This is a genomic window from Pseudomonas helmanticensis (genome assembly GCF_900182985.1).
Lineage (GTDB): Bacteria > Pseudomonadota > Gammaproteobacteria > Pseudomonadales > Pseudomonadaceae > Aquipseudomonas > Aquipseudomonas helmanticensis.
Map to the genome: position 1 here is coordinate 855001 of NZ_FXUY01000002.1, position 113729 is coordinate 968729.

109 protein-coding genes, 4 tRNA genes, 3 pseudogenes and 1 riboswitch (1 of these 117 running past the window's edge) are annotated in these 113729 nt (G+C 58.0%); of the genes and pseudogenes, 43 read left to right on the top strand and 73 right to left on the bottom strand.

What is annotated here, in order from left to right; translation table 11 throughout:
* Positions 1 to 204 precede the first annotated feature (204 nt).
* Complete coding sequence (locus QOL84_RS26665) at positions 205 to 441, top strand: hypothetical protein (RefSeq protein ID WP_283439163.1); 237 nt, start codon at positions 205 to 207, stop codon at positions 439 to 441.
* Between the two features lie 20 nt (positions 442 to 461).
* Complete coding sequence (locus tag QOL84_RS26670; RefSeq protein ID WP_129395110.1) at positions 462 to 641, top strand: PA3371 family protein; 180 nt, start codon at positions 462 to 464, stop codon at positions 639 to 641.
* On the opposite strand, the gene phnN is transcribed toward QOL84_RS26670, so the two are convergent.
* The gene (gene phnN, locus QOL84_RS26675; protein WP_283439164.1) at positions 616 to 1185 is read right to left on the bottom strand and encodes a phosphonate metabolism protein/1,5-bisphosphokinase (PRPP-forming) PhnN; all 570 of its coding nucleotides are present in this window, start codon (positions 1183 to 1185) and stop codon (positions 616 to 618) included. The genes QOL84_RS26670 and phnN overlap by 26 nt on opposite strands.
* Positions 1186 to 1575: 390 nt before the next feature.
* Here phnN and QOL84_RS26680 point away from each other — a divergent pair, with 390 nt between their 5' ends.
* Positions 1576 to 1902, top strand: a complete 327-nt coding sequence (locus QOL84_RS26680; protein ID WP_003178899.1) for an Arc family DNA-binding protein — start codon at positions 1576 to 1578, stop codon at positions 1900 to 1902.
* Between the two features lie 113 nt (positions 1903 to 2015).
* Here QOL84_RS26680 and mgtE read toward each other — a convergent pair whose 3' ends face one another.
* A complete protein-coding gene (gene mgtE, locus QOL84_RS26685; RefSeq protein ID WP_129395112.1) occupies positions 2016 to 3458 on the bottom strand; it encodes a magnesium transporter in 1443 nt (480 codons plus the stop codon).
* A 321-nt stretch (positions 3459 to 3779) separates the two neighbouring features.
* Between mgtE and QOL84_RS26690 the strand changes: the two genes are divergently transcribed.
* Complete coding sequence (locus QOL84_RS26690; RefSeq protein WP_283439165.1) at positions 3780 to 4298, top strand: cell envelope protein SmpA; 519 nt, start codon at positions 3780 to 3782, stop codon at positions 4296 to 4298.
* A 19-nt stretch (positions 4299 to 4317) separates the two neighbouring features.
* On the opposite strand, the gene QOL84_RS26695 is transcribed toward QOL84_RS26690, so the two are convergent.
* The 8 genes from QOL84_RS26695 to ltaE all read right to left on the bottom strand — a co-directional run bounded on the left by QOL84_RS26695 (position 4318) and on the right by ltaE (position 10429).
* Positions 4318 to 4394: transfer RNA gene (locus tag QOL84_RS26695), tRNA-Arg, on the bottom strand.
* A gap of 72 nt (positions 4395 to 4466) precedes the next feature.
* A tRNA-Arg gene (locus QOL84_RS26700) sits at positions 4467 to 4543 on the bottom strand.
* A gap of 71 nt (positions 4544 to 4614) precedes the next feature.
* Positions 4615 to 4691, bottom strand: a tRNA-Arg gene (locus QOL84_RS26705).
* Between the two features lie 107 nt (positions 4692 to 4798).
* Positions 4799 to 4889 (bottom strand) — tRNA-Ser (locus QOL84_RS26710).
* Between the two features lie 62 nt (positions 4890 to 4951).
* Positions 4952 to 5140: a carbon storage regulator CsrA gene (gene csrA, locus QOL84_RS26715; RefSeq protein WP_002554426.1), complete on the bottom strand. Its 189-nt coding sequence runs from the start codon at positions 5138 to 5140 to the stop codon at positions 4952 to 4954.
* Between the two features lie 187 nt (positions 5141 to 5327).
* Positions 5328 to 6569 carry an aspartate kinase gene (locus tag QOL84_RS26720; RefSeq protein ID WP_008086083.1) on the bottom strand — a complete coding sequence of 414 codons (1242 nt, stop codon included), beginning with the start codon at positions 6567 to 6569 and terminating at the stop codon, positions 5328 to 5330.
* Between the two features lie 90 nt (positions 6570 to 6659).
* Positions 6660 to 9278, bottom strand: a complete 2619-nt coding sequence (gene alaS / locus QOL84_RS26725) for an alanine--tRNA ligase (protein ID WP_283439166.1) — start codon at positions 9276 to 9278, stop codon at positions 6660 to 6662.
* Between the two features lie 146 nt (positions 9279 to 9424).
* Positions 9425 to 10429, bottom strand: coding sequence for a low-specificity L-threonine aldolase (gene ltaE, locus QOL84_RS26730; protein ID WP_283439167.1), 1005 nt, complete (start codon positions 10427 to 10429; stop codon positions 9425 to 9427).
* 198 nt (positions 10430 to 10627) lie between these two features.
* Positions 10628 to 10799: riboswitch (FMN riboswitch) on the top strand.
* A gap of 101 nt (positions 10800 to 10900) precedes the next feature.
* On the opposite strand from ltaE, the gene QOL84_RS26735 reads away from it, so the two are divergent.
* Complete coding sequence (locus QOL84_RS26735) at positions 10901 to 11410, top strand: 6,7-dimethyl-8-ribityllumazine synthase (protein ID WP_283439168.1); 510 nt, start codon at positions 10901 to 10903, stop codon at positions 11408 to 11410.
* Positions 11411 to 11591: 181 nt separating this feature from the next.
* On the opposite strand, the gene astE is transcribed toward QOL84_RS26735, so the two are convergent.
* The 7 genes from astE to QOL84_RS26770 all read right to left on the bottom strand — a co-directional run bounded on the left by astE (position 11592) and on the right by QOL84_RS26770 (position 19436).
* Positions 11592 to 12602, bottom strand: a complete 1011-nt coding sequence (gene astE / locus QOL84_RS26740) for a succinylglutamate desuccinylase (protein WP_283439169.1) — start codon at positions 12600 to 12602, stop codon at positions 11592 to 11594.
* A gap of 12 nt (positions 12603 to 12614) precedes the next feature.
* Entirely contained in the window at positions 12615 to 12905 is a 291-nt protein-coding gene (locus tag QOL84_RS26745; protein WP_016983958.1) for a hypothetical protein, read from the bottom strand.
* A gap of 58 nt (positions 12906 to 12963) precedes the next feature.
* Positions 12964 to 14310 (bottom strand): N-succinylarginine dihydrolase, encoded by a 1347-nt coding sequence (gene astB, locus QOL84_RS26750; protein WP_129395118.1) that lies wholly within the window; start codon positions 14308 to 14310, stop codon positions 12964 to 12966.
* A gap of 139 nt (positions 14311 to 14449) precedes the next feature.
* Positions 14450 to 15919, bottom strand: a complete 1470-nt coding sequence (gene astD / locus QOL84_RS26755; RefSeq protein WP_164979479.1) for a succinylglutamate-semialdehyde dehydrogenase — start codon at positions 15917 to 15919, stop codon at positions 14450 to 14452.
* Complete coding sequence (gene astA / locus QOL84_RS26760; RefSeq protein ID WP_129395120.1) at positions 15916 to 16941, bottom strand: arginine N-succinyltransferase; 1026 nt, start codon at positions 16939 to 16941, stop codon at positions 15916 to 15918. Before astA ends, astD begins: the two co-directional genes overlap by 4 nt.
* A 51-nt stretch (positions 16942 to 16992) precedes the next feature.
* Positions 16993 to 18012 (bottom strand): arginine/ornithine succinyltransferase subunit alpha, encoded by a 1020-nt coding sequence (gene aruF / locus QOL84_RS26765; RefSeq protein ID WP_129395121.1) that lies wholly within the window; start codon positions 18010 to 18012, stop codon positions 16993 to 16995.
* 203 nt (positions 18013 to 18215) lie between these two features.
* Positions 18216 to 19436, bottom strand: a complete 1221-nt coding sequence (locus QOL84_RS26770; RefSeq protein WP_008077923.1) for an aspartate aminotransferase family protein — start codon at positions 19434 to 19436, stop codon at positions 18216 to 18218.
* A 308-nt stretch (positions 19437 to 19744) separates the two neighbouring features.
* On the opposite strand from QOL84_RS26770, the gene QOL84_RS26775 reads away from it, so the two are divergent.
* Complete coding sequence (locus QOL84_RS26775) at positions 19745 to 24790, top strand: dermonecrotic toxin domain-containing protein (RefSeq protein ID WP_283439170.1); 5046 nt, start codon at positions 19745 to 19747, stop codon at positions 24788 to 24790.
* Between the two features lie 26 nt (positions 24791 to 24816).
* Here the strand turns inward: QOL84_RS26775 and argR are convergent, their stop codons facing one another.
* The 7 genes from argR to acs form a co-directional block, all read right to left on the bottom strand.
* Positions 24817 to 25809, bottom strand: a complete 993-nt coding sequence (gene argR, locus QOL84_RS26780; RefSeq protein ID WP_283439171.1) for a transcriptional regulator ArgR — start codon at positions 25807 to 25809, stop codon at positions 24817 to 24819.
* 271 nt (positions 25810 to 26080) lie between these two features.
* On the bottom strand, positions 26081 to 26845 hold the full coding sequence (locus QOL84_RS26785; protein WP_003227281.1) for an ABC transporter ATP-binding protein: 765 nt from the start codon (positions 26843 to 26845) through the stop codon (positions 26081 to 26083).
* A gap of 31 nt (positions 26846 to 26876) precedes the next feature.
* A complete protein-coding gene (locus tag QOL84_RS26790) occupies positions 26877 to 27989 on the bottom strand; it encodes a M14 family metallopeptidase (RefSeq protein WP_129395123.1) in 1113 nt (370 codons plus the stop codon).
* A gap of 1 nt (position 27990) precedes the next feature.
* Positions 27991 to 28689, bottom strand: a complete 699-nt coding sequence (locus tag QOL84_RS26795; protein ID WP_129395124.1) for an ABC transporter permease — start codon at positions 28687 to 28689, stop codon at positions 27991 to 27993.
* The gene (locus QOL84_RS26800; protein WP_103304062.1) at positions 28686 to 29375 is read right to left on the bottom strand and encodes an ABC transporter permease; all 690 of its coding nucleotides are present in this window, start codon (positions 29373 to 29375) and stop codon (positions 28686 to 28688) included. The genes QOL84_RS26795 and QOL84_RS26800 overlap by 4 nt, the downstream gene beginning before the upstream one ends.
* 91 nt (positions 29376 to 29466) lie before the next feature.
* Positions 29467 to 30240, bottom strand: coding sequence for an ABC transporter substrate-binding protein (locus QOL84_RS26805; RefSeq protein ID WP_129395125.1), 774 nt, complete (start codon positions 30238 to 30240; stop codon positions 29467 to 29469).
* Between the two features lie 703 nt (positions 30241 to 30943).
* Entirely contained in the window at positions 30944 to 32899 is a 1956-nt protein-coding gene (gene acs / locus QOL84_RS26810; protein ID WP_283439172.1) for an acetate--CoA ligase, read from the bottom strand.
* 438 nt (positions 32900 to 33337) lie between these two features.
* On the opposite strand from acs, the gene QOL84_RS26815 reads away from it, so the two are divergent.
* Together QOL84_RS26815 and QOL84_RS26820 are read left to right on the top strand one after the other, a co-directional pair.
* The gene (locus QOL84_RS26815; RefSeq protein ID WP_008084846.1) at positions 33338 to 33598 is read left to right on the top strand and encodes a DUF2790 domain-containing protein; all 261 of its coding nucleotides are present in this window, start codon (positions 33338 to 33340) and stop codon (positions 33596 to 33598) included.
* Between the two features lie 563 nt (positions 33599 to 34161).
* Positions 34162 to 35412 carry a ribonucleotide-diphosphate reductase subunit beta gene (locus QOL84_RS26820; RefSeq protein ID WP_008084848.1) on the top strand — a complete coding sequence of 417 codons (1251 nt, stop codon included), beginning with the start codon at positions 34162 to 34164 and terminating at the stop codon, positions 35410 to 35412.
* A 114-nt stretch (positions 35413 to 35526) separates the two neighbouring features.
* Here QOL84_RS26820 and QOL84_RS26825 read toward each other — a convergent pair whose 3' ends face one another.
* From QOL84_RS26825 to dcm, 4 genes are all read right to left on the bottom strand, one after another.
* Positions 35527 to 36501, bottom strand: coding sequence for an HNH endonuclease (locus QOL84_RS26825; protein ID WP_283439173.1), 975 nt, complete (start codon positions 36499 to 36501; stop codon positions 35527 to 35529).
* Positions 36502 to 36534: 33 nt separating this feature from the next.
* Complete coding sequence (locus tag QOL84_RS26830; protein ID WP_283439174.1) at positions 36535 to 37791, bottom strand: type II restriction endonuclease; 1257 nt, start codon at positions 37789 to 37791, stop codon at positions 36535 to 36537.
* On the bottom strand, positions 37737 to 38243 hold the full coding sequence (locus QOL84_RS26835; protein ID WP_283439175.1) for a very short patch repair endonuclease: 507 nt from the start codon (positions 38241 to 38243) through the stop codon (positions 37737 to 37739). Before QOL84_RS26835 ends, QOL84_RS26830 begins: the two co-directional genes overlap by 55 nt.
* 147 nt (positions 38244 to 38390) lie before the next feature.
* The gene (gene dcm / locus QOL84_RS26840; protein WP_283439176.1) at positions 38391 to 39827 is read right to left on the bottom strand and encodes a DNA (cytosine-5-)-methyltransferase; all 1437 of its coding nucleotides are present in this window, start codon (positions 39825 to 39827) and stop codon (positions 38391 to 38393) included.
* Positions 39828 to 40400: 573 nt separating this feature from the next.
* Between dcm and QOL84_RS26845 the strand changes: the two genes are divergently transcribed.
* Complete coding sequence (locus QOL84_RS26845; protein ID WP_283439177.1) at positions 40401 to 40910, top strand: BRO-N domain-containing protein; 510 nt, start codon at positions 40401 to 40403, stop codon at positions 40908 to 40910.
* Between the two features lie 275 nt (positions 40911 to 41185).
* Entirely contained in the window at positions 41186 to 42175 is a 990-nt protein-coding gene (locus tag QOL84_RS26850; RefSeq protein WP_283439178.1) for a hypothetical protein, read from the top strand.
* Between the two features lie 3 nt (positions 42176 to 42178).
* Here QOL84_RS26850 and QOL84_RS26855 read toward each other — a convergent pair whose 3' ends face one another.
* The 4 genes from QOL84_RS26855 to QOL84_RS26870 form a co-directional block, all read right to left on the bottom strand.
* Complete coding sequence (locus tag QOL84_RS26855) at positions 42179 to 43369, bottom strand: hypothetical protein (protein ID WP_283439179.1); 1191 nt, start codon at positions 43367 to 43369, stop codon at positions 42179 to 42181.
* A gap of 86 nt (positions 43370 to 43455) precedes the next feature.
* Complete coding sequence (locus tag QOL84_RS26860; RefSeq protein WP_283439180.1) at positions 43456 to 44175, bottom strand: DUF6933 domain-containing protein; 720 nt, start codon at positions 44173 to 44175, stop codon at positions 43456 to 43458.
* A gap of 32 nt (positions 44176 to 44207) precedes the next feature.
* Positions 44208 to 44570: a hypothetical protein gene (locus QOL84_RS26865; protein WP_129395139.1), complete on the bottom strand. Its 363-nt coding sequence runs from the start codon at positions 44568 to 44570 to the stop codon at positions 44208 to 44210.
* A gap of 73 nt (positions 44571 to 44643) precedes the next feature.
* On the bottom strand, positions 44644 to 45459 hold the full coding sequence (locus tag QOL84_RS26870) for a sulfite exporter TauE/SafE family protein (protein WP_283439181.1): 816 nt from the start codon (positions 45457 to 45459) through the stop codon (positions 44644 to 44646).
* 112 nt (positions 45460 to 45571) lie between these two features.
* Here QOL84_RS26870 and QOL84_RS26875 point away from each other — a divergent pair, with 112 nt between their 5' ends.
* The 4 genes from QOL84_RS26875 (at position 45572) to QOL84_RS26890 (ending at position 47468) form a co-directional block, all read left to right on the top strand.
* A complete protein-coding gene (locus QOL84_RS26875; protein ID WP_283439182.1) occupies positions 45572 to 46339 on the top strand; it encodes an AraC family transcriptional regulator in 768 nt (255 codons plus the stop codon).
* Positions 46340 to 46432: 93 nt separating this feature from the next.
* Positions 46433 to 46750, top strand: a complete 318-nt coding sequence (locus tag QOL84_RS26880) for an XRE family transcriptional regulator (protein WP_283439183.1) — start codon at positions 46433 to 46435, stop codon at positions 46748 to 46750.
* A 42-nt stretch (positions 46751 to 46792) separates the two neighbouring features.
* Positions 46793 to 47161, top strand: a complete 369-nt coding sequence (locus QOL84_RS26885; RefSeq protein WP_283439184.1) for a type II toxin-antitoxin system RelE/ParE family toxin — start codon at positions 46793 to 46795, stop codon at positions 47159 to 47161.
* Positions 47148 to 47468 (top strand): helix-turn-helix domain-containing protein, encoded by a 321-nt coding sequence (locus QOL84_RS26890; protein ID WP_283439185.1) that lies wholly within the window; start codon positions 47148 to 47150, stop codon positions 47466 to 47468. The genes QOL84_RS26885 and QOL84_RS26890 overlap by 14 nt, the downstream gene beginning before the upstream one ends.
* Before the next feature lie 12 nt (positions 47469 to 47480).
* On the opposite strand, the gene QOL84_RS26895 is transcribed toward QOL84_RS26890, so the two are convergent.
* Positions 47481 to 48536: an MBL fold metallo-hydrolase gene (locus QOL84_RS26895; RefSeq protein ID WP_283439186.1), complete on the bottom strand. Its 1056-nt coding sequence runs from the start codon at positions 48534 to 48536 to the stop codon at positions 47481 to 47483.
* Between the two features lie 215 nt (positions 48537 to 48751).
* Here QOL84_RS26895 and QOL84_RS26900 point away from each other — a divergent pair, with 215 nt between their 5' ends.
* The 5 genes and pseudogenes from QOL84_RS26900 (at position 48752) to QOL84_RS26915 (ending at position 52806) form a co-directional block, all read left to right on the top strand.
* Positions 48752 to 49360: a TetR/AcrR family transcriptional regulator gene (locus QOL84_RS26900; protein WP_283439187.1), complete on the top strand. Its 609-nt coding sequence runs from the start codon at positions 48752 to 48754 to the stop codon at positions 49358 to 49360.
* A gap of 157 nt (positions 49361 to 49517) precedes the next feature.
* Entirely contained in the window at positions 49518 to 50585 is a 1068-nt protein-coding gene (locus tag QOL84_RS26905; RefSeq protein WP_283439484.1) for a diguanylate cyclase, read from the top strand.
* A 279-nt stretch (positions 50586 to 50864) separates the two neighbouring features.
* Positions 50865 to 51548 (top strand): annotated as a pseudogene (locus QOL84_RS29600) (PAS domain-containing protein); the annotation flags it as partial.
* A gap of 108 nt (positions 51549 to 51656) precedes the next feature.
* Positions 51657 to 52094 (top strand): annotated as a pseudogene (locus QOL84_RS29605) (methyl-accepting chemotaxis protein); the annotation flags it as partial.
* Positions 52095 to 52272: 178 nt separating this feature from the next.
* On the top strand, positions 52273 to 52806 hold the full coding sequence (locus QOL84_RS26915; RefSeq protein WP_283439189.1) for a DUF1003 domain-containing protein: 534 nt from the start codon (positions 52273 to 52275) through the stop codon (positions 52804 to 52806).
* On the opposite strand, the gene QOL84_RS26920 is transcribed toward QOL84_RS26915, so the two are convergent.
* Positions 52807 to 53748: a LysR family transcriptional regulator gene (locus QOL84_RS26920; RefSeq protein ID WP_283439190.1), complete on the bottom strand. Its 942-nt coding sequence runs from the start codon at positions 53746 to 53748 to the stop codon at positions 52807 to 52809.
* A gap of 70 nt (positions 53749 to 53818) precedes the next feature.
* Here QOL84_RS26920 and QOL84_RS26925 point away from each other — a divergent pair, with 70 nt between their 5' ends.
* Positions 53819 to 54517, top strand: coding sequence for a CTP synthase C-terminal region-related (seleno)protein (locus QOL84_RS26925; protein WP_283439191.1), 699 nt, complete (start codon positions 53819 to 53821; stop codon positions 54515 to 54517).
* Positions 54517 to 54822 carry an antibiotic biosynthesis monooxygenase family protein gene (locus tag QOL84_RS26930; RefSeq protein WP_283439192.1) on the top strand — a complete coding sequence of 102 codons (306 nt, stop codon included), beginning with the start codon at positions 54517 to 54519 and terminating at the stop codon, positions 54820 to 54822. The genes QOL84_RS26925 and QOL84_RS26930 overlap by 1 nt, the downstream gene beginning before the upstream one ends.
* A 125-nt stretch (positions 54823 to 54947) precedes the next feature.
* Here QOL84_RS26930 and QOL84_RS26935 read toward each other — a convergent pair whose 3' ends face one another.
* Positions 54948 to 55274, bottom strand: coding sequence for a DUF2025 family protein (locus tag QOL84_RS26935; protein ID WP_129395151.1), 327 nt, complete (start codon positions 55272 to 55274; stop codon positions 54948 to 54950).
* Between the two features lie 220 nt (positions 55275 to 55494).
* On the opposite strand from QOL84_RS26935, the gene QOL84_RS26940 reads away from it, so the two are divergent.
* Both QOL84_RS26940 and QOL84_RS26945 read left to right on the top strand, forming a co-directional pair.
* The gene (locus QOL84_RS26940) at positions 55495 to 56622 is read left to right on the top strand and encodes a glycerophosphodiester phosphodiesterase (RefSeq protein ID WP_283439193.1); all 1128 of its coding nucleotides are present in this window, start codon (positions 55495 to 55497) and stop codon (positions 56620 to 56622) included.
* Between the two features lie 162 nt (positions 56623 to 56784).
* Positions 56785 to 57090, top strand: coding sequence for a PepSY domain-containing protein (locus tag QOL84_RS26945; RefSeq protein ID WP_007963131.1), 306 nt, complete (start codon positions 56785 to 56787; stop codon positions 57088 to 57090).
* Positions 57091 to 57392: 302 nt separating this feature from the next.
* On the opposite strand, the gene QOL84_RS26950 is transcribed toward QOL84_RS26945, so the two are convergent.
* On the bottom strand, positions 57393 to 57839 hold the full coding sequence (locus QOL84_RS26950; RefSeq protein WP_283439194.1) for a hypothetical protein: 447 nt from the start codon (positions 57837 to 57839) through the stop codon (positions 57393 to 57395).
* A gap of 110 nt (positions 57840 to 57949) precedes the next feature.
* A complete protein-coding gene (locus QOL84_RS26955; protein ID WP_129395155.1) occupies positions 57950 to 59572 on the bottom strand; it encodes a methyl-accepting chemotaxis protein in 1623 nt (540 codons plus the stop codon).
* A gap of 278 nt (positions 59573 to 59850) precedes the next feature.
* On the opposite strand from QOL84_RS26955, the gene QOL84_RS26960 reads away from it, so the two are divergent.
* Together QOL84_RS26960 and QOL84_RS26965 are read left to right on the top strand one after the other, a co-directional pair.
* A complete protein-coding gene (locus QOL84_RS26960; RefSeq protein WP_129395156.1) occupies positions 59851 to 60873 on the top strand; it encodes a transporter in 1023 nt (340 codons plus the stop codon).
* 201 nt (positions 60874 to 61074) lie between these two features.
* Positions 61075 to 62688: an inorganic phosphate transporter gene (locus QOL84_RS26965; RefSeq protein ID WP_129395157.1), complete on the top strand. Its 1614-nt coding sequence runs from the start codon at positions 61075 to 61077 to the stop codon at positions 62686 to 62688.
* Positions 62689 to 62795: 107 nt separating this feature from the next.
* Here the strand turns inward: QOL84_RS26965 and QOL84_RS26970 are convergent, their stop codons facing one another.
* Positions 62796 to 63692, bottom strand: coding sequence for a LysR family transcriptional regulator (locus QOL84_RS26970; protein WP_129395158.1), 897 nt, complete (start codon positions 63690 to 63692; stop codon positions 62796 to 62798).
* Positions 63693 to 63814: 122 nt separating this feature from the next.
* Here QOL84_RS26970 and QOL84_RS26975 point away from each other — a divergent pair, with 122 nt between their 5' ends.
* Positions 63815 to 64573, top strand: coding sequence for an SDR family NAD(P)-dependent oxidoreductase (locus QOL84_RS26975; protein WP_283439195.1), 759 nt, complete (start codon positions 63815 to 63817; stop codon positions 64571 to 64573).
* Between the two features lie 109 nt (positions 64574 to 64682).
* Here the strand turns inward: QOL84_RS26975 and QOL84_RS26980 are convergent, their stop codons facing one another.
* Complete coding sequence (locus QOL84_RS26980; protein ID WP_283439196.1) at positions 64683 to 65120, bottom strand: multidrug/biocide efflux PACE transporter; 438 nt, start codon at positions 65118 to 65120, stop codon at positions 64683 to 64685.
* 88 nt (positions 65121 to 65208) lie between these two features.
* On the opposite strand from QOL84_RS26980, the gene QOL84_RS26985 reads away from it, so the two are divergent.
* Positions 65209 to 66063, top strand: a complete 855-nt coding sequence (locus tag QOL84_RS26985; protein ID WP_129395161.1) for a LysR family transcriptional regulator — start codon at positions 65209 to 65211, stop codon at positions 66061 to 66063.
* 104 nt (positions 66064 to 66167) lie between these two features.
* Here the strand turns inward: QOL84_RS26985 and QOL84_RS26990 are convergent, their stop codons facing one another.
* Positions 66168 to 67022 carry a LysR family transcriptional regulator gene (locus QOL84_RS26990; RefSeq protein WP_283439197.1) on the bottom strand — a complete coding sequence of 285 codons (855 nt, stop codon included), beginning with the start codon at positions 67020 to 67022 and terminating at the stop codon, positions 66168 to 66170.
* Positions 67023 to 67133: 111 nt separating this feature from the next.
* Here QOL84_RS26990 and QOL84_RS26995 point away from each other — a divergent pair, with 111 nt between their 5' ends.
* Positions 67134 to 67859, top strand: a complete 726-nt coding sequence (locus QOL84_RS26995; RefSeq protein ID WP_129395163.1) for an SDR family oxidoreductase — start codon at positions 67134 to 67136, stop codon at positions 67857 to 67859.
* A gap of 177 nt (positions 67860 to 68036) precedes the next feature.
* Here QOL84_RS26995 and QOL84_RS27000 read toward each other — a convergent pair whose 3' ends face one another.
* From QOL84_RS27000 to QOL84_RS27010, 3 genes are read right to left on the bottom strand one after another with little or no spacing between them, the layout of a single operon-like run.
* Entirely contained in the window at positions 68037 to 69278 is a 1242-nt protein-coding gene (locus tag QOL84_RS27000) for an RNA polymerase sigma factor (RefSeq protein WP_283439198.1), read from the bottom strand.
* Positions 69271 to 69615, bottom strand: coding sequence for a YciI family protein (locus tag QOL84_RS27005; RefSeq protein ID WP_283439199.1), 345 nt, complete (start codon positions 69613 to 69615; stop codon positions 69271 to 69273). Before QOL84_RS27005 ends, QOL84_RS27000 begins: the two co-directional genes overlap by 8 nt.
* A gap of 40 nt (positions 69616 to 69655) precedes the next feature.
* A complete protein-coding gene (locus tag QOL84_RS27010; protein ID WP_283439200.1) occupies positions 69656 to 70081 on the bottom strand; it encodes a YybH family protein in 426 nt (141 codons plus the stop codon).
* Between the two features lie 140 nt (positions 70082 to 70221).
* Here QOL84_RS27010 and QOL84_RS27015 point away from each other — a divergent pair, with 140 nt between their 5' ends.
* Together QOL84_RS27015 and QOL84_RS27020 are read left to right on the top strand one after the other, a co-directional pair.
* Complete coding sequence (locus QOL84_RS27015; RefSeq protein WP_129395166.1) at positions 70222 to 70707, top strand: GNAT family N-acetyltransferase; 486 nt, start codon at positions 70222 to 70224, stop codon at positions 70705 to 70707.
* Between the two features lie 18 nt (positions 70708 to 70725).
* Positions 70726 to 71331: a pyridoxamine 5'-phosphate oxidase family protein gene (locus QOL84_RS27020; RefSeq protein WP_283439201.1), complete on the top strand. Its 606-nt coding sequence runs from the start codon at positions 70726 to 70728 to the stop codon at positions 71329 to 71331.
* Positions 71332 to 71467: 136 nt separating this feature from the next.
* On the opposite strand, the gene QOL84_RS27025 is transcribed toward QOL84_RS27020, so the two are convergent.
* The 3 genes from QOL84_RS27025 to QOL84_RS27035 all read right to left on the bottom strand — a co-directional run bounded on the left by QOL84_RS27025 (position 71468) and on the right by QOL84_RS27035 (position 73495).
* A complete protein-coding gene (locus QOL84_RS27025; protein ID WP_129395168.1) occupies positions 71468 to 71956 on the bottom strand; it encodes a GNAT family N-acetyltransferase in 489 nt (162 codons plus the stop codon).
* Positions 71957 to 72267: 311 nt separating this feature from the next.
* A complete protein-coding gene (locus QOL84_RS27030; RefSeq protein WP_129395169.1) occupies positions 72268 to 72765 on the bottom strand; it encodes a GyrI-like domain-containing protein in 498 nt (165 codons plus the stop codon).
* 67 nt (positions 72766 to 72832) lie between these two features.
* A complete protein-coding gene (locus tag QOL84_RS27035) occupies positions 72833 to 73495 on the bottom strand; it encodes a LysE family translocator (RefSeq protein ID WP_283439202.1) in 663 nt (220 codons plus the stop codon).
* A gap of 139 nt (positions 73496 to 73634) precedes the next feature.
* Between QOL84_RS27035 and alaC the strand changes: the two genes are divergently transcribed.
* A complete protein-coding gene (alaC, locus tag QOL84_RS27040; RefSeq protein ID WP_283439203.1) occupies positions 73635 to 74852 on the top strand; it encodes an alanine transaminase in 1218 nt (405 codons plus the stop codon).
* 177 nt (positions 74853 to 75029) lie between these two features.
* Here alaC and QOL84_RS27045 read toward each other — a convergent pair whose 3' ends face one another.
* Complete coding sequence (locus tag QOL84_RS27045; protein WP_129395172.1) at positions 75030 to 76382, bottom strand: GntP family permease; 1353 nt, start codon at positions 76380 to 76382, stop codon at positions 75030 to 75032.
* An 82-nt stretch (positions 76383 to 76464) separates the two neighbouring features.
* Positions 76465 to 76998, bottom strand: a complete 534-nt coding sequence (locus QOL84_RS27050) for a gluconokinase (RefSeq protein ID WP_283439204.1) — start codon at positions 76996 to 76998, stop codon at positions 76465 to 76467.
* A gap of 215 nt (positions 76999 to 77213) precedes the next feature.
* On the opposite strand from QOL84_RS27050, the gene gntR reads away from it, so the two are divergent.
* The gene (gntR, locus tag QOL84_RS27055) at positions 77214 to 78245 is read left to right on the top strand and encodes an HTH-type transcriptional regulator GntR (RefSeq protein ID WP_283439205.1); all 1032 of its coding nucleotides are present in this window, start codon (positions 77214 to 77216) and stop codon (positions 78243 to 78245) included.
* A gap of 121 nt (positions 78246 to 78366) precedes the next feature.
* On the opposite strand, the gene QOL84_RS27060 is transcribed toward gntR, so the two are convergent.
* The gene (locus tag QOL84_RS27060; RefSeq protein ID WP_283439206.1) at positions 78367 to 79239 is read right to left on the bottom strand and encodes a LysR family transcriptional regulator; all 873 of its coding nucleotides are present in this window, start codon (positions 79237 to 79239) and stop codon (positions 78367 to 78369) included.
* Positions 79240 to 79361: 122 nt separating this feature from the next.
* Here QOL84_RS27060 and QOL84_RS27065 point away from each other — a divergent pair, with 122 nt between their 5' ends.
* The 4 genes from QOL84_RS27065 (at position 79362) to QOL84_RS27080 (ending at position 82633) form a co-directional block, all read left to right on the top strand.
* Positions 79362 to 79802 carry a PACE efflux transporter gene (locus tag QOL84_RS27065; protein ID WP_283439207.1) on the top strand — a complete coding sequence of 147 codons (441 nt, stop codon included), beginning with the start codon at positions 79362 to 79364 and terminating at the stop codon, positions 79800 to 79802.
* A 125-nt stretch (positions 79803 to 79927) separates the two neighbouring features.
* A complete protein-coding gene (locus QOL84_RS27070; protein WP_283439208.1) occupies positions 79928 to 81352 on the top strand; it encodes an MFS transporter in 1425 nt (474 codons plus the stop codon).
* Positions 81353 to 81506: 154 nt separating this feature from the next.
* Positions 81507 to 82067 carry a hypothetical protein gene (locus QOL84_RS27075; protein WP_283439485.1) on the top strand — a complete coding sequence of 187 codons (561 nt, stop codon included), beginning with the start codon at positions 81507 to 81509 and terminating at the stop codon, positions 82065 to 82067.
* Positions 82068 to 82255: 188 nt separating this feature from the next.
* On the top strand, positions 82256 to 82633 hold the full coding sequence (locus QOL84_RS27080; protein WP_283439209.1) for a hypothetical protein: 378 nt from the start codon (positions 82256 to 82258) through the stop codon (positions 82631 to 82633).
* Positions 82634 to 82716: 83 nt separating this feature from the next.
* Here the strand turns inward: QOL84_RS27080 and QOL84_RS29610 are convergent, their stop codons facing one another.
* The 6 genes and pseudogenes from QOL84_RS29610 to QOL84_RS27105 form a co-directional block, all read right to left on the bottom strand.
* On the bottom strand, positions 82717 to 83256 hold the full coding sequence (locus QOL84_RS29610) for a methyl-accepting chemotaxis protein (protein ID WP_232013121.1): 540 nt from the start codon (positions 83254 to 83256) through the stop codon (positions 82717 to 82719).
* A gap of 3 nt (positions 83257 to 83259) precedes the next feature.
* Positions 83260 to 84036: pseudogene (locus QOL84_RS29615) on the bottom strand (PAS domain-containing protein); the annotation flags it as partial.
* A gap of 537 nt (positions 84037 to 84573) precedes the next feature.
* Positions 84574 to 85587: an ABC transporter substrate-binding protein gene (locus QOL84_RS27090; protein WP_283439211.1), complete on the bottom strand. Its 1014-nt coding sequence runs from the start codon at positions 85585 to 85587 to the stop codon at positions 84574 to 84576.
* A complete protein-coding gene (locus QOL84_RS27095; protein WP_283439212.1) occupies positions 85584 to 86111 on the bottom strand; it encodes a sigma-70 family RNA polymerase sigma factor in 528 nt (175 codons plus the stop codon). The genes QOL84_RS27090 and QOL84_RS27095 overlap by 4 nt, the downstream gene beginning before the upstream one ends.
* A 166-nt stretch (positions 86112 to 86277) precedes the next feature.
* Positions 86278 to 87069 (bottom strand): phosphate/phosphite/phosphonate ABC transporter substrate-binding protein, encoded by a 792-nt coding sequence (locus QOL84_RS27100; protein WP_283439213.1) that lies wholly within the window; start codon positions 87067 to 87069, stop codon positions 86278 to 86280.
* A gap of 139 nt (positions 87070 to 87208) precedes the next feature.
* Positions 87209 to 88150, bottom strand: a complete 942-nt coding sequence (locus tag QOL84_RS27105) for a fatty acid desaturase (RefSeq protein ID WP_283439214.1) — start codon at positions 88148 to 88150, stop codon at positions 87209 to 87211.
* A gap of 325 nt (positions 88151 to 88475) precedes the next feature.
* Here QOL84_RS27105 and QOL84_RS27110 point away from each other — a divergent pair, with 325 nt between their 5' ends.
* Positions 88476 to 88892, top strand: a complete 417-nt coding sequence (locus QOL84_RS27110) for a GNAT family N-acetyltransferase (protein ID WP_283439215.1) — start codon at positions 88476 to 88478, stop codon at positions 88890 to 88892.
* Between the two features lie 121 nt (positions 88893 to 89013).
* Here the strand turns inward: QOL84_RS27110 and def are convergent, their stop codons facing one another.
* The 3 genes from def to QOL84_RS27125 form a co-directional block, all read right to left on the bottom strand.
* Positions 89014 to 89553, bottom strand: coding sequence for a peptide deformylase (gene def / locus QOL84_RS27115; protein ID WP_283439216.1), 540 nt, complete (start codon positions 89551 to 89553; stop codon positions 89014 to 89016).
* Between the two features lie 2 nt (positions 89554 to 89555).
* Positions 89556 to 90506, bottom strand: coding sequence for a YihY/virulence factor BrkB family protein (locus QOL84_RS27120; RefSeq protein ID WP_129395184.1), 951 nt, complete (start codon positions 90504 to 90506; stop codon positions 89556 to 89558).
* Between the two features lie 165 nt (positions 90507 to 90671).
* Positions 90672 to 90863, bottom strand: coding sequence for a CsbD family protein (locus QOL84_RS27125; protein WP_003227408.1), 192 nt, complete (start codon positions 90861 to 90863; stop codon positions 90672 to 90674).
* Between the two features lie 199 nt (positions 90864 to 91062).
* Here QOL84_RS27125 and QOL84_RS27130 point away from each other — a divergent pair, with 199 nt between their 5' ends.
* A complete protein-coding gene (locus tag QOL84_RS27130; RefSeq protein ID WP_008082340.1) occupies positions 91063 to 91440 on the top strand; it encodes a hypothetical protein in 378 nt (125 codons plus the stop codon).
* A gap of 235 nt (positions 91441 to 91675) precedes the next feature.
* On the opposite strand, the gene fadD1 is transcribed toward QOL84_RS27130, so the two are convergent.
* Positions 91676 to 93373, bottom strand: coding sequence for a long-chain-fatty-acid--CoA ligase FadD1 (gene fadD1 / locus QOL84_RS27135; RefSeq protein WP_283439217.1), 1698 nt, complete (start codon positions 93371 to 93373; stop codon positions 91676 to 91678).
* Between the two features lie 346 nt (positions 93374 to 93719).
* Positions 93720 to 95408 (bottom strand): long-chain-fatty-acid--CoA ligase FadD2, encoded by a 1689-nt coding sequence (fadD2, locus tag QOL84_RS27140; protein WP_283439218.1) that lies wholly within the window; start codon positions 95406 to 95408, stop codon positions 93720 to 93722.
* 199 nt (positions 95409 to 95607) lie between these two features.
* On the opposite strand from fadD2, the gene QOL84_RS27145 reads away from it, so the two are divergent.
* Positions 95608 to 96552, top strand: coding sequence for an alpha/beta hydrolase (locus QOL84_RS27145; RefSeq protein WP_283439219.1), 945 nt, complete (start codon positions 95608 to 95610; stop codon positions 96550 to 96552).
* A 43-nt stretch (positions 96553 to 96595) separates the two neighbouring features.
* Complete coding sequence (locus QOL84_RS27150) at positions 96596 to 97066, top strand: MaoC family dehydratase (protein ID WP_003227420.1); 471 nt, start codon at positions 96596 to 96598, stop codon at positions 97064 to 97066.
* 308 nt (positions 97067 to 97374) lie between these two features.
* On the opposite strand, the gene QOL84_RS27155 is transcribed toward QOL84_RS27150, so the two are convergent.
* On the bottom strand, positions 97375 to 97842 hold the full coding sequence (locus QOL84_RS27155) for a PA2169 family four-helix-bundle protein (protein ID WP_129395188.1): 468 nt from the start codon (positions 97840 to 97842) through the stop codon (positions 97375 to 97377).
* 205 nt (positions 97843 to 98047) lie between these two features.
* Here QOL84_RS27155 and QOL84_RS27160 point away from each other — a divergent pair, with 205 nt between their 5' ends.
* Both QOL84_RS27160 and QOL84_RS27165 read left to right on the top strand, forming a co-directional pair.
* On the top strand, positions 98048 to 98284 hold the full coding sequence (locus QOL84_RS27160) for a DUF3820 family protein (protein WP_003227425.1): 237 nt from the start codon (positions 98048 to 98050) through the stop codon (positions 98282 to 98284).
* 29 nt (positions 98285 to 98313) lie between these two features.
* On the top strand, positions 98314 to 99495 hold the full coding sequence (locus tag QOL84_RS27165) for an aminotransferase class V-fold PLP-dependent enzyme (protein ID WP_283439220.1): 1182 nt from the start codon (positions 98314 to 98316) through the stop codon (positions 99493 to 99495).
* Between the two features lie 4 nt (positions 99496 to 99499).
* On the opposite strand, the gene QOL84_RS27170 is transcribed toward QOL84_RS27165, so the two are convergent.
* From QOL84_RS27170 to zwf, 4 genes are all read right to left on the bottom strand, one after another.
* On the bottom strand, positions 99500 to 100225 hold the full coding sequence (locus QOL84_RS27170; RefSeq protein WP_283439221.1) for an intradiol ring-cleavage dioxygenase: 726 nt from the start codon (positions 100223 to 100225) through the stop codon (positions 99500 to 99502).
* Between the two features lie 301 nt (positions 100226 to 100526).
* Positions 100527 to 101192, bottom strand: coding sequence for a bifunctional 4-hydroxy-2-oxoglutarate aldolase/2-dehydro-3-deoxy-phosphogluconate aldolase (locus tag QOL84_RS27175; protein WP_016773539.1), 666 nt, complete (start codon positions 101190 to 101192; stop codon positions 100527 to 100529).
* A 17-nt stretch (positions 101193 to 101209) separates the two neighbouring features.
* Positions 101210 to 101923: a 6-phosphogluconolactonase gene (pgl, locus tag QOL84_RS27180; RefSeq protein ID WP_283439222.1), complete on the bottom strand. Its 714-nt coding sequence runs from the start codon at positions 101921 to 101923 to the stop codon at positions 101210 to 101212.
* Positions 101910 to 103376, bottom strand: coding sequence for a glucose-6-phosphate dehydrogenase (gene zwf / locus QOL84_RS27185; RefSeq protein WP_129395192.1), 1467 nt, complete (start codon positions 103374 to 103376; stop codon positions 101910 to 101912). The genes pgl and zwf overlap by 14 nt, the downstream gene beginning before the upstream one ends.
* Positions 103377 to 103602: 226 nt before the next feature.
* Here zwf and QOL84_RS27190 point away from each other — a divergent pair, with 226 nt between their 5' ends.
* Positions 103603 to 104463, top strand: a complete 861-nt coding sequence (locus tag QOL84_RS27190) for a MurR/RpiR family transcriptional regulator (RefSeq protein ID WP_171057240.1) — start codon at positions 103603 to 103605, stop codon at positions 104461 to 104463.
* Between the two features lie 151 nt (positions 104464 to 104614).
* Here the strand turns inward: QOL84_RS27190 and QOL84_RS27195 are convergent, their stop codons facing one another.
* From QOL84_RS27195 to QOL84_RS27230, 8 genes are all read right to left on the bottom strand, one after another.
* Positions 104615 to 105469, bottom strand: a complete 855-nt coding sequence (locus QOL84_RS27195; protein WP_283439223.1) for a D-hexose-6-phosphate mutarotase — start codon at positions 105467 to 105469, stop codon at positions 104615 to 104617.
* Positions 105470 to 105582: 113 nt separating this feature from the next.
* Positions 105583 to 106932, bottom strand: coding sequence for a carbohydrate porin (locus QOL84_RS27200; protein ID WP_129395194.1), 1350 nt, complete (start codon positions 106930 to 106932; stop codon positions 105583 to 105585).
* A gap of 228 nt (positions 106933 to 107160) precedes the next feature.
* Positions 107161 to 108321, bottom strand: coding sequence for an ABC transporter ATP-binding protein (locus tag QOL84_RS27205; protein WP_123593657.1), 1161 nt, complete (start codon positions 108319 to 108321; stop codon positions 107161 to 107163).
* Between the two features lie 2 nt (positions 108322 to 108323).
* The gene (locus tag QOL84_RS27210; protein ID WP_283439224.1) at positions 108324 to 109169 is read right to left on the bottom strand and encodes a carbohydrate ABC transporter permease; all 846 of its coding nucleotides are present in this window, start codon (positions 109167 to 109169) and stop codon (positions 108324 to 108326) included.
* Complete coding sequence (locus QOL84_RS27215) at positions 109162 to 110070, bottom strand: carbohydrate ABC transporter permease (RefSeq protein WP_008082808.1); 909 nt, start codon at positions 110068 to 110070, stop codon at positions 109162 to 109164. Before QOL84_RS27215 ends, QOL84_RS27210 begins: the two co-directional genes overlap by 8 nt.
* 150 nt (positions 110071 to 110220) lie before the next feature.
* Positions 110221 to 111522, bottom strand: a complete 1302-nt coding sequence (locus QOL84_RS27220) for an ABC transporter substrate-binding protein (protein ID WP_129395196.1) — start codon at positions 111520 to 111522, stop codon at positions 110221 to 110223.
* A 118-nt stretch (positions 111523 to 111640) separates the two neighbouring features.
* On the bottom strand, positions 111641 to 112900 hold the full coding sequence (locus tag QOL84_RS27225) for a D-mannose isomerase (protein ID WP_283439225.1): 1260 nt from the start codon (positions 112898 to 112900) through the stop codon (positions 111641 to 111643).
* A 308-nt stretch (positions 112901 to 113208) separates the two neighbouring features.
* A protein-coding gene (locus QOL84_RS27230; protein ID WP_283439226.1) for an ATP-binding protein crosses the window boundary here: on the bottom strand, positions 113209 to 113729 show its final stretch. It continues 949 nt past the right edge of the window; only the last 521 of its 1470 coding nucleotides appear in the window; its start codon lies beyond the right edge, outside the window — the gene reads right to left on this strand; it ends in the stop codon at positions 113209 to 113211.

Genomic DNA, 113729 nt, shown 5'->3' on the forward strand with positions numbered 1-113729 from the left:
AGTGTAGGCATGCGTACTGCAACGCTGCGGGAAGATTTACCGTGCATTTTGCATCCTCCCAAAAAGCCATCATTGCAGATTGCAACCCGAGCGATCCGACTCTTCCTCCCAAATCGTTGTTTTTAAAGGACTTAACAGCGGTTAGACTGTTGGCATGACGGCTGCTTTGCCTGTTCCATAGAAGAACAATCGGAGCGCCGCCCCATGAACACCACCCTCTTGCTTGCAAACGCGACTGCACTGGCGATTTTGCTGAGTTTTTACTTTGCCCCTGCGAGCAATGCCCCGGAAACGTTGGCCCAGCGCATGCCGCATTATCTGCAGGTGCAGAAACAGCCCCAACTGGCGATTCTGACCGATAAGAGCAGCTTTGCCCCAAGGACTGTCAGCGCCCCCGATCAGGCCCTGCCAGCTCAACTTACAGAACGTCTGGTTTTTTGAAATATCTTCAGGAGTACAGCATGTCCAAATCAGCAGCAGGATTTCTGATCCTCGCCTTATTGAGTGGCGTAATGCATCTTTCGCTGTTCGAGGAAACCACAGTCACCCTGCCCCTGATTGTCTGCGGCGTATTTTCGGTGCTGTTTGTGCTGGCACTGGCTGCCGGGCGCAAGATCAAGTTTGATCCAGTGCTGCGCTGAGCCGAATCAGGTCCAGTAACTGTTCCACCGCCCCCGCCAGCTCACCCGAGTTATCGATCAGAAGCACCGGCTCGTCACTCGATCTACGATCCTTGAATAAGGTGTTACGGGCAAGCCGAGCCTCGATCTGCTCAAGCGTCTCTCTCCCCCGCCTGAGCAGGCGGCCACGTAGAACCTCATCACTTACCGTTAACAGTACCGGCACCAACGCAGGGTAACGGCCCATCGCTTGTCGCAGATTGGCGCGCGAGCCGTTAACCAGCACATGGCGCCCCGCAGCCAAAAACCGATCCATCTGCGCCGGGATTCCATAGGCAAGACCGTTCGCGTGCCATGACAGGGAAAAATCGCCCGCCCGCGCGCGCCGCTCAAACTCCTCAGGTGTCACGCCCACCGCATCCTCACCCACCGATTCAGCTGATCGCGTGATGACTCGCCGCATGACTTCACAGCCCATCGCCCGCAGTGGTTCGCGCGCAGCCTCAATCAGACTGTCCTTGCCTGACCCTGAGGGGCCCATCAGATAAATAAGCTTGCCATCCATCCTGAAAACGCCCTCCAGACCACCTTAGCCACTAGTAAATCGGCAATTTGCCACTATCCTGTAAAGACAAGGAAACAAGGATAGAAAGCCGCATAGCATGCACGCTCTGACGTCTTCGGACATCAACTGATATGCACCAGGACGCAGGCAGCGATGCAGACCAGGGCGAAGTTTTCAAACCAGTCCGCATTTCTGATAATTGGTGCTGGCATTACGCCTTTACCCAGCTCAATATTTGTCACAGAATTGACGCCAATGATCTGGCAATTTTGAGGCATGATGCGGGCCTCTTAACAATTCAGGTTGAACCATTTGGCGCGGATGCTTGTCCTACCACACATCCTGCGGCCAATCCCGAGAACCGCTCCCCTGAACTAACCGGTTAAATATATGCGCCCATTGAAACAGGCAATTTATTCCAGCCGTACGGCTGACAAGTTCGTCGTACGTCTGCCAGACGGAATGCGTGAACGCATTGCCGAGGTGGCTCGCAATCATCATCGCAGCATGAACTCCGAGATCATTGCGCGCCTTGAGCAGAGTCTTATTCAGGAAGGCGCACTGGGCGAAGAGCTGAGCATGCGCCTCGACAGCCCGGAGCTGTCGTTGCACGAGCGCGAGCTGTTGCAACGATTCCGCCAACTGTCTCACCGCCAGCAGAACGCGTTGGTATCTCTGATCGCTCATGACGCCGAAATGGCAGCAGACGCGTCCTGAGATATACCGAACATCTCAAGCCAGCTTAATTGCTGGCTTTTTTTGCGCGCAATTTGAGTTTTTGCAGACACAAAAAAGCCCGCCAATTTGGCGGGCTGTTTCGATGCAGCAATTTAGAGCAGGAAGATTGTCGCCAACCCCAGGAAAATGAAGAAGCCACCGCTGTCGGTCATCGCGGTAATCATCACACTCGCGCCCATCGCCGGGTCGCGCCCCATTTTCGCAAGGGTCATCGGGATCAATACGCCCATCAGGGCAGCCAGCAGCAGGTTGAGCGTCATTGCCGCGGTCATTACCACGCCCAATGACCAACTGCCATAGAGCAGATAAGCAACCACACCGATCACCCCGCCCCAGACCAGGCCATTGATCAGGCCTACCGCCAATTCCTTGCGCATCAGTCGCGAAGTGTTACCGGTGCTCACTTGGTCGAGCGCCATCGCGCGAACGATCATGGTGATCGTCTGGTTGCCCGAGTTACCACCGATACCCGCCACAATCGGCATCAACGCCGCGAGCGCTACCAGTTTCTCGATCGAACCTTCGAACAGGCCGATCACACGGGATGCGATGAACGCGGTAATCAGATTGATCGCCAGCCAGGCCCAACGGTTGCGCAGTGACTTCCAGACGGAAGCAAAGATGTCTTCCTCTTCACGCAGACCGGCCATGTTGAGAACTTCGTTTTCGCTCTCTTCACGAATCAGATCGACCATTTCGTCGATGGTCAGACGGCCGATCAGCTTGCCGTTCTTGTCAACCACCGGGGCCGAGATCAAGTCATAACGCTCGAAGGCCTGCGCGGCGTCGTAAGCATCTTCGTCCGGATGAAAACTCACCGGATCGCTGGCCATTACTTCGGCAACCTGCTTGTCCGGGTCGTTGACCAGCAAACGCTTGATCGGCAGCACGCCCTTGAGCACACCGTCGTAATCAACCACGAACAGTTTGTCGGTGTGACCAGGAAGCTCTTTAAGGCGACGCAAATAGCGCAGAACCACTTCGAGACTGACATCCTCCCGGATGGTCACCATCTCGAAGTCCATCAGCGCACCGACCTGCTCATCGTCATAAGACAAGGCCGAACGCACGCGCTCGCGTTGCTGGTTATCCAGACTCTCCATCAACTCATGGACGACGTCTCGCGGCAGCTCGGAAGCCAGGTCAGCAAGTTCGTCGGCGTCCATGTCCTTGGCCGCAGCCAGGAGCTCGTGATCGTCCATGTCGGCGATCAGCGTTTCACGAACGGAGTCGGATACTTCGAGAAGAATGTCGCCGTCGCGGTCGGCCTTGACCAATTGCCAGAGCGTCAGACGATCGTCCAGCGGCAAGGCTTCAAGGATGTAGGCAACGTCGGCGGAGTGCAGATCATCGAGCTTGCGTTGCAGCTCGACAAGGTTCTGCCGGTGAACCAGGTTTTCAACCCGGTCGTGATGCGCGCCTTCCTGGCGATGAGTCAGGTCTTCGACGACCCGTTGACGCTGCAGCAGCTCGACGACTTGAGCCAGGCGATCCTGCAGGCTTTCCTGTGTTTTCTTTACTTCGATTTCAGACATAGGCGAACTCCACTCCCAGCAGCGGGGCACGCCGGAAGGATCAATCAGTCAATTCATGATTGGTGAAACTGTTTACTGAGTAACTACTGGGTAAGTCCATGGAGGTTTTCCACAAGCCCCGGCGGGGCTGACGGGCGCAATGATACACCGCCTGACGGTTTTAAACGTTAAAAAATCACGGCCGAAACAAGCGCTTGCGAAACAAACCTGAGCACCGTCCTGATCCGTGCAAATGCGACGACTCATCCTGAAAAGAAAACACACCGGCAATGGAAAATGTAGCGACTACCCTTCAGCGTAGATCGTCATGGAGGACGTCGAATGCCATTGAAAACATCACACCTGATACTCACCACCCTGCTCCACCTGCCGCCTGCCGGGGCTGCTACCACCCTTCATCGTTGCGAAGCTGCGGATGGCAGCATCACCTTTACCAGCATGAGTTGCGCACACGGCGAACTGCGCTCCACCCAAGAGGTTCACCCCTATTCGCCCGGCTCGGTTGTAGCCGTGATGCCGGAAGCCAACCACGAAGAAACATCCAGTATGAAAACCAAGGGTCGGGAACCGGGCATCATTGGCCGCGCGGAACATCGATGCGGAAATCTGAGCGATGCCAGGCAGCGACGCGAGGCAATCATCAATCGGCGCGTGATTGCAGGCATGAGCCAGCAAGACGTCGAAAGCGCGCTTGGCAAACCAGACAAGGTAAATATTCGAACATCGACAACCAGCTATCGTTACGACCTCAAGCGAGGTCGCAGTGCTCAAGTCGATTTTGATGAGAGAGGATGCGTGAAGGAAAAAACCAAATCCCGGACAGCAAAAAGCCCGCGTTAAACGCGGGCTTTTCGGTATATGGTGCACTCGACAGGATTCGAACCTGTGACCGCTCGGTTCGTAGCCGAGTACTCTATCCAGCTGAGCTACGAGTGCATTTTGTGTTTTTAGCCCAGACCACAACTGGATGAAGCCAAGTTATCTGCATTACTGCAACTAACTCTTAAATGGTGCACTCGACAGGATTCGAACCTGTGACCGCTCGGTTCGTAGCCGAGTACTCTATCCAGCTGAGCTACGAGTGCATTTGTGTTTTTAGACCAGATCACATCTGGTTGAAGCCAAGTCATTTACATTACTGTAACTGACTCTTAAATGGTGCACTCGACAGGATTCGAACCTGTGACCGCTCGGTTCGTAGCCGAGTACTCTATCCAGCTGAGCTACGAGTGCATTTGTTGCGCCGCATTATAGCCCGTCTAATCTCTATTCCAACCACTTTTTCTATTAATTTCAACAACTTACAGAAAAAGCCAGATTACGACGTACTAAGCAAATAATGGCGGAGAACGGGGGATTCGAACCCCCGACACCCTTTTGAGGTGTACTCCCTTAGCAGGGGAGCGCCTTCGGCCACTCGGCCAGCTCTCCGCAACACGGGGCGTATCTTAACCAACCTTTTCCCCGTTTGCAAACATAAAAATCGATAAAAATTAATGGCTTGGTTCTTCGTCCTTCTCTTTCTTTATACGCAGGTAAATTTCCTCACGGTGCACGGCAACCTCTTTCGGGGCGTTGACGCCGATACGCACCTGGTTTCCTTTAACGCCGAGCACGGTCACGGTGATTTCGCCGTCACCGATAATCAGGCTTTCTGCGCACCGACGGGTCAGAATCAGCATACCTTTCTCCTTACGCAATTCAGTTCAGGGACAACAGTCTGCAAAAAAAAGGCACCCGACCTACAACCGGAGCGATCGTAGCCCTACATGCCTGAGTATTGACCAGCGCGAGCAAAAGAACAGTTCAGGGCTCGCGCCATTCAAAAAATAAAGGGCGCGGTCAGACCGCGCCCTTCAAGAAATGGAATTACTCGCCTTGACGGGCAGGCGCATCCAGTTCGAAAGCCGTGTGCAGGGCGCGCACGGCCAGTTCCAGGTACTTCTCTTCAATCACTACGGAAACCTTGATTTCCGAAGTCGAGATCATCTGGATGTTGATGCTTTCTTTTGCCAGGGATTCGAACATGCGGCTGGCCACGCCTGCGTGGGAACGCATGCCGACGCCGACGATCGAGACCTTGGCAATCTTGGTGTCGCCAACCACTTCACGGGCACCGATCTCGCGAGCGGTGTTTTCCAGCACGGTCTGTGCGGCCTGATAGTCGTTGCGGTGTACGGTGAAGGTGAAGTCGGTGGTGTTATCGTGCGCGACGTTCTGCACGATCATGTCGACTTCGATGTTCGCGGCACTGATCGGACCGAGAATCTTGAACGCCACGCCCGGGGTGTCTGGCACGCCACGGATGGTCAGCTTGGCTTCATCGCGGTTGAAAGCGATGCCGGAAATGATCGGCTGTTCCATGGTTTCCTCTTCATCAATAGTAATGAGGGTGCCCGGACCCTCCTTGAAGCTGTGCAGTACGCGCAGCGGAACGTTGTACTTGCCGGCGAATTCCACCGCACGGATCTGCAACACCTTGGAACCGAGGCTGGCCATTTCCAGCATCTCTTCAAAGGTAATCTTGTCGAGACGTTGAGCGACCGGCACCACACGCGGGTCAGTGGTGTAGACACCATCGACGTCGGTGTAGATCTGGCACTCGTCAGCCTTCAACGCAGCAGCCAATGCCACGCCGGTAGTGTCGGAACCGCCACGGCCGAGAGTGGTGATGTTGCCGTGCTCGTCGACGCCCTGGAAACCGGCGACAACGACAACGCGACCGGCTTTCAGATCACCACGAATCTTCTGGTCATCAATCTGCAAGATACGCGCTTTATTGTGCGCACTGTCGGTCAGGATCCGTACCTGATTGCCGGTGTACGACACCGCTGGCACACCGCGCTTGATCAGCGCCATGGCCAACAGGGCAATCGTCACCTGCTCACCGGTAGACACGATCACGTCCAGCTCACGCGGAACCGGTTGACCGTCACCACTGATTTGCTTGGCCAGATCGATCAGACGGTTGGTTTCGCCGCTCATTGCAGACAGCACAACCACCAGGTCATCGCCGGCATCGCGGAATTTCTTAACCTTGTCGGCGACCTGCTCGATTCTCTCGACAGTACCGACCGAGGTGCCTCCAAATTTCTGTACGATCAAAGCCATTTCAAAGCCGCCTCTGCCCATGAAGGGCGCCCAATAATCACTCGAACAGCCACCGCGCCCGCCACTAGACTGCGAGCGCGATGGACCGTCTTATAAACCCTGCTCGACGAATGGAACGGTCAGCGCCAATGCACCATCCAGCGCGCCGGCATCAACACCGCCGCCCTGCGCCATGTCCGGACGACCACCGCCCTTCCCGCCCACTGCCGCAGCAGCCTGTTTCATCAAATCACCGGCTTTGAGTTGGCCAGTCAGGTCCTTGGTTACGCCTGCAACCAGAACGACCTTTTCCTCATGGACACTGCCGAGCAGGATCACTGCGCGGCCGAGTTTGTTCTTCAACTGATCAACCAGTGCCAACAACGCTTTGGCGTCCTGACCATCCAGACGTGCAGCCAGAACCTTCACGCCTTTGACGTCCAGTGCCGAGGACGACAGATCGTCGCCCGCCGCGCTGGCTGCCTTGGCTTGCAACTGCTCGAGCTGCTTCTCCAGTTGGCGATTGCGCTCCAGCACAGCCGACAGCTTGTCGATCAGGTTGTCGCGGCTGCCCTTGACCAGGCTGGCCGCTTCCTTGAGTTGTTCTTCTGCAGCATTCAAGTACGCCAGTGCCTGTGCACCGGTGACCGCTTCGATACGACGTACGCCCGAGGCTACGCCGCCTTCGCTGATGATTTTCAGCAGGCCTATGTCGCCGGTACGGTTGGCGTGGATACCGCCGCACAGCTCGACGGAGAAATCACCGCCCATGCTCAGCACGCGCACGTTGTCGCCGTACTTCTCGCCAAACAGCGCCATCGCGCCTTTGTTCTTGGCGGTTTCGATGTCGGTTTCTTCGGTTTCAACGGCGGAGTTCTTGCGAATTTCGGCGTTGACGATGTCTTCCAGCGCTTTGATCTGCTCAGGCTTGATCGCTTCAAAGTGGCTGAAGTCGAAACGCAGACGCTGGCTATCCACCAACGAACCTTTCTGTTGCACGTGCTCGCCCAATACCTGACGCAATGCAGCGTGCAGCAAGTGCGTGGCCGAGTGGTTCAGCGAAGTCGCATGACGCACTTCGGCGTCAACGTGAGTTTCCACTGGCGCGCCGATGGTCAGGCTGCCCGAATCCAGCACACCGTGGTGCAGAAACGCGCCGCCGGTCTTGGTGGTGTCACGCACGTCGAAACGGCTGCTGCCGGCCTGCAGATAACCGCAGTCGCCGATCTGGCCGCCGGATTCAGCGTAGAACGGCGTCTGGTTCAGCACGATCACCGCTTCTTCGCCTTCATTCAAGACGTCGACCGACTGGCCATCTTTATAGATAGCGACGATTTTTGCCGAACCGCTGGTGTCTTTGTAACCGGTGAACTCGGTGGCCACGTCAACCTTGACCAGCGTGTTGTAGTCCAGACCGAACGAGCTGGCCGAGCGCGCACGAACACGCTGGGCTTCCATCTCACGCTCAAAACCGGCTTCGTCGACCGTCAAGCTGCGCTCACGCGCGATGTCGGCGGTCAGGTCCATCGGGAAACCGTAGGTGTCGTACAGTTTGAACACCACGTCGCCCGGCACCACGGTGCCTTTGAGCTCCAGCAGATCCTGTTCGAGAATCTTCAGGCCGTGCTCCAGAGTCTTGGAGAACTGCTCTTCTTCAGCCTTGAGCACGCGCTCGATGTTGCTCTGCTGCTTTTTCAGTTCCGGGAAGGCTTCGCCCATCTCGGCAACCAGCGCAGCGACGATCTTGTAGAAGAAGCTGCCAGTGGCGCCCAGCTTGTTACCGTGACGGCAAGCGCGACGGATGATTCGGCGCAGCACATAACCGCGACCTTCGTTGGACGGCAGCACGCCGTCGGCGATCAGGAAACCGCACGAACGAATGTGGTCGGAGACTACTTTCAGCGAAGACTGATCGCCGTTTTCGCAACCAATAGCTTCAGCCGAGGCCTTCAGCAGGTTCTTGAACAGGTCGATGTCGTAGTTGGAATTGACGTGCTGCATTACCGCACTGATCCGCTCCAGGCCCATGCCGGTGTCGACCGACGGTGCTGGCAACGGATGCAACACGCCATCGGCGGTGCGGTTGAACTGCATGAACACGTTGTTCCAGATCTCGATGTAACGGTCGCCGTCTTCTTCCGGCGAGCCCGGTGGGCCGCCCCAGATATGGTCGCCGTGATCGTAGAAAATCTCGGTGCACGGGCCGCACGGGCCGGTGTCACCCATGGTCCAGAAGTTGTCGGAGGCGTAAGGCGCGCCCTTGTTGTCGCCGATGCGGATCATGCGCTCGACCGGCACACCGATTTCTTTGGTCCAGATGTCATACGCTTCGTCATCGGAGGCGTAGACGGTGACCCAGAGTTTTTCCTTCGGCAGTTTCAGAACGCCGGTCAGGAAGGTCCAGGCAAAGGTAATCGCGTCGTGCTTGAAATAGTCACCGAAGCTGAAGTTACCGAGCATTTCGAAGAACGTGTGGTGACGAGCGGTATAACCGACGTTTTCCAGGTCGCTGTTCTTGCCACCGGCACGCACGCATTTCTGGCTGCTGGTCGCGCGGGTGTATGCACGTTTTTCCTGGCCCAGGAAGCAGTCCTTGAACTGGTTCATCCCCGCGTTAGTGAACAGCAGGGTTGGGTCGTTGCCCGGAATCAAAGAGCTGGAGGCTACACGGGTGTGGCCTTGCTCTTCGAAGAAGCGAAGGAAGGCTTCACGGATTTCTGCGCTTTTCATTAGGTTCTTCCACGGAGGCTGCGGCCAAAGGCCTGTTCGAAACGTCAACAGACGAAGCGACGGCAAAGGGCCGCATTATATCGGCCCTGCGCGCGGGGTACAGCGTGTTTATACGATAGAAACGGTCAATTGGACGGCGAACGCTGTCACTTGCGCGAAAAGTCGACGAATGTCGCGATCACTTGCTCGATTTGCGCGCGATTGACGTCCATGTGCGTGACCATACGCAGACGCGCGGCGGCGCTCAACTTGATCCCGCGTTCGCCGGCAAACGCCTTGATCGCTTCGGCTTTGTCGCCCATTTGCACATAAACCATGTTGGTTTGCACCGGTTCAACGGTGAAACCTGCTTCACGCAGACCGTCGGCCAAAAACTGCGCGTTGGCGTGGTCGTCGGCCAGACGCTCGACGTTGTGATCCAGCGCGTACAGCCCCGCCGCTGCCAGCAACCCGGCCTGACGCATGCCACCACCGACCATTTTGCGCAAACGGCGGGCCTTGCCGATCAGTTGCTCAGAACCGCACAAAACCGAGCCCACCGGTGCGCCGAGGCCTTTGGACAGGCACACCGACACCGAATCGAAATGTTTCGTGATTTCCCGCGCATCAACCCCGAGTTTGACCGCCGCGTTGTAAAGACGCGCGCCATCCAGATGCAACTGCAGACCGTGCTCTTGGGTAAATTGGCGCGCCCGAGCGAGATATTCCAGCGGCAGCACTTTGCCTTGCATGGTGTTTTCCAGCGCCAGCAATCGAGTGCGGGCGAAGTGGAAATCGTCCGGTTTGATCGCCGCCGCGACCTGATCCAGGTTCAGCGAACCGTCGGCCTGCACTTCCAGCGGTTGCGGCTGGATCGATCCGAGCACTGCCGCGCCTCCGCCCTCGTATTTGTAGGTGTGCGCCTGCTGGCCGACGATGTATTCATCACCACGCTCGCAGTGCGCCATCAAGCCCAGCAGGTTGCTCATGGTGCCGGTCGGCACGAACAGCGCGGCGGCAAAACCCAAACGTTTGGCCAGTTCGGTTTCCAGACGATTGACTGTCGGGTCTTCGCCGTACACATCGTCACCGGTGCCTGCCGCGGTCATCGCGTCGAGCATGGCGGGGGTCGGTTGGGTGACGGTGTCGCTGCGAAGATCGATAACGCTCATGAACCTGGCCTCTAATCAACAGGGGAAATCCCTTTACGAAGTGGGATTACTGCGGTCATGACGCGGATTAATCAACCCTTGCGCAAGGAAATTTCGTTTCGTCCTCACAAAAAATTCGATGGCAATCATCAGAAAGGCGCGATGCGCTGCTCGACAATCTGTGATAAAAACGCTGCGCCGCCCGAGAAAGGGCGGCAAAAACGTTCTCAGGGCGGGGTGCAATTCCCCACCGGCGGTAATTGCGCGCAATGCGCATAGCCCGCGAGCGCTTGGCGACGAATACGGCAAAGGCTGTGATCGGCGGCAAGGTCAGCAGACCCGGTGTGATTCCGGGGCCGACGGTCATAGTCCGGATGAAGAGAGAACGGGATTAACGCCAAAGGGCCGTCCGCGCAATGTTGTGCGTGTGCGCACCCTTGAATCCCTTTCGATTCATAACGCCCTGTTTTTCACACAAACAGGAGTCAGAACATGCAACCCACCGCTATCGACAGCAAAAGCAAACACTCACACGGCGAGCGCGTAGCATTCATCCAGGCCTGCTGGCACAAGGAAATCGTCGATCAGAGCCGTAAAGGCTTCGTCGCCGAAATGATTGCCCTGGGTTATCAGGAATCGGACATCGACATCTTCGAAGTCGGCGGCGCCTTTGAAATGCCTCTGCACGCCAAATTGCTGGCCAAGACCGGACGATATGCCGGCATCGTCGCGGCAGCCTTGGTCGTCGACGGCGGCATCTACCGTCACGAGTTCGTCGCCCAGTCGGTGGTCAGCGGCCTGATGCAGGTGCAGCTGGAAACTGAAGTGCCGGTGTTCTCGGTGTCGCTGACCCCGCATCACTTCCATGCGGGTGACGAGCATCAGAAGTTCTTCTTTGAGCACTTTGTGCACAAGGGTCAGGAAGCGGCGCGGACTTGCGCGGATACGCTGCAAAAAATCCGCGCCCTGCGCCGCACCGAGCCGCGCGCTGTCGCCGTCTGACCCACTGATGATCGTTCCCATGCTCCGTGCGGGAACGATCATCACCTGTAGGAGCTGTCGAGTGAAACGAGGCTGCGATCTTTTGATCTTTTAAAAACAAGATCAAAAGATCGCAGCCTTCGGCAGCTCCTACAGGGTTTGGCCCGCGTACCAGAGTTTGTGGACCATCCCTGCAGTTAGGTCAGGCGAGATTTTCGTCGCCGGTCGGGACGATCAGGATGCCCGCGCGCAAGCCGTTCTTGACTTTGGGATTAGGGAAGATGATCCGCGCGCCCTCTTCCTCAATGATCCAGCGGGTATTGGCCAGATCTTCGGCCAGCACGTAACCCAGCTCCAACTCGGAAAAGTTCTCGATGTCCTGCGGCAAGTTCAAGCGAAAGGCATCGCTGTGTTTGATGATTTCCCGGGCGACGCTGAACAGCTGCAGACCGTCCAGGCCTTCCTCAGCCATCTCTGGCTCCGTACCTTCGATGATCTGCTTCAAACGAGTTTCCAGCAGCGAGACGTTGACGCCGTCGTTCTGCCCGAACGGTCGCGCCTTGCCCAGCTCCAGCGTGAAAGCCTCGGCACCGAGCTTGTCGTAGGTGTAGGAACTGAACACGATTGACGGCTTGTTCTGCAACAGCACCGCTTCCATCCCGGCGGCGCGCAAACGGGCCAGCTCAAGACGCGAATGCTGACGACCTTCCTTCCATGGATACAAAGCGAACTGTTCGATCTTCGAACCGCGAATCGCCGTGTGCAAGTCGTAGTGCAGGCGCTGACGATCCGGCAGGCTGAAGAAACTCGCCGCCAGACGCTCCAGCTCACAGGCACGCAGCGCTTCGCTGCCACTGCTTTGTTCATGACGGCCGTTGAACAGCCGATTGACGTCCTGCTCGACGAAGCGCTCGCCTTTGCGAATCGCTTCCGGGTTGCCGAACAGAAACAGAATCCGTGCGCGCGGCTTCAGATCGCCGCGAGCGATGTCATGCAGCAGCCGATCAAGCAACTCGATCGGCGCTGTTTCGTTGCCATGAATCCCTGCCGACAGCAGCAGGTCCAGGCCATTGTCGCGCGCTTGCGGTGGCCGGACTTCCAGCGCACCTTCGCTCAACCAGCGCATCCGCACGCCTTCGACAGTCAGTTGAGTCTTCTCCGCCGGTTCGCGGCCGGCGAGGGTCAGTTCAAGCAGTTTGCCGAGGGCGAGCATAGAGCGGTTTCCTTAGTGATCGTGGTTGCAATCCGGGCCGTGCACGTGGTCTTCGTCGTCGCCGACGTCAGCCGGTTCCATTTCCAGTTGCAGACTTACCAGATTAGTCGCCAATGGGCGCAGCAGCAGGTTGGCGTACTCGGCATCACCTTCTTCAACGTCCACGCCGATCAGCAACTGGCCACGGCCGTCCTGCTGGATCCACAGCTCCTTGCCTTGCCACATGACCGCGACGCGGGTGCACGAGGTTTGCAGTTGCGTGCCGTCGGTGTCTTCAAGGATCAGCTGCAGGGAATCGCTCATGTTTTTACTCTCTTGGGGGAGACAAGCCGCGCGCCGCGTTCAGGCGACGCGCCGGCCATCAATTGATCTGGAATGGATAAACCGCGCCCAGTTTAAGGATTTGCGTCAGTTCATCCAGTGCCGTCCGGCATTCAAGCAGCAATTGCGGATCCGCCAGATCGGTTTCGCTCAGGCGGTCGCGGTAGTGCTTTTCAACCCATGCGGTCAACGAACCGTACAACGGTGCGGTCATGATAACCCCTGGGTTGACCGCCGCCAGTTCAGTTTCGTTAAGCGCGACGCGCAGTCGCAGGCAGGCCGGGCCGCCGCCGTTCTGCATGCTCTGCTTGAGATCGAAGACTTTCACTTCACGAATCAGACCGCCGGAGTTGGTCAGGCTTTGCAGGTAAGCCCAGACACGCTCGTTGGCCTGGCACTCTTGCGGCACGATCAGCAACATCGAGCCATCAGGGCGCGACAGCAACTGGCTGTTGAACAGATAGGAACGCACCGCGTCATCCACGGTAACTGCCGAGCGCGGCACACACACCGACTGGAAGTTGCCGCCAACCTTGGCGAGTTTTCCTTGCAGCTCGGCCAGCATCTGCTCGGTCTCAAGGAACGCGTCCTCGTGATAGAACAGCACCTCGCCATTGCCCACGGCGATCACGTCGTTGTGGAACACGCCTTGATCGATCACGTTCGGATTTTGCTGGGCGTAGACCACGCCTTCGTCACGCAGACCGTGCAGACGCGCGACGGCTTGCGAGGCTTCGAGGGTCTGCCGTGCCGGGTACTTTTGCGGCGCCGGGAAACGATTGTCGAACGCGCTGCGACCGAACACGAAAAACTCGACGCCGGCCTCACCATATTCACGGCAGAAACGCGTGTGGTTGGCCGCACCTTCGTCGCCGAACTGCGCCACTGCCGGCAATGCGGCGTGATGGGCGAAGTGCTGCTGATTGGCGAACATCGCACCCAGCACGCGGCTGGTGGTCGGGTGCTCGATGCTGCGGTGATATTTGCAGTTGAGGTTGGCGGCAGTGAAATGCACGCGACCGTCAGCAGTGTCGGCGCTTGGGCTGACGGTGGCGGCGTTGGCCACCCACATGCTCGACGCCGAGCAACTGGCAACCAGCAGCGGCATGGCTTCTTTGGCGGCGCGCTCGATGACTTGCGCATCAGTGCCACTGAAACCCAGACGGCGCAAAGCTGCCACGTCCGGACGTTCCTGCGGTGCCAGCACGCCTTGCTGAAAGCCCATTTCCATCAGCGCTTTCATCTTCGCCAGGCCTTGCAGCGCCGCTTCCTTCGGATTCGAGGATTGCTGGCTGTTGCTCTGGGAGGCAACGTTGCCGTAGGACAGACCACCGTAGTTATGGGTCGGCCCCACTAGACCGTCAAAATTGACTTCATAGGATTTCATCAGCGAGGCTCCACGAGAATCTGTTGTTATAGGCATCGAGTAACAATTAGGTAAGACCGAGGCGCGGCTATCGCGAGCAGGCTCGCTCCCACATTGGAATGCATTTCCTTGTGGGAGCGAGCCTGCTCGCGAAAGGGCATCACGCCATCTTCACGCCTGGCGTGAGGGCCGATGGCAACACCAGGCTCGGCGTTTCCAGCGACGCTACCGGGTACGCGCAATAATCCGCCGCGTAATAGGCGCTGGCGCGATGGTTGCCCGAGGCACCGACACCACCAAACGGCGCGCTACTCGCAGCACCGGTCAGCTGTTTGTTCCAGTTGACGATACCGGCGCGGCTTTCCAGCCAGAACTGCTGATAACGCGCTTCGGAATCCGACAACAGACCAGCAGCCAAGCCGTAAGCGGTGTCATTGGCTTCGGCGATCGCCGCTTCAAAATCGGTGTAGCGAATAACTTGCAGCAACGGGCCGAACAGTTCTTCGTCCGGACGCTCGGCAACGGCGGTCACATCAACAATGCCCGGCGTCAACAGCGCGGCTTGCGCCTGTGGCTGAGTCATTTCCAGCAGCGACACAGCGCCGTTGGCCAGCAGATGTTCTTGAGCGTCCATCAGCGCTTTCGCCGCGCCGAGGGAAATCACCGAACCCATGAACGGCGCCGGTTGTTGATCGAACGCACCGACTTCAATAGTCGAGCTGACTTCAACCAGACGCTTGAGCAGGCTGTCGCCCCACGCGCCTTGCGGTACCAGCAGACGACGTGCACAGGTGCAACGCTGACCGGCAGAGATGAACGCCGACTGAATGATCGTGTAAACCGCTGCATCCAGATCCGCGACCTGATCGACCACCAGCGGATTGTTGCCGCCCATCTCCAGCGCCAGAATCTTGTCCGGACGCCCGGCGAATTGCTGGTGCAGATGGTTGCCGGTGCGACTCGAACCGGTGAAGAACAGACCGTCGATGCCCGGATTCGCTGCCAGCGCAATGCCGGTTTCGCGAGCGCCTTGCAGCAGGTTCAGGACACCGGCCGGCAGACCGGCTTCGATCCAGCACTTAACCGTCAGCTCGGCGACTTTCGGCGTCAGCTCGCTTGGCTTGAACAGCACGCTGTTACCCGCCAGCAGCGCCGGCACGATGTGACCGTTCGGCAAGTGCCCAGGGAAGTTGTAAGGCCCAAACACTGCGACCACGCCGTGCGGTTTGTGGCGCAACACGGCAGTGGCGTCGCCCAACGGGCCGCTCTTTTCGCCGGTACGCTCGCGGTAGCTCTGCACCGAGATCGCGATCTTGTTGACCATGCTGGTCACTTCCGTCGCCGATTCCCACAGCGGTTTGCCGGTCTCTTCACCGATGGTGCGAGCCAGTTCGTCGGCATGGTTCTTCAATGCGGCGGCGAATGCCTCAAGCACACCAATGCGCTCTTCCAGCGAACGACGCGCCCAGCCCGGAAACGCCTGACGTGCAGCCTGCACAGCCGATTCAACCTGGGCGGTGGTAGCGCCCTCCCCCGACCACAGCACTTGCTGGGTCACCGGGTTCAGCGATTGAAAGGCTTCGCCCTGACCGGCTAGCCACTCACCTGCGATGTATAGCGAATTCATTATTTCGACTCCCGTGCAGCGGACAACGCCACGGCGCGCACTTGATCGCCAGCGTTGAGTTGAAGACGTTTGGCGGTCTGCGGATCGACCACCAGCGTGCCGGCAGCGAGACGCGCCGGCGCAGCGGTGATGCGGCAGTCTTCGCGCTTGCGGTTATGGATGATGAACGGCGTGGCGTCATCGCCCGGCGTACCCACAGCCAGCACCAGTGCTTCGCTGTCACGCACTGCGCGGATCTTGCCGGTTTCGCATTCGATGGCCGGGCCGGCGTCGAAGATGTCGACGTACCCCTGATAGCTGAAGCCTTCGCCCTTGAGCATCGCCAATGCCGGCTCGGTGTCCGGATGAACCTGACCAATGACGTTACGGGCATCTTCGGACAAGAAGCAGGTGTACAGCGGGAACTTCGGCATCAGCTCGGCGATGAACGCCTTGTTACCGACACCGGTGAGGTAATCGGCCTGGCTGAATTCCATCTTGAAGAAGTGACGACCGAGGCTTTCCCAGAACGGCGAACGGCCGGCGTCATCGGAGACACCGCGCATTTCGGCGATGATCTTGTTGCCGAACAACTCAGGGAATTCGGCGATGAACAGCATCCGCGCCTTCGACAACATGCGACCGTTGAGGCCACTGCGGTAATCGGCGTGCAGGAACAACGAGCACAGCTCGGAATTACCGGTCAGGTCGTTGGCCAGAAACAGTGTCGGAATTTCGCGATAGATGTTCAGTTCTTGCGAAGCGCTGACAGTCAGGCCAACACGGAAGTTGTACCAGGGTTCACGCATGCCAACGGCACCCGCAATGGCGGAAATCCCCACCACGCGGCCGTCATCGTCTTCGAGCACGAACAGGTAGTCCGCATCGCCACGGCCAGCTTCGCCGCGAAAGGTCTTCTCGGCCCAGCCAACCCGATGGGCCAGACGTTCTTCGTTGGCCGGCAAAGTCGTGAGGCCAGTGCCGGTGCTGCGGGCCAGGTCGATCAGAGCGGATAAATCGCTGCTGCGTACGGGACGAACAATCATGCTATCTCCTCAAACGGGCCGCCTTCGCCACCCGTGAAACTCGCTAAGGCGTTAAACCGCCACCAGGCGCACGCTGGCACCTTCACCGACGCCCAGGGCTTCGGCTGCTTCCAGATCCAGAGTCACCGGCTTGCCCGGCGCGTAATCCAGCTCCAGCAGCACCGCTCGGTAATCCTGCAACTGCGCGTTGGCCACCAGATACTGGCGCCCGGCACCTTTGACCGGCTCGCCGATCTTCACTGGCACCACACGGCTCTGGGCGATCGAGCGGATCCCCGAAACACGTGCATGCAGGGTCGGGCCACCGTCGAAAATGTCGATGTAGTGATCGGTCTCGAAGCCTTCGCGCATCAGGATGTCGAAGGTGATCTGCGCACGCGGGTGCACCTGGCCCATCGCCTCTTGAGCGGAGTCCGGCAGCAACGGCACGTAGATCGGGTAATGCGGCATCAGCTCGGCGAGGAACGTACGGCTTTTCAGCCCGCACAGGCGCTCGGCTTCGGCGTAGTTGAGATCAAAGAAGTTGCGACCGATCGCATCCCAGAATGGCGAGTCGCCGTTTTCATCGCTGTAACCGACGATCTCGGTGACCACCGAATCAGCGAACCGCTCAGGGTGGCTGGCGACGAACAGCAGACGGCCACGGGAATTGAGTTCCGACCACGGCGAACCAACCAGCTCGCGCTGCACGTAGAAACTGGTCAGCAAACTGTTGCCGGTCAGGTCGTGGCATTGCGAAAGCACGTGGATCTTGTTGTGGATCTTCAGCTCGCGCGAGGCGTGCACGAAAGTCTCGTTGCGGAAGCTGTAGAACGGCTCCGAATAGCCGGCCGAAGCGACAATCGCCGAGCAGCCGACCAGTTTGCCGGTGGTGGAATCTTCGAGGACGAAGAAATAGCTTTCTTCACCGTTAAAACTCACTTCGGCGGAGAACGAAGCTTCGCTCGCGGCGATTTTGTCGCTCAGACGTTCCACGTCATCCGGCAAGGACGTGACACCAATCGGGCTGTCCGCAGCCAGACGCTGTACCTCGCCCAGATCAGCCATTTGCGCAGGGCGCATCACCAGCATGGTGTCACTCCTTTCTCTTATAAATTCACAGAAAAAAACACCGGACACTGTGGGAGCGAGCTTGCTCGCGAAAGCGGTGTATCAGTCAGCATAGATGGCGACTGAAACTCCCTCTTCGCGAGCAAGCTCGCTCCCATAATGAATCTCACCGGCATCAAAAATTGGGTTCGGCGCCTGAAAAACTCCAAGCGCCGAAGGGTCTATCAGGCTTGTGTCAGTGCTGCCGCAGCGCGCTCGAAACGATCCAGGCCAGCATCGATATCGGCGTCTTCCACCACCAGGCTCGGGGCGAAACGAATCACGTCCGGGCCGGCCTGCAGAATCATCAGGCCTTCTTTTTCAGCGGCGTTGAAGATGTCTTTGGCTTTGCCTTTCCAGGCATCGCTGAGCACGCAACCGATCAACAGACCGAGGCCTCGCACCTGTGTGAACAGGCCGTACTTCTCGCCGATCTGCTCAAGGCGCGCCTTGAACTTGTCGTGCTTGGCATTCACGCCGTTCAGCACTTCAGGGGTGTTGATCACGTCGATCACGGCTTCGGCGACCGCGCACGCCAGCGGATTGCCGCCATAAGTGGTGCCGTGGGTACCGACGACCAGATGTTTGGCCAGCGCTTCAGTCGTCAACATCGCCGCGATCGGGAAACCACCGCCCAGGCTCTTGGCACTGGTGAGGATGTCCGGGGTCACGCCGTAGTGCTGATAGGCAAACAGCTTGCCGCTGCGGCCCATGCCGGTTTGCACTTCGTCGAACACCAGCAGCGCGTTGTTCGCGTCGCAGAGTTCGCGGGCACCTTGCAGGTAAGCCAGTTCGGCCGGCAGTACGCCGCCTTCGCCCTGGATCGGTTCCAGCACGACCGCACAGGTCTTGTCGGAAACCGCTGCCTTCAATGCTGCCAGGTCGTTGTAAGGGACGTGGGTGATGCCGGTGATTTTCGGACCGAAACCGTCGGAGTACTTCGACTGGCCACCGACGTTGACGGTGAACAGGGTACGGCCGTGGAAGCTGTTCAGCGCAGCGATGATTTCGTATTTCTCAGTGCCGAAACGGTCGAATGCAACACGACGGGCCAGCTTGAACGCGGCCTCGTTGGCTTCAGCGCCGGAGTTGCAGAAGAACACGCGCTCAGCGAACGTGGCGTCGATCAGCTTGTGCGCCAGGCGCAGGGCTGGTTCGTTGGTGAACACGTTGGACACGTGCCACAGCTTGTTCGCCTGTTCGGTCAATGCACCAACCAGCGCCGGATGCGCATGGCCCAATACGTTAACGGCAATCCCGCCGGCGAAGTCGATCAGCTCGCGGCCGGCCTGATCCCAGACACGGGAACCGGCGCCACGCACCGGAATGAAAGCGGCAGGCGCGTAGTTGGGAACCATTACCTGGTCGAAATCGGCGCGTTGTACCGCAGCGTGCTCAACGGACATCGGAGTCTCCTGATGAGAAACACCCGCCTGAAACTGGCGAGCGATGGGGGGATTGTAAGGACAGTTTTCAGCCCGGCCTTGCCGCCAAGCGACAACTTCTTATAGCGCAAACCCCGGATTTTCCCGGGTTTACGGCAATGCGACATATAGCGTCGCAAAGGCGCAGTTTAAACCGCACGCCGCTGTTTGCGCAGGACTGCTGGAGATCTTACTCAAGAGTGTTTTTCGTTGTGCGGTATATATGTACCGCACATCGATGCGTTTCACAGGGTTTGCTATGGAACTTTCCAAGGCAAACGGCCGCTCCCATGATTGATGAAAATCCAGCCCTCCACGCATCGCCATCCCACTCAGCGTTGCTGCCCAAGCCCGACGGGCACTATCAACCTCTGCTCGATGCCATTGCGCCGTGGCTCAGCCAGGCGCCGACCCACAGGCGCGATGCGCTGAAAAAAACCACGCCAGAGCTTTCCGCCCCGCTCCTGCAAGCGCCACGCAAAGAGCACGAGAAATTGCGCGCGCTCAATGCATTGCAGTGGGCTGCGCAAAACCGTGTCGAGCAAAACCTCGCGCGCCTGCTGGATGCCCAGTCCTTCGCCGAGCTACTGCTAGGCGCCGAGATAGAAAAACGTTTCGGCCTGAACCTCGATGTCAGGCAAATCTTCATGCGCCTTTACATCCCTGCGCATGCGCCGTTGCCTGGGCTCAAGTCGGGCGCCGCGCGCACCTGGACGGTCGCCTTGGTGGACGCCGCACTACATAACTTTGAACGCCGCGAAACCACGGACGACGCCTTCGAAACCACCTCCGCCTATATCAGCCGCCCTACACCGGAGGGACAGTTCAGCGCGTTGCCAAAGATTCGCGAAAAAATGCCTATCCAGGCCTTTACGAAACTGTGCCGTGATCTGGACATCGGCCAGCGCTACAAAAATTATCTGGAAGACAACCTGGGCATCAGCAATCCCGTAGTCGCAGCGCTTCTGCAAACCAATGTCAAAGCCAGTGACAAAGCGGCCCTGATAACGGCGCTGCAAATGGCCTACATGCAAAAACTGCTGAGCGGCGATATCCACCGGCTGATTCTCGGCTTGCTCGATGGCTTGAAGTATCTGCGCCTGAATCGCCAGTCCTGGCAATGTCATGCGCTGACAATCATGAACGCCCGACTGACCGGTATCGTGCTGTTCGCCCCGGGTCTCGAGGTTACGCACACGACATCAAGAGTCGTGGCCTACATTCCGGATGACCCGCAGCATCCGATCAGGGAGTACGCCAGCACCGGCGAGTTTGCCCGGCACCTGACACAACGCCTGCAAGATCCGGACTATCAATCTTTTTTCAGTCGGTTCATCGATCATGAGGATCGTGGGCATTTCTTCGGCCAGTTGAACAGTCGCCTTCTGCCGATCACCTGGCAACCGGTTTCCAGCGGTGATCCGCGCCCCACCTGGCGCGAGAATCCAGTCGAGCGCGCGCCTCTGCAAATGGCCGCAACAACGATCAAAGGCGACTTGTGGGTTTATCTCTACCAACGAAAACTCGACAAAATTCTCAACGATGCACGGGTTGTCGCCGTCTCCACGGCAGCGGTCGACTGTCAGGCTCGCTGGGCGCTCTGGGATTCGTTCAGCGAAGTGGCTGCGTCCCTGCTCAACATTGTCGCCTTCATCGCGTTGCCATTCGTGCCATTTCTCGGCGAACTGATGTTGGCGTATACCGCCTATCAACTGCTCGACGAAACCTTTGAAGGTATCGTCGATTGGGCGCAAGGCGCGTCCCGCGAGGCATTCGAACACTTAATGGGCGCCGTGGAATCCGCCGTTCAGGTCGGTACTTTCGCAGCGGGAGGGGTCATCGCTGCCAGCCAGTTTCGCGCGCTACTGCCGGAATCGGTGGTTGCGTTCATTGACCGGCTCACCCCGGCGAAACTGCCGAATGGCACCTCACGGTACTGGAAACCCGACCTGCACCTTTACGAGCAGACCACCTCCCTGCCCAAGAATGCAAAACCCGATGCGCTGGGCTTGCACGCTCATCAAGGTAAAACCCTGCTGGCCCTGGAAGACAAACTTTACGCGGTCAGCCAGGACAGCCCGTCAGCGCAATACCGCATCGACCACCCCGTTCGCCCCGAAGCCTATAAACCCGGACTCCAGCACAACCAGGCCGGGGTCTGGCAAACCGAACTCGATCAGCCGCTGGACTGGGAACGCAAGACGCTGTTGAGCCGTAGCGATCCGCACATGCGCCAACTGCCGCTCAGTGTGCAGGAGCGCCTGTTGGACATCAGTGGCTGCGAGGAAAATGCCTTGCGCAAAATGCACGTCGAACTTGGGCAGATGCCGCCTCTGCTGGCCGACACCCTGCTGCGCTGGCGGCTGGACGCTGACATTCAGACATTCATCGAGCAAATCGGTAGCGAACGCGCGGAAGATTACCTCCAGGCCGATCCGGCCATCCAGTTGCAACTACTGCATGAGAGCGGCGACTGGCCAGCCAACAAAGGTGTGCACTTGGTTGGTCGCAAAGGAAAGGTACTTTGGCAAACGCCCACGGCGGACGTGCCGCTTCTACAGATTGATACCTCAAGACTCGACGCCGGCGATCTGCTCAAGACCTGTCTGCTGCGCTTGTCGGAAGTCGATGCAAAAACGTTACTGAACGAAAAACCCCATACCACGCCGCCGACGCTTGAGAGCCGCACCCGGACTTTGCGTCGACGGATCGTCGAACTGGCACAAACCAAAAGACAAAGCCTGTTCGAGGATAAATATCGCAGCCTGCAACGTAACGCTGCCCCACTGGTTCAGGTGATGATGGACGCCGAACCGGACCTGCCCAAGACACTGGCGCAATCGATACTGGAAACGACGAACGAGCTCGAACGCGAACAGCTCCAGCGCACAGTATTGCCCCGTCGGCTTGCCGAACTGACCCGCGAAATCGGCCTGCAGGTGCGTGCGACTCGTGCACTGGAAGGGCTGGAGCTGAAAGCCACGCAGAACAATCTGGATACCGATCGCCTGATACTGCACTCGCTGCCGAGGCTGCCAGGCTGGTCGCAATCTTTGCGCCTGGAAGTCAGACACTACGCACATACCGGCCCCCTGATCGACAGCATCGGGCCGCTGGATGCCACCACTCGCAAAGTCCTGGTGCTGAATGAGCTGGGGCAATATCAGCCCTTTGACGATGCCGGCGAACAGCTTAGCGCTCCCGGCCACCTGCTTTTCAATCTGCTGCAAGCCTTGCCTGATGCCGAGCGCCTGGCACTGAACGTCGGCATCGGCGAAAGTGAAAAACTCAATCTGCTGATTCGCCAACACCCCCTGAGCCGAGAAGAACTGCTGCCGCTGCTCTCGCAAAACCCGAACCGCAAACCCGCCTACGACCCGAGCGTCATGCGCCTGCTCGGCGGCACGACCGGTTTTCAACGCATGCCCACTAACACTCCGACTTTGCAATCCCATGCTCACCGGCTGCTGCCGCATCTGTTGCCCGAAGAACTGGAGGCTTTTGTCGAGCGCTTGCAACGCCATCCAAGCGGGCCACGCGGGGAGTTGAACCGATTGATCATCGAGCGAGGTCGACTCGACGAGGTTCTAAATCCCTGGGTGAATGCGATTCCTGTTGTTCACCCCGAAACCGGCACCCCACTCACTACCGAGCAATATGCCATTCAGCGACACCGGCGCCGGCAGATGCGGGTCGACTTACTGGATTGCTGGAAACAACAAGTCTCGCTGCCAACGGACTCCGAGCAAATGATTGATTTGCGTCTGGCTCAACCGATCATCGGCGAACTGCCGGCGCTCGAAGTCAACTTCAGCCATGTCGACCACCTGACCATGGAGGGCGCCGAGAACACTCAAGGCCTGCATCAATTCCTCCGCTGCTTTACGGATCTGCATCGACTGGCCCTGCGCGGCTTTCGCCTCGGCAGCCTGCCGGAGGCAATCAATCAGTCACCTCAGTTGCACGAACTGATACTCGCCGATTGCGGCATAACCCTGACACCGCAAAGCCTGGAAAGCCTGGGCAAGCAGACGAAGCTGAAAACTCTCGACCTGTTCCGCAACCCGCTCGGACTCATACCCAATGTAGAAAAGATGCCGAAGCTGAATTACATCGACGTCTCGGAAACCGGCATTGAGCAATTGCCCATTGGCCTGCTGAGCCGCCCACAATTGCGAACCGCCTTGCTCAATGACAACCAGATTCACGCATTGCCCGCAGTGCTCTTCGAACTGCCTGGCAACGTGCCGGAAGGTTTCGATCTTGGCGGCAATCCAATTAATGTGACCGATCGCGAACGAATCAAACGCCACTTCAACCAGACACGGCAGGACTTTGGCGTTTTGGCCGAACCGGCCGACCTGCAACGCGTGCAAGCTTTGTACATGCACCTGGATCAGGAGCAGGCCAGCGAGTTTTTTTACCTGTTGCCCGGGACGTTGGCCGAAGGACGAATCGAAGTCGCGCGCCTAGAGCACGAATTCAGCAGCTTGAGCTCCGGGCTGGCAACCTGGGTAACCGATCTGCCTGCGCTCCATCCGATCAGCGGTGAACCCTTCACCCTGGACGAAGTGCTGAGCGAGCACGCAGCGCGGCATGAATTCAAAAGCATTCTGGAGCAGAGCTGGCAACGGGAGATGGATGAAGATGACTTCGATCAGGACAACGAGCCGACCCACGACTTGAACCTGACCTCCACCATCAACGGCGAACTGCCCGAACTCGACGCCGACTTCAGCCATGTATCACATCTCTACATGACAAGCCGTCCCGGGCGGACATCCGGCATCGAGAGATTTCTTCAGACGTTTCCCAAACTCAAAGGCCTGACACTTCGTCAGTACCAACTTGAGCACATCCCCGACGCGGTATTTCGAATGGCCGATCTGACTCATCTGTCGCTCTCGGAGTGCCACATCACGCTCACGCCACAGGCCGTTGTCGAGCTTGCGCAGATGCATCGGCTGGATCATCTCGACTTGAGCGACAACCCCTTGGGCGAAACACCGGACGTCAGTCAGATGACGGAAATGACCCGGCTGCTGCTCGACAACACCGGGATCACCACGCTGCCATCGGGCCTGCTGCAGCTTGAGCAATTGGACCTGGCGGCACTGAACGACAACGCAATCACTGACGTCCCCAGTGACATCCTCGAGCTGCCAGCGGAACGCGGCGAGAAGATCAATCTGCGCAACAACCCGTTCTCCGAAACGAGCGTGCAGCGCCTGCTCGCTTACTTCCGGAACTATCGTGTGGACTTTGGGGTGGAGGTGGTCATCAACCGGGCAGAACTCGAAGTGTCGACGTCGGAGGATTCCGAGATCGACGAGTGATCAACCTGCTCGCCGACCTAGGCCTGTCAACCGCGCTCTGGCGGCACCGACGACAATTCGAACGGGCTGCTGCTGCGCCGCTGGTTGCGATCTTCCCGCGGCGTGGCGCCAAAGAAGTTGCGATAGGCACTGGAGAAATGCGGCCCCGAAGAGAAGCCACACGAGAGGCCGATCTGGATGATCGACTTGCTGGTTTGCATCAACATCTGCCGGGCCTTGTTCAGGCGCAGTTCCAGGTAGTACTGGCTCGGCACGCGGTTGAGGTATTGCTTGAAGATCCGCTCCAGCTGTCGACGCGACACGCACACGTGCTGGGCGATTTCGTCGGTGGTCAGCGGTTCTTCGATGTTGGCTTCCATCAGCAACACCGCTTGGGTGAGCTTCGGATGGCTGGAGCCGAGACGGTTCTGCAACGGGATGCGCTGACGCTCGCCCCCTTCGCGGATACGCTCGACCACCAGTTCTTCCGACACTGCGCCGGCCAGTTCCGCACCATGATCGCGGGCCAGCACCGCCAGCAACAGGTCGAGAACGGACATGCCACCGCACGCGGTCAGGCGATCACGGTCCCAGTCGAACAAATGGCTGGTGGCAATGACTTTCGGGAAACGCTCGGCGAAATCGTCCTGCCAGCGCCAATGCACGGCAGCGCGATAACCGTCGAGCAAACCGAGTTGCGCCAATGGATAAACGCCAGCGGACAAACCGCCAATGACCGTGCCGGCACGTACCAGTTGCTTCAGTGCACTGCTGAGTGCCGGGGCCAGAGCGGTCGGCGGTTCATCGGCGAGCAGGAACAGTTTCTGGAAGTTTTCGAGCTTGCCGGTCCAGGCTTCACCGGGCAATTGCCAGGATCCTTCGGCCGAGGCTCCGGTAATGGCTTCGGCCTGCAGGAACGACAGTTCGTAAACCACGTCCGGATGCACACGCTGAGCAACACGCAAGGCCTCCTCCGCCAGCGCCAGCGTCAACGCTTTAGTGCTGGGCCAAATCAGGAAACCAATTCGATGGGCAGTCATGGGCGGGCAATCCGAAGCGAAGAACAGTGATGAAGGCAAGGGCCAATGCTAGCCCGAAAATGAACACAAATCTTGAGGCTGGCGCAGATCGCCTATCGGGACTGCAATACCTGTCCCAATGTAGGAGCTGACGAGTGAAACGAGGCTGCGATCTTTTGATCCTCAAAAACAGATCAAAAGATCGCAGCCTTCGGCAACTCCTACAGTGGATTGGCGCCAGCCTTCAGGTTGCGAAGCATGCACTATTCCGGTGCATACCGGCAGCCCTGAATTACTTGAGGCTGCCCGAGAGGAATTGCTGCAGACGTTCCGATTGCGGATTGACCAGCACTTCGCGCGGGTTGCCGCTCTCTTCCACCACGCCTTTGTGCAGGAACACCAGTTGATTCGACACTTCACGGGCAAAGCCCATTTCGTGGGTGACCACAACCATGGTGCGACCTTCCTGAGCCAGCGCCTGCATCACCTTCAGCACGTCGCCAACCAGTTCCGGATCGAGGGCCGAGGTCGGCTCGTCGAACAGCATCACCTCTGGTTCCATCGCCAGCGCACGAGCAATCGCCACACGCTGCTGCTCGCCACCGGACATGTGCCCAGGGAACGCGTCTTTGCGATGCGCCACGCCGACCTTGTTCAGGTAGTGCTCGGCTTTCTCGCGGGCTTCGGCCTTGGATACGCCAAGCACGTGCACCGGCGCTTCCATGATGTTTTCCAGCGCGGTCATGTGCGACCACAGGTTGAAATGCTGGAACACCATCGACAGGCGCGAACGCATGCGTTGCAGCTGTTTCGGATCAGCGGCTTTCAGCGCGCCGTCCTTGTTCGCTACCAGCTTCAGCTCTTCGTTGTTGAGCAGAATCTTGCCCGCGTGCGGCTGCTCGAGCAGGTTGATGCAGCGCAGGAAAGTACTTTTGCCGGAGCCACTGGAGCCGATGATGCTGATCACATCGCCGGCTGCCGCTTTCAGGGACACGCCCTTGAGCACTTCGTGACTGCCATAGCGTTTATGCAGGTCTTGGACTTCAAGTTTGTACATGCGGTCGGTTCTCACAAAAACAGTCAGTCAGTCAGTCGTTGAGCAAGCGCCCGTGACGCAGCGCTTCGCGCCCCGCCACCTTGGCCAGCCAGAAACCGGGTTGGGCATAACGCAGCCGTTCAATGGCAAACAGCACCCCGGAGGTACCAGCACATACCGTGCTGACCCGATCGGACACAGGATCAATCACTTCAAAAATCTCATCGCCCGCCTCGACCCATTCGCCGGGCTTGCGCAGAAAACTCACCACGCCAGGGTGAGGCGCCAGGAGCAATTCGGTGCCCTCGAACGGCATGCCTTCGCACGGTTCGTTCGCTGGGTTCGGCCACTCGCCGGTGATTAAACCTTGCTCGGCGAGGAACGCGAGAATGCCTTCAGCATACGCCTCGGCCTCAGCGCGACCGGTGTCGGCCTGACCGCCAAGTTCGATTGTGGTCGCCAGACACGCCAGCGGAATCTGCGCATCGGGGAACTGCCGCGACAGACGCAACCACGGCAGCGAGCAAGCTTCATCGAACGAGCTGCCGCCGGAATCTTCCGCGAGCAAACCCACGCGCACATTCAGATGCGCGGCCAGCGAACGCCACTGCGGCCAGTGCTGCGGCAACGCGTACATGTGCAGCGCGGCTTCGGCATCGCAATGCAGATCGAGCACCACATCGGCGGTGCAGGCATGGCTGAGCAACACGCGTTGCATGCCTTGCAACTGGCTGCTCGCTTCCGGCATTGCGGCCAAATGATCGGCCATCGCCTGACGAATCAGGCGCACATTGGCGTGCGGATCATCACCGAGACTGTCGGCCAATGCCGCCGCAACCGGCGCGCTCAACTCAACGAAATCACGGTTGAAATTCTTGCCGCTACCGGCCTCGAAACGGCCCTGATGATTGCCTTGCAGCAACTGCCCGAGACCCAACGGGTTGGCGACCGGCACCAGTTCGATGACACCGTTGAGCAAGCCTTGGGCTTCGAGTTCGCCGAGGCGCTTTTTCAGCTCCCAGGCAGTGCGCATGCCCGGCAATTCGTCAGCGTGCAGGCTGGCCTGAATATAGGCCTTGCGCTCGCCATGTCCGAAACGGAACACCGAAATCTTGCGCTCGCTGCCCAGATGGCTCCACGGCAATACGTGATCGATGCGTTCCATATCAGTGCTTCCGCGGGGCCAGGTAGCTCAACCAGCGACGCTCGGCCAGCTTGAACAGCTTGACCAGAATGAACGTCAGGCACAGATAGAACACGCCGGCGGTGATGTACGCCTCGAACGGCAGATAGAACTGCGCGTTGACGGTACGCGCCGCACCGGTGATGTCGATCAAGGTCACGATGGACGCCAGACTGGTGGTCTGCAGCATCATGATCACCTCGTTGCTGTACTGCGGCAGCGCCCGGCGCAGGGCCGATGGCAGCAGAATGCGCTTGTACAGTTTGAAGCGCGACATGCCCATGGCCTTGGCCGCTTCGATCTCACCGTTCGGCGTGGCCCTGAGGCTGCCGGCAATGATCTCAGCGGTGTAAGCGCTGGTGTTGACCGCAAACGCCAGGCACGCACAGAACGTCGCGCTGGACAGCCACGGCCAGAAGATACTTTCGCGTACCGCTTCGAACTGGGCCAGACCGTAGTAGATCAGGAACAGTTGAACCAGCATCGGCGTGCCACGGATCACGTAGGTGTAAAGCCACGCGGCGCCGTTGACGACCGGGTTCTTCGAGACGCGCATCAGCCCCAGCGGCAAAGCCCCCAGCAGACCAAAAAACAGCGACAGCGCGAGCAATTTGAGGGTGGTCACCAAGCCGCCGAGGTACAGCGGCAGCGCCTCCCAAATGACGTTGTAGTCGAAGATCATAGATCAGCCGCCCTTACGCCTACCGAGTAGCGCTTCTCAAGTTGACGCAGGATCAGCAACGAAACACTGGTGATGACCAGGTACATCGCCGCCACTGCGAGGAAGAAGGTGAAAGGTTCGCGAGTGGCATCTGCCGCCTGCTTGGCCTTGAACATCATGTCTTGCAGACCGACCACGGAAATCAGCGCGGTAGCCTTGGTCAGTACCAGCCAGTTGTTGGTGAAGCCCGGAATCGCCAGACGAATCATCTGCGGCACCATCACCCGGAAGAACACCTGAAAACTGCTCATGCCGTACGCCATGCCCGCTTCGGCCTGACCTTTGGGGATCGCCATGAACGCGCCACGGAAGGTTTCCGACAGGTACGCACCGAAGATGAAACCGAGGGTGCCGATACCGGCGGCCAGCGGATTCAGATCGATGTAGTCGTCATAGCCGAGCAACGGTGCAACGCGGTTGAGCAAGTCCTGACCGCCGTAGAAAATCAGCAGGATTAGCACCAGATCGGGAATCCCGCGAATGACCGTGGAATACAGATCGCCCAGCCAGGCCAGCCAGCGCACCGGCGACAGGCGCAACGCGACACCGATCAGCCCGAGAACGATGGCCAGAGCCATGGACGACAAGGCGAGCTGAAGCGTCAGCCATGCGCCATCGAGGATGACAGCCCCGTAGCCTTTCAACATGATTCAGGTCCTCGAAAGTTGGGATGAAAAAATGGCGCAAACCGCAGAGATCCTGTTGCTTGCGCCATTTCGGACTTGTCGCAGAGACGGGTTACTTGCCGTAGATATCGAAGGCGAAGTATTTGTCCTGGATTGCTTTGTATTTGCCGTTTTCGCGGATGGCCGCGATGGCGGTGTTGATCTTGTCTTTCAGGGCGTCGCCCTTGCGCACTGCAATGCCTACGCCGTCGCCGAAGTATTTGACGTCGGTGAACGCAGGACCTGCGAACGCGAAGCCTTTGCCGGCGTCGGTGTTCAGGAAGCCGTCTTGCAGCAGAGTAGCGTCAGCCACGGTACCGTCGAGACGACCGGCGGCCACGTCGAGGTAGATTTCGTTCTGCGAGCCGTACGGCTTGATCTCGGCACCCAGTGGCGCCAGAACTTCGCGGGCGAAACGTTCGTGGATCGAACCACGTTGTACGCCGATGTTCTTGCCCTTCAGCTCGCTCAGGTTTTCGCTGACCTGAGTACCGGCCTTCATGACCAGACGTGCCGGGGTGTTGTAGTACTTGTTGGTGAAGTCGACCGACTTCTTGCGGTCTTCAGTGATCGACATCGACGACAGGATCGCGTCGATCTTGCGCACTTTCAGTGCCGGGATCAGACCGTCGAACTCTTGCTCGACCCACACACACTTGACCTGCATCTGCTCGCACAGAGCGTTGCCGATGTCGTAATCGAAACCGACGATGCTGCCATCCGGCGCTTTCGAGGCGAACGGAGGGTAAGCCGCTTCGATACCGATCTTCAGAGGTTTTTCGTCAGCGAAGGCATTCAGCGACAGCACGGACAGTGCCAGGGCGCCAAGCAGCACAAGTTTCTTCATCTCGGGACTCCATCGGTAAAGGGCAAAAACGGCAGAGTGAGCGACAGCCCAATATGCGAATGGGTGAATCGGGAAATCGGTTGCTGCATCGGTAGGAAATTTCCCATTGAAACCTGGAGAGATTTCAACATCAGCCACGATGAGCGAGTGATCGGCATTCTAACGACAGGCCGGAAGCCGATATTTCTTCAATGCGACAACTAATTACAGATGCACAGAGAAAGCGACTTTGGCACATTGACAGCCCTGCAATTTCATGCAAGAGCGAAAGACAGTGAACCGATCTATGCTGCAAATTGCGGGCCTATTATTCGCAAACCCTTCTAATCCGGCAAGCGCAGCGTAATGTCTTATTTTTCACTGGGGGTTTTAAGGCTCTAAAACGGGGCGATGCGTTTCCCTTCGCCCCGTCGCGGGGCGGGCGGTTACACATTCGGTTACGTGGAAGGCGCTGGGTAACAGCGGGAAATGTCTTACAGCACAGATCGATAATTATTGGTTGAGTCGCTGATCGTTCCCACGCTCCGCGTGGGAATGCCTCCCTGGACGCTCTGCGTCGGCTTCTGGGACGCAGAGCGTCCCTTGCTGCATTCCCACGCAGAGCGTGGGAACGATCAATGAAGCCAGCCCAACCACCACAAAACCTCCAGACACAAAAAAGCCCCACCCGGCAAACCGGACAGGGCTCCTAAGGATTTAGCAGTTAAGCCACATTCATCGTCTTATGCGTATCAATCAAATGCTGCACCACACCCGGATCCGCCAGCGTAGAGATATCCCCCAACCCGTCATATTCCGCCGTGGCAATCTTGCGCAGAATGCGGCGCATGATCTTGCCCGAACGCGTCTTCGGCAGCCCCGGCGCCCACTGGATCACATCCGGCGAAGCAATCGGCCCGATCTCCTTGCGCACCCAGTTCTTCAGCTCCAGACGCAATTGCTCGGTCGGTTCCTCACCATTCTTCAAGGTGACATAGACATAAATGCCCTGCCCCTTGATGTCATGCGGCACGCCGACCACCGCTGCCTCAGCGACTTTCGGATGTGCAACCATCGCGCTCTCGATCTCCGCCGTACCCATACGGTGTCCGGACACGTTGAGCACGTCATCGACACGCCCGGTGATCCAGTAGTAACCATCGGCATCACGGCGCGCGCCGTCACCGGTGAAGTACATGCCACGGAACGTCTTGAAGTAGGTATCGACGAAACGATCGTGATCGCCGTACAACGTGCGCGCCTGACCTGGCCACGAGTCGAGAATCACCAGATTGCCTTCAGCCTCGCCCTCGATAATGTTACCGAGGTTGTCGACCAGCGCCGGCACCACACCAAAGAACGGACGCGCAGCGGAACCCGGCTTCAGTGCGTGAGCGCCCGGCAGCGGGCTCATCATGTTGCCGCCAGTCTCGGTCTGCCACCAGGTATCAACGATCGGGCAACGCGACTTGCCGACATTCTTGTAGTACCAATCCCACGCTTCCGGGTTGATCGGCTCGCCGACCGAACCGAGCAGACGCAGGCTGCTGCCATCCGCGCCTTCAACCGCAGCCTGACCCGAGGCCATCATCGCGCGGATCGCGGTCGGTGCGGTGTAGAGGATGTTGACCTTGTGCTTGTCGACGATCTTCGCCACCCGGGTGATGTCCGGATAGTTCGGCACGCCTTCGAACAGCAACGTGGTCGCGCCATTGGCCAGCGGGCCGTAGACGATATAGCTGTGGCCAGTGACCCAGCCGACGTCGGCGGTGCACCAGTAAATTTCGCCCGGACGGTAATCGAACACGCGCTCGTGGGTCATTGCCGCGTACAGCAGATAACCGCCAGTGGTGTGCTGCACGCCCTTCGGCTTGCCGGTCGAGCCGGAGGTATAAAGGATGAACAGTGCTTCTTCGGCGCCCATCTCTTTCGGCGCGCACACGGTGCCCGCCACTTTCATCAGGTCTTCGTACCAGATGTCGCGATGCTGGTTCCACTTGATGTCGCCACCGGTGCGCTTGCAGACGATGACTTTCTGGATGCTGCTGGTTTCCGGGTTGGTCAGGGCGTCGTCGACGTTAGCCTTGAGGGAAATTTTCTTGCCGGCGCGGATGCCTTCGTCAGCGGTGATCACCACTTTCGATTTGCAGTCGATGATGCGACCGGCCAGCGCTTCCGGCGAGAAACCGCCGAACACCACCGAGTGAATCGCGCCGATCCGGGTGCAGGCCAGCATGGCGACCACGGCTTCGGGAATCATCGGCATATAAATGGTCACCACGTCGCCGCGGTGCACGTCCTGACCACGCAGGGCGTTGGCGAGTTTGCACACTTGCTCGTGCAGTTCGCGATAAGTGATGTTGCGGCTCTCGGTAGGATCGTCGCCTTCCCAGATGATCGCGACTTGATCGCCGCGCTCGGCCAGATGGCGGTCGAGGCAGTTGTAGGAAACGTTCAGGGTGCCGTCGGCAAACCACTTGATGTCGACATGGTGATCATCGAACGAAGTCTGTTTCACCGTGGTGAAAGGTTTGATCCAGTCGAGACGCTTGGCTTGCTCGCGCCAGAAGCCGTCAGGGTTGACGACCGACTGCTGGTACATGGCTTTGTAGGTCGCCTCGTCAGTCAGCGTGTTAGCCAGAACCTCGGGACGAACGGGATACAGAGAAGCCGCACTCATCTTTCCTACCTCGGTGTAATAGTTGTTTTTGTATGACCCCGTTGTAGCCGGGCCGGCCCCATAGAACCATTCGACGATGGTAGTAACAACCCCTCACCCCCCGTGTAGGAGCTGCCGAAGGCTGCGATCTTTTGATCTGGATGTTTAGAGGCAAGATCAAAAGATCGCAGCCTCCGGCAGCTCCTACACGGGGATTGAGGTGATTTCGGGGATTGTTACCAAATCTGCCAAAGGTGTTTATCAAAACGCGCTCTGTTTACCCCCGCCCCATCTCCCTAAAATCCACCTCGCCGACAAGGCAAACGCGATTAACAACGTTACAGCCCCCACGAAGGCCGTTAATCCAGCTCTCAAGTAATAACCGCAAATGATGAAGTTCCACACGCAACCCTAAAAAGGTTGCGTGACCCCACTCGACCTTAAAAAGGTAAATTTGAAATGAAAGCTTTATTGGTTCTGGCCCTCAGCAGTCTGTGCGCAACCGCCATGGCAGATGAGGTTCCGACTGATGTCGCACAGCAACAACCGGTTATCGAGGAATACACTTACTCCACCCACCTGGACATCGCCAACGTCGTATCGATGAGTGAAATTCCGAACGTCTGCGAAGTAGTACCGGCAAAAATGGAATACGACGACTCCAAAGGCCAGCGTCACATCCTGCGTTACAGCGTCATGGGCAACGGCTGCACCAATTGATGATTTCAGACTGCACCGAATTGGATCTCTCAGCGCCTCATTGAGGGTCGATTCCAGCCCGACTTAGGTCGGGCTCAGTTGTGTTTGAAGTCGTGCAAAAGGCTTGCAAAACACAAGATATAGTGAAAAACGCGGTTTTTTGCTCAAATTTTGAACAACCAAACCCCGACGAAAAAATTAATCAAAAAAAATTCTCACAGGCCAACATCCGCGAAAGCCCTGTAAACCCTCGCTCCGACTCAAACCCCCTTCCTGATCGACCGCCCTGTGCTGATTCGCCTCCCCCACGAGTGCATTTTTTTCCCTATAATGCCGCCCTAATCGGGTCAGCAATATTCCCTTACAGGGATCAAAAGCCATTCTGAAGCCCCGCAGTCGCGTCCAACGTGATCTGCGCCCGTCAGAGGCTCTCGGAAACCCGTACAAAATTCTGTTTGATGCCTGCGTTTAGCTGCTGCAAAGAACGATTCCTTTAGATCCAACGCGGTCTGTACGACCGTGTGAAAAACCAACCAATCAGGTTTCACACGGGCGACAGGCCCTCACGCAGGAGACGACACGTCATGCTGAGCTGGGACGAATTCGACAAAGAAGACAGTGAAGTAGCAACCGTGAAAGGCGCTAACGCCGGCCACGCTACTGAAGCCAACATGGACCGCCTCGACAACGCTGGCGGTGCCGCCGCGATCGAAGCCCGCGCCGTGACCGCCGACGACTCGGCCGCTGTCGCCCGCGCCAAGGCTGCACTGAACTCCCTCGACGTCGCCGAAGGCCTCGCCGAACTCGAAGGCGCCTCCGCCCGTGTCGCCGTTGACGAAAAGCGCATGATCAACTGCCGCGCCGACCTCAACCAACTCGTACCATTCAAGTACGACTGGGCCTGGCAGAAATATCTGGACGGTTGCGCAAACCACTGGATGCCGCAAGAAGTCAACATGACCGCCGACATCGCCCTCTGGAAAGACCCGGAAGGTCTGACCGACGACGAGCGCCGCATCGTCATGCGCAACCTCGGCTTCTTCTCCACCGCCGACTCCCTGGTTGCCAACAACCTGGTACTGGCGGTGTACCGCCTGATCACCAACCCGGAATGCCGCCAGTACATCCTGCGCCAGGCTTTCGAAGAAGCGATCCACACCCACGCCTACCAGTACTGCATCGAATCGCTGGCCATGGATGAAGGCGAAATCTTCAACATGTACCACGAGATCCCATCGGTCGCTAAAAAAGCCGCCTGGGGCCTGAAGTACACCCGCTCGATCTCCGATCCGAAGTTCGAAACCGGCACCCCAGACACCGACAAAGAACTGCTGCGCAACCTGATCGCCTACTACTGCGTTCTGGAAGGCATCTTCTTCTACTGCGGCTTCACCCAAATCCTCTCCATGGGCCGCCGCAACAAAATGACCGGCGTCGCCGAGCAGTTCCAATACATCCTGCGCGACGAATCCATGCACTTGAACTTCGGCATCGACGTGATCAACCAGATCAAAATCGAAAACCCACACCTGTGGGATGCCGAAATGAAAGAAGAAGCGACCCAGATGATTCTGCAAGGGACGCAGCTGGAGATTGAATACGCGCGTGACACCATGCCTCGCGGGGTGTTGGGTATGAACGCGGCGATGATGGAGGACTACCTGAAGTTCATCGCTAACCGTCGTTTGTCGCAGATTGGTTTGAAAGAAGAGTATCCAGGGACTACGAATCCGTTCCCTTGGATGAGTGAAATTATGGACTTGAAGAAAGAGAAGAATTTCTTTGAGACTCGGGTTATTGAGTATCAGACTGGTGGGGCGTTGAGCTGGGATTGATAATCCTAGCAGTTGCTATCTAACCTCATCAAAGACCCTGGCTAAAAACCAGGGTTTTTATTTATTCGATTGGAGCACCTTACAATTAACGCTCCTAAAATTCAGCACTGCGGCCTAACAACCTATAAATGCATTATCCCAATGCCAATTAAAGGCGCTTAGATCTACTTGAAGATCCTCAGACTCTGGCCCATACAAAGGTTTTCCATGGTATCCGACTAAATCATTATTCTCCGGCATCGCCATTACCAAATCCGGAACAAAGAGCTCTCTATTCGAATTCACCCCAAAAAGCCCTTTATCAAAAGCCCAATGATGTGAGCGACACAAGGCCAAACCGTTTCTTACATCATCCGCGCCTGCCGCCGAGTGAGGAACGACATGAGCCGCCTCCAACTCATAAAAGCCGCCAGGTGACTTTAGCCCCCCAGCACAGACAGCACATTTATAGTTGTACGCTGCTATAACCCTTCTCTTAAAGACCTGTGATCTTGCTCTTTTTTGCACAACGGTTGTAGTTTTTTCTCTATCAAAATCAAATAAAGAAAACGGCAAACTCTCCCTCACTTCCTCTTTCTCTTCGGCCACCTCAAGCTCTTCATAAAATGATTCAGGCGCCTCAAATTCCCACAAGCTCCCCCATCTCCGCCCTTTAACCAGACCAATATAAAGAGAAAACTCTGCGGAACTTTCAGGGATTAAGTTAAAACGATAGCAATTTATAGCGCTACGCCTCCTACTCACAACAAGCAGGTCATTCTCTTTTGCATCATCCAATAGCGAAGTTAGCTTTCCTGTCACTCTAGTTTCGCGCTTATTGCTACCCCGCCATGACTGAAGCTGATAGCGTGTTGAAACGGAGGTTATCAACTCGCCTTTCAAGTAAAGACTCACGTCCAGCCGCATCCCGACTGTAGGCATTTCGCTCGTCGGCTCACCGATAATAAATGGCAAATACTGCCTTAAACTAACCGGAACGACAAATCCGGACTGATTACCCTCACCTTCTCCCGTTTCATTTTTTCTCAAAACCTTGAAAAATGGCCTATCCCACTCTACTTCGCGCTCAAATCCGATTAAATCCTTCAACTCACATTCCTTTTCTTAAAGCTACAAAATCGATCACACCAAGCCCTGCCTATGCCTGATCAAATCTATAAACTCTTCGACACTAAGCAACCAATCTCTCTGCGACGCAGAATATGTCGAATGAATTGATTCAGGGATAACCAACTGCAAATCGTGAGACTGCATCTCACACGTCTGACTCTGGCTGATCGCTGGCTCCAAAGTAATCAAGTGCTTTTTTTTAATTTTCTTGGCCTCACTCAAAACTTGTCTCCACCGATCCTTACAGGTGGTTTTAGCGCCAAGCATAAACAAATTATCGATTGAAAAAGCCGAATCATGATAAGAGGAGAACCCTGGAAATATAAAGTCTGGCCTGGAACCGTTTTCAGTAATGCCTCCCTTTCCCCGCCCTTGTTCAAACAATAGTTTATTCTGAAAAAAAAGTTCGTAAATATGCCCCTCAAATGCATGCCCAACACGAGATTTACGCCTATTTTGCACGCTCAATGAAAAACTAATAAACCCCTCAACATCGCACCCACCCACTCCGAATCCTAAGCTCAGACGCTGCTGGACTAAATATCGCTCAAAAATACGAAATAGTTTTTCTTCATGCTCCATCCACTGAACAATTGTTTGATCCGGACTTCCACATGGATCCACCGAATCTTGTATTGAGTATCTAGCGTAAGCAGAAAATGCAGAGGTGGTTGGAAAGGAGTCTCCACCAAATTTATTTATAAGCTGTTCAAGCCAAACATCATCCCCCCTTTCAGGTCGGCTCACTTCAATGCCTAGCTCTTCCAACACCAGACGAAGAGGCAAGAGCAACTGAACCGCATCCAATGTACCGGGAGTAAAACTCTCACTTACGGCTTTCAAACCAAAAACAAGACGTAGCTGACTTTCAATCGTGCTATCCGCAGGCGTGAATATCATCAGCAATGTTCCATCAAGCATCTTCGCCACGAGGAGGAAATCACCCTCTTCAATCAGCTCAGTGACAGCGCTTGAATAATAGTAAAGACGGAACTCCGCACTTCGATGAGGCTGTTTTCGCCTACAGTCGTACCACGTAACGAACCCCTCACTGATCTCGAGAGAATCAGAATCGTCTTTAAAATAAATTTGCTTTGCTTTAAACCGATACTCGTCATTTTTCCCAGGTGTACCTAAATATTGCTTGAACCCGGCTGCAGGCAAACCTCCAATTTCATGCTGATTCGAACGGCCCGGATCGGCATCCACAGCACTCAAATATTTGGCGGCGACGCCTTCAAAATAGTCGCTAATACGGTCGGTGAACATGAGCTTTCATCTATTTGTAAATACTCATTACCATTTATCAGCCACTCCGCTATCAGGTCAATCAATACGAAAGATTTTTCTCTATTCATTGATCTGACAGCGCACTCCCAAACGATGAGAACACGCCACCCATGGCTCAGGAGAGCGGACTCTTGCATCTGGTCTCTAGCTTGATTTTTTTCGATTTTATCCAACCAGAAATCAGGGCGCGTCTGAGGCAATCTGAAATATCGGCAGGTATGCCGATGCCAAAAACAGCCATGAATGAATATAACCGCGTTGTATTTTGGTAACACCAGATCAGGTTTACCCGGGAGATTACTGTCATGTATACGATAACGAAACCCACGTTCATGCAAAGCTTTGCGTATCGACACCTCTGGCTTGGTATTTTTACTTTTAATACCAGACATCATTCGGGAGCGGGTTACAGCGTCCACGACATCAACCAAAACTCACCTCCGTGCAGTCGATAGCTCAGCTCGTTTTGAGTACTCTCGGAGCCCGCATACTCCAGGTTCGCTTTGAGCTATCTATTGCATTTAGAAAAGGAGTCACGAGAACCACAAGACTCCATATTCTGCCGAGGATGCTCCCCTTTACTCAGGAAGCGCAAACTCCAGCTGTGGTCTTTCCTCTTCCGCGTTTTTTTCCTTCGCAGCCAATATCCGATCCTTCATCAAACGAGCCACAGCCTCAAAAACCGGGACTGCCACTGAGTTACCAAACTGGCGATAAGCTTGGGTATCGGAAACAGGAATTACAAATTTACTTTCCCCAGGTTTGTCGAAACCCATCAAGCGAGAGCACTCATGAGGTGTCAGCCGGCGCGGACGGTTGAGCTGATTAAGCTCACTATGGAATTCCAAACTATCTACAAACCCGCGATCTACTAGGATTTCTGAGCCGTCCTTATGGTATCTGGCAGAAAGCGTACGAGCCACATCGTTAGGACGCGTCAGACCGAAGCCAAAGCCATTACCTTTCTCACGGTGCTTCTCGGCATACCGGTAGAGATAATCCCAAAGCTTCGGAGTAAGAATGTATTTCTCTTCCACTTCTTTATCGAGCAGATCACCAAAGCTAGGTCGCTGCTTTGGTATGAGCTTGCTGATGTCGCGCAGGGTGAATCCTTGGTGAACATTGAGATCACGGCGGAAGCCGACCAGCACGATTCGCTCACGATGCTGTGGCACGAAATGCCTGGCATCAATGACCTTCGGATCTGATCCTTTTGGCGCATTTACATCTGCAACCTCATAGCCCAGCTCATCCAACGCTTCGCAGATGATCCGGAACGTATTGCCCTTGTCATGGCTTTTCAGGTTTTTCACGTTTTCAAGCAAAAATGCGGCCGGGCGTTTTGCGGCGATAATCCGCGCCACGTCGAAAAACAGAGTGCCTTGGGTCTCGCACTCGAAACCGTGCTTACGCCCTAGGGAGTTCTTCTTGGAGACACCTGCAAGAGAAAACGGCTGGCATGGGAAACCTGCCAGCAGAACATCGTGATCAGGAATTTCGCGATCAATGTTCTTGTAGGCTTCCTCGTCGCTGATTTCGGGCTTGTCTGAAAGCGTGACCGAGCGGATATCGAGATTGAAGCGATGACGAGCAGGATCGCAGTAGTGGTTCGCCTTGTACGTTTTAACGGCGTACTTGTTCCATTCGGATGTGAACAAGCACTCGCCACCGATGGCTTCAAACCCTTTCCTGATACCGCCAATGCCGGCAAAGAGATCGATAAAGGTGAATGAAGGTTTGTGGTTCAAGCGCTTGGGCAGCAGATCCTTCAGACGAGTGAACTCAATGTGAGAGAGCTTCGGCGAGGCCTTTCCCTTGATCCAGCGATTGATGGTTTCACGGCACCAGTGGCTCGGGCTAACGTCGTTGAGAATTTCAGCCAACTGCCCTTGGTCGTAGATCTCCAGCAGCTTGTGCAGCAGCGCCAGATCAGTAACGGGATGGGTATCAGGCTCGTACGAACCCGAGGTTGCTTCGCTCAAGGATTCAAAAGACGGTGTTTCAAAAAGATTCATGAGCCCGAAATTCCTCTGGGTCAAAGCTGTGACGAATGGTCACCATTCTAGCCCGCAAAACTTCAAAGTAAATGAAATTTCCTGGATTCCGTGAGATGGGTCGTGGCGACACGGATATGGGTGCTGGGGGATTCAATGGCGATCAAATACTGGATGCATACACAGCATAATTTACTCTGCGTCTTTGTCCAGGTTTCCTTTCGCCTCGTGACCAGTAGGAAAAGTCGCTGGTTGACGACTATCCCTGATCCCCCTACCCTCAGCTCCGAGCCTAAGAAACTCTACAAACCAGAGCGGTTCTCCGCACCCGACAGTCATGCGGCTTTTTTTCGTCTGCGGTTTCTCTACGTCTGCGAAAAATCCCGTTATGTCGGGAGTGGGCGAATACAAGACCCGAAAGGGGAATATGTCCGGCCCGTCTCTGGTGGGTTTCTTAGCTCCCGACACCCTAACGAATGCCCTAAGAAAGCAGCCAGAGGTAAATGGAAATGCCTGGATACCAAACCTTCATGATGAAGGTGAATCGCTGTACCCGCAGAACGCTCTCGTCGCTTCCGACTCCGGAGGCCCGCCATGTCTGAGCCACTTTTACCAACTCGGTTTACCCGCAACAAAACACACCTGCATGCCCTTCTGGTGGAGAACCAGGCGTGGTTCTGCGTCCATGAACTGGGCCGGTTGATGGGTAAACATCTTGATGAGCGCCAGCTACGCAAACTCGATGCTGATCAGCGTCAGTTGATGTGCGTGGAGCTTTTCGGCGAAACGGAAGAACAGTGGATGGTGAGTGAATCCGGCGTGTACGCCTTGCTGATCTATCACTACTGTCCTGAGTACCGACAGCTTCGTGAGTGGGTGACGCTTCAGGTTGTGCCAACGCTGCGTGATGCTCGACCGTCGCAATCTGTCGAGCGTCCGACGTTGAGTGTTTTGAGTTGGCCGCAGATGTCGCTGAGTACGTTGCACTGGCAGGATGAGCCGTGGATTCGGTTGCGAGATATGCCCTGTTTGTTAGCGAATGATCCGTTTAATCGACAGGAATCCTGGTGGCGTAAGGCTTCGCGATTGTTGCGCGGTTGCTGATGGTTTCAAGATCCGCTGCTTAGGTTTCAAGCAGCGGATTTTTTGCGGTTCAAAATGCTTGGGGCTGCTCCGCAGCCCAGCGGGAGCAAGCTCCCTCGCCACAGGGTGATGTTTGGCCTGCGATTGTCGGTGTGAGGATTGAAATTTGGTTGGTGCCGATAATCGCCAGCAGGCTGGCTCCTACAGGTTTTGCATCATCCTGTAAACAATCAGTGCAACCTGCCCCGCCTCCCGCTATTAATACCCCTCCCCCACTCAAGGACTTGAGCCTCACCATGAAATTCGATCTCGCCTACTGCCTCAGCCTCGACGACAAGTTGTCGATCTATGATGTTCGCGATCTCAATTTCGATGAGACGGTGGCGTTTGACTCGGCGAAGGAACACTTCCAGTGCCCCAACGATGCCTGTCGTTCGGCGTTCGAGGCGTCAAACGAACTGGGGACGTTCAACGCCAAGAACGTGAATTACGTGCGCACGCCCCACTTCAAGAATCTGCCCACTACGCAGCATGTGGCGGGTTGTCCGTATGTGAGTTTGAAGGCTTCAGCGTCTGGCGTTGAGACGGCAGATGGCGAGGTGGATGACGGTCGCGAGGAACACTTCCCTTCAGAGTTGCTACTGACCCGGCGTGAATATGTGCGCAAGCCTGTCGCGCCAGCGGGGGCGGCGGATGTGTTGCGGGATGATCCGGTGCGGGTGGTGGCGGACGGTGGTAAAGAGTCGGCGGGTCGTGAATCGGCGCCGGACAAGACCAGTGTGTTTGCGCATCCGGTGGAGTGTTTTGTTTCGAACTTCGCGGACAAGGAGTTGCTCAAGCGCATGCCGTTCAAGGTCGGCGAGCATTCGGCGCCGTACAGTTCGTTCTTCAAGAAGATCGAGTATCTGACGGACAACAATGGGCTGATTTACTGGGGGCGGATCAAGAAGATCGAGGACTTCCACAGCGGCGCCAGTTTTCGTATCGATTTCGAGGACAAGGTCTGGTTCAAGAAGCCCGAAGACAGTAAGAAAAAGCCGTACCCGGTCAGCGTTTATCTGAACAAGAAGCTGATCGACAACTACCGCAAGCGCAAGGCGTTTCTGGAGGAGATCAAGCACGCGGCGGATAGCGACAAGGCGTTGTTCTGTTTCTTCTATGGGGTGACGCCGGAGTTGAAGCAGGTGCCGGGCAAGAAGAACCCCGAAAAGCCTTTCGAGGTCTTCAATGCCAATATCGAGAACCTGGATCACTTCATTATTCGTGAAGCGCCGGGGCTGGAGTGACGGTTAGCTTTGGGGCAGTTGCAGGTTGACGGCGCCGGGGTGTTGTTTGATGACGGAGTACGGCAGGATCGACCAGTCGGGGCTATCGCAGGAGCGTTGCACGCGAGCGAAGTAGGCGCCGAGGTACAAGCCCTTCTCGGTAAAGTACCAAGGTGAAGTGCCCCAAATGCTCTCATCCTGGAAGTTGCAGTCGTCATCTCCCGTCGGTTTCTTCATTTCTGTGGGGTACAGGGCGGTGAATTGCTTGATCACCCAAGGTACGAACTCTTTGCTTTCATACTGATAACGCGCGTCACTTTCGGCCTTGCTCAGCGGTTTGTCGCCCTGGCTATCGCGCTCGGCATGTAGCAGCGGTTTGCCTTCTCCGACCCACAGCACATCTTCGAGTGACAATGGGTGACCGGTTTTTACATCAATGTTGAGGGGTGAATCGCCGAAGTCGGGATGCGCGCCGCCGCAGTAATAGCTGGTCGATATGTTCAAGCTGACCACGGCTGGCGAGATCATTTTCGGTTCTGCCTGTTGCATGAACTCCACGTTCTCCCCGCCCTGTAACTGGCAGCTGTGGTAACTGATGACTTCATTCCAGAGGCGCCCGAGCAACTGCTGGTTAACCCGTTGCTGATCATCTTTCGACAATCCGGACTCCACGCTGAACAGCGAAATCTTTGTCTCAGGCTCCGTCCACCACTGCAGGTCGTAGCCCATGAAGTTTTCTTTCTTCGCCGGTTTGAGCTTGAGTCCCTGCAGGCGCAAATACTCGTAAGGCTCGCCGTATTGCAGTGCGGCAATGAACGGCAAAGTTGCTGAGGTGGGCGCGAGAAGTCTGGCCTCGGTGAGTTTCACCGGCAGCTTTTTGCCCTGCGGACTTTGCCATTCGCCCTGCCAGCCGCTGCCGGTTTCTTCCAGCTTCAAGGTCGGCAGCGGCTTGTCGTCACCGTAGCGGTTATTGCCTTCGACGAGGCTCAGCGTGCTGTCCTGCAGCGAACCGCTGAGTGCCAGGTCGCGGTGATATTTCTCGTAGAAATAGCGTCCGGTGACTTCGTCCTGCTGTGTGGTGTTGAGTTCAACAACAATCGCCGTCTTGCCCAATGTGCCGGTAAACACGCGCCGGCCATCTTCGGCATGGGCAGTGGAAATCAGTGTGAACAGCGGTGCGGCATATGGTGCCAGGCGCATCAGTCCCTTGAGCATGAATCAATCCTTGAAGGAGTCGGAGGTCGCGTCGGCACACAGGCGCCGGCGCTGAAAAATACGCTGCGGATTATGGCGGGGGCGGCTTAACTATTCGAGTTTTCTTGCTCGTACTTTTCAAGCCAGGCTTCGCGCTCGAGGGCAGCAATTTCTCGAACCATTTGTTGCCGACGCTCCTTGGCAGCATGAAGCTGGACGTCATCAAGAAAGCAGTAATGACGCAGCCAGTGAAGCGCCATTTCCTCATTCGGAAAGTAGTAAGACTTGGCGCCCTTGCTGTTCCTCGGCGTGTCATTCATTTGCTCGTCAAATACCATCGCTGTGATTTCATCCGGCGGCAAAGACGCCGTATGGGCGACCTTGTCCTGGAAAATCCATGCAATCTCATCAATGTGTTTTTGCGCGCTGCGATGGCTACGTCGATAGAACCGTTGATGCTCACAAGTCTGTTTCAGCCGCGCCAACATCAACTCAGGGTTAAGGCACTGCCCGAGGTCATGATGATGTGCGTTGATCACTATCCCCTTGACCCAACGATCCACAAATCGATCAACAAAGTCTTCTGTGTCAGCCTTTTTCGCATCAGCGAAAATCAGGCAATAGCGGGTCTGGACGTGAATGACCAACAAAACATGCTTGCGTTGTACCGTTATCGCGTGCACCAGCCACTGCTCGTCAGCGCCATTCGACTCATCATCTTCAATGATGGAGGACGGCGGATTAGTGTCCACCGGCGTGATCTTTTTGCCCTTGTGGACACGACTGAAAAACTTGCTGGCGGCTTCGGTGCAATTGAAGATCAACATTCTGATTCTCTGGAAAGTGCTGGGGAGAATGGTCAGTCATCATGAGCAATTTCATCGACCCACTCAATTTCATAATGCCGACGCTCAATATCAGAAAGTAACTTGCGCGCATCATCGCTCAAGATTGATAACTCCGCGTCAGTCAAAAGGTCATGCGAGACCATCAAGGTCAACTTCCATAGTGCGGAGGATCGAGCGAGGTCATCGAACATGCGGGCCATGTCGTGGTTCCGATCATTGATCAGTCCGTAGATCATGCCGTAGCGCGCATGCGCCGAAAGGGCTCCGTGCTGAGTGATGGTTCTGGTGTCGGTGATAACGCCTTGGCAAAACCGGTCGAGTGCGATTTTGCGCAGTTCCTTGAACTTCTTCCAGTCACTTTCAATGATCGACATGGTTTCTCTCCGCGTTTTTTTCTTGAGGCGTTCGAATTTTTCGTCTGGACTTCCAAAGATACAAAGCAGCAGTTCATTTCGTCCACATACTCAGCATCACCAAGACCAGCAAACCAATATAGACCCAGGCATGCACCCGATCCGGGATCCGCCCAATCCATGGCGCGGCCAATCGAAGCCCGATGAGCGAGCCAACCGTCAGCACCGCAAACGCGAGCAGATCCACATACCCGACAAACCAGGCGCCCAACTCAGCCTGACTGAACCCGGCCAACGCCATGTACGTCAGCGTCCCAGCCACTGCCACCGGAACGCTCAGCGGATTGGCCATGGACGTCGCTTGCGACATGCTCAGGCCGCAACGGCGCAACAGCGGCACGGTCATGACGCTGCCTCCTACACCGAGAAACGTCGCGATGGCGCCGATGCCTACACCGCCTGCGGAAGTTTCCGTGCTGCCAAGTCGGCGTGGGATGACGTTTGCGTTCTGAGTGAGAAATCCGCGTCTGAGCAGGCAGTCGACAATGGTCACGCCGAGGTAGGCGATGAACGCGTAGCGAATCACCTCGCCACTGACCCACACCGCCGCTATCGCGCCGACCACTGAGCCCACGGCAACAAACCCACCCAATGGCCACAGGTAATGGCGGATGAGGTTGCCGGCGCGGCGATGTTTGTCGGTGGCGATCAGGGCGTTGACGATCATCACGCAGGTCGAGGTGGCGACGGCGATGTGCATTGCCGATTGGCCGATCGGGTCGTCGGCGCCGTGGCTGGCGGTGAGCAGGCGATACAGCAGCGGCACAACGACGAAGCCGCCGCCGAAGCCGAACAGTACGGCGGTGATGCCGGTCAGGCAGCCGAAGAGCGTGAGCAAGAGGTAGAACATTTCGCGGCGTCCTTTTAGGGAAAGCTCACGAAGATAGAGCGGGACGACTTGGCCTGCTTCAGCAACTCAGCCAATAATGTTTGCGTTTACGCCAACCCTTGAGAATCGCTCGATGCGCAATGTTTCGATCAATCTGCTGGATGACACGCCGCGCGCGGTGGTGGCAATCGGTACGGATTATTCCTACGGTCATCTGTTACCGCGTCATACGCACCGACGGGCGCAATTGCTCTACGGCGCGACCGGGGTGATGCAGGTCAGCACCCATGACGGCAACTGGGTGGTGCCGCCGCAGCGGGCGGTGTGGATTCCGCCGGGGGTGGCGCATGAGGTGTTGATGCTCGGGGTCAGCACTCGCAGTGTGTACATCGAACCGGAAGCGGTGGATCTGGGTGAGCGTTGCCAGGTAATCAGTGTGTCGCCACTGCTACGGCATTTGCTGATGGAGGCGGTGGAGTTGCCGTTGGAATACGACGAGGCGGGCCGCGATGGTGTGTTGATCGATTTGCTCCTGCATGAACTGGCGCGCAGTGCGCCGCTGCCCTTGCACATTCCGCTGCCGGCTGACGGAAAGCTGCTCGCGCTGTGTCAGAGTTTTCTGCATCAACCCAATGCGCATCAAACACCGCAACAGTGGGCGGAGCAGTTGCACGTAAGCTTGCGCACCTTCAATCGACTCTTTCGCCAACAGACCGGGCTGAGTTTCAGCCAGTGGCGTCAGCGTGCCTGCGTGGTGCTCGCGCTGGCCAGGCTGGCGGCGGGCGAAGCGGTAACGCGGATTGCATTGGACTTCGGTTATGAAAGCCCGGCGGCGTTCTCGACGATGTTCCGGCGGATCCTAGGTCAGGCACCGTCCGTCTGGTTGCAGGCGGCGAACTAGGGCAAATCAAAAAATGCGTTTGATCCCGGCCGAAAACAACTGTACAAAAACACAGTACATTTTCAATCAGCACTCTTGAGCCCGGAGCACACCATGGCCTCTCTTGCGATGAACCACATCCTCGAACGCATTGCCCTTTTCCAGTTCACCCCGACGCATTGCGTCCAGGCCCGAGCGATGCTGGGCTGGAGCGCGGAGCAACTGTCGCGCGAGGCTGAGGTTGCGGTGGAAGACATTCAACGGTTCGAGGCGCAGCAGGAGGTCGCGGATGCGGCACGGCTGGCGTTGGCTTACCGGTTTGAGGCGCAGGGGTTGGTGTTCTTTCCGGGATTTGCACCGGGGCGTAGTGCGAGTGGTCAGTGCGCTTCATCGGAATCGGTGGGGCGTGGGGATTATGCGATGGCTGATTGAGAGAACGAGTTGATCTTTATTCCGAAATAGGTATATTTCCGCATGAGTGCAAGGAAGCCGCTCTTGTGGATCTGCAGTAGCAAGAAAGATCTCAAGCAGATGCCCAAAGACGTACAGGATGTTTTTGGTTATGCACTGGATTTGGCCCAGAGTGGTTTGAAGCATCCAGATGCAAAACCCCTGAAAGGGTTTGGAGGCTCAGGTGTACTGGAGCTGATCGAAGACTTCGATACCAACACCTACCGCGCCATTTACACGGTTCGTTTCGGCAGTGCCATTTATGTGTTGCACTGTTTTCAGAAGAAGTCGAAGAGTGGGATTAAGACTGCTCAGGCTGACGTCGATCTAATCCGAAGCAGACTTAGAGCCGCTCAGGACCATGCGAAAGGATCAGAAAATGATAGAAATTGAAGAAGGTAGCGGGAACGTCTACCAGGATCTCGGCTTGCCTGATTGCAGCGAAATGCAGGTCAAAGCCCAGTTGGCGGCAAAGATCGGCGAGATCATCAAGGCACGCCATCTCACTCAAATTCAGGCCTCGGAGATTTTGGGACTTTCACAACCCAAACTATCCGAAATGCTGCGCGGGAAATTTCGCGGTATCAGCGAGGCCAAAATGATGGAGTGCCTTTCTCATCTCGGACGAGATGTGCAAATTGTCGTTAAGGCGGCTCCCCGTTCCCGAAAAGAGGGCCGAATTGAAGTGGTGTTTGCTTGACGCGAAAGGTCGTCAGGCGCTCTGTACCACCGCCTCGCTCTCCCCTTCAACCGCCAACCACCACGCCTCTCCACGTTGCGGCTGCGCCAGGTTAAACGCCTCACCCATCCGTGGTGTGGTAATGGAAACGCTACGTTCCCAGGCCAGCGCCAGAATCCGGTCGAACGGTTCATGCCAGGCGTGCATCGCCAGATCGAACGTGCCGTTGTGGATCGGAAACAGCCAGCGCCCCTTGAGGTCGATGTGCGCTTGCAAGGTTTCTTCTGGCTGCATGTGCACGTGCGGCCATTCGACGTTGTAGGCGCCGGTTTCCATCAAGGTCAGGTCGAACGGGCCGTATTGTTCGCCGATGCGTTTGAAGCCGTCGAAGTAACCGCTGTCGCCGCTGAAGAAGATTCGGGTGTCGCCGTCGATCATCACCCACGACGCCCACAACGTGCTGTTGCCGTCGAACAGACCGCGGCCGGAAAAGTGTTGTGATGGCGTGGCAACGAAGCGAATGCCGGCAATTTCGGTGCCCTGCCACCAGTCGTACTGGCGCACTTTGCTGGCGTCGATGCCCCATTTGATCAAGGTGTCGCCGACGCCCAGCGGGGTCAGGAAGTAATTGGTCTTGGCGGCAAGTTTGAGCACCGCTTCGTAGTCGAGGTGGTCGTAGTGATTGTGCGAGAGGATCACCGCTTCGATCGGCGGCAACTGGTCAATGCTGATCGGAGGTTGATGGAAACGTTTCGGTCCGGCCCACTGCACCGGCGATGCGCGCTCGGCGAAGACCGGGTCGGTGATAAAGAATTTGTCGCGCAGCTTCAGCAGCAGGGTCGAATGACCGAGGCGAAAGACGCTGTGGTTGGGCGCCGCCAGCAGCTCTTCGCGGGTCAGTGGTTGTACTGGAATCGCTGCAGCCGGGCGGGTGTTGCGTGGCTTGTGGAAAATCATCTTCCACATGATCCGCAGCATTTTGCGCAGGCCTTCACGCTGCACTGGCGCGTGGTTGCGGAACAGCCCTTGATCCTGGCGAGAGGCTTCAGGCGTGGATGTGTGATCCGGGAGAGAAACTGGATTGGCCATGACTGAATGACTCCAGAAACACCGTGTAATTCACGGTGTTTCGCGGTGGGACGATAAATGGCCAAGGCTGCACGCACAGGCCGAACTTTCTGTTTTTTAGGTTGCGGGGATTAACGCAACATTACACTGGTCGGTGTAGTTTCTAGGTTGCATCAAAGTGGATGACAAGTAAACTACCAAGTGTAATTTCAACCTTTCTCTGCCGAAGCGTACTTATGACAGCTCCACAGCGACTCACCGACCGTAAACGCGAAGCCATTATTCAGGCGGCGATTGCCGAATTCCGTGACAACGGTTTCGAGATCACCAGCATGGACAGGATCGCCGCCACCGCCGGTGTGTCGAAGCGCACGGTGTACAACCATTTTCCCAGCAAGGAAGAGCTGTTCGCCGAAATTCTCAACCAGTTATGGACGCGGATCAGCGCCGAGCAGGCGGTGACGTACAACCCTGAACAGCCACTGCGCGAGCAATTGCGGCAGATGCTCCAGGCCAAAGTGCAGATGATGGCTGACGAAAACTTCCTGACCCTGGCGCGAGTGGCGATTGCCGCGACCATTCATTCGCCGGAACGCGCGCAAAACATGGTCGAGCGCATGGGTGAGCGCGAGGAAGGCCTGACCGTGTGGATTCGTGCCGCGCAGGCCGATGGCCGCTTGAAACCGGTCGATCCGCAATTCGCTGCGCATCAGGTGCAGGGCTTGCTCAAGACCTTTGGTTTCTGGCCGCAGATGTCGATGGGCCGCGCGGCGCTTGATGTCGAGATGCAGAACACGGTGGCGGAGTCGGCGCTGGAGATGTTCCTCGCGCACTACCAACTGTAAAACCCTCCCCCCTGCACCTGCCTTCGCGTAAATGGCTCGGAAGGACACTGATTATTCCCGTTGGAATAAATGACAATGTCCGACAATCGACCGACGGACGGTCGACCTGAAAAAATATACTGCAAAGTATTTCAGGATGAATTTCGCGCAGGGCACCATGGAAAACCAACGCGGCAAAGGCTTGTCATTCGCCAGACGCATTTACCTGCCACGGGCCATTGGGCTAGGTATCGGTTTTTTCAGCGTCGGGGCCGCGTTGTATCCGCTGAACCTGCCGGGCTGGCTCTGGGCATTACTGGTGTTCAACGGCTTTTTCTGGCCGCATCTGGCCTATCAAGTGTCGACGCGCTCGGCATTCCCCTATCAGGCCGAACGCCGCAACCTGTTGTATGACTCGCTGTGCGGGGGATTCTGGGCGGCGAGTTTTCAGTTCAGCCCGCTGACTACCGTGACCATCCTGTCGATGATGACCATGAACAACGTCGCCGCCGGCGGCTATCGACTGTTCGTGTTCGGCGCCCTCGCCCAGCTCGCCGGTGTGCTACTGGGCTGGTCGATCTTCGGCGTCAAATTCAACCTGACCATGACGCAGACACAAGTCTGGGCCTGTCTGCCGATGCTCACCCTGTATCCATTGGCGTTGGGCATGGTCTGCTATCGCCTGGCGATCAAACTCTCTCAACACAAACGCGCTCTCAGTGCCCTGAGCCGAACCGACAGCCTGACCGGCCTGCTCAATCACGGCGCCTGGAAAGACCTGCTGCACCTGAAGTTTCAACAGTGTCGCCAGCACAACACTCAAGCGATGCTCGCGCTGATCGACATCGATCACTTCAAGATGATCAACGACAGCTATGGACATATCGTCGGCGATGCCGCGTTGCGGCAGATGAGCAAGGAGCTCAGAAACCTGCTCGATGAGCATGAATTGGCCGGGCGTTATGGCGGTGACGAGTTCTGCGTGATTCTGCCGAATCTGCCGCTGAACAAGGCCGAAACACTGATGGAGCAGTTGCGCAATGCCCTGCAACAGTATCGTCACCCCGACGTTCCCGAGTTGCGAGTGAGCCTGAGTATCGGTCTGGCGTGTTATCAAAACGCTTATACGGACGCACTCGAATGGCTAGACGATGCCGATAAAGCGCTCTACACCGCCAAACACACGGGCCGCAATACTGTCAGCGTCGCCTTGACGCGCACTGCGTCCAATCACGCCAGCGCCTGAAAACTTGTACAAAAACGCATAAAATGACTTTCTTGTACAAGTTTCTGAAGTTTTGTATAAGTAGCTAACTGCCAGCAAGGAACACTGGCATTGAGCAGTCACCGCCGAATGCCAGCTGTGCATTCGGTCTGCCAGCGCGGAAATAGGGACTGAATCCTCCATCTTCCCTACTTCCAGAGTACTGCACGCATGTTCTTCAATCGCCAGAAGTCCGCCCTCGACGATCTCCAACACACCGTTACCGAGCAGAACGGTCTGCTTGATGCGATCAATCGCTCGATGGCGGTGATTGAATTCGACCTCGACGGCGTGGTGCTGCGCGCCAATGACAACTTTCTCAAGACCATGGGCTACACGGCGGAACAGGCGATTGGTCAGGCGCATCGGCATTTCTGTGCGCCGGCGTTCGGGCGCAGCGCGCAATACACCGAGATGTGGTCACGCTTGAAAAACGGCCAGTTCCTGTCCGGCACGTTTGAACGGGTCAACAGCAAGGGACAACCGATTTGGCTTGAGGCCAGCTACAACCCGATCAAGGATGCGTCGGGACGTGTGGTGAAAGTGGTCAAGTACGCCATGGACGTGACCGCAAAGATGCAGCAGGAAAGCGAATCCAACGCCAAACTGCAGGCTATCGACCGGGCGATGGCGGTGATCGAATTTAACCTCGACGGCAGTATTCTCACGGCCAATCAGAATTTTCTCACACGCATGGGTTACACCCTTGCCGAGCTCAAGGGCAAACATCACCGATTGTTCTGTACCGCTGAACTGACGAACAGCAGCGCCTATGAGGATTTCTGGCGGCGCTTGAATCAGGGCGAGTTCTTCCATGGACAATTCGAACGTGTCGATAAACGTGGGCAAACGGTGTGGCTGGAGGCCAATTACAACCCGGTTTACGATGCTGCCGGGCGGTTGTGCAAAGTGGTCAAGTTTGCCTCGGACGTCACCGCGCGGGTCGAGCAACATGAACAGGACGCGCGCAGTGCCAGCGCCGCTTATCACATCTCGGTGGCGACCCGAAAAGTCGCCGAACAAGGTACGCAGGTGATTCAGCAAGCCGCCAGTGAAATGCGCGACATCGCCGAAGACATCGCGCAGTCTTCAACCTTGATTGCCCAGCTTGGCGAACGCTCCGAGCAGATCACCGCGATCGTCAACACCATCCGCGCGATTGCCGATCAGACCAATCTGCTCGCGCTCAACGCCGCCATCGAAGCCGCGCGCGCCGGTGAGCAAGGTCGCGGGTTTGCCGTGGTGGCGGATGAGGTCCGGCAATTGGCGGCGCGCACCAGCGGTTCGACGGCGGAGATTTCCAGCATGATCGGCTTGATCCAGAGCGAGACCCGCCAGGCGATCAAGAGCATGGAGGGCACTCGTGGGCGTGCTGCGCAGGGTGTTGAATTGGCGGATCAGGCAGGCACGGTGATTCTGCAGATTCGCGACGGCGCCAGTGAAGCGGTGGATGCCGTGAGCATGTTTGCCAATGAGCGGGCGCCGGGTTAAAGGCAGATAGACCGCGTCGCCGCCATCGCGGGCAAGCCCGGTTCCCACAGGAACCGGGTCAACCACACTTTTTGTGTACGACCGCTGAACCTGTGGGGGCGGGTTTGCCCGCGCAGAGGCCGGCCGCCACTACGCAGAGCTATAGTGACTACACGTCCTACGTCCTGCCGAGTGCACCATGACCACAGAAAAACCCGCCACACCTGAAACAGCCCCCGTCGATCATCTGCGCTTCCACCGCCCTCACGCCCATCTGGCCACAACCTTCGGCAACGACACCTTCGCCCTGCGCGCCGAGGCGTTTGCACGATTCTTCGGCACGCCGACTTTCCTCGGTGCGCAAACCCTGATCGTGGTGTTGTGGGTGTGTCTGAACGTGTTCGGCGTGACCACCTTCGACGTGTATCCGTTCATTCTGTTGAACCTCGCGTTCAGCCTGCAATCAGCCTACGCCGCGCCGTTGATCCTGCTGGCGCAAACCCGCCAGGCGGCGCGCGACAAGGCGCAGGCAGATGCCGATGCGCTACACCGCGAGGCCTTGGCCCAGGCCAACACCGAGCGCCAGGCTCAAGCGGCGAAGAACAGCGCGCAATTGCTCGAACTGCTGGAGCAGAACACTCGCCTGACCGAGATGACCAAAAGCCTGACCGAGCGCATCGAAAGCCTGACCAGCGAGTTGCACGATCACATGCGGCAAAACCCGCAGCGCTGATCACGGCAAGCGTAACGCCCGGCCGAGTTCATCGAACAGCGTCACCACCGAACGTAATGCCCGGCAATCCGGGCGAGTCAGTAGCCACAGCGCCGTGTCATAACCGTGCAACGGCTCGCCCAAAGCCTGTAAACCATCGCTGATCAGAAAGTCCGGCAATGCCGCCACACCCAGTCCGGCGCGTACCAGTTCGGTCACCGACAGCATGCTGTTGCAGCGATAGCCCGGAGTCACGCCGGGCAAGTGCTGGCGACGCCAGGCGATGGTCGGGTGATCGGGCAAAAAGTCGTCGGGGGCGATCCAGGTCAGCGCGGTCAGGTCGGCGGGATCAACGTTCTGCAGATAATGCGTACTGGCGCAGACCCGGTAGGAAATCTTCGCCAGTTGCCGTCCGACCAGATGTTCCGGCGGTGTGCGCGTCAGGCGCAAAGCGATGTCGGCATCGCGGCGGCTGAGGTTGGCAAAATCGTTGGAGGTGCTCAGCTCGATCGTCAGCGCCGGGTAATTGGGCATGAATTGCGCCAGCGCTGGCAGCAGCAAACCTTGCAACACCGAATCGGTGCAGGTCAGGCGCACCGTGCCGCTGACCACAGCACCGCCCTGCTCCACGCCAATCCGCGCCGCTTCCAATGCCTGTTCGGCGCGTTCGGCTTGCTCGGCCAGCGTCTGCGCGAGCGTCGTCGGCAAGTAACCGGCGCGGCTTTTTTCAAATAGTTGCTGGCCGAGGGCGGTTTCGAGCCGGCGCACGGCGCGAAATACCGTGGAGACGTCTACTTTCAAAAGCTGCGCCGCCCGTGCCAGAGAGCCGCCGCGCACGAGGGCGAGGATCAGCGCCAGATCCGCATGGTCGAGTTGATAGTGCGTCACTGCATTGATCACTTGGGGAAACGCCCATATTGAGTGCGTGAGCGCCAATCTATAGTGAGTGCCTGCAACCGACAACCTGTGACGAGGTAGCTTGCTCCCTCGCCACAGGTACGTTTCAACTCACCGATGTAGAAAAGGAAATTCCATGGACGCCATTTCCATCGCCCTGATCGGCGATTACGACCCGCAGGTCACTGCTCATCAAGCCATTCCGCTGGCTCTTGGCCTGATCGCCGAACACCTCGGCCAGACCGTGCAGTTCGAATGGCTGCCCACCGAGCAGATCCACGCCGATACGTCACTCGAGCACTTCGATGGTTTCTGGTGCGTACCGGCCAGCCCCTACAACAGTGAAGACGGTGCTCTGCGCGCGATTCGTTTTGCCCGCGAACAACAGCGCCCTTTCCTCGGCACCTGCGGCGGTTTTCAGCATGCGGTACTGGAGTATTCCCGCAACGTGCTGGGCTGGAGCGATGCCGAGCATGGCGAGACTTCGCCCGAGTCCGAGCGCGCGGTGCTGACGCCCTTGAGCTGTTCGCTGGTCGAGGCCGTAGACAGCATTCATCTGTTGCCCGGTTCGATCATCGCCAAGGCGTACGAAACTTCGCAAATCAGTGAAGGCTATCGCTGCCGCTTCGGGGTGAATCCGCTGTTCGCACAGGAACTGTTGAGGGATCGGCTACAGGCGGTGGGTCATGATTCAGCGGGGGATTTACGCGCGATCGAACTCAAGGATCATCCATTTTTTGTCGCCACGTTGTTTCAACCGGAACGTGCCGCGCTGAAGGGACAGATCCCGCCACTTGTTCGGGCGTTTGTCGAAGCTTGCGCGGTGCGAAGCTGATGACTTCTTGCTTTGCAGTGATTTTCACTTCGACCCGAACCGAAGGCGACAACGGTTACGCCGAGACGGCTGAGCGCATGGCCGCGTTGGTGAGTGAGCAACCGGGGTTCCTGGGCGTGGAGTCGGTTCGCGGGGCGGATGGCGTCGGAATTACCGTGTCGTATTGGCAAAGCGAAGCGGCGATTCTGGCGTGGCGGCAACATCCCGAGCATCGCTTGATTCAGCAGCGTGGGCGGGCGCAGTGGTATTCGGCGTTTCATACGCGGGTGTGCAAAGTCGAACGCGAGTATCGGTTCGGGCAATAAAATGGCGGCGCATTGACGGCCGCTTTCGCGAGCAGGCTCGCTCCCACAGGGGATTTGTGAACACCACTGTTCCCATGTGGGAGCGAGCCTGCTCGCGAAGAGGCCCTCACCCTCACAGCAAAACTTCAGCCGCGCACCAGACTGCGCACCGCAACAATCTCCGGCACTTCAACCTTGCTCATGTACACCCGCAACGGCTCGCTGATGTTGATCCGCTCATCGATGTGCTGATCCAGCAGCAGCTGAATCAACTCGCGTTTAAGCGTCATGGTTTGCTCGGTCGTCGGCGCCCAGACGAATTCACTGGTGGGAATAATGCCGTCATCGGCCACGTCCATACCAAACGAATCTTCACTGAATCGCACGATGTACTGACCGGTCTTGCGGTTGAGGCCGACAAAGCCTTTGAGGTCGTCGGCCGCCTGGCAGATGAGTTGGGAGGTGATGCGCATGGTAAACCTCACGAAAAATGATCGATGGTTTACACGCAGGGCAACTGTACGGCGCGCCCTCTGCCGGGACGTCTGCCGAGAGCAAGCGTACTGCAAACCGCGCCACAAAAGTGCAGGAAAAAACCCTTTTAATACGTTTATGTCGGTCCTGCGATAGCACGCAATCGATTCAGTTGTTAAAAGGTACGTCTTTGAAAAACCCTGCGAAAGGATCTCGAACATGTCCGCCACTTTCACCAAAAGCGCCCTCATGCTGAGCCTGTTGCTCGGCCTCGGTCAGGCGCACGCTGCCACTCACAGCGATCCCGACGCTGTGGCCGCAGCGCATGGCATCCCGCACCCGGCGGTGATCGCCCACCGTGGCGCTTCCTTCGATGCACCGGAATCTACCGCTGCGTCGTACAAACTGGCCCGTGATCTCGGTGCCGATTACCTGGAAATGGACTTGCAGCGCAGCAAGGACGGCGTGCTGTTCGCCCTCCACGACAACAACCTGCAACGCACCACCGACGTCGCGACCAAGTTCCCGGATCGCAAGGACAGCCCGGCCAATGCCTTCACCATGGCCGAGCTGAAAACCCTCGATGCCGGCAGTTGGTACAACACGGCTTACCCGGATCGTGCCCGCCCGACCTACGCCGGGCTGAAAATCCTCACCCTCGATGAAATCATCGACATCGCCCAGGCCAACCCGCAACACAAGCCGGGCCTGTACATCGAGACCAAAGAGCCGCAACTGTTCCCGGGGATCGAGAAAGACCTCAAGGAGAAATTGCAGGATCGCGGCTGGCTGAGCCCGGCCGGCTCGAAACTGGCGAAAAGCGCACTGGGCGTTGGCCAGGGCAAAGGCAAAGTGATCCTGCAGACGTTCGAGAAAAACAGCCTCGAACTGCTGCAAAAGGAAATGCCGCAAGTGCCGAAAATCCTCCTGCTGTGGGTCGGTGAAGGCAGCATCGAGCCGAAGTCGAAAGTGACCTTTGCCGAATCCGGCGAGAAGGACAAAAACGTTTTCTACGGTAAGCAGGAGCCGAAGTCCGAAGCTGAGTTCAAGCAATGGATCGACTACGCCAAGGCCCAGGGTGCAATCGGCACCGGCCCTTCGGCGAAGCTGACGCACGGCGGCGATCAGAGCTATTCGGATCTGGTGCAACCGTGGATGAATAAATACACCCACGATCAGGGCATGCTGGTGCACGTCTACACCGTTGACGAGCTGGTGGACTTCGAGAAAGTCATGGCCGCAGGCGTCGATGGCATCTTCACCAACCGTGCCAGCGAACTGTTGAAATTCTACAAACGCCCAGCGGCTGCCAGTGTCGATCAGGTGTTGAAGAACAACGGTTTCTGATCTGAAATCTAGGCGCCTTCATCGCGGGCAAGCCACGCTCCCACACGTTTTGTGCAGGTGCATGGCATGCCCGTTTTGTTTGAGTAAGGGGTTTTAAGGATGAGTTAAGTTGCGCCGGTTAACCTGAGGCCACTTAAACGAATCACCTAAAGGATTGAACCGATGAAAACCTTGACTGCCCTGTTTACCGCCGCTGCCCTGACCCTCACCGCTGGCCTGGCTCAAGCTGATGTCCGCGTCGACCAGATTCCGCAACTGGTCAAGGAAGGCAAGATCAAGTCGCTGGAATCGATGAACGCCGAAGCGCTGAAACTGCACCCGGGCGCGACCATCACCGACACCGACCTGGATAACCACTTCAACGGTTACGAGTATGAAGTTGAACTGAAGACCGCTGATGGCAAAGAGTTCGATGTGGACTTTGATGCGACCACCGGCAAAGTGCTGAGCAACAAGCAAGACACTTGATACAGCGAATATGGACAGCCGCACGATTGAGAAATCGTGCGGCTTTTTTGTGTTCGGCTTTTTTGATGTGTTGTCAGTGAGATTTTCTCCCCCTCACCCCAGCCCTCTCCCCCAATGGGGCGAGGGGGAAAGGGTGCAGATCGGGGCTATTCAAAACCTGAGTTCGACTCGCAATCTTGCAGCCGACAAGGAAACACCAAGGACCTGAGTGCCCCTCGATATTTCAGGTCAGCGTAGCTCGAATAGTCACCGCGGTCAGTTCCCTCTCCCTTGGGAGAGGGCTACGGTGAGGAGAAAAGGCATCACACCGAGGTGCTGACCAACGAACCCGAAGTGCTCGAGTCGGAGTCCTGCAACGCCTGCAACAATGAAGCTGTGGCGGTGGACAGGGAGGCCGAGGTGGCGGTGATCTGCGCTTGCGCTGCGGCGACTTCAGCAGTTTTGGCATCAGAACTTTCCTGCTTCGCCTGCGCCGCTTGCAACGCTTGCTGCTCCTCCTGCAATTGCTTTTGCAGTTCGGCAATCTGCTTGCGCAGTTCTTTCACCGAATCCGATTCTTCACTGCTGCTGGAACTGCTGTCACCCGCCGGGGCCGCACCGCCACCCGCCGCGACTTTGCCGGTGTCAGCGGTCGCGCCAGTGCTGCTGGCTGCACCGGTCGAGGTGTCGTCGCCGACGTCGGTGATCGAGGTTTTGCTGGTAGGTGCGGTGACAGTCTGGTTGATCGAAACAGAGGTGATGCTGACCATGGGAGTGCTCCAATGCCGGTTATGAATAACCGGTCATCGACCATGGCCGCGTCAATTTGAGATCGACTGTGTACCGACTCGGTATCCGAACCGGTACACGTCGACTTGCGTCAGGCGCTCAGGCGCGCGGTGACCTCATTCAGTTGCCCAGACAAACCATGCAGATTCTGGCTGGCACTTTCGGTGCGCTGCACGTTGTCGAGGTTGGTGCTGGCAATCGACGTGATCTCGGTAAGGTTGCGCGAGATATCCTCGGCCACCGACGTTTGCTCTTCGGCCGCGGTCGCGATCTGACGGTTCATGTCGCGAATCGCCTCCACCGCGTGAGTAATGCGCTCCAGCATCGCGCCGGCCTGAGTCACCTGCTCGACACTTTCATCGCTACGCGTCTGGCCGCTGTCGATGGCTTGCGCGGCATCCACCGCACCGGTCTGCACGCTCTGAATGATCTGATTGATCTCGATGATCGACTCGGCAGTGCGCTGGGCGAGGTTGCGCACTTCATCAGCGACCACTGCAAAACCACGCCCGGCTTCACCGGCACGCGCCGCTTCGATCGCCGCGTTGAGCGCCAACAGGTTGGTCTGCTCGGCAATCCCGCGAATCACTTCCAGCACCTTACCGATACGCCCGCTGTCGGCTTCCAGACGACGGATGACCGTGGCGGTGTTGGCAATCTCGCCACGCATCTGCGTGATTGAGTGAATGGTGCTCTGCATGACCTTTTCGCCCTGCTGGGCGGACTGGTCGGCATCGTCCGCAGCACGCGCGGCATCGGCGGCGTGACGTGCCACTTCCTGCGCGGTGGCGGACATTTCGTTCATCGCCGTGGCCACTTGATCGGTGCGGTTGAACTGCTCGTTGGTGCCGCCGGCCATGGTTGTGGCGATCGCATTCAACTCGCCGCTGGCGCTGTCCAGATCACTGGCGCTGCGCTGCAGACGGGTGAAGGTGTCGGCGAGGAAATCGCGCAGGGTATTGGCGGCTGCGGCGAGGTTGCCCAGCTCATCCTGACGGTCGCTGACCACACGTTCAGCGAGTTTGCCGCGACTCAACTGAGTGACGTAGTCGATGAGCTTGCGAATCGGCTCGACCAGATTGCGATTGACCAGCCACAGGCTCAGCAGACCAATCAGCAAGCCCGAGGCGAGCATCACCAGCAGACCGAACAGCACCGTGCGGTCGGCCTCGGCACTGATCAGCAAAGACTGATCGTTACCCTGTTTGCGCAATTCACTGACCAGTTCGCTCATCTGGTCGCTAGTAGCACGGTCGACACCTTTAACGGCATTGTCGCCTGCGGTCGGATCGCCCCCGGCAGCCACATAGGCATCGCGGCCCTTCTGATAAGCGCTACCCAGTTGACGATGCTCATCACGCAGGCGTTCGATGCGCGATTTAAGGCTCGGCTCGATGCCTTTCTGGCTGGCCAGTTCACCGAGGATATTCTGCACATCACGCTGACGGTCTTCGAACTGGCTCCAGTACTTGGCCAGGTCCGCCGGTTGCTTGCCACGCAGCAGAACGTTTTTCCATTCCTGCACCTGCACCTTGAATTGCAGGTTGGCCTCATCGATCAATTGCGAAGTGTGCAACGGGCCGGCGATCAACTGGCTGTAGCTTTGCACGCCGTTGGACAGAAAGTGAAAACAGGCCAGCGCGATCAACAGCATAGCCAGCAGACTGCCGCTCAGCAGGGCGAGAATTTGCGCTCTCAGGGATTTTTGCAGCATCGCAGGTACTCAGGACAGGGATGAGGCACGCCCGAAACGAGCGTGAAAAGTGGCCGGACTTCCCTGTCGGCGAACCTAGGCTCAAGGCCAATGGCGCGCAACCTAACTCACCTGTGATCGGCGCGCCAGAGCGCTTCTTGAGAATCTCTCCGACCGCCGGTAACGCTTTGTTTTGACGTCATTTTGCTGTCACACAAACGTCATGTGACATTGCGAAGATGCGGCTCAGTGAACCTGCCATTTGCGCGCCCGGCGCACCCTCTTCGCAGCGAGCCTCCATGAACCACAGCCTCGATATCAGCCATCGCGATCCTGACCTGTTTGGCTTGCTCTACGGCTTTCGTTTTCTGCCCGGCGAGCGCGGCCGCGAAGTCGATTCGGCGACGGCGTTGCGCTGTTTGCAGGACGACAACGACAGCGGCGAATTCCTCTGGCTACACCTCAACCTCGCTCACGCTGCGTGCGAGCGCTGGATGAAAAGTCATCTGCAATTGCCCGAAGAATTTTTCGAAGCGCTGCACGAAGGCTCGCGTTCGACGCGCATCGAACATGTCGACTCGGCGTTGCTGGCGGTGGTCAACGACGTGGTGTTCAACCTCAGCAGCATGGTCTCCTCAGACGTGTCGACGCTGTGGGTCTGTGTGCGCAGTAAACTGATCGTCAGCGCGCGCCTGCAACCGCTGCACTCGGTGGACAAATTGCGCTCGTCGGTGAAGGCCGGCGAGCGCTTTCGTTCACCCTCGGAACTGCTCGTGCACCTGCTGCGTGATCAAGGTGAAGTGCTCACGCAGATCGTGCGCAAGACCAGCCTCAGCGTTGATCAGGTCGAGGATCAATTGCTGTCCTCGCGGCTGTCGACCAACCGCGCCGAACTCGGTGCCAACCGCCGGGTGCTGGTGCGCTTGCAACGGCTGCTGGCGCTGGAGCCGGGTTCGTTACTGCGCCTGCTCAATCGCCCGCCGCCGTGGTTACAGAAGGAGGACGTCAAGGAGCTGCGCAAATCCACCGAGGAGTTTGCGCTGATCATCAACGACCTCACCGCCCTCGGCGAGCGGATCAAGTTGTTGCAGGAGGAGATCGCCGCCAACCTTAACGAACAGAGCAACCGCACGCTGTTCACCCTGACCGTGGTGACGGTGCTGGCGTTGCCGATCAACATCATTGCCGGTTTTTTCGGGATGAATGTGGGCGGCGTGCCGTTGTCGCAGGACCCGGAAGGGTTCTGGATACTGGTCGCGCTGGTGGCGACGTTTACCGTGATTGCCGGGCGTTGGGCGTTTCGCAAGCGCGGGGATTACTAAGAGCAAAGATCGCAGCCTTCGGCAGCTCCTACCTTGGAATGAGTTCCCCCTGTAGGAGCTGCCGAAGGCTGCGATCTTTTGATTTTGCCTCCAGATCAACGGTCAGGCTATTCAGCCAAACACTGACATGGCGCAGTCTCTCTGTAACATTCTGCAATGATCATGGGCGACACTCCTTCCCTCGCTCAGGATTGTCCGCTCATGGCTACTCCCTCCCTGACCGCCAGCCCCGCGTCCGCCGCCAGCGGCAGGCCGGCCCTCGACAAGAAAACCGGCCCGTTCACCTACGTGATCTTTTTCGCCGTGCTGGCGATGGGGATGCTCTTCACCGCCTACAGCCTGATGCACGACATGCACGAACTCGGCACGGTGGTGACCACCTGGACGCCGTTTCTGCTGCTCGGCGTGGCGCTGTTGATTGCGCTGGGCTTTGAGTTCGTCAACGGTTTCCACGACACCGCCAATGCCGTCGCCACGGTGATCTACACCCACTCGCTGCCACCGAATGTCGCGGTGGTCTGGTCGGGCTTTTTCAACTTTCTCGGCGTGCTGCTGTCGAGCGGCGCAGTAGCGTTCGGCATCATCGCTTTGCTACCGGTGGAGCTGATTCTGCAAGTCGGTTCGTCTGCCGGTTTCGCGATGATCTTCGCCCTGTTGATCGCGGCGATCCTGTGGAACCTCGGCACCTGGTGGCTGGGTTTGCCAGCCTCGTCGTCACACACGCTGATCGGCTCGATCATCGGCGTCGGTGTGGCCAATGCATTGATGCACGGCCGCGACGGCACCAGCGGTGTCGACTGGGCGCAGGCGACCAAGATCGGTTACGCGTTGCTGCTGTCGCCGCTGGTGGGTTTCGGTTGTGCGGCGCTGTTGCTGCTGGCGCTGCGTGCGTTCGTGAAGAACCGCTCGTTGTATAAAGCACCGGAAGGCAACGCGCCGCCGCCATGGTGGATTCGCGGTTTGCTGATCGCCACGTGCACCGGCGTGTCCTTCGCTCACGGCTCCAATGACGGGCAGAAAGGCATGGGCCTGATCATGCTGATTCTGGTCGGCACACTGCCGATGGCCTACGCGCTGAACCGCACCATGCCGGAAGAACAATCGCTGCAATTCGCCGCCGTGGCGCAAGTCACCCAGCAAGCGCTGGTGAAAAGTGCGCCGCTGCCGACGCCAGCCGATCCGCGTGCAGTGCTCTCCGATTACGTGCGCAGCAAGGAAGCCACGCCGCAACTGATCCCGGCCCTCGCCGCCCTCACCGGGCACATTGGTGAAGAGGTCAAAGGCTACGGCTCGCTGGCGAAAGTCCCGGCTGAAGCCATGGGCAACGTACGTAACGACATGTACCTGGCCAGCGAAAGCATTCGTTTGATGGACAAGAACAAGGTCGGCAATTTCGACGCCGACACCAGCGGTAAGCTGCAACTGTTCAAGCAACAGATCGACAACGCCACGCGGTTCATTCCGCTGTGGGTGAAGATCGCCGTGGCCATCGCGCTGGGGCTGGGCACCATGGTTGGCTGGAAGCGGATTGTGGTGACGGTCGGCGAGAAGATCGGCAAGACCCATCTGACGTATGCGCAAGGAGCCTCGGCGGAAACCGTGGCGATGCTGACCATTGGTGCGGCGGACATGTTCGGTTTGCCGGTGTCGACCACGCATGTGTTGTCGTCCGGCGTGGCCGGGACCATGGTCGCCAACGGCGGCGGTTTGCAGATGAAGACCATCCGCAATCTGCTGATGGCGTGGGTGCTGACACTGCCGGCGGCGATCCTGCTGTCGGGCAGCCTCTACTGGCTGTTCACCCAAATCTTCTGATGATTCCCCTGTAGGAGCTGCCGCAGGCTGCGATCTTTTGATCCTGTTTTTAAAGATCAAAAGATCGCAGCCTGCGGCAGCTCCTACAGTTGGATGTGGGGTATTGGTTAGAGCGCGCAGCGAATCAGATCGCCGAGCCAGTCCATGAATACCCGTACTCGTAGAGGTAAATGTCGCTGCCTGGCATAGAGCAATGAAATGCCCATCGCCGGCGCCGTGAATTGTGGCAACACCGTCACCAGTTCGCCGTTGTCCAGATGTGGCTGCATGCCGGTGCGTGGCACCTGCGTCAGACCAAATCCACCCAGACACGCCGACTCATAAGCGTCAGTGCTGTTGACCGTCACGCTGCCAGCCATCGGCAAGCGTTTCACCTGACCGCCCTCCTCGTACACAAACCCTTCCGAACGCGAACCCAATACGCCGACGTAATGCACCAGCCGATGCTGCGCCAAATCCTCCAGCGTCTGCGGCACGCCATAGCGCGCGAGGTACGCAGGGCTCGCGCAATTGACCATCGGGAAATCGCCGAGGTGCCGCGCGACCACCGATTGATCCGGCTGCGCGCCAATGCGCACCACACAATCGAAACCTTCGCTGAGCAGATCGACGCGGCGGTCAGTGCTGCTGATTTCCAGTTCCAGGTTCGGGTGGCGATCCATGAACTGCGGCAGGCTCGGCATCACCAGGCGCCGCGCGAGAATGTTCGGCAGGTCGACCCGAATGCGCCCGGTCAGCGACGCCTCGTCCTGGCGGAACAAACCTTCGATCTCGTCCATGTGCGAGAGCAGGTCCTTGCTGCGCTCGTACAACACCAGACCATCCTGCGTCGCCTGCACCTTGCGCGTGGTGCGTTGCAGCAGACGCGTGCCGAGCAATGCTTCCAGCGCCTGCACATGCTCGGACACGGTCGAGCGCGGCAAGCCGAGATTTTCCCCGGCGAGGGTGAAACTCGACAGTTCGCTGACCCGGACGAAGGTGCGCAGCAGTTCCAGTTTGTTCATGGCAGGCCTTTGATTGTTCGACTGAGCCGATCAGTGATTCCGATTTCAGCCTGTTTATCACCTCCCGGCGGATAAATAAACTGAGTTCCATCACCACCACTTACCGCAATCGAGGAAGTCCCATGAACCGCAAAATCGCATTGATCACCGGCGCCAGTCGTGGCCTGGGCAAAAACGCCGCCCTGCACCTCGCCGCCCAAGGTGTCGACATCATCGGCACTTACCACAGCCGCGCCGATGAAGCGCAGGCGGTGGTGCTGGAGCTGGAAAAACTCGGCGCCAACGCAGTGATGCTGCAACTGGACGTTGGCCGCAGCGAAAGCTTTGCCGATTTCGGTACTCGGGTTGAACAGGCGTTACAGCAAACCTTCGAACGCCAGCGTTTTGATTTCCTGATCAACAACGCCGGGGTCGGACTGCATGTGAGTTTCGCTGAAACCAGCGTTGAGCAATTCGACATGCTAATGAACGTGCATTTCAAAGGGCCGTTCTTCCTGACTCAGCAGTTGCTGCCGCTGATCAACGATGGCGGGCGGATCATCAACATTTCCAGCGGCCTCGCCCGCTTCACCATCCCGGGCGCCAGTGCTTACGCGGCGATGAAAGGCGCGATTGAAGTCCTGACCCGCTATCAGGCGAAAGAGCTCGGCGCACGGCAGATTGCCGTGAATACCCTGGCGCCCGGCGCGATTGAAACCGACTTCGGCGGCGGTACCGTGCGCGACAATGCGGCGGTGAATGCGATGGTCGCCGACAACACCGCACTGGGCCGCGCCGGTCAGCCGGATGACATTGGCGGGGCATTGGCACTGTTGCTGTCACCGGGTGCGCAATGGATCAACGGCCAACGCATCGAAGCCTCCGGCGGCATGTTCCTCTAACGTCAATGAAAACCTACCCCTGTAGGAGCTGCCGAAGGCTGCGATCTTTTGATCTTGTCTTTAAAAACAAAATCAAAAGACCGCAGCCTGCGGCAGCTCCTACAGGGGGTCAGTTCTGGCAGACGTTGCGGGTCATGAAGCGTTCGCGCAGCACGTCGTAGCCCCAGTGATAAACATAGGTGTACGGCAGGAAGAACAGCAGCACGCCGATGTCGAGCAAAAACGCCTGCCACAGGCTGACCGACAACCACCAAGCAATCAGCGGCACGCCCATCACGATCAAACCACCTTCGAACAGCAAGGCGTGCAGCACGCGCACCCAAGCGCTATGGGCGATATTCATGCGGGCAAGCATGCGGTCGAAGTAACGGTTGAACACCACGTTCCAGCCCAGCGCCAGCAGCGCGATCAACACTGTCACAGCGCCCATTTCAAGCATCGGTTTTTTCATTAACCACGCCAGCAACGGCGTGCAGATCAGAATGGCCAGCAGTTCGAAACCAACGGCCTGGAAAATACGTTCAGTGATGGACTTATTGGTAGTCATGGTCTGACTCCTTAGTGAAGATGGTTGCCATGATCTATCCTCAAACCGATACTTCATAATCAATAACCATCGATCAAGGCGATAGTTGATGATCTCGCAAGAAGTGCTGTTGGCATTTGTCCAGGCGGCCACGCAAGGTTCTTTTTCGGCGGCGGCGCGTAAACTCGGGCGCAGTCAGTCGACCATCAGCGCGGCGGTGGCAAGCATGGAGATTGATCTGGACCTGGTGCTGTTCGATCGCAGCAGCCGCAAACCGACGCTGACGCCGGCGGGTCATGTGATGCTGCAACGCGCCGAAGCGATTCTGGCGGCCAGCAGTCGATTGGAAATGACGGCGCGGCAACTGTCGCAAGGCGTCGAGCCGAAGCTGACGGTGGCGATTTCCGATACCTATCAGTCGTACCGATTCGAAGCGGCATTGGCGGGTTTCGAGCAGCGTTACCCGGATCTGGAACTGGAGTGTTTGATTGCCGAATGTGAAGACCTGATCGAACTGGTCCAGCGCGGCCGCGCGCATCTGGCCTTCGCCGAAATGCAAGAGAACTACCCGCCGGATCTGGTGACGTCGACGGTGGCCGAGCGCACGGAAATCGCCTTGTTCGTCAATCGCGACCATGCGCTGGCCAAGCTTGAGCACGTTGATCAGCACATCCTGGAACAGCATCGCGAGTTGCGCCTGGCGACCATCGTCAATCCGTATGACAGTCGCGGCAAAGGCCGGGTGTGGTCGGCGCCGAGTTATCTGATGCTGCTGGAAATGGCCGAGAAAGGTTTTGGCTGGGCGCCGCTGCCGCGCTGGCTGGCCCAGCGGTTTGGCAATGATTTGCTGGTGGAATTGAAGGTGCGAGGCTGGCCGAAACCGGTGTTTGTCGATGCCTTGTGGTCGCGGCTGTATCCGCCGGGGCCGGCGGGGAGTTGGCTGTTGAGCAAGATGCTGGAATAGCGGCGCTGCCAATCGCTGGCAAGCCAGCTCCCACAGGTACCGAGGCGTTTATTGATTTTGTGTGCGACTCGGACACTGTGGGAGTGGGCTTGCTCGCGAAGGCGTCAGCCCAGACACCCCATCAAGCCGCTTCGATCACCACCGGTCGATTTTTGCAAAAAATACTCATGCAACCCACGCATCGCCGGCATCTCCAGCGCCTGCGCCGCATAACACAAGCCCACCCGCCGGGTCGGCGCAGGCAAGTGCAACGCACGCACCACTACCCGCGCATGCCCGCTCACCAATGACTGCGGCAACATCGCCACACCAACACCCGCCGCGACCATGTGCAACGCCTGTTGCAACGAGCCGGCATGCCCCGCCACCGCTTCCGGCGAGCGCCCGTACAACGCCATCAAGCGCTGATGCGACGGATGCTGCGGACAGGTAATCCAATCCTCGATCGGCGCCCAATTCGCTTGCACCGCCGCCATCGGATGATTCGCCGGCAGCGCCATCACATAGGATTCTTCCCACAGCGGCAGGAACAATTCGTCCTCGCAGCACATTTCCTCAACCGCCAATCGACCGTCGCCGTGGCAGCCCTCCTCCAGCGTCAACAGCAAGTTCGGCAGCGCCAGATGCGCCATGCGCACAAAAGCCTCGATGTGACTGGCGGCAATATCACCCTCGATGCCCAGCGTCAGCGGCAGACGGTTTTCGCGTCCGCGAAACATCCGGCTCAACGCCTCCGACTCGGCAACCATCCGCCGCGCTTGCGGATACAGCAGCCGCGCCTCATCGCTGACCTCGACACCGCGCGGCAGACGTACGAACAACGTCGCGCCCAACTCTTCTTCAAGCTGTTTGATCGTCACCGACAACGTCGGCTGGCTGATGAACAGTCGCTGCGCCGCCGCAGTGATGTTGCGCTCCTCGAATACGGCGAGGAAGGCTTTGAGATGGCGGATATCCATAGGAGATTCCGATAGCTGACAGAGGAATAAGGCATTTTTCAGCCTTGATCGAGCTAAATATACTGCGTTCATCGTTCAGTCATTTGAAATTCTTATTTCAGGAGTTCCTCCATGAGCAAGCCATTGATCATCATCACCGGTGCCAGTTCGGGCATCGGCGCAGCCACCGCCCGTCGTTTGAGCGCGGCCGGTCACCCATTGTTGTTGCTGGCGCGGCGCATTGAACGCCTGGAAGCGCTGGAGTTGCCGAATACTCTCAGCCGTGAAGTCGACATTACTGATCGCGCCACTTTGCTCGCCGCCGTGGCAGAAGCCGAAGCGCAATTCGGCCCGGCCGATGCGTTGATCAACAACGCTGGCGTGATGCTGCTCGGCGCGATGAGCGAGCAGGATCCGGCGCAGTGGGACCGGATGCTCGACGTCAATGTGAAGGGTTTGCTCAACGGCGTGCACGCGGTGGTCGCCGGAATGATCGAGCGCAAACGCGGGACGATCATCAACGTCAGTTCGGTGGCCGGACGCAAGACCTTCCCCAACCATGTCGCGTATGTCGGCACCAAGTTTGCCGTGCATGGTTTGTCGGAGAATCTGCGCGAGGAACTGGCGCCGCATAACGTACGCGTGACGACGATTGCGCCGGGTGCGGTAGAGACTGAATTGTTGAGCCACACCACAGACGAGGCGATCAAGACCGGGTATCAGGCGTGGAAGCAGGACATGGGCGGCACGGTGTTGAGTGCCGAAGATGTGGCGACGGCGATTGAGTATGCGTATGGGCAGCCGCAGGGGGTGTGCATTCGCGAGATTGTGATGGCCGCGACCCGCCAGCAGGCCTGAAGTCAAAAGCCTACCCTCACCCCAGCCCTCTCCCGGAGGGAGAGGGGGCCGACCGCAGTGTCTTGCGGTTTACATCGACCTGAAATATCGAGTTGATTATGGATTCACCGTTGATTTTTCAAGTCGGTGTACTTCTACAGCATCCCCCATTCAGTCCCCTCTCCCTCCGGGAGAGGGCTAGGGTGAGGGCAATTTCAACGCCAAAAGCCGCCCTTCAATAAACCGCCGCTCCGGCTCCTGCCGCGTCAATTCAAGCGCCCGCAAATACGCCTCCCGCGCCTCTTCCACCCGCCCCAACTGCCGACAAAACTCCGCCCGCGCCGAATGCGCCAGATGGTAATCCTGCAACTCACCGCGCTCCAGAATCCCTTCAATCAACGCCAACCCCGTCAACGCGCCATCCCGCTTGGCCACCGCCACCGCCCTGTTCAACTCGATCACCGGCGAAGGCACCGCGCGCAACAGCACGTCATACAAGCCAACGATCTGCTCCCAATCGGTTTCTGCCGCCGACGGCGCCTCGGCATGCACCGCCGCAATCGCCGCCTGCAAACAATAAGGCCCAAACCGCCGCGTGGTCAGCGCGCGCTCGACCAGCGCGCAACCTTCGGCGATCAACTCGCTATCCCACAATGAGCGATCCTGATCATCCAACAGAACCAATTCGCCGTCCGGCGAGGTACGCGCCGAGCGACGTGATTCATGCAGCAACATCATCGCCAGCAGCCCCATGACTTCCGGCTCCGGCAGCAACTCCATCAACAAGCGCCCCAACCTGATCGCCTCACGCGTCAGATCCTCACGGGTCAACTCCGCGCCAACCGACGCCGAATAGCCTTCGTTGAACACCAGATAAATGACCCGCAACACGCTGTCGAGGCGCTCGGGCAATTCGCTCAGGCTCGGTACTTGATAAGGAATCTTCGCGTCACGAATCTTGGCCTTCGCCCGGACGATGCGCTGGGCTATCGCCGCCGGAGCAGAGAGAAAGGCGCGAGCGATTTCCTCGGTGGTCAGGTCGCAGACCTCACGCAACGTCAGCGGCACTTGCGCATCCGCCGCCAACGCTGGGTGACAACAGGTGAAGATCAGTCGCAGGCGATCGTCTTCCACATCCTCGCCACTCCAGTCGGCCTGTTCCAGTTCTTCCAGTTGCGCCAACAGCAACGGCTGCGAAGCCTTGAACCGGGCGCGGCGGCGCAACACATCAATCGCCTTGAAGCGCCCGGTCGAGACCAGCCAGGTGCGCGGATTGTCCGGCACGCCGTCGCGCTGCCAGCGCTCGACCGCGATGAAGAACGCCTCGTGCAAGGCTTCTTCGGCGAGGTCGAAATCCCCCAGCAGGCGAATCAGTGTCGCCAGAATCCGCCGCGAGTCTTCGCGATAGACCTGTTCGACCCGCGCCCTGACCTCAGACATTCAGCTGTCGCACCGGGCGTACTTCGACGCTGCCGACCCGCGCCGCCGGAATGTTGCCGGCGACCTGAATCGCTTCGTTGAGGTCCTTGGCGTCGATCAGGTAGAAACCGGCCAGTTGCTCCTTGGTTTCGGCGAATGGGCCATCGGTGATCGACAGTTTGCCGTTGCGCATCCGCACCGTGGTAGCGGTCTGCACCGACTCCAATGCTTCGGCGGCAACCATCCGCCCGCTGCCCTGAATCGACTCGGCGTAGGCCCAGCATTCGGCGTCTTCCGGACTGTCGGGCGACGAATGCAGCAGGCGCTCATCGCTGTAGATCAGGCATAAATACTTCATGGCGTTCTCCTGAATCGGACGGATCAACTATGGCTGAAGATCAGGGAGTTACATCGAACAGGGTCGCGCCGCTCATCGGATCGAACGGCGCCGACCAGTGTTCATGAGCGATTTTCCACGCCCCGCCGACCTGCCGATAGCAGGCGGTGACGCGCATCCAGCAGCTCTGGGTTTCGCCCTTGTCATTGGTGCCGCCGCAGTTGGCCACCCAGTGGGCGAAGGCGATGTTGTCGGCACTTTCGATGGCGATTTCGTGGAACTCGAAAATGTGCGGGCCGGGGCACATTTCCATGCACGCCACCCAGTGTTCGCGGTAGGCGGCTTTGCCCTTGAATTGCAGGGCCTTGATCGCGTCGAAGGAGACGATGTCGTCGGCGTACAGCGCCATGACTTTCTCCACGTCCTTTTTCATCACGGCTTCGCGGTAGGTGTTGATCAGGGTCTGGATTTCAGTGTGTGCGCTCATGATGTTCTCCGTGGTTTTTGTTGTGAAGACACCCTTAGTCGTTCGGCAAACGGGCAGATCGACAGACGAAACAAAAAAATTCCACGAAGAACAAAATCGCTAGAATCGGCGACTTACCTTGTAGGAAAAAGGAAATTCCCGTGTCAGCGCAACTCGTGCCGTACGACAGCCTTAACACCTTGCAGCGTGAGCAAGTCGAGGCGATTGAAATCCATGCCGAACAGATCAAGTTTTCCGGCGATATCCACGGCGCCTTGCACACGCTGCTGTCGAAACCCGGCCCCGGTGTAAAGGGTTTTGCGCTGCTGGCGGATGAAGTGCCGGTGGCGTTTCTGCTGCTCAAGCGCCCGCCAGTGTTGCCAGCCTGGGCCGATGAACACAGCGCCACTTTGCATGCATTGCAGGTCGATCGACGCGCGCAAGGCAAGGGATACGGCAAGGCATGTCTGCAAGCGCTGCCCGAGGTTGCGCGGCAGGCGTGGCCGGAGATCAAGGGGCTGGAATTGTCGGTGGATGCCGATAACGACGCGGCCATCGCGCTGTACGCCAAACATGGCTACGTCGACAGCGGCGAAGCGTACAAGGGCCGGATCGGTTACGAACGACGCATGGGCCTGTTTTTCTAAATCAGCGGGAGAGCAAGGATGATCGACTCAATCGAAGCGCTGGAAGCGATTTACGGACTGCCCCATGACCGCGCGGTGCGCAAGCAGATCGGTTTTCTCAACGAGGACTATCAGGCGATGGTGCGGGTTTCGCCGCTGGTGATCGTCAGCTCGGTGGGCGCCGATGGCCTGGACAATTCGCCGCGCGGGGATGCGCCGGGTTTTGTGCGGATCATTGATCAAAACACCTTGGCCCTGCCGGATCGCCCGGGCAACAACCGCATCGATACCTTGCGCAATGTGCTGCAGGATTCGCGGGTGTCGTTGTTGTTCATCATTCCGGGGATTGGCGAGACGTTGCGGGTCAACGGTACGGCGACGATCAGCGATGAGCCGGTGTTGCTGGAGAGTTTTGCGGTGAATGGCAAACCAGCGAAAACGGTGTTGCTGGTGACGGTGGAAGCGGCGTTCTTTCATTGCTCGAAAGCCTTCGTCCGCTCCGATGCGTGGAATCCTGAAACGCACCTGCCACGCTCGGCATTGCCAAGTGCCGGCGCCTTCCACAAACGTCTGAACGACGGCGAGTTCGATGCCGACACTTACGACCGTGAAGCCCCCAAACGAGTTAGCGACACCCTCTACTGATACCCCCGTAAATGATCGTTCCCACGCTCTGCGTGGGAATGCAGCCGGGGACGCTCTGCGTCCCAAAGTCGCGACGCAGAGCGTCACAGGAGGCGTTCCCACGCAGAGCGTGGGAACGATCAGCATCGGGGTTGAATCAGAGAGTCAGGATCATCTCGTGCCACGCCATGCCGCCGTGATCGGACTCCGACGGTTTGATGTAGGCGAAGCCAAACCCGGCGTACAGCGGGATGTGTATTTCTTTGCACATCAAATGAATCGTCGCTTTATCCATCCCGCGCATACGCTCGATGAACTCGGCCATCAAGCGCTTCGCCAAACCCTGCCCCTGATAATCCGGATGCACCACCACCGACATGATCACCACGTTCGGCCCTTTCGGATCGTGGCCGATCAGCTCCTTGAACGCCTCGTCCGACATCTGCACGTCAAACGCCGCACCGGAATTGACGAAACCGGCGACCACGCCGTCCACCTCAGCAACGATAAAACCTTCCGGCCATGTGGCAATACGCTTGGCGATTTTCTCGTGGGTGGCCGCTTCGTCGCCTTCGTAGGCAACGGTTTCGATGGCGTAGCAACGATCCAGATCGGCGGCAGTGACGTTGCGGATGATGGTGTTCATGGCAGCTCGCAAATCAGCAGAAGAAAGTGCCGAAAGGATAAAGGAATAAGCGCGGCATATCGATGCGCACGGGCTGCGTAAAGCCTGTGTATAAGCGCTTTTCTTCGGGTTCGCGGGCGGCTATTGCTGTGAGCTGTCTCTGATCACCCGTGGGGGAAACAACTAATGAGCAGCGTTCAGATTGGTCTGTTGATGGTGTTGGGCATCAGTACTTTCGGCTTTATCACGCTGGCTGTGGATTTGCTGCGCACGCGGCGCAAACAGCGCTGAAAGCATGAGGCGGATCATTGATCCGCCTCATTGTTGTCTGCTCAGGCTTGTCTGGTATCGACCGGCACGCAGATTTCCAGTTTGCCGGTGTGCAGCCGCGGATTGAAATCGGCGCTGTAACGCTCCAGCTCCGGGGCGTTGAGTTCCACGTAGTGGGAGGTCGGCAACCAGGTCTTGTAGATGTATTGCAGGGTTTGCGGCAATTGATCGAGCGGCCCTTTATGTTCAAACACCGCGTACTGGCGAGGCAGCACTTCGACCCACTGGTAGACCTTCTGATCGAGGTCATCGAGCTTGCTGATTTCCACCCCGGCGATGTAATCGAAGCCACCCTTGCCGTCGAAATTACTGCAGACGCCGTAGGTCACTTCGTTCTTTTGCCCCTGTATCTTCCCCAGGTGCGGCAAGAATTTTTCCCACAGCGCCGGGATGTCCTTTGCGGTGTCTTGGGTAAATCGACCACGAAAACCTGCAATCAGCAGGAAGTGTCCATGTTCGAAGCGAGGTTCAGCCACTTCGACGCGTGTTTGCTCATCCATGACTCGACTCCTGGCACAAAAAAGGGGTTCGGCTGGGAGTATAGAAAGCCCAATCCAATTCGCACGTTTACAGCGCGTGCAACTGCTCGACGGCACCTGAACCGACGAACTCGTTATAACCAGATACGATCACGTACACCGCGAAATAGCAGAAGATCGCCGCAGATGCCATGTAGGAATAGCGCAACAGTTTGTCGCCCAGCAGCTTGCCACCGTGGCTGGCGGCGAAGCACAAACCGGCCGACCACAGCAGTCCGGCGCACAGGAAACCGCCGAGGAACAGTGCCGAACTGAGCGGCCCACCACCGCCGGAACGGGCGATCAACGTACCGCCTACCGCAGCGAACCAAAGAATCGCGCTCGGCGACGACATGGCGAGGAAAATCCCCCGGAAGAACTCCTTGCGATGGGAGTTCTGCCCTACTTCCGCCGTGGCCGCCAACTGCGCCTCGTGGTGAATCGCCGAGTAAATCATCTTCGCCGCGAAGTAGATCAGCAGCGCCGAACCACCGATCCACAGCACCCAGCGCACGCTTTCGTATTGCAGCAACACGGTCATTCCGGCCAGCGCCAGCACCGCATAAATCAGGTCGCCGACACAGGTGCCGAGGCCCAGCGCGAAGCCCTGAAAGTAACCGCGCTGCATCGCCAATGTGATCATTGCGATGTTGGCGACGCCGATATCCAGGCACAGCGAAAGGCTCAGCAAGAAGCCGCTGGTGAATTCCATCTACCGATTTCCTTGGGAAAATATGTTTGAAAAACGCGCTGGACAGTATGCCATCACTGCCCTTATCTTCCGCCACAGGTCACCGCAGTGACCAGCGTCGCTCGGACGGTTCCGGGCGCTTACGTTATCCGAGGCAACAATGGCTGAACAAGGTTCGCCGCGCCGCTTTGCGCGCATAGATCGACTCCCCCCTTACGTTTTCAACATCACCGCCGAGCTGAAGATGGCCGCGCGTCGTCGTGGTGAAGACATCATCGACTTGAGCATGGGCAACCCCGACGGGGCCACGCCGCCGCACATTGTCGAAAAACTCGTACAGGTTGCGCAACGCGAAGACACCCACGGTTACTCGACGTCCAAGGGCATTCCGCGCCTGCGCCGGGCGATTTCCAACTGGTACAAGGATCGCTACGCGGTCGATATCGACCCGGAAAGCGAAGCCATTGTCACCATCGGTTCCAAGGAAGGCCTGGCGCATTTGATGCTGGCGACCCTCGATCAGGGCGATACCGTGCTGGTGCCGAACCCGAGCTATCCGATTCACATCTACGGTGCGGTGATTGCCGGCGCGCAGGTGCGTTCGGTGCCGTTGGTGCCGGGCGTGGACTTCTTCGATGAGCTGGAACGGGCGATTCGCGGCTCGATTCCGAAACCGAAAATGATGATCCTCGGCTTCCCGTCGAACCCGACTGCGCAGTGCGTGGAACTGGATTTCTTCGAACGAGTGATCGCCCTCGCCAAGCAATACGACGTGCTGGTGATTCACGATCTGGCTTACGCCGACATCGTCTACGACGGCTGGAAAGCCCCGTCGATCATGCAAGTGCCGGGCGCCAAGGACATCGCGGTGGAGTTTTTCACCCTGTCCAAGAGCTACAACATGGCCGGCTGGCGCATCGGTTTCATGGTCGGTAATCCGGAACTGGTCAACGCCCTCGCGCGGATCAAGAGCTACCACGACTACGGCACTTTCACTCCGCTGCAAGTGGCGGCAATTGCCGCGCTGGAAGGCGATCAACAGTGCGTGCGCGACATTGCCGAGCAGTATCGCCAGCGTCGTAATGTGTTGGTCAAAGGCCTGCATGAACTGGGCTGGATGGTCGAGAACCCGAAGGCTTCGATGTATGTCTGGGCGAAGATTCCCGAGGCGTATGCGCATCTGGGGTCGCTGGAGTTCGCCAAGAAACTGCTGGCCGAGGCCAAGGTCTGCGTCTCGCCGGGCGTCGGTTTTGGTGAGTATGGCGACGATCACGTGCGCTTTGCGCTGATCGAAAACCAGGATCGCATTCGTCAGGCGGTGCGCGGCATTCGCGGCATGTTCCGGGCCGATGGCCTGGCCCCGAAAACCTCTGCCTGACGCCTATCCCCACTGCCTGATCGTTCCCACGCTCTGCGTGGGAATGCCGCAATGGACGCTCTGCGTCCGCTTTGGGACGCAGAGCGTCCCGGGATGCATTCCCACGCAGAGCGTGGGAACGATCCACCCACAAAAAAACCGCATCGCTGCGGTTTTTTTGTGCCTGCAAGACGCTGTTTAAACGAACAGCGACAGCAGCAGGATAAAGCCCAGCGCAACCACCGACAGGATGGTTTCCATCGCCGTCCAGGTCTTGAACGTCTCGGCCACGGTCATGTTGAAGTATTGCTTCACCAGCCAGAAACCAGCGTCATTGACGTGCGACAGAATCAACGAACCGGCGCCGGTAGCCAGCACCAGCAGCTCACGGTTAACACCCGGGATCATCCCAACCACCGGCACCACAATGCCCGCGCCAGTGATGGTCGCGACCGTTGCCGAACCGGTCGCGATACGAATCACCGCCGCCACCAGCCACGCCAGCAGGATCGGCGAGATCTGCGCACTCACGGCCATGTGGCCGATCACGTCGCCCACACCGCTGGTGACCAGCATCTGCTTGAAGCCACCGCCGGCACCGATGATCAGGATGATCGCGGCGGTTGGCGCCAGACTCGCGTCGAGCCACTTGAGGATCTGCTGCGAACCGATGCCCTGCTTGTGCCCGAAGGTGTACAGCGACAGCAGCAATGCCAGCAGCAGCGCCGAGATCGGGTGACCGATCATGTCCATCCACGTGCGGAAGAAGTGCCCGTCCGGCAGCGCGACGTCAGCGAAGGTTTTCAGCAGCATCAGGAACACCGGCAACAGCACGGTGATCAGGGTGATGCTGAAGCTCGGCAGTTTGCTCGAATCGGTTTCACGGGCCAGTTGATCGACCAGTTCCTGATTGGGATGACCCGGAATGTGCTTGGCGATGAACGTACCGAAGATCGGCCCGGCAATGATGGCGGTCGGCAGCGCAACGATCAGACCGTAGAGAATGGTCTTGCCGATGTCCGCGCCAAACACGCCGATGGCCAGCAGCGGGCCAGGGTGCGGCGGCACCAGGCCGTGCACGGCGGAGAGACCGGCGAGCAGCGGGATACCGATCTTGATGATAGACACGCCGGTGCGGCGCGCAACGATGAACACCAGCGGAATCAGCAATACAAAGCCGATTTCGAAGAACAGCGGAATGCCCACCAGGAACGCAGCGAACATCATCGCCCACTGCACTCTTTCCTTACCGAACGCACGGATCAGGGTCTGGGCGATCTGATCGGCCCCGCCCGATTCGGCCATCATCTTGCCGAGCATGGTGCCCAGCGCGAGGATGATGCCGACAAAGCCAAGCACACCACCGAAGCCGTCCTGGAACGCCTTGATGATGGTGCCGATCGGCATGCCCGAGGTCAGACCGAGGAACGCGGCGGCGATGGTCAGGGAGATGAACGGGTGAATCTTGAATTTGGTAATCAGGATAATCAGGCCGATTACCGTGACCACTGCATCGAGCAGCAGGAAGGCGTCGTGGGACATGCCAAACATTGGGGGTGTCTCCTGGATTGTTGTTGTTATTAAAGCGGGTTAAACAGAAGTCGTGAGGACCGCGCTAGCTCTTTCAACACACTCATACCGCCTGTTTCAGACCGTGGGCCTGCCACCAGACGTGAGCCTGGGACGCCAGTTCTTCAACACTGTGAATCGAGGCATTCAACGCCAACGTCAGCGGCTCGCCCTTGGGCGATTCGAGGGTGGCGAACTGGCTTTCGATCAACGTGGCCGGCATGAAGTGGCCCGGACGATGGGAGACACGTTCAGCGGCGACTTCAGGGGTCAATTCAAGAAACACGAAACCCAGGCCCGGCAAGGCACTGCGCAACACTTCGCGATAACTGTGTTTAAGCGCCGAGCAGGTCAGCACCGGGCGTTCGCCCAGTGCATCGACACGACGCAGTTCAACGCACAGGCTGTCGAGCCAGCCGGCACGGTCGTCGTCGTTCAGGGGGATCCCCGCGCTCATCTTTTCGATGTTCGCGGCCGGATGGAAAGTATCGCCTTCAATGGCAGTGGCGCCGCTCAATTGGCACAGGGCCTCGCTGACGCACGTCTTGCCGCAACCGGCAACGCCCATGATGACCAGGGCGGTGATGGGATGACTCATATAACACCTCAGCGCGCAGACAGCGCTACCTTTGCTAGCTATGACTCTAGTGCACAGGCAGAAGTTGCCGACGCCTTCTTGTCGTTTTTTTGGGTTGCAGCAGGTTTGCGCCCAACGCCAAAAAGCGAAGATCAGGCAGGACCTCGCTTACGCATTTACAGCTGCATCAGGACAGCGCTACCTTAGTGCCTTGATTTTTGTTTGGCAAGCCGTCGATGACCACCCCTAAAAACGATAAAAATACCCGCACCACCGGCCGTCCCACCCTCAATGAAGTTGCCCGCCTGGCCGGTGTCAGTCCGATTACCGCCTCCCGCGCCTTGCGTGGCGTCAGCACCGTGGCCACCGAACTGGTGGAAAAAGTGCAGAAAGCCGCCAGTGAACTCAACTACGTGGTCAACCCTGCCGCTCGCGCTTTAGCCTCGGCGCAGAGCCATTCGGTTGTGGTGTTAGTGCCTTCGCTGTCGAACCTGTTGTTCATCGATACGCTGGAAGCCATTCATCGCGTGCTGACGCCCAAGGGTTTTGAAGTGCTGATCGGCAACTTCCACTATTCGCGTGACGAAGAAGAAAACCTGCTGCGCAACTACATGGCTTATCAGCCGCGCGGCTTGTTGCTGACCGGGTTTGACCGCACCGAAAGTTCGCGGCGGATGATCGAGGCCAGCAACATTCCCTGCGTGTACATGATGGAACTGGACAGCGCCGCCGGGGTGAATTGCGTTGGCTTCTCGCAGCTCAGTGCCGGTGAAACGGCGGCCGAGCATTTGCTCTCGCGTGGACGCAAGCGCCTGGCGTATATCGGCGCGCAACTCGATCAACGTACTTTGCTGCGCGGTGAAGGTTTCCGCAAAGCGCTGCAGAAGGCCGAGCGTTATGACCCGGATCTGGAAGTGCTGACGCCGCGTTCGTCGTCCGTTGGCTTGGGTGGCGAGTTGTTTTTGCAACTGCTGGCGGCGCATCCGGATGTCGATGCGATCTTCTTCGGTAACGACGACCTGGCGCAGGGTGCGCTGCTCGAAGCGTTGCGCCACGGCATCAAAATTCCCGAGCAGGTGGCGATTCTCGGTTTCAACGACTTGCCGATGTCCGAGCACATGGTGCCGCGCCTGAGCAGCATCAACACCCCGCGCGAGGCGATTGGCCGGCGGGCGGCGGAGCAGATGCTGACGCTGATGGCCGGTAACAGCGTGGCGCGGCCGGTTGAAGACATGGGCTTTGAACTGAAGATCCGCGAAAGTACGTGACGCTTCGCAATCCGATCGTTCCCACGCTCTGCGTAGGAATGCCTCAACGGACGCTCCGCGTTCGGCAGTGAAGGGACGCAGAGCGTCCCGGGCTGCGTTCCCACGCGGAGCGTGGGAACGATCAACCACTCAACAGGTCGACGAGGGCCAGTGCGCCTTTCTGTAGTGGCTGGCTCTTCAGCCATACCGCATGCACCGGCATCACCAGGCCATTTTCGATGTTGCGGAAATTCAGGCGTTTCAGCCTTCCGTTGTCCAGTCGCGGCTGCACCACCGACAACGGAAAATTGCCCCAGCCCAAACCCGCCTCGACCATTTCCATCGCGGTCTCAAGACTGTCCGTGCGCCAATATGACTGCGCCACCAACGGCCGCGTTTCACTGATCGGCAAATCACGACTGGCGACGATGATCTGCCGCACATGCACCAGGTCCTCGAGAAACAGATCCTGCCCCTGCAACAACGGACTGTCCGCTGCCAGCGTGGCGATCATCCGTTCGCTGCCGACGAACTGAAAGCGCTCCAGCACGTTGACGCTCAACCCGGCGAACGCCAGGCAAACACTGACGCGACCACTGTGCAACAGCGCCAGCACGTCATCCTGTGGCGCGGTCAGCACTTCGATGTCGAGCAGCGGATGACGCTCGGCGATCACCTTGATCGCCGCCAGCAAGCGCCGCCGGTCGATGTCGGCCACCACACCGATCGACAACTTGCTCTCCAGTCCCAGCGACAACTCCACCGCATGCACTTGCAGTTGCTTGAGCTGCTCGGCAATCAGTCGCGCATGCGGCACCAGTGCCAGCGCCATCGCCGTGGGTTGCGGTTCGCGATGGCTGCGGTCGAACAACAAATAACCGAGTTCAGCCTCAAGGTTGCCAATGCCCATGCTTACCGCCGAGGGGACTTTTCCTAATGCTCGCGCTGCCGCAGAAAATGAACCGCGTTCAATGACTGCAAGGAACAGCTCGATACTGTCACTGTTGAAATTCACTTCGCGCACCTATCAATAAATCTGAAAGCTACCGACTTTTTCTGTCAGCCCTATTGAAGCTATCTTTCGTCGCCTTCGCCAGTCCCCGCTGGCCAACAAACGGCAACAAAGAGGCAATTCCCATGCAAGGCGTCAAACGCAAACTGGTCTACGTGTCGCTTTACGAAGTGATCGGCATGACCTTCTCCGCCCTCGGCCTGGCACTGTTGTCCGGCACTTCGCCGGGCAGCACCGGGCCATTGGCGGTAATCATCACCACCATCGCCGTGACCTGGAATTTCATCTACACCTCGATGTTCGAACACTGGGAAAGCCGCCAGGTCTCGCGCACCCGCACGGTCAAACGCCGCATCGCTCACGCTATCGGTTTTCAACTGACGTTGATCGTGTTCCTGATCCCGTTGATTGCCTGGTGGATGAACATCAGTCTGGTGCAGGCATTTTTGCTGGATCTGGCGCTGATCATTTTCATCCCGTGCTACACGTTCGCCTTCAACTGGCTGTTCGACCGGGTTTTCGGTTTGCCGGCCTCGGCGCTGCCAGATTCGGCGGCTGCGGCATAAATCGTTAATTAGTAAGGAGATATTGCAAGAAATCAGCACTTTCCCGGCGCAAATCGCTGATCTTCACAATCCGTGAACTCCGATAGCAGGCTAAGCTTTTCCATCAATAAAAAATGGATCTGCCCATGACTGCACACGCCTCCGCCGCCGCGCAAAGCGACGGCATCGACCCGATCCGCGCCGCTCAGGTGTCCGCCCGCATTGACCGCCTCCCTGCGGTCGCGACGATCTGGCGGCTGGTGGCGCTGTTGTCGATCGGTGGTTTCTTCGAGCTCTATGACCTGTTCCAGACTGCCTACATCAGCCCCGGCCTGATCCGCGACGGCATCTTCGCCACCGGAAATCAGGGTGTGTTCGGTTTCTCCGATCAGGCGGCGTTTGCCTCGGCAACATTTCTTGGCCTGTTCCTCGGCGCCAGTCTGCTCAGCCCGTTGGCGGATCGTTTCGGCCGTCGAGCGATCTTCACTTTCGCGCTGATCTGGTACACGGTCGCGACGGTGTTGATGGGCGTTCAGAGTTCGGCGCTGGGGATTATCTGCATGCGCTTTCTGGTCGGCATCGGTTTGGGCATCGAGTTGGTGACCATCGACGCCTACCTCTCGGAGCTTGTGCCCAAACGCATGCGCAGTTCGGCGTTTGCCTTCGCGTTTTTCGTGCAGTTTCTGTCGGTGCCGGCGGTGGCGTTGATGTCCTGGTGGCTGGTACCGCAAGCGCCGTTCGGGGTGTCCGGCTGGCGCTGGGTGGTGTTGGCCAGCGCGGTGTTTGCATTGTTTATCTGGTGGCTGCGCAAGCGTCTGCCGGAATCGCCGCGCTGGTTGGCGCAGCATGGCCGCTTCGATGAGGCGAACCGGATTCTCGACCACATCGAGGCACGTTGCGCGAAGGATCACGGCAAACCGCTGGACACTCCCGAAGCCGTTGCCGTCGACGTCGAAGGCAAGGGCCGCTTCGCCGATATCTGGCAGCCACCGTATCGCCGTCGCGCGTTGATGCTGATCGTCTTTCACATCTTCCAGGCCATCGGCTTCTTCGGTTTCGGCAACTGGTTGCCGGCGTTGCTCTCCGGACAGGGCGTCAGCGTCACCCACAGCCTGATGTATGCCTTCATCATCACCCTCGCCTACCCGCTCGGGCCGCTGCTGTTCGTCAAGTTCGCCAACCGCTTCGAGAACAAATGGCAGATCGTCGGTTCGGCCCTCGGCGCCATGACCTTCGGCACCTTGTTCGCCCTGCAGACCAGGGCGTTCGGGCTGATCTTCTGCGGGGTGATGATCACCTTCTGCAACGCCTGGCTGAGCTTCAGTTATCACTCGTACCAGAGCGAACTGTTCCCGACCAACATCCGCGCACGGGCGGTGGGGTTCTGTTATTCGTTCAGTCGCTTGTCGACGGTATTCAGCAGCCTGTTGATTGGCTTTTTCCTCGACAGCTTCGGCACGCCCGGCGTCTTGGCATTCATCGCCAGCAGCATGCTGATCGTGATGCTGACCATCGGTTACTACGGTCCGCGCACTCGTAATCTGGCGCTGGAGAACATTGCCCATCGCTGAGCAGGCAGCGGTCATCGTCTGCCGCGCAACGGCAACGGATGACCGCTTCACTTCTGAGCAAAGACAACAAACAATTGAAATACAAGGACTTATCCGCAAGGCACGGTAATTGCTGCGTAACCGCCGTCAGCAATTACCCACAGGTCCAGTCATCATGTTGGTCAACGCCAAACAACCGCTAATCATCCACCTGCCCAAGCAGGTCAATGACGACGCAACGGCCACTGCGGCCGCCGGTCTGCAGAGCGGCCTGCACGGCGCCATGCTGCAAACCCTGCAGAATCAGACCCAACTGCAATCCACGCAGACCGCCTCCACCGTGCAGGCGTCGGCCACCCAGATCGCCACGCAGCAAGTCAGCGAAGCGACGCGCATCAGCGACAACGTCGACGAGGCTTTCGCCAAGACGCGCGTCAGCCTGCAATCTACCGATACCTCCGATGCCACCAAGACCACCGGCACTTCGGCCACCGATCAGTTCAAGGACTACATGAGCAAGTCGCCGGAACAGCGCCTGCGCGACAGTATCCTCCAGAGCATGGGCATCACCGAAGACGACATCAAAGCCATGCCTCCGGAGAAACAACTGGCCATCGGTAAAGAGATCGCCGAGCGTTTGCAGGACAAAATGAAGTTGGCGCAGGCGGACAAAGACAACGTCAATGATGTGAAGGACAGCGACAAGTTGGCGGACAAGTTTCTCGCAGCGCTGTGATTATGTGACAAGTGGATGGAGGTCACGGAGGCCTCTGTCCTGTCCCACTCCCTTCCCTCCGGATTGCTACCTTTCATCAGAAAATCGTATCACCTGTAAGAACTGACAGTGGTGCTCGTTTGAACTGCGCGTGTTCAATAGAACGAGTGATCACACTCGTGATCACAAGACAGGATCAGGAGAGAATCATGGAAGCCAAAGCATTCACCGGTCATTGCGATTGCAAATCCACCTACAACGGAAACCCGGTCGGAACGGACTTTAATACAGAGCGGGTTGTTTTTGATCAAAGAACTTTTCAAGCGACCATGAACACAAATTTAGTCCAGATGGTCTATGCACCCGATAACCTAGAACCCGGTGAACACCTTCTGACTTTTGTTCATGATGGAGTTCCTCAGCTGGAATATCAGAATGGAATAAGAATGCTCAAATTAACTGGAACCGGGAAAGTCACCATCGGGGAGAATCTGGATACCCAAGAAGGAACGATTGACGCTACCTACTTTGATGAATTGGGGCGGTTGATTGCCTTCAAGGGTACGTTCAGTGGTAAGTACGAATGAAGTAACAGGTGTGCAAGTAATAAAACAAGGGCAGTCGCTACTGCCCTTGGCTTTTAGAACATGGCCCTCGCGATTTCAGAGCATCAATTCAACTGCAACGTCTCGTTGAACTGACTGATCGCATCCACCACATGCCGCGATCCCTGCTGAATTTCCTGAATCACCGCCCCCGCCTCGTTCGCCAGTTCCACGCCAAGCCCGGTGCGGCTCAAACTCGATTGCATGCTCGACACCGCACTCAACGACAAATCATGGTTCTTGCGCACCACGTCGACGATCTCCAGGGTTGCCTGACTGGTCCGTGCCGCGAGACTGCGCACCTCATCCGCGACCACCGCAAAACCACGTCCATGTTCACCGGCCCGCGCCGCTTCAATCGCCGCGTTCAGTGCCAGCAAGTTGGTTTGATCGGCAATTCCGCGAATGGTCTGGACGATGGTGCCGATGATGTCCGACTGCTTGCTCACGGCATCGATACTCACCGCCGCTTCGTTGAGGTCGCGGGAGATGTCCTGAATGATCTGCACGGTTTGTTGCACGACTTGCGAGCCCTTTTGCGCGCAGGCGTCGTTTTGCACCGAAGTGCTGTGGGCGGATTCGGCAGCGTTCTGCAAAGTGGTCATCTGATGGGTAATGTCGCTGGCGAACTTGACCACTTTGTACAAGCGGCCCTTGGCGTCGAACAGCGGATTGTAAGAGGCTTCGAGATAAACCATCTGCCCGGACTTGTTCTTGCGCTCGAAGCGATGGGAGTGATATTCGCCGCGATTGAGCGAGGCCCAGAATGCCTTGTACTGCGCCGATTCGGATTCGGCGCGATGGCAGAACAGGCTGTGATGATGCCCGACGATTTCGTTCAGCGAGTACTGCATGGTTTGCAGAAAGTTGTCGTTGGCACTGATGACATTGCCTTCGGGAGTGAACTCGATCACCGCCATGGAACGGCTGATCGCCGCCAGCATGCTTTCTTCTTCGTGTTCTTTATTGACCCGTGCGGTGATGTCCGCCGCTACCTTGATCACACTTTTGACCTGCTTGTCGGCGCCATACACCGGCATGTAGCTGGCTTCGAGCCAGATTTCCTTGCCGCTCTTGTTCAAGCGCAGAAACGTCCCGCTGATCGGCTCGCCCCGGGCCAGGTCCCGCCACAACCGGGCGTAATCCTCGCTGCGATAGAACGCTTCTTCACAAAAGATCCGGTGATGTTTGCCACGGACTTCTTCGGCGCTGTAGCCCATGGTTTTGCAGAAGTTTTCATTGGCATCGAGAACGATACCCTCGGGGGTGAACTCGATCATTGCCATTGAACGGCTGATCGCTGCCAACTTGGCATTGGCCTCGGTCAGGGCACAGCTGAATCGCTCGATTTCCTGCAGGTCAGCCTTGTGATGTAGGTTGAACATGGTTGAATCACCTTCTGCGCGGTCTTTTGATTTGATGAAAGTTCAGTTCTTTCAAGATCTACCACTACGTTCCACAGAACAGGCGCACGCATTCCTCCACGGGAGGAAGTTGTCAGGTGATAAATGATGGTCAATCGGAGAGTCCATATAGCGACGCTCTAATCAAGACATCCTTCTCTTGATAGCCCGCACCGGGGCCAGCCCTAACGCGTTGAAGAACTTCCATGTACAAAATGCTCCTTGTCGTTTCAGTGTCGGTGCCTTGGCTTGCGCACTCTGGCAGCATGAATTCACTCACTAACCGTGCACGGTCGACATAGTTAGTTACAGGTGAGCATAGACAGCGCAAGGCCTTGCGCAAGGCCATTAGTCGGCCAGTATCTGGCACTTTTTGCACAAGAAACGGTTCAGCTAGAAATGAATTCGCTCCGTGTAGGAGCTGCCGCAGGCTCGGGCCGCGATCGGACGATCTTTTGATTTTAAAGACAAGATCAAAAGATCGCAGCCTGCGGCAGCTCCTACAGGGGGGAGTTGTGGTTAGAGGCTGTTGCTGACTTGGCTGGCGACTTCTGCGGGCACCCAGGCTTTCCAGATTTGTGGCTGATCACGCAGGAAGGCTTCGGCCACCACTCTTGGCTGCAGGCGTTTTTCGCTCATACCGGCCAAGGTCTGGTTCAACAGATCGATCGGCAGATCGACCTTTTCAAAGAATGTCACCAACTGCGGGTATTGCGCCTTGAACGGCGCTGACACGCCAATCGCCAGGCTCGCCGGCATCGAGCGTGTGCCTTTGGGATTGGGATTATTGGCATCGGCCAGAGTCTTCCAGGCCGCGGCGTCGAACGGCGGTTCATCCAGTTTTACCAGTTTGAAACGGCCCAGCAGCGGCGTCGGCGACCAGTAGTAGAACAGCACTGGTTTGCCCCGCTTGATCGACGACGCCACCTCGGCATCCAGTGCCGCGCCGGAACCGGTGCGGAAGTTGACGAAGCTGTCATTCAGCGCATAGGCCTTGAGCTTCTGACTGTTGACGATCTCCGAAGTCCAGCCGGTCGGACTGTTGAGGAAACGCCCGCGAGTCGGGTCTTCCGGGTCACGGAAAACGTCCTTGTAGCGCGGTAGATCGGCCACCGATTTCAGCTCCGGTGCGAGCGCCTTGATCCCGCGTTCCGGGTCGCCCTTGATCACGTATTCCGGTACCCACCAACCTTCGGTGGCGCCTTTGACGGTGTCGCCCAAGCCAAACACTTTACCCTCGGCGGCGGCCTTGACCCACGCCGGACTGCGCCCGGCCCATTCTTCGCCGATCACCTGGATGTCGTTTTTCGCCAACGCCGCTTCGAGGCTGACGGTACTGCCCGGCAGCGTGTCGGTCGGGTAGCCGTAACCTTTTTCAACGATCAGGCGCAGCACTTCGGTGATGAAGCTGCCGCTCTCCCAGGTGATGTCGCCAAAGTGGATCGGTGCGCTTTTCTGCGCCGCTGAAACGGCGCCGACACTCAGGCTCAGCGCCAGCAGCGAACGGCCAAGCAGGGTTGTGATCGATCTCATGCGGACCTCTTGTCAGTCAAAAATTGATTGGCGCTGTGGCGATCGCACAACGCTTGGGAACGGTTCATGTACACGCTGACCGAACGCTGGGAGATCCCCAGTTCGGCGGCGATTTGCGGGTAGGTCAGGCCATCGATGCGCGCCAGCAGAAAGGTCGAGCGAACCTTGCCGGGCAGTCGTTGCAGGCTGTGGTCGAGGCGCTTCAGGGCTTGCGCCAGTTGGGCGAGTTCTTCGGGCGAATTGGCCACGTCTGTGTCGATCTGCTGCGCATGACGGCGCTCCAGATCGGCACGCCGCCAGCGTTGATAAAGCAGGCGCTGGGCGATGGTGGTGAGCAAGGCACGAGGTTCGCGAATCGCCGTGAGGCTGGGCGCTTCGAGCAGTTGCGCGAAGGTTTCGGCGGCGATGTCTTCGACGCTCGCGGTGTCGAGCAGATGACGCCGCAGATAATTGCAGAGCCAGCGGTAATGGGCGCGGAACAGGCCGTCAACCGAGTGATGATGGGAAAAGTCGGCGCCGGACATAGGGGCTCCTTGATGAAGGGTCGCTGAATGTCCGGTGTTCCGGTGGCGCGATCGTAGCAAGGCGCCTTATGCATTAATAATATTTAAATTTCATTCAGTTATTCTATTTGGAGATATAAGGTCAAAAGATCGCAGCCTTCGGCAGCTCCTACAGGAGTGCGATCTTTTAACGTAAACGGCCGTAACCCAAATCTTCAGCTTCATGTTCATAGTCGAGCACGACCTGGTAATCGCTTTCGTTGGCCGGCAACACTTCTGGCAAACCCAACACCTGCGCAACATCGGGAAGCTCATGCAGGCTCTGGTTCATCACCTGACGCAGCCTTTCAATCTGTTGATCCGTGGCGCTGGCAACGGTGATAAAGGGCAAGGTCGGGCTGAACGCACTGCGCGCCATCACTCGCAAACCGCGAACTTCTTCCGGCGCATATTGCGCGAGGCAGGCGTAGGTCACGCTGTCGATGGCGGCCAGGTCGGCGCATTTGCTACGTAACCAACGCAGGCTTTCGCGGTGACCGCCGCTGATGCCAAGGGTGGCGAAAAACTGCCCGTCGCGATGCAACGGCGCCAGACGCTGGCGCAACAGATTCATGCCGCTGTTGGAGTCTTCACTGTTGATCACCGCGCGGCTGTTGCGAAATGCTGCCAGGGTTTTGCGTGGATCATCGGCACGACTGAGGATCAGGCTGCAGTGGTTGCCGGCGCTGGCATCGGGGAGTTCGTAGCGCGGCCGGCCGACGATGCGTACTTTGCCGCGCAGCGCGGTCATCAGCGGGTAGCCGCAGGTTTGCGTGAGCAGCAGATCAGGGGATAACCACAGTTGTGGCAGTGACAGTTGTTCGGCATTCAGGCGGGTGTGGCCGAGGTGTTCGAGGATGCGCGCGAGCCAGCGTTCATTGGCCACGCGGATCGGTTCGGGGGCGACGTACATCAACAGTTCGGCGTGGTGTTGGGTCATACACATATTCCCTGACAACTGATTTCCAATGTGGGAGTGAGCCTGCTCGCGAATGCGGTGTGTCAGTGACATCTTCGGTGCCTGACACACCGCTATCGCGAGCAGGCTCACTCCTACAGGGGTCGATGGTGTTCTTGGGTCATTGGAACGGATGCTCGGGGCTGTCGATGGGTTTGAAACCATTCTGGCGCCACAACTGCCCGTACCCTTGCACCACAAACCCGCCGCTGCGTGCCACCCATTGCGCGCGATGCGTTCGATAAACCCTGGGCAAGTCGTACCATGCAAGCTTGGGCAAGTCGTGATGCACCAGATGAAAATTCAGATTGAGAAACAACCAGCGCCACGGCCAACCGGCTTCATTCAAAACGGTGCGCTGCTCCGGTTGCGCGTGCGGACGATGTTCATAGTAGGAGCGAATCATCGCGATCGACAGCGCCGGCACGCTGATCAGCAGCAGGTAATGCCACACCGGTAACGCACTGTATTGCGCGATGAAGCCGAGCATCAGCAAGGTAAAAAAACCGTGGGTCAACCACATCAGCCAGGCCTGGCGCTCACGGTTTTTCAAGCGTTGCAGCTCTTGCGCAGCCAGCGCCAACAGCGCCAGTGGTGCGCCAATCAGGAACCGGCCGAGCACGGTTTTATTCAGCCGATGCAGACTGCGTTCGAACAACGAACTGCCCTGCCAGCTCGCGCGGGTCAGGTAACGGCTTTCCGGATCGACGCCGGGCACAGTCAGATCCTCATCGCGGTGATGCAGCAAATGGCTGTCGCGATACAGCGTGTACGGATACCACACGGCAAATGGCGCATAGCCCAGCACTTTGTTGAAAGCAATCCAGCGCGTCGGATGCCCATGGAGCAATTCGTGTTGCACCGACAACCACAGCACCAACAAAGGAATCAGCAGCAATGTGCTCCAGCCGCGGCCGAGCCATGCACTGTTGAGTACGATGGCAAACCAGCCGCCATACACACCGATCAACAACAGCCAGGTCGGCCATTCGGTGCGGGCAGTCAGGCGTTGGCGCAGGGCTTCGATGTGCTGGCGGTGGGCGGCGTCGAAATAATGGGACATGGCTGTACTCACAGCAGGGATCTTCTCCTGCTGTGCAACGACGTCGCTGAATCTTGCAGATTATTTTCAGGTTCAGGCAGGAGCCCGAGAACCGGGCTCCGGAAAGGCGTGATCAGTGGCCGAAGATGTCGACTTTCTTGGCTTTCTTCTCCGCGCGTTTTTCAATCGCGGTCTTGGCCGGTTTCTTCTTCGCGGCTTTCTTTGAATCCATACCTTTGGACATGATGCGTACTCCACTCACAGGGGATGTGAGGTCAGGTATACACCTATCCGCCGGCGCGCGTTCTTTTATAATCGGCGCTTTTCCCACCGACAGTCCGAACCTATGCACGACACCCGATACAGCCTGCTCGACGAGTCTTTATGGCCGTTGATGAACAAGTTTTACCGCAGCCACCAATCGTCGATGAAAGCCGTGCGTGACGCGCAATTGTGGGTGGCGCGCCGTGGCGAAATTGTCGCGGCACTGTGTTTGCGGCCGGTGGCGGGCGGGCATTGGTTGACCGGATTGTTCGTTGATCCGGGGTGTCGCGAACAAGGGCTGGCCGCGCAGTTGATCGCGGCGGCGGTGCAGGAAGTGCGCGAACCGGTGTGGCTGTTCTGTCATCCGGATTTGCGCGGGTTTTATGAGCGGCGCGGGTTCAGTTTCAACCCGGCCCTGCCCCAGGCGATGGCGGAGCGGTTGAGCCGGTATGCGCGGAGCAAGCCGATGATTGCGATGGAACTCAAACCTTCAACCTGACGCAGATCCTTGTAGGAGTGAGCCTGCTCGCGATAGCGGTCTGTCAGTCACCGAAAATTTTACTGACAGACCGCTATCGCGAGCAGGCTCACTCCTACAGGGGGGTTGTGGTATCCCGGAATTAATCGTCGGCAGAGGGATCGAGGTCCGGGAACATCACTTCGGTGTAACCGAACTTGCTGAAGTCGGTGATGCGCGACGGGTACAACCGGCCGATCAGGTGATCGCACTCGTGCTGCACAACGCGCGCATGGAAGCCCGCAGCAACGCGCACCACCGGCTCGCCCTTCGGATCAAAACCCTCGTAGCGAATCTGCTGATAGCGATCCACCGCGCCGCGCAGACCTGGCACCGACAGACACCCTTCAAAGCCCTCTTCCGTCAACGGACTCAGCGGTGTGATCAGCGGATTGATCAGGATCGTCTGCGGCACGGCTTCGGCGTCCGGATAACGCTCGCTGTGCTCGAAACCGAAGATCACCAGTTGCAGGTCAACGCCGATCTGCGGCGCGGCAAGCCCAACGCCACCGACGCTTTCCATGGTCTGGAACATGTCGTCGATCAGTTGCCACAGCTCGGGACTGTCGAACATTTCGGCCGGCACCGGCGGCGCAATGCGCAGCAGGCGCTCGTCACCCATTTTCAGAATTTCACGGATCATGATCAGGCTTCGTCAGTGTCCGGCTTGAGCGAATGATCGCGGCCCAGGCCCGAGACGTGTTGTTTGGGTTGTTCATCGAGTTCGCCGGGGACTTTCTCGCCCGGGTCCTTGCCCTCGCTGGACATATGCTCGATCACCGCGTTCATTTCCGCACCGAGCAACAGCACCGCAGCGGAAATGTAGAAGTACAGCAACAGCACGATGATTGCGCCGATGCTGCCATACATCGCGTTGTAGTTGGCGAAGGTTTTCACATAAAACGCGAAGCCCAACGAGGCGATGATCCACACCACCACCGCGAGTACCGAGCCGGGGGTGATGAAGCGGAATTCCTGTTTGACGTCAGGCATCACGTAATAGATCAGCGCCACCGCGACCATCATCAGGATGACGATCACCGGCCAGCGCGCGATGGTCCAGACGGTGACGATGACTTCCTCCAGCCCGACCTGCGCGGCGATCCAGCCCATCACCTGCGGCCCGAGCACCATCAGCGCGGCGGCCATCAGCAACATGCCGGCAATGCCGACCGTGTAGAAAACCGACAACGGGAAGCGCTTCCAGACCGGCCGCCCTTCGACCACATCGTACGCTGCGTTCATCGCGCTCATCATCAAGCGCACACCGGCAGACGCAGTGTAGAGGGCGATGACGATACCGACTGAAAGCAAGCCGCCCTTGGACTGCTGCAACTGGTCGATTACCGGGTTGACCGATTCCAGCGCCTGCGGCGGCAGAACCAGTTCCGATTGCAGGCGCAGCCAGGAAAAGAAGTCCGGCAGGTGCAGGAAGCCGATCAGCGCGATCAGGAACAGGATGAACGGGAACAGCGAGAACAGCATCTGGTAGGCCAGCGCCGAGGCGTAGGTCGACATCTCGTCGTCGACGAACTCAGTGACCGTGCGCACCATCACGCGGTGCAGAGGCAGACCTTTCATGTCCGGGAATATCATTCGCGTCTCCTTTCGCCGCTATACAGGTTTGAAGTCGTGGCGACTCAGGGGCCGTTTTTTACATCAAGGTAGCTTACTTGGCGAACCTTGATGGGCGTCAGCAGAATTTCGACACAAAAACGGCCATCCTTGGATGGCCGCTCGTGTAGTTCGTTCAAGGCTGAATTACGCCTTGTCGACGCCTTTCTTGATAGCGTCTTTGGCTTTGCCGACCGCTTGTTGGGCTTCGCCTTTTTTCTCTTGAACCTTGCCTTCGGCTTGCAGTTTGGTGTTGTCGGTGGCTTTACCGACGCCTTGCTTGACGTTGCCGACGGCTTCGTTGGCCATGCCTTTTACTTTATCGCCTGTGCTACTCATGGTGTTTCTCCTTGGTGCATTAAGGGGGAAAAGTCAGTACGTAATGATTGACTGGCCGGGTTTGCGCCAAGTTTCATTTATTTTTCGCAGGTTCATTTCGTCGCGGCGTGCAGGTTGGGCTTTATGTTTGTGTGCATTGCCCCGAGAATGCGCAACATATGGGCGCCGTGCGCCAATGAACCGATCCCGCAGGAATGTTATGAAACTCGATAAAACGCTCGCCATCGCCCGTCGAAACAAGGAACTGGGCGGCGCCGTGCTCGGCACCAACAACTGCCACTTCGCCGAACTGAACCGCAACCGCAACATCTGGTGGTTCGATCTGCCGGTGTCGCGTCTGGCGATTGGTCAGTACGAGTGGATTCACCTGTTGATGCACACACCGGCCACCGACGAACTGCTGCACCTGAAGGTGCCGACGGTGTTTCTGCGTGAGAAGCTCGAGGGGCTGGTGATTCGCAACGAGGGCAAGCGCAAGGCGGCATTGAGCCTGGAATTGAGTGCGGACAAGGATTCGTATTTGCAGGACATGCGTCCGGCGGGCACCAACGTGAATTTCGCGCCGTTCCGTCAGTAGGATTTGTACCGCCCCCCGTCCCCTCACCCTAGCCCTCTCCCAAGGGAGAGGGAACTGACCGAGGTGTCTGGGCAAGGTACGCCGACCTGAAATATCGAGTCGAACTCAGATTCTGAAAAGCCCCCGATCAGCTCCCTCTCCTTCGGGAGAGGGCTGGGGTGAGGGGCAGGTTCACCGCATAACTCAAGCCTTGCTCGCCCCAACAAAAAACCCCGCATCTGCGGGGCTTTTTGGTTTAGGCGGCGTTCTTCGCCTTGATCTTCTTCAGCTCTTCATCGCGCAATTCACGGCGCAGGATCTTGCCGACGTTGGTCGTCGGCAGCGCATCGCGGAACTCCACCGAACGCGGCACCTTGTAGCCGGTGACGTTGGCGCGCATGTGTTCCATCACCGTTTCCTTGGTCAGCGTAACGCCCGGTTTGGCGACGATGAAAATCTTGATCGCCTCGCCCGACTTCTCGTCCGGCACGCCGATGGCCGCGCATTGCAATACGCCTGGCAGGGTCGCCAGCACGTCTTCCAGTTCGTTCGGATAAACGTTGAAACCGGAGACCAGAATCATGTCTTTCTTGCGATCGACAATGCGCATGTAGCCGTCCGGCTGGATCAGCGCGATGTCACCGGTCTTCAACCAGCCTTCGCTGTCGAGCATTTCATCGGTGGCTTCCTGACGCTGCCAGTAACCTTTCATCACTTGCGGGCCTTTGATGCACAACTCGCCGATCGCGCCCAGCGGCTGCTCGACACCAGCATCGTCGATGACTTTGCACAGAGTCGACGGCACCGGAATGCCGATGGTGCCGATCTGGATGTGCTGGATCGGATTGACTGTGGCCACCGGGCTGGTTTCGGTCATGCCGTAACCTTCGCAGATCGAGCAGCCGGTCACTGCTTTCCAGCGCTCGGCAGCGGCCAGTTGCAGGGCCATGCCGCCGGACAGAGTGACTTTCAGTGCCGAGAAATCCAGCTTGCGGAAACCTTCGTTATTGCACAGCGCCACGAACAACGTGTTCAGGCCGACAAAACCGCTGAACTTCCACTTCGACAGTTCCTTGACCATCGCCGACAGGTCGCGCGGGTTGCTGATCAGGATGTTGTGGTTGCCGATCAGCATCATCGCCATGCAATGAAAGGTGAACGCATAGATGTGATACAGCGGCAGCGGCGTGATCAGGATCTCGCAACCTTCATTGAGGTTGGAGCCCATCAGCGCCTTGCACTGCAGCATGTTGGCGACGAGGTTGCGGTGGGTCAGCATCGCGCCCTTGGCCACGCCGGTGGTGCCGCCGGTGTATTGCAGCACCGCGACGTCGCCGCTGTCCGGGTTGGCTTCAGCCACAGGCTGGCCCTGGCCCTTGCTCAGCACGTCGTTGAACTTGACGGCTTTAGGCAAGTGATAAGCCGGCACCATCTTCTTCACGTACTTGATGACGCTGTTGATCAGCAGGCGCTTGATCGGCGGCAACAGGTCGGCGACTTCGGTGACGATGACGTGTTTGACGCCGGTTTTCGGCACCACGGCTTCGGCCAGGTGCGCCATGTTTGCCAGGCAAACGAGGGCTTTGGCACCGGAGTCGTTGAATTGGTGTTCCATTTCCCGCGCGGTATACAGCGGGTTGGTATTGACCACGATCAGCCCGGCGCGGATCGCACCGAAGACGGCCACCGGGTACTGCAGAACGTTGGGCAATTGCACGGCGATTCGATCACCGGGCTGCAAGTCGGTATGCTGTTGCAGATACGCGGCAAACGCACCGGACAATTCGTACAACTCACCGTAGGTGATTGTCTTGCCCAGGTTGCTGAAAGCCGGTTTGTTGGCGAAGCGTTGGCAGGATTGCTTCAACACTGCCTGAATGTTCGGATACTCGTCTGGATTGATGTCGGCAGCAATTCCAGCCGGGTATTTATCCTTCCAAAAGTCTTCGATCATGGAAGCCCACTCCTCAGCAACGCGAATTCTTCACCGCATTTGATGCGATTATTATTGGTGTGTGTTTTGTATTGGTGAATCTGGCTTTCAGATAGGCCGAGAAGTCACAAAGCGCGCCGAGAGTAGCAGCTTTGCCGAGGGTCGACTAGAGCCAAAAGCGGCCCATACAGTCATATTTGTGACTCAAGACTTGCCAGCGGTCATTTTAGAGCAAAAATCCTATAACACCCTGAGAACCCCGGAATTTGGGGCTTAGAAGCAAAAGATCGCAGCCTTCGGCAGCTCCTACATGGGATGGGTTTCCTGTAGGAGCTGCCGCAGGCTGCGATCTTTTCGTTTTCAGACGTTAAGCGATATCGCGCAACTCGCGGCGCAGGATCTTGCCGACCGGCGTCATCGGCAACGACTCGCGCAACACAATGTGTTTCGGCACTTTGTACGCAGTGAAATTCTCCTTGCAGTAGGCCTTCAGCTCTTCAAGGCTGACGCCGGTTTCCCGCGCCACCACAAACAACTTCACCGCCTCGCCCGAACGTTCATCCGGCACGCCGATCACCGCGCAGTTGGCGACTTTCGGGTGGGCCATGACCACGTCTTCGATCTCGTTCGGGTACACGTTGAAACCGGAGACGATGATCATGTCCTTCTTGCGGTCGACGATGCGCACGAAACCGTCCGGATCGATCACCGCAATATCGCCGGACTTGAACCAGCCCTCGGCATCCAGCACTTCGGCGGTGGCCTCGGGTTTATGCCAGTAGCCCTTCATGATCTGCGGGCCTTTGATGCACAGCTCGCCCCTCTCACCCATCGGCTGCTCGACGCCATCATCGTTGATGACCTTGAGCAACGTGCCCGGTACCGGCAGACCGACCGTGCCGAGGCGCGACTGGTCGCCGTACGGGTTGGTGCAGGCCACCGGCGAGGTTTCGGTCAGGCCGTAACCTTCGGTGATGCGGCAACCGGTCATTTGCTCCCAGCGCTCGGCGGTGGCCTTGACCAGCGCGGTGCCGCCGGAGTTGGTGAGTTTCAGGCTGGAGAAATCCAGGGTCTTGAAATCCGGGTGATCCATCAGTGCGACGAACAACGTGTTCAACCCAAGCAATGCCGAGAAACGCCAGTTCTTCAGTTCTTTAATGAAGCCGGCAATGTCGCGCGGGTTGGTGATCAGCACGTTGTGGTTGCCGGAGACCATCATGCACATGCAATTCGCGGTGAAGGCATAGATATGGTAGAGCGGCAGCGGCGCGATCATCACTTCCTGGCCTTCGCGCAGCAGTGGCTGACCGTCGGGGCCGAGCTGCGCGAGACAGGCGCGCACTTGCTGCATGTTCGCCACCAGATTGCCGTGGGTGAGCATCGCGCCCTTCGCCAAGCCGGTGGTGCCGCCGGTGTATTGCAGCACGGCGATGTCGTCGAGGCTGACCTTCAACGGCTTGATGCCCAGGCCCCGGCCCATGCGCAGCGCGCTCTTGAAGGAAATCGCCTGCGGCAGCGAATACGCCGGGACCATTTTCTTCACTTTGCTGACCACGGTGTTGACCAGCCAGCCCTTGGCGGCGGGCATCAGATCGCCCATCTTCGCTTCGATCAGGTACTGGATGTCGGTGTCGGGCAGCACTTCCTGGACTTTCTGACCGAACATGTTCAGGTACACCAACGCGCGGGCGCCGGAATCCTTGAACTGGTGGCGCATCTCCCGTGCGGTGTACAACGGGTTGGTGTTGACCACGATGAGTCCGGCACGCAAGGCGCCGAACACGGCAATCGGGTAATGCAGGACGTTGGGCATCTGCACGGCGATGCGGTCGCCCGGCACCAGATCGGTGTGCGCTTGCAGGTAACCGGCGAAGGCCGCGCTGTAGCGCTCCAGTTCGGCGTAGGTCAACGTGATGCCCATGTTGCTGAAGGCCGGGCGGTCAGCGAACTTCTTGCAGGAACGCTCGAACACCTCGATCACCGACTTGAACTCGCCCATGTCGATGTCCAGCGGTACGCCGGCCGGGCGTTTGTCGTTCCAGAAATCAGGTTGCATTGTTCTTGTCCTCTTTACCTGAGCCGATCCGGGCCGCTTTCTGTCATTTCTGAAAAAGCGGAGCTTCACGGACACTAGCAGTTATGGCCATTCAGGCAAATAAGGGCAAAGCCGTCATTGATCGTGTGAATCTTCCTGCCGTGGCGTGGGCTGATCAGACGCGCTATACAATGTTCCGACTCTGAGCAAAGGAATCGCCATGACTCACGACACCCTATGGCTGGACGCGAGTGACCGCAGCCGCCTGTTCATCAATCGCTGGTTGCCGCTGGCACCGTTGAAAGCGGTGATTCTGCTGGCCCATGGCATGGCCGAACACAGCGCTCGTTATGCACGTTTGGCCGACACGTTTTGCGACAAAGGTTATGGCGTTTACGCCGCCGATTTACGCGGCCATGGCAAAACTGCCGATCACGGCACCCTCGGACATTTCGCCGACGATGACGGCTGGTGCAAAGTGCTCGGCGACCTGGCCAGTATCAATCAGCACATCGGCCAGCAACATCCCGGCGTGCCGATCATCCTGCTCGGTCACAGCATGGGCAGCTACCTCGCCCAGGCGTACCTGCTGCACCACAGCGCCAGCCTGCACGGAGCGATTCTCAGTGGTTCAAATTTCCAGCCGGTGGCGCTTTATCGGGCCGCGCGGCAGATCGCTCGCCTGGAAAAACTGCGCCAGGGTGGCAAGGGTCGCAGTGCGCTGATCGAGTCGCTGTCGTTCGGCTCGTTCAACAACAAATTCAAACCGGTGCGCACACCGTTCGACTGGTTGAGCCGCGATCCGGCCGAAGTCGACAAGTACGCTGCCGACCCGCTGTGCGGCTTTCGCTGCACCAATCAGCTATGGATCGATCTGCTCGGCGGCTTGCAGCAAATCAGCAAAGCGTCCAATCTCGCTCAGATCGACCCCGGCCTGCCATTACTGGTAATCGGCGGCGAATGTGATCCGGTGAGTGACGGCAAGCGTCTGACAGATCTGGCCAATGCCTTGCGCACGGCCGGCAGCCACAACCTGCAACTGAAGATCTACCCGCAGGCCCGGCACGAATTGTTCAACGAAACCAATCGCGATGAAGTGATCGACGATGTGCTGGCCTGGATCGACCAGGCCCTGAGCCATCCGCGTCCTCAGCGCAGCGAGTAATTTTTTTTTGGATTCATTTAATCCGTCACAGGAACCGAGACCGATGACCCAGGTTACCAACATCCCTTACGAAGCCCTCGAAGTCGGCCAGACCGCCAGCTACAGCAAGACTGTCGAAGAGCGTGACATTCAGCTCTTCGCCGCGATGTCCGGCGACCATAACCCGGTGCATCTGGATGCCGAGTTCGCGGCGGCCAGCATGTTCAAGGAGCGTATCGCTCACGGCATGTTCAGCGGCGCGTTGATCAGTGCCGCCGTAGCTTGCGAGTTGCCTGGGCCGGGCACTATTTATATCGGCCAGCAGATGAGTTTTCAGAAGCCGGTGAAGATTGGCGACACGCTGACCGTACGCCTGGAAATTCTCGAGAAGCTGCCGAAGTTTCGTGTGCGCATTGCGACGCGCGTGTTCAACCAGCGTGATGAGTTGGTGGTAGATGGCGAAGCCGAAATCCTCGCACCGCGCAAGCAGCAGACGGTGACGTTGCCAACGCTGCCGGCGATTAGCATTGGCTGATTGATTGGTGGTGTGTCAGGTACAGCTTTCCCCCCTCACCCCAGCCCTCTCCCCCAGGGGGGCGAGGGGGAAGGGAGCCGATCTCCTTGGGTTTCAAATCCTGAGTTCACCTCAGATCGCTCAAGTCGACCTCCTTGGGTTTCAAATCCTGAGTTCACCTCGGATCGCTCAAGTCGGTGTATCTCCAACAGCCACCTCGGTAAGTCCCCTCTCCCTCCGGGAGAGGGCTAGGGTGAGGGGGGCTTCTGCTTTTCCCGGACACAAAAAAAACGCCAGACTAGCTGGCGTTTTTTGTAACCGTCGAACGCTTACGAACGGGCGCGAGCCTGGTTACGCAGGGCTTTCACCTGATCGTGGTTGCGTTGCACGCCGTGGTACTGGCGTTCAACCAGATCACGAATACCTACCAGGTTGTGCTTGTTGATTTTCTCGATGGCTTCACGATAAGCCTTCAGCGCGTGATCTTCACCGCGCTCGGCTTCGTTCAGCACAGCCTCTTCATCCTTGCCGGTGAACATCGCTTTGACGTCGACCCAGCGACGGTGCAGATCACCGCTGACGCTGGTAGAAGTTTCCGGATCGCCACCCATCGATCGCACGGCGGCTTGCAGTTCAGCAGCGGCGGTGGCGCAATCGGCAGAGCGAGTGACAAACAGGGTTTTCAGTTCTGGATGCTTGATGTCTTCGGCGCAAGTCTTGAACCCTTCCTGACCGTCCTTGCTGGTTTCAATCAGGTCATTGAGTACAGAGATGGCTTCTTTATTCATGTCAGTCATTTTTCAATTCCTTGCGATCGGTGGAAGATGCAAAGGATATTGCAGTGTGCGTGCCAGCTTTTTCTGAACAATCAAATCCTTATAAATCAACAACTTAAAGTTAAATGAACTATCTGTATCGCGGTTATTTGCATGATCTGTCATTTGGCCTGCATGCAGAATGCCTGTATTTTCCAATCTGATTTGAAGCCAGACGATCTCACTGATGAATCCCGAAAAACTCGAACTGCTGATTACCCGCGAAATGCCTTTCGGCAAATACAAGGGCCGGATCATTGCGGACCTGCCGGGGCCGTACCTGAACTGGTTTGCCCGGGAAGGTTTCCCCCACGGCGAACTCGGCGGCCTGCTCGCGCTGATGCAGGAGATCGACCACAACGGCTTGTCGGACTTGCTCGAACCGCTGCGCGCCAAACATGGCAAACCTGCCCCGCGCCACTGAAGCGCCCTCCTCTTATAGAGCCAGCCGCCATGCCCGATAACACCCGCCGCGCCCGTGACGAAGCCTTCTGGCAGACGTTCGCCGACCGTTACGATGTTCAACCCGGCCCCGTAAATCTGGAAAACGGTTACTTCGGGCGTATGTCGCGCACGGTGATCGAGGAGTACCAGCGCAACATCGAGCTGATCAACACCAGCAACTCGGTGTATGTGCGCCAGCGTTTCGAGCAGCACGACAATCTGGACATTCGCGCGCAGCTGGCAGAGCAGATTGGCGTGCGCGCACAAAGCGTTGCTTTCACCCGCAACGCCACCGAAGGCCTGCAATCGCTGATCCGCAATTACAACCGCCTGCAACCGGGCGACCAGGTGCTGATCTGCGACCTTGAGTACGACACGGTCAAGGGCGCCATGCGCTGGCTGGCCAGGCATCGCGGCGTCGAGGTCATCGAGATTGCCCACTCGCACCCGGCGAGCTTCGACAGCCTGCTGGAGACTTACCGCGAAACCTTTGTCCGCCATCCCAAACTGAAACTGATGGCCCTGACCCACGTCACCCATCGCACCGGTCTGGTGATGCCGGTACAGGCCATCGCCGCACTGGCCAGGGAGCATGGGGTCGACATCATTCTTGATGGTGCGCACGCCCTCGGCCAGATCGAGTTCGACTTTGAAGCCCTTGGCATCGCGTTCGCCGGCTACAACCTGCACAAATGGATCGGTGCGCCGCTGACACTTGGCTTCATCTACATCGCCCCGCAGCGCTTGGCCGACATCGATCCCGACATGGGCGAGATGCACTATCCGGTCAATGACATCCGTGCGCGCACGTCCTACAGCACACCCAACATTCCGGCGTTGATGACCCTGCCGCTGGTGTTCGAGGAGCATCGCTCACTCGGCGGCGCACCGGCAAAAGGTGCGCGCCTGAATTACCTGCGTAACTTGTGGGTCAGCGCGGTACGCCACTTGCCGGGTATTGAAGTGATGACGCCGGACGATCAGCGACTGTATTGCGGGATCACCGCGTTGCGGTTCACCCGTCACGACGACCAACAGGCCATGGCCGAGCGTCTGCTCAATGAGTTCAACCTGTTCACCGTGGTGCGCAATGGCGCGGCGTGCGGGCCGTGCATCCGCATTACGCCGGGGCTGACCACCACCGCTGGCGACATGCAACTGCTGACCCGCGCGCTGAACGAGCTGCGCTGAGGGGCTAAACAGTAAACTTGTCAAAGTCCTCGGGCTTGATCTGCGACGACGCCGCAAAGGTATCGATACCGATCGTCAGCTGGCCGAAAAAGCCATCTTCGTGGGTGTCGCGACCGATCGGCCACACCGTCAGCGTTGAGGCTTCGCCCTTCATGTCGGCGTAAAAGCTGTCCTCGGTATTGTTCAGTACCTTCGCCGAGCGTCCGCGATAGGCTTTGGCATTGAGTACCGAACGGGAAACGACTTCGGGAAAATACAGCTGGCCAACCCAGGCGACATTGCGCGCTTCGAGAAATTCGCTACCGGCAACGATGCGTACCGCCATGTGAATGTGCAGTGCGCGACCGGCGTAGAAACCTGGGTAAATCGTGGTAAAGCGCACCCGCCCCTTGGGATCACAGAACTGGCTGCCACGCAGGTAGGTGTCATCGTCGGTGCGCGGGATTGAACCGATGGCGTCGGCATCGACTTCGACATCCGGATTGATCCGGCTCCAGCCCGAATACGCGCCGCGTGCGTTGCAATGCCAGATATCCACCAACGCGCCATTGACCGGTTCACCGGTCATTGCATCGACGATGGTCAGGCGCAGCAGTAGCGGTAAACCTTCTGCGCCCTCGCTGATGTTGCGCCGCAGCAATTGCGGGTTGCGAAAGTACGGCCCGGCGATTTGCTCGGGAGCCAGTTGATACACCTGGTTCAGGGAGGATGCAGCAGAGTCTTGGTCCATGACGCGTTCTCTCTTCCATAAGATGAAAGCAGATTAGCGCCAAGCAACAGCCTGTGTGCGGTAACTATGTATCGCGTCGTAACTTGTGAGTTCTGATCTTTTGACGTAGCCATTTGAAAGCAAGATCAAAAGATCGCAACCTCGTTGCACTCGACAGCTCCTGCATCGCCTCCCGTATCGCCCCTGTAGCTGCCGCAGGCTGCGATCTTTTGATGTTGGCTTTTCTGCGGGCAAAAAAAACGGCGCGCCGACCGAGCGCACCGTAAAGCCGTAGAACACACAACGAAGTGTCTGGTATCAATCAGTCCAGCAGTGCCAACGCCTCGGCCGTGCATTCCTGAATGCGCGCCCAGTCGCCGTTCTTGATCCACTCCGGATCAAGCATCCAGCTACCGCCCACGCACATGACGTTTTTCAGCGCCATGTAGCTCTTGATGTTGGCTGGGCCGACGCCGCCAGTCGGACAGAATTTAACTTCGCCGAACGGGCCGCCGAGGGCCTTGATTGCCGCTACGCCACCGCTGACTTCAGCCGGGAACAGCTTGAAGCGGCGATAACCCAGACCGTAGCCTTCCATGATGCCGGAGGCGTTGCTGATGCCCGGCAACAGCGGAATCGGGCTGTCGACGCTGGCTTCGAGCAAGTCACGGGTGATGCCCGGGGTGACGATGAATTGCGAGCCGGCAGCTTCGGCAGCCGCGAGCATGTTGCGATCGAGCACCGTGCCGGCACCGGTCATCAGTTCCGGACGCTGTTCGCGCAGGATCTGAATGGCCTTGAGGCCGAATTGCGAACGCAGGGTCACTTCCAGCGCGGTCAGACCACCGGCGGCCAGGGCGTCGGCCAATGGCAGCACGTCCTGTTCGCGGGCGATGGTGATCACCGGCAGGATCCGCGCCTTGGCGCAGAGGCTGTCGATCAGGGCAACTTTGTCCGCCATGGAAACGGTCGGGGATGGGGTTGTCATAGCGGCTGTTCCTTGGCTCATGGGCACCAGTAAATCTCTAACGTAGGTTGCAGAAATGCGCGCACCGGCATGGCGGCGACGTCATCGGATGCCAGCGCGGCATTCAGGGTGGTCAGTTTCGACTGACCGGAAATCGACAGAATCTTGTGTTTCGCCGAGGCCAGCAGCGCACGGCTCAAGGTCAGGCGCTGACGCGGCACGCTCGGCGCCAGCATCGGCCAGCAACGGCGGGTGCCATCGGCTTGCAGCGCTTCGGTGAGATTCGGGCTGTTGGGGAACAACGACGCGGTGTGACCGTCATCGCCCATGCCCAGCACCAGCACGTCAATCGCCGGCAGTTCGGCGAGCAAGCGGTCAGCCTGTTCGGCAGCCTGTTCGACGTTTGCCGCAGCGCTGTAAAGACTGAGGAACTGCGCTTTCGCCGCCGGACCTTTGAGCAGGTATTGCTTGAGCAGGCCGGCATTGCTGTCGGCGTGTTCAACCGGTACCCAGCGCTCGTCGGCGAGGGTCACGACGACCTTCGACCAGTCCAGTTCCTGCTTGGCCAGATGCTGGAAAAACGCCACCGGGCTACGTCCGCCAGACACCACCAACACAGCATTGCCGCGCGCCGCAATGGCTTCGCTCAATTGCTTGGCAACGTTCAGCGCCAGACCTTCGGCCAACAGCGCCGGGCTCTTGAATGCGTGGGCATTTACGCCCGCAGGCAGTTGCACATCAGATATCGCCATACCACGACCTCCCGTCCCGCGTGATCAATGCAATGGAGCTCATCGGCCCCCACGACCCGGCCGCATACGGCTTGGGCGCGTCACCGGATTTTTTCCACCCGGCGATCAGTTGGTCACACCATTTCCACGCGGCTTCGATTTCATCTTTACGGACAAACAGGTTCTGATTGCCGTTCATCACTTCCAGCAACAACCGCTCGTAGGCATCGGGGATCCGCGCGCTACGCCAGGTGTCGGAGAAATTCAGTTGCAGCGGGCCGCTGCGCAGTTGCATGCCTTTGTCCAGGCCCTGCTCTTTGGTCATCACGCGCAAGGAAATACCTTCGTCCGGTTGCAGGCGAATGATCAGTTTGTTGCTGATCTGCAAGCGCTGCTCGGGGGCGAAGATGTAGTGCGACGGTTCCTTGAAGTGGATGACGATCTGCGACAACTTTTGCGGCATGCGCTTGCCGGTACGCAGGTAGAACGGCACGCCGGCCCAGCGCCAGTTGCGGATGTCGGCACGCAAAGCGACGAAGGTTTCGGTGTCGCTCTGGGTATTGGAATTTGGTTCTTCGAGGTAACCCGGTACGGATTTGCCTTCGCTGTGGCCGGCGATGTACTGGCCGCGCACCACTTGCGTGGTCAGGCCTTCCGGGCTGATCGGCGCCAGCGCCTTGAGGACTTTTACTTTCTCGTCACGGATGCTGTCGGCGGACAGATCAGCCGGCGGGTCCATGGCGATCAGGCAGAGCAACTGCAACAGGTGATTCTGGATCATGTCGCGCAGCTGGCCGGCCTTGTCGAAGTAGCCCCAACGGCCTTCGATACCGACCTTCTCGGCCACGGTGATTTCCACGTGGGAGATGTAATTCTGGTTCCACTGGGTTTCGAACAGGCTGTTGGCGAAACGCAGGGCGATCAGGTTCTGAACGGTTTCTTTGCCCAGATAGTGGTCGATGCGGTAGGTGCGGTTCTCCGGGAAGAACTGCGCCACGGCGTCATTCACTTTGCGCGACGATTCGAGGTCGGAACCGATCGGCTTTTCCAGCACCACCCGGGTGTTTTCTGCCAGACCGACTTTCGCCAGGTTCTCGCAGATCGCGCCGTACACCGCCGCCGGTGTGGCGAAGTAGGCAATCATGCGTTGCGTGCTGCCGGCCAGTTCGGCCAGCGCGACGTAATCTTCAGCCTTGAGAAAGTCGACGTGCAGGTAGGTCAGGCGCGCCAGAAAGCGCTCGGCCACGGCTTCGTCCAGCTCTTTGCCGACGTAGCGGCGCAATTCGGCGGCGATAAACGCCAGGTGCTGCTGCTCGGTGCCGTCTTCACGGGCCAGCGCGATGATGCGCGTGTCCTCGTGCAACAGATCGGCGCCATCGAGGTGATAAAGGGCAGGAAACAGCTTGCGCAGGGCCAGATCGCCAAGCGCGCCGAACAAGGCAAAGGTGCACGGTTCAACCGTAATCGAAGGCATGATGTTTGTTCTTTTATCAAGTTAAGCTACAAATACCTTTTTTCAAGGCATCACTCAAGGGAAAATGTAGTAATAACCACAACATTTTCGCAAAATACAGATTCCGAGTGGTGGTCGCTCGGACGCATCAGTAGGATAGGCCACCGTTACGGGCCATATCAAAGGCCCAATTTGCATAGCCCGGCGCACCTTTGCGCAGGTGAATTAGGAATTCCATATGGACCGCGTGCGAAATTTACTGGAACAGATCCAGAGTCGCCTTGAAGACCTGAACAAGGCCGAACGCAAAGTCGCCGAGGTGATCCTGCTCAACCCGCAGCAGGCCACCCGCTTCAGCATCGCCGCCCTCGCCCAGGCGGCGTCGGTGAGCGAACCGACGGTCAACCGCTTCTGCCGTTCATTCGGTGTCAGCGGCTATCCCGAACTCAAGCTGCAACTGGCGCAAAGCCTGGCCAGCGGCGCGGCGTATGTCAGCCGTGCGGTCGAGGCCGACGACAATCCCGAGGCGTACACGCAAAAGATTTTCGGCAGCGCCATCGCCTCGCTGGACAGTGCTTGCCAGGCGCTCGATCCGAACCTGATCAGCCGCGCCGTTGACCTGTTGATTCAGGCGCGGCAGATCCACTTCTTCGGCCTCGGGGCTTCGGCGCCGGTGGCGCTGGATGCGCAGCACAAGTTCTTCCGCTTCAACCTCGCGGTCACCGCGCACGCCGATGTGCTGATGCAGCGGATGATCGCTTCGGTGGCGCATACCGGTGAGCTGTTCGTGATCATTTCCTACACCGGCCGCACCCGTGAGCTGGTCGAGGTGGCGCGCATTGCTCGCGAGAACGGCGCTTCGGTGTTGGGTTTGACGGCGGAGAATTCGCCGCTGGCCAAGGCGAGTACCTTGAGCCTGAACATCCCGCTGCCGGAAGACACCGACATCTATATGCCGATGACTTCGCGGATCATTCAGTTGACCGTGCTGGATGTGTTGGCGACCGGGATGACCCTGCGTCGCGGAGTGGATTTCCAGCCGCATCTGCGCAAGATCAAAGAGAGCTTGAATGCCAGCCGGTATCCGGTGGGTGACGAGTTTAATTAGGACGCTTCGCGTAAAGGATCGCAGCCTTCGGCAGCTCCTACAGAGGTTGATCGTTCCCACGCTCTGCGTGGGAATGCAGCCCGTGACGCTCCGCGTCACTGGACGCGGAGCGTCCCTAGAGGCATTCCCACGCAGAGCGTAGGAACGATCATCAAGCCGCAGCCCACGCCTGCAAGCTCAAATGGGCCTTCTCCCCCGGCGCCAGATGCAGACTGTCCGTCCCGCCCGCCGCCGCTTCCACGCAGACAAACTCCGAAATCTCATCCCACGTCACCCCCAGCAACGGCCGCGACCCCGGATGCCAGACCACCGTGTCAGCACTGTCACCGGTATCGATACACAACTCGCGCTGCCAGGCGTGATCCTTGAGCTGCAATTCGCCGTCGTGCTGGAACACCCGCTGACAGCCGCCATCCACCCGCAACTCGCCTTCCTGCTGGCAAGACTGGCGGCTCAACTGGTCGTAACCCTGCGCTCCTTCAAGCCCAGACAGCGCTATCTCACCAACATCGCCAATACGCCAGTAAGCGTGCAAAGCCTGGCTCAACTGGCACGGCATGTCGTCCTGATGCTCGGTGCTCAGGCGTAATTCCATGCGTTCGCCCAGATGCGCGTGCAGGTCGACCTGCCAGTCGCACAGCTGCAATTGCCAGTGCAGGCGCACGCCATCGTCGGCGCTGCTGCTGTCGAGCAACTTCCAGTCGAGCAGTCGCGCCCAGCCATGTGAAGGCCACGCGTTTTCGCTGGGATGACGGCCGTACCACGGCCAGCACACCGGCACGCCACCACGGATCGCGCCGACATGCGGCCACTTCGCCGCACACCACAACCACGGTTTTTGTCCGCGCGGCTGAAAGTGCAGCAACTGCGCGCCCTGACGACTGAACACCGCCTGACACAGCGGATGATCGATCACCAACACGTCGCGCATCTGATAGCGCTCCCAAGCGAATATCGGCTGTTCGCGCAGGGATCTGAAGAAGCGTTGTAGCGGATGCTCATGCATTTGCCACGGTCCCGAATTCATTTGTTACGGGGATTACTGCCCCTCAAAAAAAAGCGGACAGCCTTGGCTGTCCGCAAATATGCGCACATAGAGAGGAGCTTATCGCAGACGCGTTAGAACGTAGACTGAATTTTCAGGCCAGCGACCAATGCGTTGTCCACTGCATCCACACCGCCCGGGTGAGTGATGTATTGCAGGTTAGGACGTACGGTCAGCCAGTTGGTGACGTGGAAGCCGTAGTTGATCTCGTAGTTGTATTCGGTTTCACGAATCGGCGAGAACACCGGATTGTCGTAATCCGATACACCGTTGGAAACGTTGAGCAGCTCGGCGTTTTTCTTCACGTCGTCGTTGACGTGGATACGCGCCGCACCGATACCGACGTCATCCTTCGGACGCGCGTCGAACGGGCCCTTGTAGACAAACATCACCGACTGGTAGTTGTCGATGAAGTTGGTGTCCTTGTCGTGGAAGGTCGCATTGGCAGCGATGTTCAGACCGCGGGTCGCATCACCGTTGTGGCTGGTGAGTTGCTGTTGCGCGACGAACCAGTAGCCGCTTTTGCTGCTGTGGGTCTTGTAGGCGTTGCCAGTGGTGGCTGCATCGAAACCGTTGACGTCTTCGCGAACGTCGTCGGCATCAGCCGTGCTCTTGTAGTAACCGACGCGGTATTCGCCCGGCAGGCTGTTGACCTTCGGCGACCAGACCAACTCGACTGGCAACACAGTACCGGCGGTGCCACTGCCGCTGAGCTTGAAGCCGTTGCCGTGTTCCAGTTGCGACGGGTTCTGGTTGTACGCACCGATTTGCGCGTAGAGCTCGTCGTTGATGTTGTACTTGACGCGGATCGCGGCCTGGCTGACTGGCCAGTTGTACCAGATGTTGGTTGCCCAGTTACCCACTTGCGAACCGCAGAACGCGAGGTTCTGGAAGTCGCACGGGAAGGTGTTGAAGTCTTCGCCTTCACCGAAGTAACCGGCCTTGACGTCGAGCTTGTTGTCGAAGAACTGGTGCTGAATCCACAACTGGGTCAGACGCACCATGTGGCCACGGCCGTAAACTTCTTGCGAAGAACTCAGGGTGCCAGCACGCGGATCGCCAACGCGGTCGTTGGAGATGTTGTAGCCGTTACGGTTGGTCAACTGGATCTTCGCCTGGGTGTTATCCCAGCCCCACAGCTTTTGCAGATCGAGTGCCACGCCCAGACCGAACTGGTCAGCGTAACGCGCGGTCTTGTCGTCGTTGTAGCCACCGTGCAGGTTGCCACCGACTTCCCCAACGTAGTCGGCCTTGATGTCGATACCCTGCTCGATCAGCTTGGTCCGCTCGCCACCCCAGTCACCGGTCATCCATTTCGAATCGGAGCTGAAGGCATCCGCCGCCATGGCGTTACCGGCCAGCACCAACGCCGCCGCAGCTGACACTTGGCAGATCAACCGGACATTGACGTGTTTCTTTTTCATCCCTACATCCTCGTCTTTATTGTTATTAACTGTTTTTATCTAACGCGGTTTACATAAATTGCGATGGATTACAGGCAATCCGCCGCGTGCTCCTTTGTAGGAGTGAGCCCTGTGGCGAGGGGATTCATCCCCGTTGGGCTGCGTAGCAGACCCCGCTTTTATGGGGCCGCTGCGCGACCCAACGGGGATAAATCCCCTCGCCACAAAAGCCCTCTCCTACATCAAATTTCAGCGGCCTTTGAATTGGGCCACGTTCGCAGACCGCGCATCGGTCTGTGGTTGGCCGGCAGTGCCCAGACGCTCGCCAGTCTTGGCATCAAACAGCAGCACTTTCGACGGATCGAATTGCAACGTCAGACTCTCGCCCACCTGCGGTGCCACGTCCGGCGCCAGTCGGCAGCAGACTTTGGTTTCATTCAAATTGACGAACACCAAGGTGTCCGGACCGGTCGGCTCGGTGACCTGCACTTCGGCACGAATGCTTGGCAGGCCATTGCCCTCGCCGTTCGCCAGAACGATCTGTTCCGGGCGCAGGCCGAGGATCACTTCGCGATCTTCGAGGCCGGCGTCCTGCATGCTCATCGGCAGCTCGCAACGCGCCTGACCGCTGTCGAGCAACGCCAGCAAACGGCCGTCCTTGCGTTGCAGACGCAGTGGAATGAAGTTCATCGGCGGCGAACCGATGAAGCTCGCCACGAACAGGTTGGCCGGGTCGTTGTAGATCTCTTTCGGCGTACCGAACTGCTGAATGATGCCGTCCTTCATCACCGCCACTTTGTCGCCCAGGGTCATTGCTTCGATCTGGTCGTGGGTCACGTAGACCGTGGTGGTCTTCAGGCGCTGGTGCATCAGTTTCATTTCGGTACGCATCTCGACGCGAAGCTTGGCGTCGAGGTTGGACAGCGGTTCGTCGAACAGATAGATCTTCGGACGACGCGCCAGCGCACGGCCCATCGCCACACGCTGTTGCTGACCACCGGAGAGCTGGCCCGGCTTGCGATTGAGCAAGTGTTCGATCTGCAGCAGTTTTGCCACGCGCGCGACTTCTTCGTCGATCGCCGCCTGAGGCATCTTGCGAATCTTCAGGCCGAATTCGATGTTCTCGCGCACGCTCATGGTCGGGTACAGCGCGTAGGACTGGAACACCATGGCGATGTCACGATCCTTCGGGCTCATGCCGCTGACGTCCTGGTCACCGATCATGATCGCGCCGCCGGTGATGGTTTCCAGACCGGCGATGCAGTTCATCAACGTCGATTTGCCGCAGCCCGACGGGCCAACGAGGATCAGGAATTCGCCTTCCTTGATCGACAGTTCGATGTTCTTCAGGGTGTCCGGCAGGCCGGCACCGTAGGTCTTGTTTACGTTGCGAAGTTCGAGCGTTGCCATGATTACCCCTTGACTGCGCCGGCCGTCAGCCCGCGCACGAAATACTTGCCTGCGACCACATAGACCAGCAGGGTCGGCAGGCCGGCGATCATCGCCGCTGCCATATCAACGTTGTATTCCTTGGCGCCGGTGCTGGTGTTGACCAGGTTGTTCAGCGCCACCGTAATCGGCTGCGAATCACCGCTGGAGAACACCACACCGAACAGGAAGTCGTTCCAGATCTGGGTGAACTGCCAGATCAGGCAGACCATGATGATCGGCGTCGACATCGGCAGAATGATCCGCCGGAAAATCGTGAAGAAACCCGCGCCATCCAGGCGTGCGGCTTTCACCAGCGCATCCGGAATGCTCACGTAGTAGTTACGGAAGAACAGCGTGGTGAACGCCAGACCGTAAACCACGTGGATAAACACCAGGCCGGCGGTGGTGCTCGCCAGGCCCATCTTGCCGAGGGTGAACGAGGCCGGCAGCAGCACGGTCTGGAACGGCAGGAAGCAGCCGAACAACAGCAGACCGAAGAACAACTGCGAACCACGGAAGCGCCAGAACGACAGCACATAACCGTTCAACGCGCCGATAGCGGTGGAGATGACCACCGCTGGCACGGTGATTTTGATCGAGTTCCAGAAGTAGCCGTCAACGGTGGCCCAGGCCTTGACCCAGCCGATACCGCTGACCACGGTCGGCCAGCTCAGCAGGTTGCCGGTGCTGATGTCTTCCGGGGTCTTGAAGCTGGTCAGCAACATGACCACCAACGGCACCAGATAAAGCAGTACGGCGAGGATCAGCACCGCGTAGATCGCGATGCGACTCAGGCTGATAGCAGGTTTGGCAGCGAGACTAGTCATTGCGCTTGGTCCTCAGCTCGGAATACAGGTAAGGCACGATGATCGCGAGGATCGCACCGAGCATCAGAATCGCACTGGCCGAGCCCATGCCCATCTGGCCGCGACTGAAGGTGAAGGAATACATGAACATCGCGGGCAGGTCGGAGGAATAACCCGGACCACCGGCAGTCATCGCCGCGACCAGGTCGAAGCTCTTGATCGCAATGTGCGCGAGGATCATCACCGCACTGAAGAACACCGGACGCAGGCTTGGCAGCACCACTTTCCAGTAGATCATCGGCATGCTCGCGCCATCGATCTGCGCGGCACGGATGATCGATTGATCAACGCCACGCAGGCCGGCGAGAAACATCGCCATGATGAAGCCCGAGGCTTGCCAGACAGCGGCGATCACCAGGCAGTAAACCACGCGATCAGGGTCGATCAGCCAGTCGAGACGGAAGCCTTCCCAGCCCCAGTCCCGCAACAATTTGTCCAGGCCCATGCCCGGGTTGAGCAGCCATTTCCAGGCGGTACCGGTAACGATCATCGAGAGCGCCATCGGGTACAGGTAAATGGTGCGGATAAAGCCTTCGCGACGGATGCGCTGGTCGAGGAACACCGCCAGCAACACGCCGATCACCAGAGTGATACCGATGAACATGCCACCGAACACCGCGAGGTTTTTGCTCGCGACCCACCAGCGATCGTTGTCGAACAACCGCGCGTATTGCGCCAGACCAGCCCACTTGTAATTGGGCAGGAAGGTCGAGGTGGTGAACGACAGCACGAACGTCCACAGGATGTAGCCATAGAAGCCCACCAGCACGATGAACATGCTCGGCGCCAGCACCAGTTTGGGTAGCCAGCGTTGCAATGCATCGAACGGCGAGGCCTTGCTGAACACAGCAACAGAACTCATGGGGAAATCCAGTACGAGAGAAAAGGACTACTTGGGCAACTCGTCCCCTTGTAGGAGTGAGCCTGCTCGCGATTGCGGTGTGTCAGTTGATGAATCTGTTACCTGACAAACTGCTATCGCGAGCAGGCTCACTCCTACAGGGTCCAAGGATTACTTGGACGACTTGATCGCTGCGCCAAGTTTCTTGGCGGTGTCGGCCGGGTCGGCTTTCGGGTCGTTGATGTAGTTGGTCACGACATCAAAGAACGCGCCTTGTACCGCCAGCGTGGTCGCCATGTTGTGCGCCATGCTTGGTTGCAGGCCGCCGGACTTGGCGTCCGCCAGGAAGTCTTTGGCAGCAGTCTGTGCGCAGGAGTCGAAGCCCAGCGATTCCATGTTGTTCAACATGTCGTTGCGAACCGGGATCGAGCCTTTGTTGATGCTGAAGACTTTCTGGAAGTTTTCACCCAGCACGACTTTGGCGATGTCTTTCTGACCGGCAGCAGTGCCTGCGTCTTTCTGCTTGAACACAGCCAGCGAGTCGATGTTGTAGGTGAACGCCTTGTCGGTGCCCGGGAAGGCTACGCACTCGTAATCCTTGCCAGCGACTTTCTTCGCGGCTGTCCATTCGGACTTGGCCCAGTCACCCATGATCTGCATGCCGGCCTTGCCGTTGATGACTTTGGCCGCTTCCAGGTTCCAGTCCTGACCTTTGCCGTCGACGTCCATGTAGGTCGCGACTTTCTTCAGCTCGGTCAGTGCCTTGACCATTTCCGGACCGGTCAGTGCGCCGTTGTCCAGATCAACCAGGGCTTTCTTGTAACCATCGACACCCATGACCGAAAGCACCACGGCTTCGAACACGGTGCTGTCCTGCCAAGGCTGGCCGCCGTGGGCCAGCGGAATGAAGCCCGCAGCTTTCAGCTTGTCGCCAGCGGCGTAGAATTCTTCGAGGGTGGTCGGGTTCTTGGTGATACCGGCTTTCTTGAAGACTTCCGGGTTGATCCACAGCCAGTTCACACGGTGAATATTCACCGGCACGGCCACGTAATCACCGTCGTACTTCACGGTATCGGAGACTTTCTTGTCGAGCAGGCTGTCCCACTTTTCCGACTTGGCGACGTCTTTCAGTACGTCGGTGTCGAGCAGGCCGGTCGACGCCCATTCCTGGATGTCCGGGCCTTTGATCTGAGCAACGCCAGGCGGGTTGCCGGCGACTGCGCGGCTTTTCAGCACGGTCATGGCAGTGGCACCGCCACCACCGGCGACAGCGCCGTCTTTCCAGGTGAAACCGTCTTTTTCGACTTGCGCCTTGAGCACATCAACAGCGGCTTTTTCGCCACCGGACGTCCACCAGTGCACGACTTCGACCGAACCTTTGGATTCGGCAGCGGAAACACTGAGAGGCAGAATTGCGAGCGGGAACAGGGAGGCGACAGAAATGACAGTAGCGAGGCGAGAAATCGCATTCATCTGAGATGTACCTTTCTTGTTGTTATGCATGCAAGTCTGGTGCTTGCGCTGCACAGGAGTTTAAACAGGGCGATTCCCTTCGCAGGTAACGAAGGGACGCGCGAATGTCACCACATGGTTACACAGGAGTGCCCTGGAACAAGTGCGCCAAGGCAGTCGCCATGCTGGGTGACAAGGGTAGACGAGGGACCAGTACCGCTTGCCAGGCGTGATACAGATCGGGTTTGCCCGCCCAGATATCGGCACTTGGCACGTTTTGCGGATTGAGCTCGTGGTGCCAGCTGCCGTCGCAACGGTCGATGAAATTCTCTTCGCAGAATTCCCAGAACAGCCGGTACCAGGTTTCGTATTGTTCATCGCCGGTGCGTTTGAGCAAGGCGCTGGCAGCGGCGCTGGCTTCGGCGTGCGTCCAGTGCAGGCGATGGCGGACGACGGCCTTGTTGCCCCAGTCGAGGGTGTAGACGATGCCCGGCAAACCATCGACGTTCCAGCCGTTGCGGCAGTTGTTCTCGAAGAGTTTCTGCGCATCGGTCGCGAGCCAACCCGGTGTGAGCATGCCCGCCTGGACCCGCGCCGCTTCGAGGTGCAGCAACAGCCGCGCCCACTCGAAACCGTGGCCCGGCGTGGTGCCGTAGGGGCGGAAACCATCAGCAGGATTGTCGTGGTTGTATTCGCGCAACGGCTGCCAGTCGCGGTCGAAGTGCTCGATGACCATGTAACCGTTGGCGGCGGCGTGGCCATGGATCACCCGCTCGACGATGCGTTGCGCACGCACCAGCCAGCGCGAGTCTTCAGTGACATCGGCCAGGGCGAGGAACGCTTCGGTGGCGTGCATGTTGCTGTTGGCGCCGCGATAAGCTTCTTCTTCACGCCAGTCGCGGTTGAAGAATTCGCGCATGGCGCCCTCTTCTTCGCTCCAGAAATACGTGTCGATGATGTCGATGGCGTCATCCAGCAACGCTTGCGCGCCGGGGCGTTTGGCGACCACAGCGGAGCTGGCGGCCAATGCGACGAACGCGTGCAGGTAGGCATTCTTGCCGGTGTTGTCGTCACGGTGTTCGGCGACGGCGAACCAACCGCCGTGCAATGCATCGCGCAATGGCCCGCGCAGGGCGGCGATGCCGTGATCGATCAGTTCGGCGAAACCCGGCAGGCCCTGGATATGGGCCATGGCGAAGCTGTGGGTCATGCGCGCAGTGTTCATGGTTTCGGCTTGCGCGTTGGCCGGCAGACGGCCGCGTTCGTCGAGGTTGCCGAAGCCTTCAGGGAGTTTTGCTGCCTTGGCGAAATCCAGCAGGCGCAGGCCTTCGGCGGCGAGCCATTGCTGGTGGGCAGGGGCGTTCAGCCAACTGCTGAAGCCGGGTTGGAAGAGATCCATGGTTGGCCTTTTTTGTTGTTATGACTGCGGGGAGTCTAAACAACGGGCCGGGGTGGGCTTGTAACGAAGGGGGCGGGGTTTGTCACCAGCCCGTGACAAAGAGCAACCCCTCACCCCAGCCCTCTCCCGGAGGGAGAGGGGGCCGACCGCGGGGTATTGAAGAGTTACGCCGACCTGAAAGTTTTCAGCGAAACCATAATCGACACAGTGTTTCAGGTCGATATATGACGCAAGACAACTCGGTCAGTCCCCTCTCCCTACGGGCGGTCCGACGTTTCGGGAGGGCTAGGGTGAGGGGTTCTTTTGATCTAATCCACTGAACGCGGCAATTGCAGGGTCACCCGCAACCCACCCTCACGCAAATTCTGCAACGTCACTTCGCCGCCATGACTGTGAGCAATATTGCGCGCAATACCCAACCCCAACCCATACCCCTGCTGCTGCCCCGCCAACCGGAAGTGCGGCTCGAACACCTGCTCCAGCCGCTGCTCCGGCACGCCCGGCCCTTCATCGTCGACATGCAAGACAAACGCGCTGTCATCGTCATCGATGTGCAGATGCGCGTTCTGCCCATACTTCAAGGCGTTGTCGATCAAATTGCCGATGCAACGCTTGAGCGCCAACGGTTTGCCCGGATACGCCGCCAACGCCCGGCCCTGCTGAGTCACGCGACCATTGCCGTTCGGCGCCAGATACGGCTCGACCAGACAATCGAGCACATGGTTGAGATCCACCGGCTCGATGTTCTCGTGGATGTCGGTGTCTTTCACGCATTGCAGCGCGCCTTTGACCAGCAGTTCCAGCTCGTCCAGATCACGGCCGAACTTGG

Coding starts and splice junctions, on each gene's coding strand:
- QOL84_RS26665 (WP_283439163.1), top strand. CDS start 205: ATGAACACCACCCTCTTGCTTGCAAACGCGACTGCACTGGCGATTTTG.
- QOL84_RS26670 (WP_129395110.1), top strand. CDS start 462: ATGTCCAAATCAGCAGCAGGATTTCTGATCCTCGCCTTATTGAGTGGC.
- phnN (WP_283439164.1), bottom strand. CDS start 1,185: ATGGATGGCAAGCTTATTTATCTGATGGGCCCCTCAGGGTCAGGCAAG.
- QOL84_RS26680 (WP_003178899.1), top strand. CDS start 1,576: ATGCGCCCATTGAAACAGGCAATTTATTCCAGCCGTACGGCTGACAAG.
- mgtE (WP_129395112.1), bottom strand. CDS start 3,458: ATGTCTGAAATCGAAGTAAAGAAAACACAGGAAAGCCTGCAGGATCGC.
- QOL84_RS26690 (WP_283439165.1), top strand. CDS start 3,780: ATGCCATTGAAAACATCACACCTGATACTCACCACCCTGCTCCACCTG.
- csrA (WP_002554426.1), bottom strand. CDS start 5,140: ATGCTGATTCTGACCCGTCGGTGCGCAGAAAGCCTGATTATCGGTGAC.
- QOL84_RS26720 (WP_008086083.1), bottom strand. CDS start 6,569: ATGGCTTTGATCGTACAGAAATTTGGAGGCACCTCGGTCGGTACTGTC.
- alaS (WP_283439166.1), bottom strand. CDS start 9,278: ATGAAAAGCGCAGAAATCCGTGAAGCCTTCCTTCGCTTCTTCGAAGAG.
- ltaE (WP_283439167.1), bottom strand. CDS start 10,429: ATGAGCGTTATCGATCTTCGCAGCGACACCGTCACCCAACCGACCCCC.
- QOL84_RS26735 (WP_283439168.1), top strand. CDS start 10,901: ATGCAACCCACCGCTATCGACAGCAAAAGCAAACACTCACACGGCGAG.
- astE (WP_283439169.1), bottom strand. CDS start 12,602: ATGCTCGCCCTCGGCAAACTGCTTGAACTGACCCTCGCCGGCCGCGAA.
- QOL84_RS26745 (WP_016983958.1), bottom strand. CDS start 12,905: ATGAGCGATTCCCTGCAGCTGATCCTTGAAGACACCGACGGCACGCAA.
- astB (WP_129395118.1), bottom strand. CDS start 14,310: ATGAAATCCTATGAAGTCAATTTTGACGGTCTAGTGGGGCCGACCCAT.
- astA (WP_129395120.1), bottom strand. CDS start 16,941: ATGATTGTTCGTCCCGTACGCAGCAGCGATTTATCCGCTCTGATCGAC.
- aruF (WP_129395121.1), bottom strand. CDS start 18,012: ATGCTGGTGATGCGCCCTGCGCAAATGGCTGATCTGGGCGAGGTACAG.
- QOL84_RS26770 (WP_008077923.1), bottom strand. CDS start 19,436: ATGTCCGTTGAGCACGCTGCGGTACAACGCGCCGATTTCGACCAGGTA.
- QOL84_RS26775 (WP_283439170.1), top strand. CDS start 19,745: ATGATTGATGAAAATCCAGCCCTCCACGCATCGCCATCCCACTCAGCG.
- argR (WP_283439171.1), bottom strand. CDS start 25,809: ATGACTGCCCATCGAATTGGTTTCCTGATTTGGCCCAGCACTAAAGCG.
- QOL84_RS26785 (WP_003227281.1), bottom strand. CDS start 26,845: ATGTACAAACTTGAAGTCCAAGACCTGCATAAACGCTATGGCAGTCAC.
- QOL84_RS26790 (WP_129395123.1), bottom strand. CDS start 27,989: ATGGAACGCATCGATCACGTATTGCCGTGGAGCCATCTGGGCAGCGAG.
- QOL84_RS26795 (WP_129395124.1), bottom strand. CDS start 28,689: ATGATCTTCGACTACAACGTCATTTGGGAGGCGCTGCCGCTGTACCTC.
- QOL84_RS26800 (WP_103304062.1), bottom strand. CDS start 29,375: ATGTTGAAAGGCTACGGGGCTGTCATCCTCGATGGCGCATGGCTGACG.
- QOL84_RS26805 (WP_129395125.1), bottom strand. CDS start 30,240: ATGAAGAAACTTGTGCTGCTTGGCGCCCTGGCACTGTCCGTGCTGTCG.
- acs (WP_283439172.1), bottom strand. CDS start 32,899: ATGAGTGCGGCTTCTCTGTATCCCGTTCGTCCCGAGGTTCTGGCTAAC.
- QOL84_RS26815 (WP_008084846.1), top strand. CDS start 33,338: ATGAAAGCTTTATTGGTTCTGGCCCTCAGCAGTCTGTGCGCAACCGCC.
- QOL84_RS26820 (WP_008084848.1), top strand. CDS start 34,162: ATGCTGAGCTGGGACGAATTCGACAAAGAAGACAGTGAAGTAGCAACC.
- QOL84_RS26830 (WP_283439174.1), bottom strand. CDS start 37,791: ATGTTCACCGACCGTATTAGCGACTATTTTGAAGGCGTCGCCGCCAAA.
- dcm (WP_283439176.1), bottom strand. CDS start 39,827: ATGAATCTTTTTGAAACACCGTCTTTTGAATCCTTGAGCGAAGCAACC.
- QOL84_RS26845 (WP_283439177.1), top strand. CDS start 40,401: ATGTCTGAGCCACTTTTACCAACTCGGTTTACCCGCAACAAAACACAC.
- QOL84_RS26850 (WP_283439178.1), top strand. CDS start 41,186: ATGAAATTCGATCTCGCCTACTGCCTCAGCCTCGACGACAAGTTGTCG.
- QOL84_RS26855 (WP_283439179.1), bottom strand. CDS start 43,369: ATGCTCAAGGGACTGATGCGCCTGGCACCATATGCCGCACCGCTGTTC.
- QOL84_RS26860 (WP_283439180.1), bottom strand. CDS start 44,175: ATGTTGATCTTCAATTGCACCGAAGCCGCCAGCAAGTTTTTCAGTCGT.
- QOL84_RS26865 (WP_129395139.1), bottom strand. CDS start 44,570: ATGTCGATCATTGAAAGTGACTGGAAGAAGTTCAAGGAACTGCGCAAA.
- QOL84_RS26870 (WP_283439181.1), bottom strand. CDS start 45,459: ATGTTCTACCTCTTGCTCACGCTCTTCGGCTGCCTGACCGGCATCACC.
- QOL84_RS26875 (WP_283439182.1), top strand. CDS start 45,572: ATGCGCAATGTTTCGATCAATCTGCTGGATGACACGCCGCGCGCGGTG.
- QOL84_RS26880 (WP_283439183.1), top strand. CDS start 46,433: ATGGCCTCTCTTGCGATGAACCACATCCTCGAACGCATTGCCCTTTTC.
- QOL84_RS26885 (WP_283439184.1), top strand. CDS start 46,793: ATGAGTGCAAGGAAGCCGCTCTTGTGGATCTGCAGTAGCAAGAAAGAT.
- QOL84_RS26890 (WP_283439185.1), top strand. CDS start 47,148: ATGATAGAAATTGAAGAAGGTAGCGGGAACGTCTACCAGGATCTCGGC.
- QOL84_RS26895 (WP_283439186.1), bottom strand. CDS start 48,536: ATGGCCAATCCAGTTTCTCTCCCGGATCACACATCCACGCCTGAAGCC.
- QOL84_RS26900 (WP_283439187.1), top strand. CDS start 48,752: ATGACAGCTCCACAGCGACTCACCGACCGTAAACGCGAAGCCATTATT.
- QOL84_RS26905 (WP_283439484.1), top strand. CDS start 49,518: ATGGAAAACCAACGCGGCAAAGGCTTGTCATTCGCCAGACGCATTTAC.
- QOL84_RS26915 (WP_283439189.1), top strand. CDS start 52,273: ATGACCACAGAAAAACCCGCCACACCTGAAACAGCCCCCGTCGATCAT.
- QOL84_RS26925 (WP_283439191.1), top strand. CDS start 53,819: ATGGACGCCATTTCCATCGCCCTGATCGGCGATTACGACCCGCAGGTC.
- QOL84_RS26930 (WP_283439192.1), top strand. CDS start 54,517: ATGACTTCTTGCTTTGCAGTGATTTTCACTTCGACCCGAACCGAAGGC.
- QOL84_RS26935 (WP_129395151.1), bottom strand. CDS start 55,274: ATGCGCATCACCTCCCAACTCATCTGCCAGGCGGCCGACGACCTCAAA.
- QOL84_RS26940 (WP_283439193.1), top strand. CDS start 55,495: ATGTCCGCCACTTTCACCAAAAGCGCCCTCATGCTGAGCCTGTTGCTC.
- QOL84_RS26945 (WP_007963131.1), top strand. CDS start 56,785: ATGAAAACCTTGACTGCCCTGTTTACCGCCGCTGCCCTGACCCTCACC.
- QOL84_RS26950 (WP_283439194.1), bottom strand. CDS start 57,839: ATGGTCAGCATCACCTCTGTTTCGATCAACCAGACTGTCACCGCACCT.
- QOL84_RS26955 (WP_129395155.1), bottom strand. CDS start 59,572: ATGCTGCAAAAATCCCTGAGAGCGCAAATTCTCGCCCTGCTGAGCGGC.
- QOL84_RS26960 (WP_129395156.1), top strand. CDS start 59,851: ATGAACCACAGCCTCGATATCAGCCATCGCGATCCTGACCTGTTTGGC.
- QOL84_RS26965 (WP_129395157.1), top strand. CDS start 61,075: ATGGCTACTCCCTCCCTGACCGCCAGCCCCGCGTCCGCCGCCAGCGGC.
- QOL84_RS26970 (WP_129395158.1), bottom strand. CDS start 63,692: ATGAACAAACTGGAACTGCTGCGCACCTTCGTCCGGGTCAGCGAACTG.
- QOL84_RS26975 (WP_283439195.1), top strand. CDS start 63,815: ATGAACCGCAAAATCGCATTGATCACCGGCGCCAGTCGTGGCCTGGGC.
- QOL84_RS26980 (WP_283439196.1), bottom strand. CDS start 65,120: ATGACTACCAATAAGTCCATCACTGAACGTATTTTCCAGGCCGTTGGT.
- QOL84_RS26985 (WP_129395161.1), top strand. CDS start 65,209: ATGATCTCGCAAGAAGTGCTGTTGGCATTTGTCCAGGCGGCCACGCAA.
- QOL84_RS26990 (WP_283439197.1), bottom strand. CDS start 67,022: ATGGATATCCGCCATCTCAAAGCCTTCCTCGCCGTATTCGAGGAGCGC.
- QOL84_RS26995 (WP_129395163.1), top strand. CDS start 67,134: ATGAGCAAGCCATTGATCATCATCACCGGTGCCAGTTCGGGCATCGGC.
- QOL84_RS27000 (WP_283439198.1), bottom strand. CDS start 69,278: ATGTCTGAGGTCAGGGCGCGGGTCGAACAGGTCTATCGCGAAGACTCG.
- QOL84_RS27005 (WP_283439199.1), bottom strand. CDS start 69,615: ATGAAGTATTTATGCCTGATCTACAGCGATGAGCGCCTGCTGCATTCG.
- QOL84_RS27010 (WP_283439200.1), bottom strand. CDS start 70,081: ATGAGCGCACACACTGAAATCCAGACCCTGATCAACACCTACCGCGAA.
- QOL84_RS27020 (WP_283439201.1), top strand. CDS start 70,726: ATGATCGACTCAATCGAAGCGCTGGAAGCGATTTACGGACTGCCCCAT.
- QOL84_RS27025 (WP_129395168.1), bottom strand. CDS start 71,956: ATGAACACCATCATCCGCAACGTCACTGCCGCCGATCTGGATCGTTGC.
- QOL84_RS27030 (WP_129395169.1), bottom strand. CDS start 72,765: ATGGATGAGCAAACACGCGTCGAAGTGGCTGAACCTCGCTTCGAACAT.
- QOL84_RS27035 (WP_283439202.1), bottom strand. CDS start 73,495: ATGGAATTCACCAGCGGCTTCTTGCTGAGCCTTTCGCTGTGCCTGGAT.
- alaC (WP_283439203.1), top strand. CDS start 73,635: ATGGCTGAACAAGGTTCGCCGCGCCGCTTTGCGCGCATAGATCGACTC.
- QOL84_RS27045 (WP_129395172.1), bottom strand. CDS start 76,382: ATGTTTGGCATGTCCCACGACGCCTTCCTGCTGCTCGATGCAGTGGTC.
- QOL84_RS27050 (WP_283439204.1), bottom strand. CDS start 76,998: ATGAGTCATCCCATCACCGCCCTGGTCATCATGGGCGTTGCCGGTTGC.
- gntR (WP_283439205.1), top strand. CDS start 77,214: ATGACCACCCCTAAAAACGATAAAAATACCCGCACCACCGGCCGTCCC.
- QOL84_RS27065 (WP_283439207.1), top strand. CDS start 79,362: ATGCAAGGCGTCAAACGCAAACTGGTCTACGTGTCGCTTTACGAAGTG.
- QOL84_RS27070 (WP_283439208.1), top strand. CDS start 79,928: ATGACTGCACACGCCTCCGCCGCCGCGCAAAGCGACGGCATCGACCCG.
- QOL84_RS27075 (WP_283439485.1), top strand. CDS start 81,507: ATGTTGGTCAACGCCAAACAACCGCTAATCATCCACCTGCCCAAGCAG.
- QOL84_RS27080 (WP_283439209.1), top strand. CDS start 82,256: ATGGAAGCCAAAGCATTCACCGGTCATTGCGATTGCAAATCCACCTAC.
- QOL84_RS29610 (WP_232013121.1), bottom strand. CDS start 83,256: ATGACCACTTTGCAGAACGCTGCCGAATCCGCCCACAGCACTTCGGTG.
- QOL84_RS27090 (WP_283439211.1), bottom strand. CDS start 85,587: ATGAGATCGATCACAACCCTGCTTGGCCGTTCGCTGCTGGCGCTGAGC.
- QOL84_RS27095 (WP_283439212.1), bottom strand. CDS start 86,111: ATGTCCGGCGCCGACTTTTCCCATCATCACTCGGTTGACGGCCTGTTC.
- QOL84_RS27100 (WP_283439213.1), bottom strand. CDS start 87,069: ATGACCCAACACCACGCCGAACTGTTGATGTACGTCGCCCCCGAACCG.
- QOL84_RS27105 (WP_283439214.1), bottom strand. CDS start 88,150: ATGTCCCATTATTTCGACGCCGCCCACCGCCAGCACATCGAAGCCCTG.
- QOL84_RS27110 (WP_283439215.1), top strand. CDS start 88,476: ATGCACGACACCCGATACAGCCTGCTCGACGAGTCTTTATGGCCGTTG.
- def (WP_283439216.1), bottom strand. CDS start 89,553: ATGATCCGTGAAATTCTGAAAATGGGTGACGAGCGCCTGCTGCGCATT.
- QOL84_RS27120 (WP_129395184.1), bottom strand. CDS start 90,506: ATGATATTCCCGGACATGAAAGGTCTGCCTCTGCACCGCGTGATGGTG.
- QOL84_RS27125 (WP_003227408.1), bottom strand. CDS start 90,863: ATGAGTAGCACAGGCGATAAAGTAAAAGGCATGGCCAACGAAGCCGTC.
- QOL84_RS27130 (WP_008082340.1), top strand. CDS start 91,063: ATGAAACTCGATAAAACGCTCGCCATCGCCCGTCGAAACAAGGAACTG.
- fadD1 (WP_283439217.1), bottom strand. CDS start 93,373: ATGATCGAAGACTTTTGGAAGGATAAATACCCGGCTGGAATTGCTGCC.
- fadD2 (WP_283439218.1), bottom strand. CDS start 95,408: ATGCAACCTGATTTCTGGAACGACAAACGCCCGGCCGGCGTACCGCTG.
- QOL84_RS27145 (WP_283439219.1), top strand. CDS start 95,608: ATGACTCACGACACCCTATGGCTGGACGCGAGTGACCGCAGCCGCCTG.
- QOL84_RS27150 (WP_003227420.1), top strand. CDS start 96,596: ATGACCCAGGTTACCAACATCCCTTACGAAGCCCTCGAAGTCGGCCAG.
- QOL84_RS27155 (WP_129395188.1), bottom strand. CDS start 97,842: ATGACTGACATGAATAAAGAAGCCATCTCTGTACTCAATGACCTGATT.
- QOL84_RS27160 (WP_003227425.1), top strand. CDS start 98,048: ATGAATCCCGAAAAACTCGAACTGCTGATTACCCGCGAAATGCCTTTC.
- QOL84_RS27165 (WP_283439220.1), top strand. CDS start 98,314: ATGCCCGATAACACCCGCCGCGCCCGTGACGAAGCCTTCTGGCAGACG.
- QOL84_RS27170 (WP_283439221.1), bottom strand. CDS start 100,225: ATGGACCAAGACTCTGCTGCATCCTCCCTGAACCAGGTGTATCAACTG.
- QOL84_RS27175 (WP_016773539.1), bottom strand. CDS start 101,192: ATGACAACCCCATCCCCGACCGTTTCCATGGCGGACAAAGTTGCCCTG.
- pgl (WP_283439222.1), bottom strand. CDS start 101,923: ATGGCGATATCTGATGTGCAACTGCCTGCGGGCGTAAATGCCCACGCA.
- zwf (WP_129395192.1), bottom strand. CDS start 103,376: ATGCCTTCGATTACGGTTGAACCGTGCACCTTTGCCTTGTTCGGCGCG.
- QOL84_RS27195 (WP_283439223.1), bottom strand. CDS start 105,469: ATGCATGAGCATCCGCTACAACGCTTCTTCAGATCCCTGCGCGAACAG.
- QOL84_RS27200 (WP_129395194.1), bottom strand. CDS start 106,932: ATGAAAAAGAAACACGTCAATGTCCGGTTGATCTGCCAAGTGTCAGCT.
- QOL84_RS27205 (WP_123593657.1), bottom strand. CDS start 108,321: ATGGCAACGCTCGAACTTCGCAACGTAAACAAGACCTACGGTGCCGGC.
- QOL84_RS27210 (WP_283439224.1), bottom strand. CDS start 109,169: ATGACTAGTCTCGCTGCCAAACCTGCTATCAGCCTGAGTCGCATCGCG.
- QOL84_RS27215 (WP_008082808.1), bottom strand. CDS start 110,070: ATGAGTTCTGTTGCTGTGTTCAGCAAGGCCTCGCCGTTCGATGCATTG.
- QOL84_RS27220 (WP_129395196.1), bottom strand. CDS start 111,522: ATGAATGCGATTTCTCGCCTCGCTACTGTCATTTCTGTCGCCTCCCTG.
- QOL84_RS27225 (WP_283439225.1), bottom strand. CDS start 112,900: ATGGATCTCTTCCAACCCGGCTTCAGCAGTTGGCTGAACGCCCCTGCC.